The sequence below is a fragment of the Nitrosopumilaceae archaeon AB1(1) genome, from assembly GCA_033471095.1.
Lineage (GTDB): Archaea > Thermoproteota > Nitrososphaeria > Nitrososphaerales > Nitrosopumilaceae > Nitrosoabyssus > Nitrosoabyssus spongiisocia.
The window spans coordinates 1,153,431-1,268,773 of the sequence record CP136752.1 but is presented as its reverse complement, the minus strand read 5'-3'; the positions used below and the strand labels follow the sequence as shown (position 1 = coordinate 1,268,773).

Annotated in this window: 99 protein-coding genes and 3 pseudogenes (2 of these 102 cut by a window edge); 51 read left to right on the top strand and 51 right to left on the bottom strand. The window is 35.1% G+C overall.

Annotated elements, in window-relative coordinates; translation table 11 throughout:
• Positions 1-97, bottom strand: partial view of a Fic family protein gene (locus tag R1F52_07230; protein WOV92885.1) — the 5' end (the start) only. It extends 305 nt beyond the left edge of the window; only the first 97 of its 402 coding nucleotides appear in the window; it begins with the start codon at positions 95-97; its stop codon lies beyond the left edge, outside the window.
• A 51-nt stretch (positions 98-148) separates the two neighbouring features.
• The gene (locus R1F52_07225; GenBank protein WOV92884.1) at positions 149-460 is read right to left on the bottom strand and encodes a hypothetical protein; all 312 of its coding nucleotides are present in this window, start codon (positions 458-460) and stop codon (positions 149-151) included.
• Here R1F52_07225 and R1F52_07220 point away from each other — a divergent pair.
• From R1F52_07220 to R1F52_07210, 3 genes are read left to right on the top strand one after another with little or no spacing between them, the layout of a single operon-like run.
• On the top strand, positions 426-1,583 hold the full coding sequence (locus tag R1F52_07220; protein ID WOV92883.1) for a DUF2341 domain-containing protein: 1,158 nt from the start codon (positions 426-428) through the stop codon (positions 1,581-1,583). The two genes, R1F52_07225 and R1F52_07220, sit on opposite strands and share 35 nt — an antisense overlap.
• Positions 1,519-7,548 carry a DUF2341 domain-containing protein gene (locus R1F52_07215; protein WOV92882.1) on the top strand — a complete coding sequence of 2,010 codons (6,030 nt, stop codon included), beginning with the start codon at positions 1,519-1,521 and terminating at the stop codon, positions 7,546-7,548. Before R1F52_07220 ends, R1F52_07215 begins: the two co-directional genes overlap by 65 nt.
• Positions 7,548-11,219, top strand: coding sequence for a SwmB domain-containing protein (locus R1F52_07210; protein ID WOV92881.1), 3,672 nt, complete (start codon positions 7,548-7,550; stop codon positions 11,217-11,219). Before R1F52_07215 ends, R1F52_07210 begins: the two co-directional genes overlap by 1 nt.
• Before the next feature lie 196 nt (positions 11,220-11,415).
• Here the strand turns inward: R1F52_07210 and R1F52_07205 are convergent, their stop codons facing one another.
• The 3 genes from R1F52_07205 to R1F52_07195 are packed head-to-tail and all read right to left on the bottom strand — an operon-like array spanning position 11,416 to position 13,529.
• Positions 11,416-12,621: a glycosyltransferase gene (locus R1F52_07205; protein ID WOV92880.1), complete on the bottom strand. Its 1,206-nt coding sequence runs from the start codon at positions 12,619-12,621 to the stop codon at positions 11,416-11,418.
• Positions 12,622-12,623: 2 nt separating this feature from the next.
• Positions 12,624-13,040 (bottom strand): SRPBCC family protein, encoded by a 417-nt coding sequence (locus R1F52_07200; protein WOV92879.1) that lies wholly within the window; start codon positions 13,038-13,040, stop codon positions 12,624-12,626.
• Positions 13,041-13,529: a HEAT repeat domain-containing protein gene (locus tag R1F52_07195; GenBank protein WOV92878.1), complete on the bottom strand. Its 489-nt coding sequence runs from the start codon at positions 13,527-13,529 to the stop codon at positions 13,041-13,043. It abuts the gene before it with no gap.
• Positions 13,530-13,802: 273 nt separating this feature from the next.
• Here R1F52_07195 and R1F52_07190 point away from each other — a divergent pair, with 273 nt between their 5' ends.
• Positions 13,803-14,564 carry an enoyl-CoA hydratase-related protein gene (locus R1F52_07190; protein WOV92877.1) on the top strand — a complete coding sequence of 254 codons (762 nt, stop codon included), beginning with the start codon at positions 13,803-13,805 and terminating at the stop codon, positions 14,562-14,564.
• A 6-nt stretch (positions 14,565-14,570) separates the two neighbouring features.
• Positions 14,571-15,809 (top strand): adenosylhomocysteinase, encoded by a 1,239-nt coding sequence (locus R1F52_07185; protein ID WOV92876.1) that lies wholly within the window; start codon positions 14,571-14,573, stop codon positions 15,807-15,809.
• A 23-nt stretch (positions 15,810-15,832) separates the two neighbouring features.
• On the opposite strand, the gene R1F52_07180 is transcribed toward R1F52_07185, so the two are convergent.
• Positions 15,833-16,315 carry a hypothetical protein gene (locus tag R1F52_07180; protein ID WOV92875.1) on the bottom strand — a complete coding sequence of 161 codons (483 nt, stop codon included), beginning with the start codon at positions 16,313-16,315 and terminating at the stop codon, positions 15,833-15,835.
• On the opposite strand from R1F52_07180, the gene R1F52_07175 reads away from it, so the two are divergent.
• Positions 16,294-16,758: an iron dependent repressor, metal binding and dimerization domain protein gene (locus tag R1F52_07175; protein ID WOV93889.1), complete on the top strand. Its 465-nt coding sequence runs from the start codon at positions 16,294-16,296 to the stop codon at positions 16,756-16,758. The two genes, R1F52_07180 and R1F52_07175, sit on opposite strands and share 22 nt — an antisense overlap.
• On the opposite strand, the gene R1F52_07170 is transcribed toward R1F52_07175, so the two are convergent.
• Positions 16,745-18,526, bottom strand: a complete 1,782-nt coding sequence (locus R1F52_07170; GenBank protein WOV92874.1) for an ATPase, T2SS/T4P/T4SS family — start codon at positions 18,524-18,526, stop codon at positions 16,745-16,747. The genes R1F52_07175 and R1F52_07170 overlap by 14 nt on opposite strands.
• 81 nt (positions 18,527-18,607) lie before the next feature.
• Here R1F52_07170 and R1F52_07165 point away from each other — a divergent pair, with 81 nt between their 5' ends.
• Entirely contained in the window at positions 18,608-19,150 is a 543-nt protein-coding gene (locus R1F52_07165) for a uracil-DNA glycosylase (protein ID WOV92873.1), read from the top strand.
• Positions 19,147-19,692, top strand: a complete 546-nt coding sequence (locus tag R1F52_07160) for a DNA-3-methyladenine glycosylase (protein ID WOV92872.1) — start codon at positions 19,147-19,149, stop codon at positions 19,690-19,692. The genes R1F52_07165 and R1F52_07160 overlap by 4 nt, the downstream gene beginning before the upstream one ends.
• Here R1F52_07160 and R1F52_07155 read toward each other — a convergent pair.
• Positions 19,679-20,320 carry a VTT domain-containing protein gene (locus R1F52_07155; GenBank protein ID WOV92871.1) on the bottom strand — a complete coding sequence of 214 codons (642 nt, stop codon included), beginning with the start codon at positions 20,318-20,320 and terminating at the stop codon, positions 19,679-19,681. The genes R1F52_07160 and R1F52_07155 overlap by 14 nt on opposite strands.
• Positions 20,321-20,600: 280 nt before the next feature.
• Between R1F52_07155 and R1F52_07150 the strand changes: the two genes are divergently transcribed.
• From R1F52_07150 to R1F52_07105, 10 genes are all read left to right on the top strand, one after another.
• The gene (locus R1F52_07150; protein WOV92870.1) at positions 20,601-21,542 is read left to right on the top strand and encodes a D-2-hydroxyacid dehydrogenase; all 942 of its coding nucleotides are present in this window, start codon (positions 20,601-20,603) and stop codon (positions 21,540-21,542) included.
• Between the two features lie 92 nt (positions 21,543-21,634).
• Positions 21,635-22,453 carry a hypothetical protein gene (locus R1F52_07145; protein WOV92869.1) on the top strand — a complete coding sequence of 273 codons (819 nt, stop codon included), beginning with the start codon at positions 21,635-21,637 and terminating at the stop codon, positions 22,451-22,453.
• 134 nt (positions 22,454-22,587) lie between these two features.
• Complete coding sequence (locus tag R1F52_07140; GenBank protein ID WOV92868.1) at positions 22,588-24,780, top strand: elongation factor EF-2; 2,193 nt, start codon at positions 22,588-22,590, stop codon at positions 24,778-24,780.
• A 795-nt stretch (positions 24,781-25,575) separates the two neighbouring features.
• Positions 25,576-26,124: a CoA pyrophosphatase gene (locus R1F52_07135; protein ID WOV92867.1), complete on the top strand. Its 549-nt coding sequence runs from the start codon at positions 25,576-25,578 to the stop codon at positions 26,122-26,124.
• A 128-nt stretch (positions 26,125-26,252) separates the two neighbouring features.
• A complete protein-coding gene (locus R1F52_07130; GenBank protein ID WOV92866.1) occupies positions 26,253-26,411 on the top strand; it encodes a 50S ribosomal protein L39e in 159 nt (52 codons plus the stop codon).
• 3 nt (positions 26,412-26,414) lie between these two features.
• On the top strand, positions 26,415-27,008 hold the full coding sequence (locus R1F52_07125) for a 50S ribosomal protein L31e (GenBank protein WOV92865.1): 594 nt from the start codon (positions 26,415-26,417) through the stop codon (positions 27,006-27,008).
• Positions 27,009-27,227: 219 nt separating this feature from the next.
• Positions 27,228-28,589, top strand: coding sequence for an aspartate ammonia-lyase (locus R1F52_07120; protein WOV92864.1), 1,362 nt, complete (start codon positions 27,228-27,230; stop codon positions 28,587-28,589).
• Positions 28,590-28,591: 2 nt separating this feature from the next.
• The gene (locus tag R1F52_07115; GenBank protein WOV92863.1) at positions 28,592-29,860 is read left to right on the top strand and encodes a tRNA (N(6)-L-threonylcarbamoyladenosine(37)-C(2))-methylthiotransferase; all 1,269 of its coding nucleotides are present in this window, start codon (positions 28,592-28,594) and stop codon (positions 29,858-29,860) included.
• 69 nt (positions 29,861-29,929) lie between these two features.
• Entirely contained in the window at positions 29,930-30,856 is a 927-nt protein-coding gene (locus R1F52_07110; GenBank protein ID WOV92862.1) for a hypothetical protein, read from the top strand.
• Between the two features lie 21 nt (positions 30,857-30,877).
• Positions 30,878-32,224 (top strand): multicopper oxidase domain-containing protein, encoded by a 1,347-nt coding sequence (locus R1F52_07105; protein WOV92861.1) that lies wholly within the window; start codon positions 30,878-30,880, stop codon positions 32,222-32,224.
• Positions 32,225-32,280: 56 nt separating this feature from the next.
• Here the strand turns inward: R1F52_07105 and R1F52_07100 are convergent, their stop codons facing one another.
• Entirely contained in the window at positions 32,281-32,913 is a 633-nt protein-coding gene (locus R1F52_07100) for a pyridoxamine 5'-phosphate oxidase family protein (GenBank protein WOV92860.1), read from the bottom strand.
• 784 nt (positions 32,914-33,697) lie between these two features.
• On the opposite strand from R1F52_07100, the gene R1F52_07095 reads away from it, so the two are divergent.
• On the top strand, positions 33,698-33,826 hold the full coding sequence (locus R1F52_07095; GenBank protein WOV92859.1) for a hypothetical protein: 129 nt from the start codon (positions 33,698-33,700) through the stop codon (positions 33,824-33,826).
• A 305-nt stretch (positions 33,827-34,131) separates the two neighbouring features.
• Here R1F52_07095 and R1F52_07090 read toward each other — a convergent pair whose 3' ends face one another.
• The 3 genes from R1F52_07090 to R1F52_07080 form a co-directional block, all read right to left on the bottom strand.
• The gene (locus tag R1F52_07090) at positions 34,132-34,311 is read right to left on the bottom strand and encodes a hypothetical protein (GenBank protein WOV92858.1); all 180 of its coding nucleotides are present in this window, start codon (positions 34,309-34,311) and stop codon (positions 34,132-34,134) included.
• 6 nt (positions 34,312-34,317) lie between these two features.
• Positions 34,318-34,617 carry a hypothetical protein gene (locus R1F52_07085; protein ID WOV92857.1) on the bottom strand — a complete coding sequence of 100 codons (300 nt, stop codon included), beginning with the start codon at positions 34,615-34,617 and terminating at the stop codon, positions 34,318-34,320.
• Positions 34,618-34,733: 116 nt separating this feature from the next.
• Positions 34,734-34,955, bottom strand: coding sequence for a hypothetical protein (locus R1F52_07080; GenBank protein ID WOV92856.1), 222 nt, complete (start codon positions 34,953-34,955; stop codon positions 34,734-34,736).
• Positions 34,956-35,078: 123 nt separating this feature from the next.
• Here R1F52_07080 and R1F52_07075 point away from each other — a divergent pair, with 123 nt between their 5' ends.
• The 8 genes from R1F52_07075 to R1F52_07040 all read left to right on the top strand — a co-directional run bounded on the left by R1F52_07075 (position 35,079) and on the right by R1F52_07040 (position 44,363).
• A complete protein-coding gene (locus R1F52_07075) occupies positions 35,079-35,372 on the top strand; it encodes a hypothetical protein (GenBank protein ID WOV92855.1) in 294 nt (97 codons plus the stop codon).
• A 437-nt stretch (positions 35,373-35,809) separates the two neighbouring features.
• Positions 35,810-36,241, top strand: a complete 432-nt coding sequence (locus R1F52_07070) for a hypothetical protein (GenBank protein WOV92854.1) — start codon at positions 35,810-35,812, stop codon at positions 36,239-36,241.
• A complete protein-coding gene (locus R1F52_07065; GenBank protein WOV92853.1) occupies positions 36,219-36,983 on the top strand; it encodes a hypothetical protein in 765 nt (254 codons plus the stop codon). Before R1F52_07070 ends, R1F52_07065 begins: the two co-directional genes overlap by 23 nt.
• A complete protein-coding gene (locus R1F52_07060) occupies positions 36,964-37,218 on the top strand; it encodes a DUF2341 domain-containing protein (protein WOV93888.1) in 255 nt (84 codons plus the stop codon). The genes R1F52_07065 and R1F52_07060 overlap by 20 nt, the downstream gene beginning before the upstream one ends.
• Before the next feature lie 111 nt (positions 37,219-37,329).
• Positions 37,330-39,798 (top strand): DUF2341 domain-containing protein, encoded by a 2,469-nt coding sequence (locus R1F52_07055; protein ID WOV93887.1) that lies wholly within the window; start codon positions 37,330-37,332, stop codon positions 39,796-39,798.
• A 111-nt stretch (positions 39,799-39,909) separates the two neighbouring features.
• Complete coding sequence (locus tag R1F52_07050) at positions 39,910-43,218, top strand: DUF5011 domain-containing protein (GenBank protein ID WOV93886.1); 3,309 nt, start codon at positions 39,910-39,912, stop codon at positions 43,216-43,218.
• Entirely contained in the window at positions 43,175-44,095 is a 921-nt protein-coding gene (locus R1F52_07045; protein WOV92852.1) for a CFI-box-CTERM domain-containing protein, read from the top strand. The genes R1F52_07050 and R1F52_07045 overlap by 44 nt, the downstream gene beginning before the upstream one ends.
• 79 nt (positions 44,096-44,174) lie before the next feature.
• Positions 44,175-44,363, top strand: coding sequence for a hypothetical protein (locus tag R1F52_07040; GenBank protein WOV92851.1), 189 nt, complete (start codon positions 44,175-44,177; stop codon positions 44,361-44,363).
• A 14-nt stretch (positions 44,364-44,377) separates the two neighbouring features.
• On the opposite strand, the gene R1F52_07035 is transcribed toward R1F52_07040, so the two are convergent.
• The 3 genes from R1F52_07035 to R1F52_07025 form a co-directional block, all read right to left on the bottom strand.
• Positions 44,378-44,569, bottom strand: a complete 192-nt coding sequence (locus tag R1F52_07035; GenBank protein WOV92850.1) for a hypothetical protein — start codon at positions 44,567-44,569, stop codon at positions 44,378-44,380.
• Between the two features lie 343 nt (positions 44,570-44,912).
• The gene (locus tag R1F52_07030) at positions 44,913-45,116 is read right to left on the bottom strand and encodes a hypothetical protein (protein ID WOV92849.1); all 204 of its coding nucleotides are present in this window, start codon (positions 45,114-45,116) and stop codon (positions 44,913-44,915) included.
• 368 nt (positions 45,117-45,484) lie between these two features.
• On the bottom strand, positions 45,485-46,576 hold the full coding sequence (locus R1F52_07025) for an LLM class flavin-dependent oxidoreductase (protein WOV92848.1): 1,092 nt from the start codon (positions 46,574-46,576) through the stop codon (positions 45,485-45,487).
• A gap of 130 nt (positions 46,577-46,706) precedes the next feature.
• On the opposite strand from R1F52_07025, the gene R1F52_07020 reads away from it, so the two are divergent.
• Positions 46,707-47,246 carry a plastocyanin/azurin family copper-binding protein gene (locus R1F52_07020; GenBank protein ID WOV92847.1) on the top strand — a complete coding sequence of 180 codons (540 nt, stop codon included), beginning with the start codon at positions 46,707-46,709 and terminating at the stop codon, positions 47,244-47,246.
• On the opposite strand, the gene uvrC is transcribed toward R1F52_07020, so the two are convergent.
• The 7 genes from uvrC to R1F52_06985 all read right to left on the bottom strand — a co-directional run bounded on the left by uvrC (position 47,247) and on the right by R1F52_06985 (position 57,834).
• Positions 47,247-48,836, bottom strand: coding sequence for an excinuclease ABC subunit UvrC (gene uvrC, locus R1F52_07015; GenBank protein ID WOV92846.1), 1,590 nt, complete (start codon positions 48,834-48,836; stop codon positions 47,247-47,249).
• Positions 48,833-50,749 (bottom strand): excinuclease ABC subunit UvrA, encoded by a 1,917-nt coding sequence (uvrA, locus tag R1F52_07010; protein ID WOV93885.1) that lies wholly within the window; start codon positions 50,747-50,749, stop codon positions 48,833-48,835. The genes uvrC and uvrA overlap by 4 nt, the downstream gene beginning before the upstream one ends.
• Before the next feature lie 12 nt (positions 50,750-50,761).
• Positions 50,762-51,592 (bottom strand): hypothetical protein, encoded by an 831-nt coding sequence (locus R1F52_07005; GenBank protein ID WOV92845.1) that lies wholly within the window; start codon positions 51,590-51,592, stop codon positions 50,762-50,764.
• A 38-nt stretch (positions 51,593-51,630) separates the two neighbouring features.
• Positions 51,631-53,538, bottom strand: coding sequence for an excinuclease ABC subunit UvrB (gene uvrB, locus R1F52_07000; GenBank protein ID WOV92844.1), 1,908 nt, complete (start codon positions 53,536-53,538; stop codon positions 51,631-51,633).
• 1,944 nt (positions 53,539-55,482) lie between these two features.
• Positions 55,483-55,992 carry a GTP-dependent dephospho-CoA kinase family protein gene (locus R1F52_06995; GenBank protein WOV92843.1) on the bottom strand — a complete coding sequence of 170 codons (510 nt, stop codon included), beginning with the start codon at positions 55,990-55,992 and terminating at the stop codon, positions 55,483-55,485.
• A gap of 23 nt (positions 55,993-56,015) precedes the next feature.
• Positions 56,016-57,095, bottom strand: a complete 1,080-nt coding sequence (locus R1F52_06990; protein WOV92842.1) for an Mrp/NBP35 family ATP-binding protein — start codon at positions 57,093-57,095, stop codon at positions 56,016-56,018.
• Positions 57,096-57,306: 211 nt separating this feature from the next.
• A complete protein-coding gene (locus R1F52_06985; GenBank protein WOV92841.1) occupies positions 57,307-57,834 on the bottom strand; it encodes a serpin family protein in 528 nt (175 codons plus the stop codon).
• Between the two features lie 188 nt (positions 57,835-58,022).
• Here R1F52_06985 and R1F52_06980 point away from each other — a divergent pair, with 188 nt between their 5' ends.
• The 7 genes from R1F52_06980 to R1F52_06950 all read left to right on the top strand — a co-directional run bounded on the left by R1F52_06980 (position 58,023) and on the right by R1F52_06950 (position 64,947).
• Positions 58,023-58,412 carry a hypothetical protein gene (locus R1F52_06980; GenBank protein ID WOV92840.1) on the top strand — a complete coding sequence of 130 codons (390 nt, stop codon included), beginning with the start codon at positions 58,023-58,025 and terminating at the stop codon, positions 58,410-58,412.
• On the top strand, positions 58,381-59,112 hold the full coding sequence (locus tag R1F52_06975; protein ID WOV92839.1) for an HYR domain-containing protein: 732 nt from the start codon (positions 58,381-58,383) through the stop codon (positions 59,110-59,112). Before R1F52_06980 ends, R1F52_06975 begins: the two co-directional genes overlap by 32 nt.
• A complete protein-coding gene (locus R1F52_06970) occupies positions 59,109-60,881 on the top strand; it encodes a hypothetical protein (GenBank protein WOV92838.1) in 1,773 nt (590 codons plus the stop codon). Before R1F52_06975 ends, R1F52_06970 begins: the two co-directional genes overlap by 4 nt.
• Entirely contained in the window at positions 60,862-62,163 is a 1,302-nt protein-coding gene (locus R1F52_06965) for a serpin family protein (GenBank protein WOV92837.1), read from the top strand. The genes R1F52_06970 and R1F52_06965 overlap by 20 nt, the downstream gene beginning before the upstream one ends.
• A gap of 472 nt (positions 62,164-62,635) precedes the next feature.
• Entirely contained in the window at positions 62,636-63,115 is a 480-nt protein-coding gene (locus R1F52_06960; GenBank protein ID WOV92836.1) for a DUF4352 domain-containing protein, read from the top strand.
• Between the two features lie 382 nt (positions 63,116-63,497).
• The gene (locus tag R1F52_06955; protein ID WOV92835.1) at positions 63,498-64,394 is read left to right on the top strand and encodes a Fic family protein; all 897 of its coding nucleotides are present in this window, start codon (positions 63,498-63,500) and stop codon (positions 64,392-64,394) included.
• Positions 64,395-64,713: 319 nt separating this feature from the next.
• Positions 64,714-64,947 carry a hypothetical protein gene (locus R1F52_06950; GenBank protein ID WOV92834.1) on the top strand — a complete coding sequence of 78 codons (234 nt, stop codon included), beginning with the start codon at positions 64,714-64,716 and terminating at the stop codon, positions 64,945-64,947.
• Positions 64,948-64,966: 19 nt separating this feature from the next.
• Here R1F52_06950 and R1F52_06945 read toward each other — a convergent pair whose 3' ends face one another.
• Positions 64,967-66,721 (bottom strand): SDR family NAD(P)-dependent oxidoreductase, encoded by a 1,755-nt coding sequence (locus R1F52_06945; protein ID WOV92833.1) that lies wholly within the window; start codon positions 66,719-66,721, stop codon positions 64,967-64,969.
• An 81-nt stretch (positions 66,722-66,802) separates the two neighbouring features.
• On the opposite strand from R1F52_06945, the gene R1F52_06940 reads away from it, so the two are divergent.
• The gene (locus R1F52_06940) at positions 66,803-67,459 is read left to right on the top strand and encodes a TlpA family protein disulfide reductase (protein WOV92832.1); all 657 of its coding nucleotides are present in this window, start codon (positions 66,803-66,805) and stop codon (positions 67,457-67,459) included.
• Here R1F52_06940 and R1F52_06935 read toward each other — a convergent pair.
• Positions 67,414-67,875, bottom strand: coding sequence for a hypothetical protein (locus R1F52_06935; GenBank protein WOV92831.1), 462 nt, complete (start codon positions 67,873-67,875; stop codon positions 67,414-67,416). The two genes, R1F52_06940 and R1F52_06935, sit on opposite strands and share 46 nt — an antisense overlap.
• Positions 67,876-67,909: 34 nt before the next feature.
• Positions 67,910-68,368 (bottom strand): 50S ribosomal protein L15e, encoded by a 459-nt coding sequence (locus tag R1F52_06930; GenBank protein WOV92830.1) that lies wholly within the window; start codon positions 68,366-68,368, stop codon positions 67,910-67,912.
• A gap of 781 nt (positions 68,369-69,149) precedes the next feature.
• Between R1F52_06930 and R1F52_06925 the strand changes: the two genes are divergently transcribed.
• Positions 69,150-69,338, top strand: coding sequence for a hypothetical protein (locus R1F52_06925; protein ID WOV92829.1), 189 nt, complete (start codon positions 69,150-69,152; stop codon positions 69,336-69,338).
• Positions 69,339-69,552: 214 nt separating this feature from the next.
• On the opposite strand, the gene R1F52_06920 is transcribed toward R1F52_06925, so the two are convergent.
• The 3 genes from R1F52_06920 to R1F52_06910 all read right to left on the bottom strand — a co-directional run bounded on the left by R1F52_06920 (position 69,553) and on the right by R1F52_06910 (position 70,355).
• The gene (locus R1F52_06920; GenBank protein ID WOV92828.1) at positions 69,553-69,732 is read right to left on the bottom strand and encodes a hypothetical protein; all 180 of its coding nucleotides are present in this window, start codon (positions 69,730-69,732) and stop codon (positions 69,553-69,555) included.
• Positions 69,733-69,738: 6 nt separating this feature from the next.
• Positions 69,739-70,038, bottom strand: coding sequence for a hypothetical protein (locus R1F52_06915; protein WOV92827.1), 300 nt, complete (start codon positions 70,036-70,038; stop codon positions 69,739-69,741).
• Positions 70,039-70,154: 116 nt separating this feature from the next.
• Positions 70,155-70,355: a hypothetical protein gene (locus R1F52_06910; protein WOV92826.1), complete on the bottom strand. Its 201-nt coding sequence runs from the start codon at positions 70,353-70,355 to the stop codon at positions 70,155-70,157.
• An 89-nt stretch (positions 70,356-70,444) separates the two neighbouring features.
• On the opposite strand from R1F52_06910, the gene R1F52_06905 reads away from it, so the two are divergent.
• From R1F52_06905 to R1F52_06890, 4 genes are all read left to right on the top strand, one after another.
• Positions 70,445-70,696 carry a hypothetical protein gene (locus tag R1F52_06905; protein ID WOV92825.1) on the top strand — a complete coding sequence of 84 codons (252 nt, stop codon included), beginning with the start codon at positions 70,445-70,447 and terminating at the stop codon, positions 70,694-70,696.
• 86 nt (positions 70,697-70,782) lie between these two features.
• A complete protein-coding gene (locus R1F52_06900) occupies positions 70,783-71,007 on the top strand; it encodes a hypothetical protein (GenBank protein WOV92824.1) in 225 nt (74 codons plus the stop codon).
• 73 nt (positions 71,008-71,080) lie between these two features.
• Positions 71,081-71,290 carry a hypothetical protein gene (locus tag R1F52_06895; protein ID WOV92823.1) on the top strand — a complete coding sequence of 70 codons (210 nt, stop codon included), beginning with the start codon at positions 71,081-71,083 and terminating at the stop codon, positions 71,288-71,290.
• 60 nt (positions 71,291-71,350) lie between these two features.
• Positions 71,351-71,542, top strand: coding sequence for a hypothetical protein (locus tag R1F52_06890; protein WOV92822.1), 192 nt, complete (start codon positions 71,351-71,353; stop codon positions 71,540-71,542).
• Between the two features lie 14 nt (positions 71,543-71,556).
• On the opposite strand, the gene R1F52_06885 is transcribed toward R1F52_06890, so the two are convergent.
• The 9 genes from R1F52_06885 to R1F52_06845 form a co-directional block, all read right to left on the bottom strand.
• On the bottom strand, positions 71,557-71,745 hold the full coding sequence (locus R1F52_06885; GenBank protein ID WOV92821.1) for a hypothetical protein: 189 nt from the start codon (positions 71,743-71,745) through the stop codon (positions 71,557-71,559).
• Positions 71,746-71,824: 79 nt separating this feature from the next.
• On the bottom strand, positions 71,825-78,061 hold the full coding sequence (locus R1F52_06880; GenBank protein ID WOV92820.1) for a DUF5011 domain-containing protein: 6,237 nt from the start codon (positions 78,059-78,061) through the stop codon (positions 71,825-71,827).
• Positions 78,042-78,521 carry a DUF5011 domain-containing protein gene (locus tag R1F52_06875; protein ID WOV92819.1) on the bottom strand — a complete coding sequence of 160 codons (480 nt, stop codon included), beginning with the start codon at positions 78,519-78,521 and terminating at the stop codon, positions 78,042-78,044. The genes R1F52_06880 and R1F52_06875 overlap by 20 nt, the downstream gene beginning before the upstream one ends.
• Complete coding sequence (locus tag R1F52_06870; protein ID WOV92818.1) at positions 78,502-79,605, bottom strand: LamG-like jellyroll fold domain-containing protein; 1,104 nt, start codon at positions 79,603-79,605, stop codon at positions 78,502-78,504. The genes R1F52_06875 and R1F52_06870 overlap by 20 nt, the downstream gene beginning before the upstream one ends.
• 177 nt (positions 79,606-79,782) lie before the next feature.
• Complete coding sequence (locus tag R1F52_06865) at positions 79,783-82,737, bottom strand: DUF2341 domain-containing protein (protein ID WOV92817.1); 2,955 nt, start codon at positions 82,735-82,737, stop codon at positions 79,783-79,785.
• A gap of 8 nt (positions 82,738-82,745) precedes the next feature.
• Positions 82,746-83,348 carry a hypothetical protein gene (locus R1F52_06860; protein WOV93884.1) on the bottom strand — a complete coding sequence of 201 codons (603 nt, stop codon included), beginning with the start codon at positions 83,346-83,348 and terminating at the stop codon, positions 82,746-82,748.
• A 10-nt stretch (positions 83,349-83,358) separates the two neighbouring features.
• The gene (locus R1F52_06855) at positions 83,359-85,359 is read right to left on the bottom strand and encodes a DUF2341 domain-containing protein (GenBank protein ID WOV93883.1); all 2,001 of its coding nucleotides are present in this window, start codon (positions 85,357-85,359) and stop codon (positions 83,359-83,361) included.
• 186 nt (positions 85,360-85,545) lie between these two features.
• Positions 85,546-89,754: a DUF2341 domain-containing protein gene (locus R1F52_06850; protein WOV92816.1), complete on the bottom strand. Its 4,209-nt coding sequence runs from the start codon at positions 89,752-89,754 to the stop codon at positions 85,546-85,548.
• Positions 89,755-90,203: 449 nt separating this feature from the next.
• A complete protein-coding gene (locus tag R1F52_06845; protein WOV92815.1) occupies positions 90,204-90,497 on the bottom strand; it encodes a hypothetical protein in 294 nt (97 codons plus the stop codon).
• Positions 90,498-90,620: 123 nt separating this feature from the next.
• Here R1F52_06845 and R1F52_06840 point away from each other — a divergent pair, with 123 nt between their 5' ends.
• The 3 genes from R1F52_06840 to R1F52_06830 all read left to right on the top strand — a co-directional run bounded on the left by R1F52_06840 (position 90,621) and on the right by R1F52_06830 (position 91,444).
• Positions 90,621-90,842 (top strand): hypothetical protein, encoded by a 222-nt coding sequence (locus tag R1F52_06840; GenBank protein WOV92814.1) that lies wholly within the window; start codon positions 90,621-90,623, stop codon positions 90,840-90,842.
• Positions 90,843-91,099: 257 nt separating this feature from the next.
• Entirely contained in the window at positions 91,100-91,237 is a 138-nt protein-coding gene (locus R1F52_06835) for a hypothetical protein (protein ID WOV92813.1), read from the top strand.
• A 27-nt stretch (positions 91,238-91,264) separates the two neighbouring features.
• Positions 91,265-91,444 carry a hypothetical protein gene (locus tag R1F52_06830; protein WOV92812.1) on the top strand — a complete coding sequence of 60 codons (180 nt, stop codon included), beginning with the start codon at positions 91,265-91,267 and terminating at the stop codon, positions 91,442-91,444.
• Between the two features lie 275 nt (positions 91,445-91,719).
• Here R1F52_06830 and R1F52_06825 read toward each other — a convergent pair whose 3' ends face one another.
• The 3 genes from R1F52_06825 to R1F52_06815 form a co-directional block, all read right to left on the bottom strand.
• Positions 91,720-91,848 (bottom strand): hypothetical protein, encoded by a 129-nt coding sequence (locus R1F52_06825; protein WOV92811.1) that lies wholly within the window; start codon positions 91,846-91,848, stop codon positions 91,720-91,722.
• Positions 91,849-92,513: 665 nt separating this feature from the next.
• On the bottom strand, positions 92,514-92,729 hold the full coding sequence (locus R1F52_06820; GenBank protein ID WOV92810.1) for a hypothetical protein: 216 nt from the start codon (positions 92,727-92,729) through the stop codon (positions 92,514-92,516).
• A 79-nt stretch (positions 92,730-92,808) separates the two neighbouring features.
• Complete coding sequence (locus R1F52_06815; GenBank protein WOV92809.1) at positions 92,809-96,048, bottom strand: LamG-like jellyroll fold domain-containing protein; 3,240 nt, start codon at positions 96,046-96,048, stop codon at positions 92,809-92,811.
• On the opposite strand from R1F52_06815, the gene R1F52_06810 reads away from it, so the two are divergent.
• Positions 96,041-96,175 (top strand): hypothetical protein, encoded by a 135-nt coding sequence (locus R1F52_06810; protein ID WOV92808.1) that lies wholly within the window; start codon positions 96,041-96,043, stop codon positions 96,173-96,175. The two genes, R1F52_06815 and R1F52_06810, sit on opposite strands and share 8 nt — an antisense overlap.
• A gap of 302 nt (positions 96,176-96,477) precedes the next feature.
• Here R1F52_06810 and R1F52_06805 read toward each other — a convergent pair.
• From R1F52_06805 to R1F52_06790, 4 genes and pseudogenes are all read right to left on the bottom strand, one after another.
• A pseudogene (locus R1F52_06805) lies at positions 96,478-96,651 on the bottom strand (DUF5011 domain-containing protein).
• A 39-nt stretch (positions 96,652-96,690) separates the two neighbouring features.
• Positions 96,691-96,876, bottom strand: a pseudogene (locus R1F52_06800) (DUF5011 domain-containing protein).
• 39 nt (positions 96,877-96,915) lie between these two features.
• Positions 96,916-98,550 carry a DUF5011 domain-containing protein gene (locus R1F52_06795; protein WOV93882.1) on the bottom strand — a complete coding sequence of 545 codons (1,635 nt, stop codon included), beginning with the start codon at positions 98,548-98,550 and terminating at the stop codon, positions 96,916-96,918.
• A 330-nt stretch (positions 98,551-98,880) separates the two neighbouring features.
• Positions 98,881-104,703 (bottom strand): DUF2341 domain-containing protein, encoded by a 5,823-nt coding sequence (locus tag R1F52_06790; GenBank protein ID WOV92807.1) that lies wholly within the window; start codon positions 104,701-104,703, stop codon positions 98,881-98,883.
• A gap of 585 nt (positions 104,704-105,288) precedes the next feature.
• On the opposite strand from R1F52_06790, the gene R1F52_06785 reads away from it, so the two are divergent.
• Both R1F52_06785 and R1F52_06780 read left to right on the top strand, forming a co-directional pair.
• Positions 105,289-106,014 carry an archaeal proteasome endopeptidase complex subunit alpha gene (locus R1F52_06785; GenBank protein ID WOV92806.1) on the top strand — a complete coding sequence of 242 codons (726 nt, stop codon included), beginning with the start codon at positions 105,289-105,291 and terminating at the stop codon, positions 106,012-106,014.
• Positions 106,015-106,040: 26 nt separating this feature from the next.
• On the top strand, positions 106,041-106,493 hold the full coding sequence (locus R1F52_06780; protein WOV92805.1) for a RidA family protein: 453 nt from the start codon (positions 106,041-106,043) through the stop codon (positions 106,491-106,493).
• On the opposite strand, the gene R1F52_06775 is transcribed toward R1F52_06780, so the two are convergent.
• Together R1F52_06775 and R1F52_06770 are read right to left on the bottom strand one after the other, a co-directional pair.
• Positions 106,488-107,534 (bottom strand): DHH family phosphoesterase, encoded by a 1,047-nt coding sequence (locus tag R1F52_06775; protein ID WOV92804.1) that lies wholly within the window; start codon positions 107,532-107,534, stop codon positions 106,488-106,490. The two genes, R1F52_06780 and R1F52_06775, sit on opposite strands and share 6 nt — an antisense overlap.
• 5 nt (positions 107,535-107,539) lie before the next feature.
• On the bottom strand, positions 107,540-108,703 hold the full coding sequence (locus tag R1F52_06770; GenBank protein ID WOV92803.1) for a citrate/2-methylcitrate synthase: 1,164 nt from the start codon (positions 108,701-108,703) through the stop codon (positions 107,540-107,542).
• 211 nt (positions 108,704-108,914) lie between these two features.
• Here R1F52_06770 and R1F52_06765 point away from each other — a divergent pair, with 211 nt between their 5' ends.
• The 3 genes from R1F52_06765 (at position 108,915) to R1F52_06755 (ending at position 109,680) form a co-directional block, all read left to right on the top strand.
• Positions 108,915-109,037 carry a hypothetical protein gene (locus R1F52_06765; protein WOV92802.1) on the top strand — a complete coding sequence of 41 codons (123 nt, stop codon included), beginning with the start codon at positions 108,915-108,917 and terminating at the stop codon, positions 109,035-109,037.
• Between the two features lie 92 nt (positions 109,038-109,129).
• The gene (locus R1F52_06760; GenBank protein ID WOV92801.1) at positions 109,130-109,489 is read left to right on the top strand and encodes a hypothetical protein; all 360 of its coding nucleotides are present in this window, start codon (positions 109,130-109,132) and stop codon (positions 109,487-109,489) included.
• Between the two features lie 2 nt (positions 109,490-109,491).
• Positions 109,492-109,680, top strand: coding sequence for a C2H2-type zinc finger protein (locus R1F52_06755; GenBank protein ID WOV92800.1), 189 nt, complete (start codon positions 109,492-109,494; stop codon positions 109,678-109,680).
• Here the strand turns inward: R1F52_06755 and R1F52_06750 are convergent.
• The 3 genes from R1F52_06750 to tuf all read right to left on the bottom strand — a co-directional run bounded on the left by R1F52_06750 (position 109,677) and on the right by tuf (position 111,592).
• Entirely contained in the window at positions 109,677-109,883 is a 207-nt protein-coding gene (locus R1F52_06750) for an RNA polymerase Rbp10 (protein WOV92799.1), read from the bottom strand. The two genes, R1F52_06755 and R1F52_06750, sit on opposite strands and share 4 nt — an antisense overlap.
• Before the next feature lie 89 nt (positions 109,884-109,972).
• Positions 109,973-110,275, bottom strand: a complete 303-nt coding sequence (rpsJ, locus tag R1F52_06745) for a 30S ribosomal protein S10 (GenBank protein WOV92798.1) — start codon at positions 110,273-110,275, stop codon at positions 109,973-109,975.
• An 18-nt stretch (positions 110,276-110,293) separates the two neighbouring features.
• A complete protein-coding gene (tuf, locus tag R1F52_06740; GenBank protein ID WOV92797.1) occupies positions 110,294-111,592 on the bottom strand; it encodes a translation elongation factor EF-1 subunit alpha in 1,299 nt (432 codons plus the stop codon).
• 140 nt (positions 111,593-111,732) lie between these two features.
• On the opposite strand from tuf, the gene R1F52_06735 reads away from it, so the two are divergent.
• Positions 111,733-112,485 (top strand): metallophosphoesterase, encoded by a 753-nt coding sequence (locus tag R1F52_06735; GenBank protein WOV92796.1) that lies wholly within the window; start codon positions 111,733-111,735, stop codon positions 112,483-112,485.
• Here R1F52_06735 and R1F52_06730 read toward each other — a convergent pair.
• Together R1F52_06730 and carB are read right to left on the bottom strand one after the other, a co-directional pair.
• On the bottom strand, positions 112,482-113,873 hold the full coding sequence (locus R1F52_06730) for an ATP-grasp domain-containing protein (protein WOV92795.1): 1,392 nt from the start codon (positions 113,871-113,873) through the stop codon (positions 112,482-112,484). The genes R1F52_06735 and R1F52_06730 overlap by 4 nt on opposite strands.
• Positions 113,874-113,888: 15 nt before the next feature.
• Positions 113,889-115,343 (bottom strand): annotated as a pseudogene (gene carB, locus R1F52_06725) (carbamoyl-phosphate synthase large subunit); it runs 288 nt beyond the window's last position.

The following is a 115,343-nucleotide window of genomic DNA, read 5'->3' as shown; positions in this document are numbered from 1 at the left end:
AACTCTTCATTGCCTTTTCTATCTTTTTGTAATGTAATGGTTTTTGCTTACTTCCTATAGTTTTAAGCATATAATCACGTAAAACGCCACTATTCATTTTGTGTTTTTTTATACATTTTTTTATGCCACATTTTTAAAAGAGAAAACGTTAATTTTTTTTTCCGTTTAAAAATAGTGTTGGATAGTTGAAAACAACTTTGTGTTTCAAACATCTCAAATTGTGATTTTCGTGTAGGGGTGATTTTATCACAACAAGCTCAACAGTTTCAATAAATGTCAAGCTTGAACCAATCATTCTTTGTGAATACATTTTTATTTTTACATTATATGGAAAGTTTTTTATAAGTTCAATATCAATTTTTAATTGTGTTAGTATGTATGCCAGTAAATACTTAAATATCTCAATTATTCCTGTTCTGCTTTTATTGATACTTTCACTTGCTTCTCTTTTACCAGTCAATGCATCTGCTCAAATTTCTGAGATAACAAACGCATCCACTAATTTAGATGGTAGTGTAGTTACTCTGACATTTAATGCAAGTATTATTTTTAACAGTCTTACTCCTGTCTCCTCCTTTACATTATTCAGTACTGGTGCTAATATAACGAATATAAATAATCCATCATCTACACAACTAGAATTAATTCTTGATCCTCCAATATTGGAATTTGATAATATGATAACTCTCTCTTACACAAGTGGTGTAAATCAAATTACAGATTTAAATAATATTTCTATTGCATCATTTACTAATCAAAATGTGATAAATAATATACCACCATCTGCACTTGGTACTGACTGGTCTAGCAGACAAAGAATTACTATTGATTCTAATCAAGTAACTGGAAATCATACAAATTTCACAGTTTTGATAAATATACAAAATGATCCCAATCTCAACTCTACAAACGTTCAGTCTGCTGGACAAGATATTCGATTTACTACTAATGATGGATTTGTCCTCCTAGAGCATGAGATTGAATATTTCTCAAACAATGCTACTTTTGGTACTATTGTAGCATGGGTTAAACTACCGACTCTGACTGATGATTCTGATACTATACTCTACATGTATTATAATAATTCAAATGCGACTCTTGGACTGACCCTTGACGCGTGGGATTCAGACTATGAAATAATTTATCACATGAATCAATCCACTTTTACTGCAAACTCTACCCTAGACTCATCAGGGAATGATTGTCACGCAACACCACTATTTGCAGGCTCTACTGCCTTTAATTCTAATGATTTAGTATCTGCACAAATTGGTAATGGACTAAACTTTGATGGAGTAGCCAACAACAACGGAGATTACCTTGATCTTCCAGACTTGGCAAGTAGTCTATTCTACAATACAGACTTTACCATCTCGGCATGGACAAATATTGATGCCCTTAAAAGTTGGGCTAGAATCGTTGATTTTGGCAATGGTCCGGCAGATAACAATATTCTATTTGCCATCATTCCATCTAGCCAAGATTTGAGATATGATGTGCGACAGGGTTCCAGCTTTGATGGTATCACAGCTAGTAATGTTTTGCAGACAAGTCAATGGGCATACTTTACAGCTGGTACATGAATCATCAGGTATAGCAACTATCTACAAAAATGGCGCCTCAATTACTAGTAATACCGTACATACATCTCTTGATGTGAATAGAGCATCAAACTATATCGGAAGGTCCAATTGGGAAAGTGATCAATACTTTGATGGTAAATTCGATGAATTCCGACTATCATCTACTGCTCGCTCTGCAGACTGGATTGCAACAGAGTATGCAAATCAAAACTCTCCTTCTACTTTCTTTAATGTATCTGGAGTACAGGATATATCTGGAGCTACTGTTGTACCTAAAACCACTCCAATCATCATACTGAATGGTAATGCCACTGTTTACGTAGAGCAAGGCACATCCTACTCTGAACAAAACGCCACTACTGATGATGGCTCTCCTATAGTCATTGGTGGTGACACTGTAAATCCTGATACCTTGGGTAACTATACCATCACTTACGACTCTACAAATTCGGCAGGAAATGCTACCCAAGTGAGTAGAACTGTAATCGTTCGTGACACTACTCCCCCAACAATCGTTGGTACACCGATTTATAATACTATAACGCATACTCTAACCATTACATTTAGTGAAAATGTAACTATATCTAATTCAGAAGCATTTACGATATCTGGATCCGCTCCCTTAAATGGTACTACTACTTTTAATTATACAAACAATCCTACTGTGGTTGTAACTTATCAATCAACGTTCTCTGACGGTTTAATTTTAATTCAACCAACTGTTAGCATTAACAATAATTTATCTGTTTCGGAATTTTCGGAACCTTACATCACAGATGATTCAAATAATTATATAGCTGCTGTGACACTAAATTATACCATCATATATGTACCAATTATTAGACTGAATGGTAATGCTACTGTTTACGTAGAGCAAGGCACATCCTACTCTGAACAAAACGCCACTACTCATGATGGCTCTGCTATAGTCATTGGTGGTGACACTGTAAATCCTGATACCTTGGGTAACTATACCATCACTTACGACTCTACAAATTCGGCAGGAAATGCTACCCAAGTGAGTAGAACTGTAATCGTTCGTGACACTACTCCCCCAACAATCGTTGGTACACCGATTTATAATACTATAACGCATACTCTAACCATTACATTTAGTGAAAATGTAACTATATCTAATTCAGAAGCATTTACGATATCTGGATCCGCTCCCTTAAATGGTACTACTACTTTTAATTATACAAACAATCCTACTGTGGTTGTAACTTATCAATCAACGTTCTCTGACGGTTTAATTTTAATTCAACCAACTGTTAGCATTAACAATAATTTATCTGTTTCGGAATTTTCGGAACCTTACATCACAGATGATTCAAATAATTATATAGTTGCTGTGACACTAAATTATACCATCATATATGTACCAATTATTAGACTGAATGGTAATGCTACTGTTTACGTAGAGCAAGGCACATCCTACTCTGAACAAAACGCCACTGCTCATGATGGCTCTCCTATAGTCATTGGTGGTGACACTGTAAATCCTGATACCTTGGGTAACTATACCATCACTTACGACTCTACAAATTCGGCAGGAAATGCTACCCAAGTGAGTAGAACTGTAATTGTTTTTGAAATTACTCGCCCAGTAATCACACTGAATGGTAATGATATCGTTTATGTAGAAATTTACTCATCCTACTCTGAACAAGGCGCCACCACTAATGACAACTCTACAATAGTCATTGGCGGTGACACTGTAGATACAAATACTGCGGGCACCTATACCATCACCTACGACTCTACTAATTCAGTAGGAATTGATGCCATTCAAGTGAATAGAGTTGTAATCGTTCAAGAATCACTAGGTGCCTCTTGGAATACAAGACTACAAATCACCATAAATTCATCTCAAGTAATTGGAAATCATGAAAATTTCACAGTTTTAATATCAATAAATGATATAAATCTCAATTCTACAACTGTTCAATCTGCTGGACAAGATATAAGATTCACTACTACTGATGGCAATACCCTCTTAGAGCATGAAATTGAATCATTTACTAATGATGCTACTACCGGTACACTAGTAGCTTGGGTTCGTCTACCTACTTTGAGCAGTACCAGTGATACCATACTCTACATGTATTATAATGTCTCAACAGCGTCATCTATTGCATATCCTAATGTTTGGGATTCAGACTATGAAATAATTTATCACATGAATCAATCCACTTTTAGTGCAAACACTACTCTAGACTCATCAGGGAATGATTGTCACGCAACACCACTATCTGCAGGCTCTGCTAACTTTAATTCTAATGATTTAGTATCTGCACAAATTGGTAATGGACTAAACTTTGATGGAGTAGACAACAACAGCGGAGATTATCTTGATCTTCCAGACTTGGCAGGTAGTCTATTCAACAATACAGACTTTACCATCTCGGCATGGGCAAATATTGATGCCATTAAAAGTTGGGCTAGAATCGTTGATTTTGGCAATGGTCCGGGACAAGACAATATTCTATTTGCTATCTATCCATTTAGCACGAATTTGATATATGATGTGCGACAGGGTTCCATCTCTGATGGTATCCCAGTTAATAATGTTTTGCAGATAAGTCAATGGGCATACTTTACAGTTGTACATGAATCATCAGGTATAGCAACTATCTACAAAAATGCTATCTCAATTAATAGTAGTTTTGTGCATACATCTGATGATGTGATTAGAGCATCAAACTATATCGGAAGATCCAATTGGATACGTGATCAATACTTTGATGGTAGATTCGATGAATTCCGACTATCATCTACTGCTCGCTCTGCAGACTGGATTGCAACAGAGTATGCAAATCAAAACTCTCCTTCTACTTTCTTTACTATATCTGCACCTGAAGATAGAAGTGTGGTGATAACTTCTGCTATTACCAATACACAAGGTGATAACATTATAATTACTTTTAATGAAAACATTACCTATTCGGTTATTCCTACTACTGACTTTACTCTTACTGGTACATCTGCTACAATAGATAGCATAACATCAAACTCCTCTTCAATTACTCTGAATTTAAGCGGGAATCTCTTGGCAAATGAAACCATCACTCTCTCATATAATAAAACTAGTGGTGGAATAAACTCTACTCAAAGTACAGACATAACACTAGAAAACTTTGTGAATCAACCTGTGAATAACAACATTCCACAAACACCACCTCTTATTACTAGTGCAACTACCAATGGTGCAGGAAATACAATTACTCTAACATTTAATGAAAATATAGTCATCGCCGGCACTGTTCCTAATTCCGACTTTACATTTACCAACACTAACGCCAATGTGTCCTCCACTAGTAGAACATCACCTACTCAAATTCAACTACTCTTAGATACTACAGTATTGGCAAATGAGACTGGAGTTACTCTATCTTATACCAATTCTTCCAACTTTATTACTGACCTGAATGGTACAGCACTTGGTAATGTGATTAATCAGAATGTCAATAACATGGTACCTAAAACACCACCAACTATTACTGACATCGTCACAAATCAGGCAGGCAATACCATTACTCTTACTCTTGACGAATCTGTCATACTGATAAACTCTACATCTTCTGATTTTACTATAAATATTTCTGGCGTTACAGTAAATGACACATCTATTCTATCTGACGATTCCATGATTCTATTGACCCTTGATGGATTCATCTTGATTGGACAAAATGCAAATCTGTCTTACACTCCAACCACAACTACAATCACAGATGGTAATGGAACTGCACTTGAATCATTCAACAATTACATACGTAATGAGGCAAGAAATGCATCTATGTTTGTAAGTGCTACTACAACTTTGGATGGAGGTAGTATAACCATACTATTCTCTGAGAACATCACTCTTGACTCTAATGTTGTAGGCTCTCAATTTACATTCCGAGGAACTACTACAACCTCTACATCACAGATATCATCTACTAACGATACTATTACACTTGTTTTGGGAACTAGAATTTTAGCAAATGAGACAGTTACCATATCTTATAGTGGAACACCAGGTACGATTAATAATTCCGTTGGTGTATTATTGGCAGACTTTGAGAACAATTCTGTAATTAACAACGTAACTAAAACACCACCAACTATTACTGATATCGTCACAAATCAGGCAGGCAATACCATTACTCTAACATTTAATGAAAATATAGTCATCGCCGGCACTGTTCCTAATTCCGACTTTACATTTACCAACACTAACGCCAATGTGTCCTCCACTAGTAGAACATCACCTACTCAAATTCAACTACTCTTAGATACTACAGTATTGGCAAATGAGACTGGAGTTACTCTATCTTATACCAATTCTTCCAACTTTATTACTGACCTGAATGGTACAGCACTTGCCAATGTGATTAATCAGAATGTCAATAACATGGTACCTAAAACACCACCAACTATTACTGACATCGTCACAAATCAGGCAGGCAATACCCTTACTCTTACTCTTGACGAATCTGTCATACTGATAAACTCTACATCTTCTGATTTTACTATAAATATTTCTGGCGTTACAGTAAATGACACATCTATTCTATCTGACGATTCCATGATTCTATTGACCCTTGATGGATTCATCTTGATTGGACAAAACGCAAATCTGTCTTACACTCCAACCACAACTACAATCACAGATGGTAATGGAACTGCACTTGAATCATTCAACAATTACATACGTAATGAGGCAAGAAATGCATCTATGTTTGTAAGTGCTACTACAACTTTGGATGGAGGTAGTATAACCATACTATTCTCTGAGAACATCACTCTTGACTCTAATGTTGTAGGCTCTCAATTTACATTCCGAGGAACTACTACAACCTCTACATCACAGATATCATCTACTAACGATACTATTACACTTGTTTTGGGAACTAGAATTTTAGCAAATGAGACAGTTACCATATCTTATAGTGGAACACCAGGTACGATTAATAATTCCGTTGGTGTATTATTGGCAGACTTTGAGAACAATTCTGTAATTAACAACGTAACTAAAACACCACCTCTTATTACTAGTGCAACTACCAATGGTGCAGGAAATACAATTACTCTAACATTTAATGAAAATATAGTCATCGCCGGCACTGTTCCTAATTCTGACTTTACATTTACCAACACTAACGCCAATGTGTCCTCCACTAGTAGAACATCACCTACTCAAATTCAACTACTCTTAGATACTCCAGTATTGGCAAATGAGACTGGAGTTACTCTATCTTATACCAATTCTTCCAACTTTATTACTGACCTGAATGGTACAGCACTTGCCAATGTGATTAATCAGAATGTCAATAACATGGTACCTAAAACACCACCAACTATTACTGACATCGTCACAAATCAGGCAGGCAATACCCTTACTCTTACTCTTGACGAATCTGTCATACTGATAAACTCTACATCTTCTGATTTTACTATAAATATTTCTGGCGTTACAGTAAATGACACATCTGTTCTATCTGACGATTCCATGATTCTATTGACCCTTGATGGATTCATCTTGATTGGACAAAACGCAAATCTGTCTTACACTCCAACCACAACTACAATCACAGATGGTAATGGAACTGCACTTGAATCATTCAACAATTACATACGTAATGAGGCAAGAAATGCATCTATGTTTGTAAGTGCTACTACAACTTTGGATGGAGGTAGTATAACCATACTATTCTCTGAGAACATCACTCTTGACTCTAATGTTGTAGGCTCTCAATTTACATTCCGAGGAACTACTACAACCTCTACATCACAGATATCATCTACTAACGATACTATTACACTTGTTTTGGGAACTAGAATTTTAGCAAATGAGACAGTTACCATATCTTATAGTGGAACACCAGGTACGATTAATAATTCCGTTGGTGTATTATTGGCAGACTTTGAGAACAATTCTGTAATTAACAACGTAACTAAAACACCACCTACTTATTACTAGTGTCAACTACCAATAATGCAGGAAATACAATTACTCTAACATTTAATGAAAATATAGTCATCGCCGGCACTGTTCCTAATTCCGACTTTACATTTACCAACACTAACGCCAATGTGTCCTCCACTAGTAGAACATCACCTACTCAAATTCAACTACTCTTAGATACTACAGTATTGGCAAATGAGACTGGAGTTACTCTATCTTATACCAATTCTTCCAACTTTATTACTGACCTGAATGGTACAGCACTTGCCAATGTGATTAATCAGAATGTCAATAACATGGTACCTAAAACATCACCAACTATTACTGACATCGTCACAAATCAGGCAGGCAATACCCTTACTCTTACTCTTGACGAATCTGTCATACTGATAAACTCTACATCTTCTGATTTTACTATAAATATTTCTGGCGTTACAGTAAATGACACATCTGTTCTATCTGACGATTCCATGATTCTATTGACCCTTGATGGATTCATCTTGATTGGACAAAACGCAAATCTGTCTTACACTCCAACCACAACTACAATCACAGATGGTAATGGAACTGCACTTGAATCATTCAACAATTACATACGTAATGAGGCAAGAAATGCATCTATGTTTGTAAGTGCTACTACAACTTTGGATGGAGGTAGTATAACCATACTATTCTCTGAGAACATCACTCTTGACTCTAATGTTGTAGGCTCTCAATTTACATTCCGAGGAACTACTACAACCTCTACATCACAGATATCATCTACTAACGATACTATTACACTTGTTTTGGGAACTAGAATTTTAGCAAATGAGACAGTTACCATATCTTATAGTGGAACACCAGGTACGATTAATAATTCCGTTGGTGTATTATTGGCAGACTTTGAGAACAATTCTGTAATTAACAACGTAACTAAAACACCACCTCTTATTACTAGTGCAACTACCAATGGTGCAGGAAATACAATTACTCTAACATTTAATGAAAATATAGTCATCGCCGGCACTGTTCCTAATTCCGACTTTACATTTACCAACACTAACGCCAATGTGTCCTCCACTAGTAGAACATCACCTACTCAAATTCAACTACTCTTAGATACTCCAGTATTGGCAAATGAGACTGGAGTTACTCTATCTTATACCAATTCTTCCAACTTTATTACTGACCTGAATGGTACAGCACTTGGTAATGTTGCAGGTCAAAGCATATCTAATATCATTCCCAAAACACCACCTCTTATTACTAGTGCAACTACCAATAATGCAGGAAATACAATTACTCTAACATTTAATGAAAATATAGTCATCGCCGGCACAGTTCCTAATTCCGACTTTACATTTACCAACACTAACGCCAATGTGTCCTCCACTAGTAGAACATCACCTACTCAAATTCAGCTAGTCTTAGATACTCCAGTATTGACAAATGAGATTGGAATAACCCTCACTTTCACAAATTCATCCAACAATATTACTGATCTAAATGGCACAGCACTTGGCAATGCTTCATTTCCACTTTCAACTGATAATATTGTTATAATAAATGTGACAATATCTACAACAATATCGACTCCAACAAATTCTGATTCTATACCTGTAACTATTACTTTCAGTGAAGATGTAACTGGATTTGTATCCTCTGACATTACTATCTTTAATGCAAACGTAACCAACTTTACAGGCTCTGGAGCAATCTACACAGCTGATCTTATACCTCCTACTTCTTTTGATGGTAACATTACTGTATCTGTACCTGCAAATGTTGCAAATAATGCCTCTTCAATACCAAACATTGCATCAAATGTTTTGTCAGTAATTTATGATTCTGTCGCACCTACCATTACTATATCTAATACTACCATACACACTTACAGAGCAGTGGATAATGATGATTCTCTATCTGTAATGCAATATGGATTGGGAGTTCAATGTAGTGATTCAACACTTTTCAGTTATACTGAGAATATCTCTATTGCAATTACCGGATTTACAGAATTGTGTTTCTCAACTACAGATTCATTAAACAACACTAATTTCCTATCTATGTTCGTCAATATACCAACTATTCAGTCTGATTCAATATTGGTACACGAGGATGATACAATAGTTGGCTTTGATATCGACACTACTGCTTTTATTCAAATTCAGCCAAATATACAAAATATCAAAGCACACTTTATCAACGCTACAGATAATATCACATTAAACTCAAATCTTACAGTATTACGCATTGGAGTAGACAATACAGCAGTTCCAACAAATATTACTCTTTTAATGTACAACACTACTACTCTACAATATACTACTTCTTTCATATTGCTAGACTTTGCCTCTCTTGTTATTCCACCTACTCCTACTCTACAATATACTACTATCTCATCTACCCTGATAGGTTTGGCAGATGACTCTATTAATTTCACATCTCCAATACGAATTACTTTTACTGATCAGGCCGGTAAATCTTTCTTACCTTATTATCAAGAGACACCAAATCATGCTCCTGTTTTAATATCTACAATCTGTGCTAGCGCTAATGACATACAACAAATTGAATCTCAACTGAATGGTTCTGGTGAATGTACAATAGATCATGAATCTGATGTTATAATTTGGACTTATCATGCTACTGTCTATGGTCTAGTTTCTGCTAGAGATATATCCTCTACAACTACTTCTATACCTTTCCTTTCTGTTGGCAGCGATAATAGTATCCGTTCTAGTGGCGGTGGTAGCGTTGGTGGAAGTAATGGCGGAGGTAGTCTGATTGATAGTGTGTCCATCGGTGATTCTACTTCCGTGTCATCTCCTGAATTTACGCTTTATGAAATATCTTGGAGTACTATAAACTCTGAAAAAATAGTAGAAGTTGTTATCGGTCCACCATCTGATAATATTTTTGCCACAATTAATGGTAAACTAACAGATATAACTTCTATACCCTCTCCTATACAACCATATCTAAATAGAGTGGTTTATGTTGGATCAATTGATTTATCTGAAACTGTCATATCTGTAAGAGTTGGCACTGATACGGACAATTCGTTCTCAACTGTACATAAACTCATAGATGTATCACAATCTGAAGGCTCTATTACATATGATTCTTCTACTACAATTCCGAACCCTATTATTCCATTTGTCCCTCCTGTTGAACCTGTAATTGATGTAGATGTAGTAGATGAAATGCCCAAAATAGAGGAAGAGTTGGAAGAAATCAAACCGGTAGTAGAACCAATAGTAGAACCAATAACAGAACCTATTTCACTCGATGATATACCTGATACTGATGATCCTATGACAACCGGCGGGTGTCTTGTAGCTACAGCAGCATATGGAACTGAACTTTCACAACAAGTTCAATTACTAAGAGAGATACGAGATGTAACCTTGATGAACACAGTTCCAGGTTCCACATTTATGACATCTTTCAACCAAATCTATTATACATTTTCACCAATAGTTGCAGATGCTGAACGTGAAAACCCCCTATTACGTAATATTGTTCAATCTTTCCTATATCCTGTGCTCTCAAGTTTATCTATATTGACCACATCTGACGGTTCAGATGATAATATATTGTATCTGGGATTGATTGTAATTTTTATTAATTTGCTAGTATACATTTGTATACCAATCTGTGGTGTACTTGGCATACGACGTATATTACATTACAAACGCTAATAATCACATAATGAGAACAATTCGAATCTTTTATAAATTAAATAGTATGATGATTTATTCATATTATTAACTAGTCTATGAATTGCCAAGTAGTAAATAGTAGAATTTCATGTATAGTTGTAAATATTTACAACTAAGATACATTATTTTTAGACACTAAAATATTCCATAATTGGAATAGTACTCTAGAAAATACCTAAATACTGATTCCTTGTTGCTCATATTTTCTCATATCATATGTTCTTCCACGCCATGAAACCGATGATTTTTTTTTTGCCTTTAGTATTCCTGCAATCAATCCGCCAACTACAATCAAACTACCAAGAGGCTCAAAGATTACATACTTTATGTGAATATTCATTCCCTTTGTTGTCTCTAATGCTACGCCAATATATGCACAAATCAAAGCAAATGCTGAGGATAAGAGCATAATGAATTTTACTGGCTCTGGCTGAAATGATACAATTCCATAAATGAATAATGGAAATGGTAAGAATAGTAAAAATACTAGACCTACTGCAAGTCCTATTGCTAATTTTGGTGTTTGTAGGTACATTGGAATCATTATTCTTTTCAACGCGTTCCAAAGTGTAGGTGGATCTCTGGCCCATAACGCATCAATTAGATGCTCTCCTTTTACCATTAGTAATTTATACCCTGCATCCTTTACTTTTCTGCCTAATGCTCCATCTTCTACAATTTCACTGCGTACTCCCTCATGCATACCAACTGCCTCATATACATGACGTCGAATTATAAAAAAACCACCTACAAAATATGCCATCTTTTTTTTCGGATTATTCACCTGTAATGCAGAGAATCGTGTATGCAGAAATACAGAAATTATTGGCATTGTAATTTTTGTAAGAAAATCCCTAGTTCTCATTCTTGGCAACGCTGTGAGAGCATCGAGCCCTTTGGACTCGAGATGATTTACTGTGAGTGTAATTACATTACGTGCGTGTCTAGTATCGGCATCAGTAAATAATAATAAATCTGATTTTGCTATTCGAACCCCTTCCATACATGCCCAATTTTTACCAACCCAACCATCAGGTTTAGCATCTGCATCTATGTGTATGATTTTTTTGCTTCTCTTAGAGTACTCTTTTATGATATCACCTGTATCATCCTCTGATGAGTCATTGATTACTAAAACCTCATAATTTGGATAATCTTGCTCCAACATAGAGTCTAGACAGCGTGCAATATTTTCAGTCTCATTTCTAGCAGGAATTATTACCGACACAAGTGGTGTACCTTTGAAATTATTTTCAAATTTATCCAAACTTGGAGCTTTGGAGATGTATTGTAATATTCCATAAATTAGTGAGATCCATGCTATTCCGACTAGTATCATAATACTTGAAATCAAATACCCTAATACGATATTTGCATCCAAATCTATTCCTCTGCTTTTATCTTTATGCCATCCAGAGCATGTGTTGTGCCTTTTTTAATATGATTTTTTACCATTCCTGTAAACATCTTGAGAATGCCTGTCATGTTAATATCCCAAACAACTTTTAAAGTTGTAACTGAATTTTTCTCCTCAAGATACATTATCTTAGTGCCCTTTACCACACCGGTTGTAAATGTAACATCAATCTGATTCATAGGTTGTAAACGTATCTCTTGCATACATTCAGCATCCCTAAATGCTAATACTACTTTTCTAATAATTTTATTACCATCTTGTGATAACGTTTGTACCTTTTTGGTCCCTTTCCAATATTGTGGTTCTGCATCAAGATTAGATATTATACTCCATACTTTCTGTTTTGTTGCGTTTATCTGTATAGACGCATTAATGATGGACATTTATCCACCCGTCAACTTTGCAAATTTATCGTTCTTGCTCAATTTGTTCATAAATTCTAGGTTGGATAATGCCACAATAGCAGATTCACGTACTGGTTTATCAGGATCATTCAATGCTTTTTCTAATGTCTGTTTTGCATTTTGTGAACCAATTACTCCAAGTGCAATTGCAGCTTCATGACGTACAAACATACTAGAATCTTCTAGTGTGGCATCTTTGAGATGAATAATGCCACTGTGGTAACACATTTGACCAAGTGAGAACGCCGCCTCATGACGTACAAGTTCATTCGGATCATTTTTTAAAACATTTGCAATATGCTCTACTTTATCCTCGCCACCAAAGTCTACAAGAATACATGTCGCTCTTGTTCGAATTACATAATCATCATGTTTGAGTAGGTTTATGAAAAACACAGTATCTTTTTGCTCATATTTGCTTTCCATCTGTGCCAGTAAATCTAACCTTTGTTGTGAGATTTGTGTCATGTGAATAATGTGTAAATACTGCCTTATAACCCTAATTTAACATCTCTTCAGATCTGTATGTATCGTTTCTAAATAGAATAATTATTTAAAATATTAAATCAGTATATTCGATACTTTGGATAGGTGTATTTGCTATTTTTTTACCTCTATATTACACAGCAATGATTATAGATGTATATGCCAAAATTCTTCCTTATATGGAATATTTTTTCTCTAATTTAATCTGTCTGACCATCAAAACCTTTAATTCGTGTGGTTTTTGTTAATGAAATATTGTCATTATTGAATGTAAGTAAATCCGATGGAATCTGTACAGTAACATTGAACAGAGTTGAAAAATTAAATGCTATGAATATGGATCTTGCCAAAGAAATTATCTCTACATTTGAATCTGTTACTCATGATGATTCTATAAAGGTGATTATCCTTACTGGCGAAGGCAAAAAAGCATTTTCTGCCGGAGCTGATATTGAATACATGTCTAAGATTAGTCCAGATGAATCTGTCGAATATGCCAAACTCGGTCAACGATTAACTAATACTGTAGAGCAAGTCAAACAACCAACTATAGCTGCAATAAACGGTTTTGCTCTTGGAGGTGGATGTGAATTAGCACTTGCATGTGATATTCGTATTGCAGCTGATACTGCAAGACTGGCTCAACCCGAAGTTACAATTGGAATACCACCTGGTTGGGGAGGTACACAAAGATTATTACGTATTGTAGGTATTGGCAAAGCTAAAGAAATGATATATACTGGCAGTATGATATCTGCCGATGTTGCCATGCGAATTGGTCTTGTAAATTCCGTAGTTCCACTAGATTCTCTTTTAGATGAGGCAAATAAAATGGCACAGACAATTGCAAAAAACTCTGTAATGGGAATACAAATGTCAAAGATTGCCATCAATAAGGGTAGAAATGCAGATTTGGATACTGGGTTAAACATAGAACTATTAGCATGGCGGAATTGTTTTACGCATGAAGATCGTGAAAATATGATGAAGGCGTTTTTGTCTAAAAATAAAAAGTGATGAATAATGTCCAAAGTAAAAAATCTTAAACTGGCCAGTAAAGGTAAGATATCTCATCAATGGGCCAAAGATCATATGAAAATACTAAACAATACCTTGTCACGTTTAAAACATTCTAAACCACTTGCCGGAGTTACTGTGGGATTTTGTCTACACATTACAAAGGAGACTTCTGTCTTGCTTGTTGGTGCCAAAGAGCTTGGTGCAAATGTAGTGGCGTGTGGTGGAAACCCTCTGACCACTCAAGATGATATTGCAGCATTTCTTGCATCAAAAGGAGTACATGTGTATGCGTGGTCTGATGAGACTGCCAGAGAGTATGATTGGTGTATAGATAAAGTATTGGGACATAATCCGTCCATACTAGTTGACGATGGGGGTGACTTGAATATTAGAGCTCATTTTGGACCAAGATCAAAATCTCTGAAAATACTAGGGGCTACAGAAGAGACGACTGCAGGTGTGAATAGAATACGTGCAGTTCAAAAAAGTGGGAAACTGAAATACCCATTAATTCTAGTGAATAACGCGTATACAAAGTATCTATTTGATAATCGTTATGGTACTGGTCAGAGTACTGTAGATGGATGTCTTCGAGCAATGAATCTCTTGTTTGCATCAAAACGTGTTGTTATTTCAGGATATGGTTGGGTAGGCAAAGGTGTAGCATCTAGATGTGCCGGTATGGGCTCAAAAGTATATGTAACAGAGGTGAACCCACTAGCAGCACTTGAAGCACACATGGACGGTTATGAAGTACTTAAAATGTCCAAAGCTGCAAAAATAGGATATTTCTTTATCACATGTACTGGAATGAAAGATGTAATTCGTAAAGAACATATCAAGACAATGAAAGATGGTGCGATTCTTGCAAATGTTGGACATTTTGATGTAGAAATTGACTCTGAGTTTTTACTGAAAAAATCAAAATCAGTAAAAGAGATTCGTCCCAATCTAGATGAGTGTCTTTTGTCCAATAAAAAGCGCGTATATTTGATTGGTAAGGGTCGTATTGCAAATTTAGTAGCTGCAGAGGGACACCCTCCGGAAGTAATGGCTCAATCTTTCTCAAATCAACTTTTATCAATATTACATATTTTGAAAAATCATGATTCAATGACCAGTGACGTACATGCTGTTCCATCAAACATTGATAACCAGATTGCAAAAGATGCACTTGACGCAATGGATGTAAAAATCGATACGTTAAGTAAAGATCAAATAAAGTATGGTTCTAGCTGGTAACATCTTTGTAATAAATGATAATTTTAAAATAAATCAATTCCATTATTTTTCAACTCACCGAAAGCATTTGTGGTCTCCACTCCGATATCTGAAATAGTACTACTGTTGAATTTCTTTTCTAAAAATTTACCTGCTAGAATTAATGGTGCGCCAACAGCACATGTGGCACCTGTTGGCTCTGGGATGAACAACATGATGAATCCTAATTTTTGTAATTTTTTACCAGGGGCTGACACCTTTTGCAGTGCACCTAGTGCTTGATTGGTGTCTTTATCTACTATTTTTGCCAGATTTGAGCAAACCATTGCACGTCTCTTGACTGACTCGGTATTTCTCTTGATCATGTTTAAATTTCTAGTTATATTGTCCATTGAATAATTTTGTATCATATCAATAATATGTGCAAGCTCAAATTTTTCTACGTTTGAATCAAGAAAAATAACTTGAATATTTGCACAACAATAAAGTATGGATGAATAATATACTGTATATGAAAAAAAACCCACGACTTGAATCTATAAAAGAGGCACATCATACACAACGAAAAGGATTCAGTACTAGAGTGGAAGATTATTTGGAGGTAATCTCAGAACTAGTAGAAATGAAAGGGTATGCTACAACACTAGATATATCTAGATACATGAGTGTCAGACCCCCTAGTGTCACAAATATGTTGAAAAAATTAGATAATTTAGATTATCTTGAATATGAAAAATACCACGGTATACACTTGACAAAAAAAGGCATTCAATTAGCAGAAGCAATAAGACTCAAGCATAGTATATTATTAGAATTCTTTGAGATACTCGGTGTTAATCATAAAACTGCCAATAACAATGCTGAGGGAATAGAGCATCACTTGGACGAACAAACAATACGACGATTACGAAAATTTCTTACATTTTTAAAATCTAAACATGGATTAATACAGGATTTCAAAAATCTCTAATAGATACGCTAATTTCATCTTTTGATACTCTGGATATTTCTTTTCCTGCACGTGAATGACTTGGAATATTCACTACACCATGTCTATCGATTTTAAATTCTTTTATCACATCTCCATTTATTGAGATTTCAGCAAAACTACCCTCAAACTCTAGATCAAAACTTAACATTATGTGACTCTTAGACTCTGTCATATCAAACTGTATGCTGTGACTCCCTTGTTTATTGGAGCGATTCTTTTCCCGTACATTTATGTGCATTCCGAGTTTATCTTGTAATTCATTGATATTTGAGCCTCCTCTGCCTATCAAAGCTGGGATGTATCTTTTCTCTATCATTACATCCACGGCACCAGAGCTAACATTCACTATTGCTTGTGGATCATATCTTTTGAATATCTTGATTAATTGCTCTTCGGCAAGTTTCTCAACACCGCTTTTTTTAACATTTTCCTCAACTGGCATTATTACATTCTCCTCTCCAAATGTGTAAATTTCATACTCTACAGTCTGTGTCTCAAAATCTCGTATTTCAATCACAGGTCTTGCTAAATCTTGCTCCATCATTCCAGACGGTACCTTTACTTTGTGTTCCAACTCATACACCTTGTCTATTTTACCATCTTTGACAAAGATTACGGTGTCAACTACACTTGGAATTATACCCAATTCTATTTTACCAATGAATCTTTGAACTGCATCTACAGGCGAACTTGCATGTATCACACCAATCATCCCAACACCTGAAAGACGAATATCTGTAAATATTGTAAAATCTTCACGTCGTCTTATCTCATCGAATATTGTATAGTCTGGTCTTACAAGTAAAAGAACGTCTGCTGAATTCTCAAAACTACCATCAAGTTTGGTGTATTGTGTTATGCCAAAATTCACCTGTAAATCTCTGGGAGATTCGAATGTCTTGATTATTTTTTTTTGTAAATGATAAAAATTGGCAAGACCCGATGCTAATGTACTCTTTCCAGAACCTGGAGATCCGGATATTAGAATTCCATCTGCACCTTTTTTTAATCTAGCCATCAACTTCTCTGAAATGTCGTAATCTTCAAGAGATAAATTTACTATAGGATGTACTATGGTGATTTCATATTTTTCCGAAAAAGGAGGGTGTGTGATTACAATCCTATAGTGTCCAAGTTGTACTACCTCTGCACCTGGTTTTGATATCTCCATACTTCCACTTTGAGCAGTGAATGATAGAATTTCAGATGCGATTTTTTCAATATACTCTAATGTGATCACATCCTCACCTACTTTTTCCAAAGTAAATTCTCCAGGTTTACCACGTTTGGCCAACGGTTGCATGCCTTCTTTAAGATGAACGCTCATGGTATGTGGATCAAAGAACTTCAAAAATTCTAGTTTATCTTGTCGTAATTCTGAGATATAATGTGTTGTGATTTGTGCACTACATGCAGTATGAATTTGGGGTTCTGCTGTATATAACACTGCATCGTTATCCTTTGCGATATCCGTCAAATTAGAAATGTATGTTTTCTCTGAATCTTTATCCTCTTCACCAATATTTTGTATGCTAATTTGTGTTTTATCGAATAAACTGCCAAGCCTTGTCACCTCTTTAAGACCTACAACCCCATCACTATTCCCTTTAGATTCTAATATGCGTAGTCGTTGTAAAACAAAATTTGGTATAATTATTACACATTGTGTAATATTTTGATTCAATAATGTTTGATGTAAATCTGCCTTTACAAGTACGCTATCATCAATTAGTATCTTTTGTGTCATGATGTATTTTGCCAGAATCTTGCTTATGAATCTAGAGTATGTGAATAATCTTTACATAGACTAGATGACATAAAATAACCATTGGACATTCCTCTAAAAGTAATTCATGACAATGTCAATACCTGTACAAAATGCCCATTATGTGAAACACGCATACATGCAGTACCTGGCAGAGGTAATGTTTATGCTAAAATAATGATAGTCGGGGAAGCCCCTGGGAAGACTGAAGATAAGATTGGAAAACCATTTGTNAGGCAGAGTGGGAAAATTTTAGATGATGTGATAAATAATTCTGGATTAACTGAACTAGTATATATTACAAATATTGTAAAGTGTAGACCCCCAAAAAATAGGGTGCCTCTGGCAGAAGAACAAACTGCATGTAACACACATCTTGACGCAGAGATGAAATTAATCAACCCACAAATTATATGCCTTTTAGGTAATACTGCATATAATTCACTTTTGGGAGGTACAGATATTACAAAAAATAGAGGTAAAGTACAGATATTTAACAATCAAAAATACTTTCCAACATTTCATCCAGCTGCAGTTATTTATAATCAAAAATTACGCCCATTACTTCAAAAAGATTTTGAAACAATTGCAGGTCTTATAGTTTGATTCTAGGACGCAAGTTTTATTCTAGATCTACGCATATTGTTGCAAAAGAATTATTGGGTAAAATTCTAGTTCATAAATGTGGTAAAAAAATTTTATCTGGTAGAATAATAGAGACTGAGGCGTATGGGTATAGGGATGATTCGGCAAGTCATGCCCATAATGGTAAAACAGATAGAAATTATGCCATGTTTGGCACTGTGGGGGTTGCATATGTCTACTTTACCTATGGAATGCATTATTGTGTAAATGCAGTTGCATATGCGAAGAAAAACTCAGCTGGAGCAGTGTTGATTCGCTCCATTTTGCCCATGGATGGTGTCACACAAATGATTAAAAATCGATCTAGGTGTAAAAATATCGCAGATGGACCTGGTAAACTGACACAAGCTATGAGTATCAGTCTGGATCAATATGATCAGGATTTGACAAAATCTGGTGGATTATACGTTCTGAACTCTGATTATTCAAAGAGAATCATTAAAAGACAGAGAATTGGTATACGCAACGCTCAAGACAAGTTGTGGAATTTTACTTTTCATTAGAATCAAGAGATTCGTCTAATGTCCAAGGGGCGATTTTGCCAAGTATTCGAGCCCAATCAAGACGCAGCATTAAATATACAATCAAAAGTAGCGATGCTACAAATATTATAAATCCAACATAAAGTGGTGTTAGATCTGTTAATTCCTGAATGTAAGGCTCTATTAATGATCTTCCAAAATAGTGCGATGATAGCACCAAGATGTAACTTAGCACAACTTTACCAACAAATGTCGCAATAAAAAATTTCCAAGGATTATACTTTGCTAAACCAAGTGGTATGTATATGATATCATCTGGTATTGGAGTTGCAGCAGCTCCGAATGCTGCAGCTGCCCCATATCTTTTTACTAATCTTTGAAATGGAAGCATTCGTTGTTTTGTACTTTCCTTTATTATTCTTCGACCACTATAACTTAACATGAAAATTATCTGTTTTGCCCCAGCTGATGTTATAGCTGATATTAATACAAGTAAGTGTAGATTGAACTGATCTCCTACGGACATAGTAACTAGGAATATGAAAAAGGGTAAAGGAATAAAAGGTACTAGTGAACCGAAAAAACTCACCAATGCCAAAGTAGTATATCCCAACTCTGAGGATATTGGAATTAAATCAATGATGTCCACACATGACTCATAATTTATTATATATTTATTTTATATCCATGAATGCGTTATTTTCGTCTTTTTCATCTGTGACATACATGTGTCTAGACAAGTCATATGGGTTGAATATCATACCTTGTGTAGACTTGAAAATGTGCCAAAAATTGACTCGATCGATTCGGCATTGAATTACACATTCAAGTATATATAGACAGATCTATACATGTATTCACGTAAATGGATATTTGGGATTTGCTATTTTTGTGATGATTAAGTAAATTCATATATTTTATTTTTTTCCATGAATACTATGGGACTAGAAGGCTCTGTTTTGATCTGTGATGAGGTAGCACCGCTATTAAACAAAGTGCTACAAGAGAATGGGCTTGATGTAACATATAGGCCCACAATAACTGCCGAAGAGATCAAAGGTATCATATCTGAATTTAATATTATAATTGTACGTAGTAGAACAACAATAACCGCAGAAATGATTCAAAATGCTACAAAGTGTAAAATCATAGCAAGGGTAGGGGTTGGTCTAGACAATATTGATCTTGATTCTGCAAAAAAGAGCGATATTCGTGTAATTAATGCAGTTGAAGGTGCCACTACTGCTGTTGCAGAGTTGGTATTAGGATTTATGTTTTCACTAGCAAGACAAATTCCAAAAATGGATAGAGGAATACGAAATGATATGTGGCTCAAAAAAGAATCACTAGGTAGTGAACTTAAGGGCAAGTATTTGGGAATAGTTGGAATGGGCAATATAGGAAAACGTCTTGCGCGACTTGCAAAGGGACTGAATATGAATATCATAGGATTCGATGTGCAAGAGATTGATCCTGAATTTATCAAAGAGGTCGGTATGATGAAAGCAGATTTAAACACATTGTTACAGAGCTCAGATTATATCACACTACACGTACCATTGTTAAAATCTACAAAACATTTGATAAATAAGACCAGTATTGATTTGATGAAAAATACTGCGTGTGTGATAAATACATCCCGGGGAGGAGTGGTTGACGAGAACGCCCTATATGATGCAATAAAATCTAAAAATTTAGGTGGGGCAGCTCTGGACGTCTTTGAGACAGAACCGGCTCTAGGCAATAAATTGTCTACACTCGATAATGTAATTCTCACACCACATATGGGAGCTCAGACTAGGGAAGCACAGAGTCTTGCAGCTAATGTCATAGCAGAGAAGATAGTACAGATACTTCGTGGCGTGATTTAGATAGTAAATCTTGACCTAAAAGTGACTCAAGTTTGTCTAGTCTTTTTTTTAGCATAAGAATTCATGTATTTCATATATTGATGTATAAAATATTGAGCACATATGCATTACTTGGCATAGTCTTATTCTCATACGCATATGCTGAAACACTAACGTTGGGTCTAGGGGAATATGATGTAGATATTAATTATTCATCTATTGGAGTTGATATTGATAAATCTACCAGTGATGGAAGTGAGACTATAATTTTAGATGTTAGCGTTTATGGAGATGAGTCTACCATTACAATAGAATTACCACGTAATTTCATAGATGCCAAAAATGGAAATGATGATGTAAATTATTTTATAATATTTGATGGATTTTCGCTGGGAGACTATAGTGAAGAATCTAATGATGAATTTAGAACTTTGACATTTAATGTTCCACGTGGAGTTGATATGATTGAAATTGTTGGAACCACTATCAGTACAAGTGTGAATCAATGTGATGTTGGTATGACACTAGTTGATAATATGTGCCAACTCGATACTGTATGTGAACAGGGAACTGTCTTAGTTGATGGTTTGTGCCAACTCGATACTGTGTGTGAACAGGGAACTGTCTTAGTTGATGGTTTGTGCCAACTCGATACTGTGTGTGGACAGGGAACTGTTTTAGTTGATGGTTTGTGCCAACTCGATACTATGTGTGGACAGGGAACTGTTTTAGTTGATGGTTTGTGCCAACTCGATACTGTGTGTGGACAGGGAACTGTTTTAGTTGATGGTTTGTGTGAGTTGAATGCACGTACATCAAATCAGAAATCCTTAGGATTTGAATTAATTTATGGAACCGTATTTGCGTTTATTGTGGCCTTTGTACTCTTGATAATAATGTGGAGTATAAAACACGCCCATAAAACATCATAAATAATTTTATCATAATATGTGAAATATTTTCTCAGGTAGGGAATATTTTTGGTCAAGTGCCAAATTATATCAATTTTAGATACTGTGATGTACCTACAAAGGTTTAATACCACATATTCATGATTTCTCAATAATTGGTCAAATACAAATCAACTGAACAAGTAATGAAAATTATAAAAATCAAAAATCAAATTCGTAATTTTGGAATTATCGCACATGTGGATCATGGTAAAACCACACTAAGCGATAGTCTCTTGGCGCATTCAGGAGTTATTGCCCCATCGGCTGCAGGAAAGGCTTTGGCACTAGACTCTATGAAAGCAGAACAAGAACGTGGCATCACTATTGTTCAGGCAAATATAACATTACACTATGTCAAAGATGAAACAGAATATGTGATTAACATGATAGATACTCCGGGTCATGTAGATTTTTCAGGTAGAGTTATTCGTAGTCTACGTGCAATAGATGGAACTGTAGTAGTATGTGATGCAGTGGAAGGTATCATGACACAAACTGAAACTGTTACGAGAATGGCACTTGAGGAGAGAGTGAAACCAGTGCTTTTCATCAACAAAATTGATCGTCTTATTAAAGAATTACGTCTTACTCCGGAAAAGATGCAAGAAACTTTGGCAAATGTTGTTGCAAATTTTAATGGATTAATTGATACGTATGGTGAGGAAGGCTACATAGATGAATGGAAAGTAGCAATACAAAATGGTAGTGTAACATTTGGATTTGCCAAAGATAGGTGGGCAATTAATGTAGATATGATGAAAGAGAAGGGAATAACTTTTGCAGATGTTATTAACGCATACAAGGATGAAAAAGTAGACGAGTTGGCAGAAAAGGCACCACTTGCCGAAGCGGTTTTAGGAATGGTTGTAAAACATCATCCTCCTCCACACGTGGCACAGAAATATCGAGTTCCTAAAATCTGGAAAGGAGATTTAGAATCAGATATTGGTAAAGCAATCATGAATTGTGATGATACAGGACCCGCTGTTATGATGATTGTAAATATAGCCATTGATCCTGCTGCAGGACCCGTCGCTATTGGAAGATTATTCTCTGGAACGCTAAAAGATGGTCAGGCAATTAATATTATTGATTCAAAACGTGAGGGGAGGATTCAATCTGTAAACTTTTTCATGGGCAATCAACGTGAACAGGTGGGAGAACTAGGAGCAGGGAATATTCCTGCCCTCTTGGGATTAACTGAAGCACGTGCCGGAAACACATTATCTACAGTAAAGGGGATACAGATGTTTGAGGGCGTAAAATATGTCTCAGAGCCTGTTGTACAAATTGCAATCGAGCCTAAACACCCCAAAAATCTACCACATTTAGTGGAAGTTCTAAAAAAACTTACCATAGAAGATCCTAATCTTGTTGTAAAAATTGATCAAGAGAGTGGAGAGACTATAGTTGCAGGAATGGGGGTATTACATCTAGACATAGCAGTTAACCTGATTAAAGATAACAAGATTGATATCATAACATCTCCACCTTTGATCAATTATAGAGAGACAATAAGAGGATCATGTGAGCCAATAATGTCTAAATCTCCAAACAGGCACAACAAGTTATTCTTCAAGGTAGAACCACTAGAGCCGGAGATTGCAAATATGATTCGTACCGGTGAGATTAGTGACATGAAAGATAAAAAACTCATGGTGCAGGTATTACGTGATAATGGGTGGGATCCTGATATTGCAAAAAAAGTAATGCGTTTTGACTCTAGAGGTAATGTAATAATAAACGCAACCAAAGGCGTACAATTTATTCAAGAATCTACAGATTCAATTTTGTCTGGTTTTGATGATGTGATGAAAGAAGGACCGTTAGTCAAAGAGCAGGTGCGCGATTGTAAATTTTTCTTTACTCACTTTGTACCTCATGAAGATCCTGCTCACAGAGGTTTGTCACAGTTAGGTCCTGCATCTAGACGTGGTTGTATGGGAGCAGTGTTGATGGCCGAGCCCATAATGCTTGAGCCAATATTGGGAATTGAGGTACGTGTCCCACAGGATTTGGTGGGAAATGTGGCACAGGTATTGTCTAGTAAACGTGGCAAGGTATTAGATATGGTACAAAAGGGCGCAGTAAATATTGTCACAGGCGAAGTACCTGCAGCTGAAACATTTACCTTATCTGAGGAGATGAGAGGTCAGACAGCAGGTAAAGCTATGTGGAACACTCATTTTAAAATGTGGTCTGAGGTACCAAAGTCTATTCAAGAACAAGTAATATCAAATCTACGAAAACGTAAAGGATTGGCAACTGACATTCCAAAGGCTTCAGAGTTTATAGACAGAGAATAATCATTCAGTAATATTTGGTAATATTTCTTTAAACGCTGTAAAATCATTAGGTGATGTGATTAATACATCACTAGTTAATTTATGAACCTCTTGCACAAATTCTGGAAATCTGTTTTTGTATATGTCCATGTTTATGTTTAAAAATTCAGCAGCTCTACGATTCTTCTCAGAGGGAAATAGTATGATCGGGGAGGTGTGGAATCCAAGAGGTTTTAAATAATTTACTAGTCTCTTGACATAGTCAAGATTATCAACAAGTTGGGTCATAAATCCAAATGGCTTGGAATCAATTTTTTTCTGAATTTTGGAAAAATCAGGATTTGTATTTACTGTTAAAAATAATTTTGGATGATCATCTATTTGATTTATGTGATGAATGATTTGACTCGGTGTTATTATACTGCCGATATCATTAATCATCTTGTCCCCNCGGATTACAAGAATGCCATCAACTCTATTTTTTATAGACTCTTTTACAAATTTATCTATGCTAAGTTTGGTATAATCTCTGGCACGCAGACTAAGGGTAAATATTAAACGTGAATGTTTTTTTTGCAAGTATGTGACCATAGTCATCGGACTAATCCTTCTAGTTCCCATTACCGAATCTGTAATGTGTATGTGAGGGATATAATCTACAAGAAAATCTATTTTTTTGTTAATATTTTGACATAAAGACTCAATTTGTGTAGAATTATAGGTGTCATTAATTCTAGGAGGATTCAACTCATATCTTATTGTCATAATGCATTATAGAAACATCATGCCTAAATAGTTATTATTATATTCATATCCATGGATATGTCTTACCTCAAGACTAGATTATCTAATGACACGTCTTCTAGTATGGAACATTTTACAAATTATAAACACGCCGCTGTACTTGTCTTGATTTTTGGTACATCTCCGAATGTTTTGATGATAAAGAAATCAAAAAATCTCAATATTCATGCCGGTGAGATTGCATTTCCTGGTGGCAAGTTTAATGCAGATGTGGATTTATTAGATACAGCTCTGCGTGAGACTAGAGAAGAGGTAGGTCTAAACATAACTAGAGAGCAAGTAATAGGTCAATTGGATTCAGTTATTACCCTAAATTCAGGTTATATGATTAAACCATTTATTGCCATATCCTCAAACATACACAATCCTGTAAAGGATTCAGAAGTAGAATCCATCTTTAATATCCCACTAGAGCCACTACTAAATACACTAGAGGAAGATGTAGAAACACAGTCTCATCACTATGATAAATCATTCAAGTTGAAATATCAAAATTTAGTGATTTGGGGGGCAACTGCAAGAATACTATACCAAATTGCTAAACGATTAGATATGATTTAGTCTAATTTATTCATAAAGTTTCTCAAATATATTAAAAATGATTTATTTTAGAACGAATTCATTAATTTACCGATTAACACGAATCGACGAGTCATTAACTTTAAAAGTAGTTATTTTGTAATGCCAATATGCCAGCACATAAAACATCTGCACGAAAGATACGACTTTTGAAGAAGATAAGGCAAACATCACCTGTGCCTACATGGGTAATATTGCGTACTAAACGTCGTGTACGAACCAATCCTAAACGCAGAGCGTGGAGATCAACGGATGTGGAGGTTGGATAAATAATGTCTGAAAATATTGAACGAATTTACACAATTAATCTAGGCAAAGTATTACTGTCACCAAATAACCGTCGAGCTAAAAGAGCAATAAATATGATAAGAGAATTTGCCGTACGTCATATGAAAACAGAACAAATTCGTATAGACCAAGATCTATCTCATAAAATATGGGAAAGAGGAATTCGACATCCACCACGAAAAATTAGAGTAAAGATGAATAAATTAGAAGATGATTATATTCTAATATCACAATATGATGAAAACATAGATGATAGTGTACCTGTAAAACAAGTGTCTAAAGACTCCAAGCCAAAAGACATGCCATCAGTGTCTAGTGTAAAAGATACATCTGTAATCAAAACAGAACCAGATGCAGATTCTACCACATCTAAATCAAATATTGAAACTAAAGACGTTAAAGCGCCAAAATCTAAACAAGAGACAAAAGAAAAACAAGACATGCCATCTGAATCTAAAGAGACATCAAAACCTACAGATAAAACTGAATCCAAACCAAACACAAAAACTGATAATACTAAACAAACACAAAGTACAAAATCCACAGATAAAAAACAAGAATCAACAAAATCAGACTAGTGTATGATGTTTAGGTGTGTATTATTCATTACACCTTTGAGAATATCCATTCAATTCAGCATTTGATGTATATACTATTCAAACATCATGTTATAATTCAAGTAGAATATACTTGAAAATTCAAAAAAATATTTTAAACCTCTTTTATACTAATAAATTTAAAACACAATAGATAATTTTCAAAAGTATTATATCATATATGATAAAATGAACAAGTATATGAAATACAGAACAGATACTGATTCACTAGGCAAGGTAAAAATTCCAAGCGACGCATATTTTGGACCATTCACAGGCAGGGCCATAAAACAATATTTTGTGACAGGTACTAGACCACATTTAGACCTAATTCGGGCATTTGTCATGATAAAACAGTCTGCAGCAAAGGCCAATCTGAAATCAAAAACACTAGACAAGAGGCGCGCCGATGCTATAGTTCTTGCATGTAAAAAAATTCTTGATGGACAATATATAGAACAGTTTGTAGTTGATGCGATAAATTCAGGAGCAGGAACTGCACTAAACATGAATACAAACGAAGTTGTAGCAAATGTCGCTTTGAGAATACTTGGAAAAAAGAAAGGGGATTACAAATACTTGCACCCAAATGATCATGTGAATATGTCGCAGTCTAGTAACGATACGTTTCCAACAGCAATGCACATTTCTACATTATTAGTTTTAAATAAAACCACTAAATCTATAAATCTCTTAATAAATTCACTACTTGGAAAATCTAAAGAATTTTCATCATTTAAAAAAATCGGTCGAACCCATTTGATGGATCCGCTGCCTGTAACACTAGGTAGCGAATTTAGAGCATACGCAACTGCAATTACTAAAGCAAATAATGTATTGGAGCAATCCAAACAACAACTAAACCTAGTTGCACTAGGCGGAACTGCAGTTGGAAATGGGGCAAATACACCCAAAGGATATAGGAAAATAGCAATAACAGAACTTGCCAGAGCATCAAAACTATCATTAAAGCCAGAAAAAGATATGCAGTTTGCATTACAAAGTAGGTTTGCAATATCCAACGCATCATCTGCCTTGAGAAATTTGGCAATTGAATTGTCTAAAATATCAAATGATATTCGTCTTATGGCATCTGGACCAATCGCAGGATTAGCAGAGATTGAAATTCCCACAGTTCATGCAGGCTCTTCTATAATGCCAGGTAAAGTAAATCCATCACTTGCCGAATGTATGAATATGATCTGCTCTAGTGTAATTGGGAATGATGTCATAGTTGCCAATGCCGCTCAAGGAGGACAGTTTGAATTGAATGTGATGTTGCCAGGAATGATACGTGCAATGTTGGACTCGGCAGATATGCTGAGTAACTTTGTTCCAATATTTTCTACAAACCTCATTGATGGTTTGAGTGCAAACAAAAATAAATTGAGAGAAGAAATTGAGAAAAGTCCTGTAATTGTAACACTGCTAGCACCACAAATAGGGTACAACGCAGCATCAGATTTATTCAAATTATCACTGAAAACTGGTAAAACAATACGACAGTTGGTGTTGGAGAAAAAAATAATGAATAAGAAAGACGTGGATAAAATATTCAGATAGATATGGCAAATATTCGGATTGAGGCATATGGGTGTTCGGCAAGTTTTGCAGATTCAGAGATTATATCTGGATTAATTACTAATGGAGGTCATACAATAACACAAAATCCAAAAGACGCAGATTTGAATTTGATAGTTACGTGCTCTGTAAAAGATGCAACTGCAAGTAAAATGATACATCGTATGAAAACACTATCGAGCAGACCACTAGTTGTAGCTGGATGCTTATCGAAGGCAGAGCCGAACACCGTACAAAAGTTGGTTCCAAAAGCAAGCCTTTTGGGCCCAAATTCTTTAGGAAGTACATTAGATGTTGTAAATTCTGCGCTACAAGGTAGGAAAAAAATATCCCTCAATCATGATCATTTCAGTAAGGTCGGTATTCCGAAGATACGTCTGAACCCAATAGTTGGAATAGTGGAAATTGCAAGTGGATGTATGAGTGAATGTACATTTTGTCAAACCAAATTAGCCAAAGAAGAACTGCAAAGTTATCGAATGGGGGATATCGTACGACAAATCAAACAAGATATCACAGATGGATGCAAAGAGATTTGGCTTACATCAACAGATAATGGGTGTTATGGTTTGGATATCAATACCACATTGCCAGAATTAATTCAAAATATTACAGAGATTCCAGGAGATTATAAAATACGTGTTGGCATGATGAATCCTATGTATATGGCAAAGATAAGTGACGAGTTGTTAAAAGCATATGATGACTCACACATATACAAATTCTTACACATACCAGTACAAAGCGGTAGTGATAAAGTATTGCATGGCATGAAAAGAGGTCATACAAGAAACACATTTGAAAATATTGTAAAAAAATTCCGCTCAAAATTTACAGACATGACAATTTCAACAGATATTATAGTTGGTTTTCCAACAGAGGGTAGAGAATATTTACAAGATACCATCACTTTGTTAAAGAATACAAAACCAGAAATAGTAAATCTATCAAAGTTTAGCAATAGACCGGGGACTTTTGCCAATGATTTAACCCAATTGGATTCTCAAGAGATAAAAAGACGCAGTAAACAAATTACAGAAATCATCAACAAGATATCTGAGGATTGTAATCGTAAGTGGTTGAACAGAGTTGAAGATGTACAATTTGTAGAGGAGTCCACAGAGGGGGTTCGTGGAAGGAATTTTGCATACAAGTCAATCTATGTAAAAAAAGGTGCCAAATTGGGAAAACAGCACAGAGTAAAAATTACCAAATGTACCAGACACGCATTATACGGAAATATTGTTTGTTAATAGTTTTAGATCATATCATTATTTTATTCAACACTACATCATTATACATAAAAAATACACTATTACACATTGAGTGGCATAGATTCTACCATAATTGTGGGTATAGGCAACGTAGGTTGTAAATTAGCACTAGTTGCAAATGACACACTGGATGCAGATTGTCTTCTGTTAAGTGATACTGTTACAAATATTCATCCTGACCACTCTAGTATAATTATTCCAATCGACACGTCAAGCAAAACTGTCTTGGCAAAAAGAGGTAATTGTATGAGGCCAGATATAATAGAATCTATCCAGAATCAACTATCACATTATTCTCGAATCATATTGATTGGAAATTTGGCCAGCACATTCGGAGCTGCATCTACCCCAACAGTATCATGGATAGCAAATAAACTAGGAAAATCACTAATAACATTCGGAATCATGCCATTTAAATTTGAAAATACCAAGATTTTTGATGCAGGTGTTGCGTTTAAACGAATACGACAAGATTCCACATGTACCGTTCTACTAGATAATAACTCAATTAAAACTTGTAACCCTCTATTAGACATACCACAATGTTACAAATTAGGTAATGATATAATTCTACATGTAATAAAATCTCTACAAAATATTGATACAGGCATAGCTGTAAAAGAAGAACAATTTACAGAAGACGTTCTTCAAAAATCTTTAGATGAATTGTACGGGTCTGAAAAAAATAATAAACCTCCAATTTTGCACCTTTATGACACACCCAAAGCTCCACGCTGCATATACGAGTCGGTAAATTACATTACAAGTATGGCAAATCAAAGTAATTTAGAGACTCATAATACTACAGAAATTGAACAGTACGGTACTGTAATGTTAACTCAAATAAATGAAAACAAGTCATTTCAAGAATATGACCCTCTAGGAATGATACCCATGGATAAAACATTAGATTGGGACGAACCAGACTACACCTTGTCCGAAAAATTAGATCTTTCTGTAAGAACAATTATATAGATAATTTCTCAAAAACTGATAATGATAAAACGATACAGTATAATTTTTTCAGCTATTGCAGTAACAATAATTGGTGCAACTCTGCTAGGTGGAACATTCACACAGGCACAAATGTTTGGTCAGTCTTTCACTATAGACACAACAGCTATAGGTTCGGCCGTACATGAGATGAACGGATTAAGACTGGTATTACCAGAAGCATTTGGCGCAACAGATTGTGCAGATATTGAGGATGGACGTAATGTTGTAGAATTTAATCTAGTCGGTACAAGTGTAGAACTACCAATAATGGGTGGTGGCACATATAACGCCATGACATTTAATGGTCAAGTTCCAGGTCCAACTCTACGTGTTACACAAGGTGATGTTATAATGATGACTTTGACAGTACCATCTGGCGAACCTACTCCACACGGAAATGATATGCACACGTCTCAAATGTCTGCTAGTAACTTCGGTTCAGTCTCACCAGGAGAATCCAGAACTTACTGTTACATCGCAGAGGTTTCAGGGGCATTCAAATATCACTGTTCAGGTGTTGATGTAGCAGCAATGGATCAACATGTCTTATCTGGCATGTATGGTGTTGTCATTGTAGACCCATTGAACGGTTACAAAAAACTAGCAGTTGCTAAAACCGCAATTAGTGATGGAGAAGTTATAATTAAACGTACTATATACACTCCAGATGCACTTGAATTTGTACTCCAATATAATCAACTATACATAACTGAAGACGGATACTATGACATGGCATCTATGATGAAACATCAACAAACACAAACTGTTGTTAATGGTATGGCACTAGGCTATGTACCAAATGAAGGACACAATGAATTAATCAAAGGTGATCCAAATGACAACATCTTTGTTTTGCAACCATGGAACTCTGCAGACTTGGCACAGTATCAATCACAATTACTATTTGTTGAAACTGGCCAACACGTAAGATTCTTCATAGAGAACCAAGGTAATGAGCCAGTATTTTGGCACGTTGTAGGTGAAATCATCGATAGAGTTGTACAAGGCAATCGAGTTCAAGCACAAGGCACTGAAACATGGCTACTAGGAGGATCACAAAACATGATCGCCGACATAGTATTTGATGAACCAGGTGTTTATGCAGCTGTCAATCACGATTATGCCGCAATCTTTTCAGGAGCTGCAACAATTATTGTTGCCGGTGATCCATTTGGATTAAATGAGCAACTAGGAACCAACGCTGCATCTTATGCAGAGTTGTTGGGTAATCCTAGTGATTCTATCCCCCCAATGGGCAAAAACAGTATAGAGCATCCAATGCAAAATTTGCATGGTCTATACACTGATGANGAGAGTGCAGAAATTCAGTCAGAACTAGGTATTTAGAATTTTTAAATTTATTTTTTTATTTTAATAAATCCCCATATTCATAAATAATATTTTTACCATTCAGAGATATTATTCATCTTCAATGTATCGGCAACTACATCAAATCCCATTATTTGCAATGTGTTTTTTGCAGTAGTAGAGTTACGCTCAAGTATATTCTCTGCAAGAATTAATCTATCTTTTTGTGATAAATTTTGTCCAATATTATATTTCCCAGTAATTATATCAGGAATAATCTTTATCACTGCTACAGCATCAACTACTTTATCATCACTATTCACCAAATCATACCTGCCTTCTGGTTGATATTTTGCCATCAATCCGTTTAACGCAACTGTCTTTTCTTTCATATCCGCTACCAATTCTCCATTACCTTTAATCACCACACTAATGTATAGAGTATCAGCAAGAGACGCGTCGTGTGGATTTTTAAAGTATGATGGAAGAAACTCTAATTCTCTATCTACCTCAAAACCCACCTTTGAGCATTGTAATATGTTCTCTAATTTCTCACCTCTATGATATGAATGCATATAGATACAATCATGCAGATAAACAAAATTCATAGGTATTATCTGTGGATATCCTTTATCATCAATACTTGCAATTCTACCGACGTGTTCCTCATTTAGAAACTCTCTAATTTTATCCATAGATTTAATTTTTAATTTTCCAACATGTTGCATAAATTATCATTATAAATACACATTAAAAAATATTCTACTTTAGGGTTCTATTGCAAATTCGGGTGTTATTAATGGTTCTAATAATTTAATACTAAAAACATCATTACCGATCTAAATATATGAATTATTTAAAAATAATCGTGTCCGATGATTCTAAAATCCATATTTCTCATAAAAATATATGGAATAGTGTTAGATATAGTGCAAAATATGCAAAATCTTTAATGAATCATAGTGACATACTATGTGATAAATTTGAATATCAGTCAGCAATTTCATTAACATGTTTATCCCATGAATAATCATCTAATGTGCACATTATGTAATTTCCATTTTGAGAAAAAAGATATTACAAAAGATTACTGGATGAAACATTTTCTTAATCATCACAAGAAAGCAGGATACTTTACCAATCTATTATTATAAAATAGTAAACTTTATCTCGTGATAAATATGAGCAGGCAACTGAGGGATTGAAAGATACTGATATAACCTACAATGAACAGGTGTCATCACAGTATGAGGATATATTCAAGCAATTAAATGTCTATACTGACAATTTTAACAAATTGAAATTATTATGTTTTTATCCTAATTGGGATAAGACCAATGAGCGATGAATTAATTTTAGGACATATCTGATAAAGTGCACCTTGCTGATCTTATTATAAATCACAGTACAATGTTTCATTATTTGAGTATGTTTAATGTTGAATGACTCGTTAGATTAGATCCAACGTTAGAATCAAATGGAAAATTATGTGGCAAACATGACAAAATCCATATGAATGCTGATAAATGTAGTGAATGCAATATTGAGCAATTAGAGTCTGACTCTATTAACAAGGATATGAAGAAATGTCATAATGCAATGAAAGGTTTAATTGAAAATTTTGCCCCAAAAATTAGATAGTATCATAATCATGCAAACTTGCACTCTGTATCAAAGTATTCCACTTGTTACGACCCTTGACAGTTATCTTTGCTCTCTTAGATGGTCTCTTATTGTCAATACCACTATACTTTTTGGCACAATTGTAATACACTGTCACACCATTAATAATCAGACTATCTTCTCTTCAATCCTCTAAACACTTTCCTACAATCACGAATCTCACCATTTAGACGTTCCATCATATTGTTATTCATCTCACCTTTCAAGTGTATATTTTTATCATATTGTGTTTCTCTGCCAAATACTCTTCTTGACGATTTACCCTATGATGGTAATCCATCTGTGATAAAATGCTTGGGTGTTTTATTCCCAGTAGTCAATTTAGTCAGTTTCAACAAATAATCTGCATTGTGCTGAAATTTAGTATCGGCCATGTCTTTAACTAAACCAAAACGAGTGTCATTATTCATAGGTGCAAATAGATATTTTGGTTTACCTGACATCTTTATTCATACTTTATCAGCACGAATCCAATTGCCAACACGTGGTATGATTTCATCTAGGTATCTAGTTAACATTACAGGGTATTTGGCAATCCAGCGATTCATAGTAGAACGATTCACATCAGTATCAAACTCATAATGTGTTGAAATATCTCCAACTGACATACCTGAATAATACATTTGTAATGCACCTGTAATTATTTTTGAATCAGATTGTTTACCCTCAAATTCAAAATTTGATGTAAAGCGTTTATTATAATCTAAACATTTGAATCGTTGTATTTTTCCTTGTTTGCTGTTCCTCATACCATCCTTTTTGATATTACCTGAATTACAGTATTTACACAGATTCAGTCTAGTCTATTCCATTATTCTAAAATTATTATTCGTATATCCTCTATTTGTAATCACTATACATTTGACTAATTGTATATGCTTGCAATCTGCTCTTCGAATTGTGTGATTTTTACACACACATACACAAGTCCTTTACCTGTATAAGATTCAAAAACTTGCAAATGGTTAATCACAGTAGCACTTACAATATCAGTATGATTAATTATTACACATCTTCCATCATTATTCATATTTGAAATATATCCTCCCTGGAATAATTTAATATTTACACTTTCGATTATTTGCATAATGCTTAGGTGAATTACTAGATATAATCAAAAACGCTTTCATCATAAATCAAAACAGACTTTGAGGGTAAATCGAATGGAACATAATGGAATAGAGAGGAGATGGAATTGGTCCACTTACATATGAAAATTACAGTGAAACTAGATCTAATACAAAAAGTAAACAGGAAAATGATGATTCATGAATTCTATTCTTTGATGTATAGGGCTGTGAATTCTAACTTGGAGGCAGTATTGAAATTCAGATACAAAGGAGTAGTAGTGTATGCAGAACGACTATTTTTTTCTACAAAAAAGGGTGTGATATATTCAAGAGATTATTTTTCAACTACTACAAACAATTTAATATATATTCGAATAATTTCATCAAGGAAAATAATGTCGCCTCTTTTGTGTATGGTGGTACAAAAATCATAGGTGATAATTTCAAGAATGGTTATACCGCTTTGGTTAGAATTAGATATCCTGAATCGACAGTGTATAGTTTTTTAATTAAAATTCTGAATGAGAATAATTTTGGATGTTTACCTAGTCAGAGTATATAATGTCAAATGGAGGCTGAATTTCCTACTAAAGCCAAAGTAGAAAAAATTTTAAAAAACTGATAAATAGTCTATATGTGGATGATTCTAAACAAGGAGAAATAAAACGAATACGTAAATCTGAGAAAATAGAAAAGATGCGTAAACGAGATGAACTGCGTAAACCAGCACTTGGTAAAAGTGCAGTTAATTTTTAGAAATTATAAATTTTTTATTAAAGTTCAAAAAAGAAGTTATGTGTATAACACCCAAAGCTGCAACAGAACCCATCAAACAAACAATTATAAATCATTTTATTATTTTTGATAAATATTGCATAATGTCTATCATTCATATGTGATGACTCTCTCTTTAACTGCTATTATCGTTCTCTCTGCCACTTTGCTCTTTCCACTAGATTCTGCTTTTGGACAATATGCACCTATAAATGCATCTACTAATACTGATGGTGATACGATAACTATATCTGTGCCGATTCGTTCCAATATCACATACACGGATTTAGCTACTCGGACTAATTTAAATTCATCTTTTGTGTTTAATCCTGCCAACTATAACATAACTGATTTTTATAATGTTGACGCTAATACTATCGCCATAGTTGTATCTCCGCCCATAACTCCTACTACTAGTCTTAGTCTATCTTATACATCTATTCAGACTCTGATAAGAATTGATGGTCACCCTTCTGGTTCCATTAATATTTCTAGTGTAACAAATAATGTCAGCTCTGAATCCTCCTAGTAGAGTGTATACTGATACAACTGGTAGCAATATTATTGTTGTATTTTCTAAAAATATTACAGTAGGTAGTACTACATTCCTTAGCGACTTTGCTATAATTAATTCATCCACTTCTGTGAATAGTATAACTAGTAATAATGCAACTTCTATAATTCTTTCACTAAACTCTACCCTATCTTTTGACGACTCTCCACTTTTATCATACAACGATACAGGCACAAATATCACTGATAGTGTAGATCCTACTTTATCACTTGCAAACTTTACAAATCAACCAATCACTAATAATGTTCCATCATATCCAATCTTTGTTAACGCCTATACAAACCAGCGAGGTGACAGCATAATTGTCAACTTTGATAGAGAAATCACTCTTACCAATACCACTTCTCCAACTGACTTTGCAGTAAATATTTTAGGTATTGCCACAACTAGTATTACTAGACATAATGACACTGCAATCAATCTAACACTAGACTCTAACATTCTACCTGCATTACCATTAACACTATCATATAATCAAACAACTAGTAATATTACAAACGTGAATGATTTATCACTTGCAAACTTTACAAATCAACCAATCACTAATAATGTTCAATTTTTTGATTTACCTTCCTTGTGGGATACTAGACAGAAAATTACTATTAACAGTAACCAAATAACTACAACTCTTCAAAACTTTACCCTTCTAGTAAGTATCTCTGATTCTGCTTTGAACAATTCAGTCTGTTCTGCCTAACGGAGATGATATTATTTTCACTAGCAGTGATGGATTTACTATATTACAGCATGAAATTGAGTCATTTACTAATAATGCTACTACCGGTACTCTAGTAGCTTGGGTTCGTCTACCTACTTTGAGCAATACCAGTGATACCATACTCTACATGTATTATAATGTCTCATTAGCGGCAACTATTATACATGATAATGTTTGGGATTCAGACTATGAAATAATTTATCACATGGATTAATCCACTTTTACTGCAAACTCTACCCTAGACTCATCAGGGAATGATTGTCATGCAACACCACTATCTACAGGCTCTACTCCCTTTGAATCTAATGATTTAGTATCTGCACAAATTGGTAATGGACTAAACTTTGATGGAGTAGACAACAACAACGGAGATTATCTTGATCTTCCAGACTTGGAAGGTAGTCTATTCCACAATACAGACTTTACCATCTCGGCATGGGCAAATATTGATGCCATTAAAAGTCAGGCTAGAATCGTTGATTTTGGCAATGGTGAGAGACAAGACAATATTCTATTTGCTTACTATGAACTTATCCATGGTTTAAGATATAATATGCTACAGGGTGCCTACTCTCTGGGTATCGCAGTTAGAGGCGTTTTGCAGACAGGTCAATGGGCACACTTTACAGTTGTACATGAATCATCAGGTACAGCAACTATCTACAAAAATGGCGCCTCAATTACTAGTGATACCGTACATACATCTCTTGATGTGAATAGAGCATCAAACTATATCGGAAGATCCAATTGGGGAACTGATTCCTACTTTGATGGCAAATTCGATGAATTCCGACTATCATCTACTGCTCGCTCTGCAGACTGGATTGCAACAGAGTATGCAAATCAAAACTCTCCTTCTACTTTCTTTACTATATCTGCACCTGAAGATAGAAGTGTAGCGATAACTTTTGCTATTACCAACACACAAGGTGATAACATTATAATTACTTTTAGTGAAAACATTATCTATTCGGTTATTCCTACTACTGACTTTACTCTTACTGGTACATCTGCTACAATAGATAGTATAACATCAAACTCCTCTTCAATTACTCTGAATTTAAGAGGAAATCTCTTGGCAAATGAAATCATCACTATCTCATATACTAAAACTAGTGGTGGAATAAACTCTACTCAAAATACAGACATAACACTAGAAAACTTTGTGAATCAACCAATCACTAATAATGTTCTACCACCTCCAATTTTTGTTAGTGCTTATACAAACCAGCAAGGTGACAATATTACTGTCAACTTTGATAAAGTAGTCACTCTTACCAATACCGCTTCTCCAACTGACTTTGCAGTAAATATTTTAGGTATTGCTACAACTAGTATAACTAGACATAATGACACTGCCATCAATCTAACACTAGACTCTAACATTCCACCTGTATTACCATTAACAGTATCATATAATCAAACAACTAGTAGTATTACAAACGTAAATAATTTATCACTTGCAAACTTTACAAATCAACCAATCACTAATAATGTTCTACCACCTCCAATCTTTGTTAACGCTTACACAAACCAGCGAGGTGACAACATAACTGTCAACTTTGATAAAGTAGTCACTCTTACCAATACCACTTCTCTAACTGACTTTGCAGTAAATATTTCAGGTATTGCTACAACTAGTATAACTAGACATAATGACACTGCCATCAATCTAACACTAGACTCTAACATTCCACCTGTATTACCATTAACAGTATCATATAATCAAACAACTAGTAGTATTACAAACGTAAATAATTTATCACTTGCAAACTTTACAAATCAACCAATCACTAATAATGTTCTACCACCCCCAATCTTTGTTAACGCTTACACAAACCAGCGAGGTGACAACATAACTGTCAACTTTGATAAAGTAGTCACTCTTACCAATACCACTTCTCCAACTGACTTTGCAGTAAGTATTTCAGGTATTGCTACAACTAGTATAACTAGACATAATGACACTGCCATCAATCTAACACTAGACTCTAACATTCCACCTGTATTACCATTAACAGTATCATATAATCAAACAACTAGTAGTATTACAAACGTAAATAATTTATCACTTGCAAACTTTACAAATCAACCAATCACTAATAATGTTCTACCACCTCCAATCTTTGTTAACGCTTACACAAACCAGCGAGGTGACAACATAACTGTCAACTTTGATAAAGTAGTCACTCTTACCAATACCACTTCTCCAACTGACTTTGCAGTAAGTATTTCAGGTATTGCTACAACTAGTATAACTAGACATAATGACACTGCCATCAATCTAACACTAGACTCTAACATTCCACCTGTATTGCCATTAACAGTATCATATAATCAAACAACTAGTAATATTACAAACGTGAATGATTTATCACTTGCAAACTTTACAAATCAACCAATCACTAATAATGTTCAATTTTTTGATTTACCTTCCTTGTGGGATACTAGACAGAAAATTACTATTAACAGTAACCAAATAACTACAACTCTTCAAAACTTTACCCTTCTAGTAAGTATCTCTGATTCTGCTTTGAACAATTCAGCTGTTCTGCCTAACGGAGCCGATATTATTTTCACTAGCAGTGATGGATTTACTATATTACAGCATGAAATTGAGTCATTTACTAATAATGCTACTACCGGTACTCTAGTAGCTTGGGTTCGTCTACCTACTTTGAGCAATACCAGTGATACCATACTCTACATGTATTATAATGTCTCATTAGCGGCAACTATTATACATGATAATGTTTGGGATTCAGACTATGAAATAATTTATCACATGGATTAATCCACTTTTACTGCAAACTCTACCCTAGACTCATCAGGGAATGATTGTCATGCAACACCACAGACTCCAAACCGTTTTGCCTTTAGCCCTAATAATTCAGTATCTGCACAAATTGGTAATGGATTAAACTTTTATGGATTATACCCAGACTACGTAAATTATCTTGATCTTCCAGACTTGGCAGGTAGTCTATTCTACAATACAGACTTTACCATCTCGGTATGGGCAAATATTGGTGGCAATAGAGGTTTTGCTAGATTCGTTGATTTTGGCAATGGTCTGGCACAAGACAATATTGTATTTCAAAGCCCTATATTGGATTATTCCCCTTATGCTAACACGGATTTGACATATGATATGCTAAGAGGTAACGTATCTCAGAATGTCACAATTAGTGGTGTTTTGCAGAAAGGTCAATGGGCATACTTTACAGTTGTACATGAATCATCAGGTACAGCAACTATTTATCACAATGGTACCTCAATTACTAGTGGTGCTGTGCATACATCTAATGATGTGAATAGAACAACAAACTATATTGGAAAAATCAATTGGGTATTTAATCAATTCTTTAATGGCAAATTAGATGAATTCCGACTATCATCTACTGCTCGCTCTGCAGACTGGATTGCAACAGAGTATGCAAATCAAAACTCTCCTTCTACTTTCTTTACTATATCTACACCTGAAGATAGAAGTGTAGTGATAACTTCTGCTATTACCAATACACAAGGTGATAACATTATAATTACTTTTAATGAAAACATTACTTACTCGGCCACTATAACCGACTTTGCTCTTAATGGAACATCTGCTACAATAGATAGTATAACATCAAACTCCTCTTCAATTACTCTGAATTTAAGCAGAAATCTCTTGGCAAATGAAACCATAATTATCTCATATACTAAAACTAGTGGTGGAATAAACTCTACTCAAAATACTGACATAACACTAGAAAACTTTGTGAATCAACCTGTAATTAACAACATTTCAGATACTACTCCCCCAGTAATCACACTGAATGGTAATAATGTCGTTTATGTAGAACTTGGCTCATCCTACTCTGAGCAAAACGCCACTACTGATGATGGCTCTCCAGTAACAATTGGTGGTGACACTGTAAATTCATCTCTCGTGGGAAATTATACCGTCACCTATGACTCTGTTGATTCAGCAGGAAATAATGCCACCCAAGTGAATAGGCTTGTAATTGTTAGTGACACTATTCCCCCAGTAATCACACTGAATGGCAATAGTACCATAACACTATTTGTTGGCTCTACATATAATGAGCAAAACGCCACTACTGATGATAACTCTCCAGTAACAATTGGTGGTGACACTGTAAATTCATCTCTCAAGGGAAATTATACCGTCACATACAACTCTGTTGATTCAGCAGGAAATAATGCCACCCAAGTTGATAGAACTGTAATAATTTCTGATGCACCAGATGATACTCCCCCAGTAATCACACTAATTGGTAATGCTACTGTTTATGTAGAACTTGGCTCATCCTACTCTGAGCAAAACGCCACTACTGATGATGGCTCTCCAGTAACAATTGGTGGTGACACTGTAAATTCATCTCTCGTGGGAAATTATACCGTCACCTATGACTCTGTTGATTCAGCAGGAAATAATGCCACCCAAGTGAATAGGCTTGTAATTGTTAGTGACACTATTCCCCCAGTAATCACACTGAATGGCAATAGTACCATAACACTATTTGTTGGCGCTACATATAATGAGCAAAACGCCACTACTGATGATAACTCTCCAGTAACAATTAGTGGTGACACTGTAAATTCATCTCTCGTGGGAAATTATACCGTCACCTATGACTCTGTTGATTCAGCAGGAAATAATGCCACCCAAGTGAATAGGCTTGTAATTGTTAGTGACACTATTCCCCCAGTAATCACACTGAATGGTAATAGTACCATAACACTAAACATAAACTCTACATATAATGAGCAAAACGCCACTACTGATGATGACTCTCCTATCGTCATTGGTGGTGACACTGTAAATTCATCTCTCGTGGGAAATTATACCGTCACCTATGACTCTGTTGATTCAGCAGGAAATAATGCCACCCAAGTGAATAGAACTATAGTTGTTAGTGACACTATTCCCCCAGTAATCACACTGAATGGCAGTAGTACCATAACACTAAACATAAACTCCACATATAATGAGCAAAACGCCACTACTGATGATGACTCTCCTATCGTCATTGGTGGTGACACTGTAGATACAGATACTGTAGGCAATTACACCATCACATACAACTCTGTTGATTCGGCAGGAAATAATGCCGTTCAAGTAAATAGAATTATAGTTGTTCGTGACACTATACGACCAACAGTCGTTAATACTCCAATATATGACACTTTAGCACATACTCTAACTGTTACATTTAGTGAAAATGTAATCATACCTAATTCATCACGATTGGGTATAACTTCAGGAGCATTCACTACTACTAATGTTGATTCTACAAACAATCCTACTTTGGTTTTTACTTTTAGTAACAATATATCTGAACATGTGGTTAACACAAATCTACAACATAGTTCTGGAGCTAATGTACATTTTCCTACAGATTCTGTTTTAGACGCTGTAAATAATGGTATATTTAATACAGAAAATAGCTTAAACGTCCAAAGTAACGTTACATCAAGCGATCAGATGGTGTCTCCTACACTTCTTCATATAGACGTACCATTAATTGTTACACCTGAACATCAAAATGTTACTATCAATTATATCGCTACTACTTTAAACACTACTAATATCACTGCAGGATTAACTGCCAAACTTGTATCTACTAATGACATTACAGTCATGATACCTACTAGTACTATTATTACTCATGATGGTACTTGGGATTCGCAATTCCTTGCACCACGTACTGCTACTATTACTGTACCATCTACAACTGCAGGTCAGACTACTACTAGTCATGTAACGATTACAGCTATAACTTTGGGAGATGTAACAATTGATCTCAACCTAGGTGATACAGTTGTATCTATTGTATTTGAAAATCAAGGTGGAAATAATTATAATGCATATTATGTAAATACTATTGGCTCTACACCAACCCAGATGTCATCCTGTGGTACTAGTAATATCGCAGAAATTAATACTCTTTTAACCACTACTTCCACAAACGAATGTTTTGTAGATGACAACACTCATGTAACAATTTACACCACTCACCTATCCACCTATGCTCTAACATCTTCCACCGGTGCCACTAGTACTCAAGTACCTGCACCTATTCCATTTACTAGTAGTGGTGATGGCAGTAGCTCAGGAGGCGGCGGCGCAGGTCGTATATTCACTGGTGGTCAAGCCCCAATAATTGCAGAGGCTATTATTCACAAAGTATCTTGGGAAGTCAGCTGATGATAAAAAACTAGTTGAAATTATTGCTAGCCCATCATCTGATGATGCTTTTGTTACTATTAGTAGTTCCAAACTAGGAGTAATTAAAACTCAACTCTCCCTAACACAGCCCTACTCTGATAGAGTCGTCTATTTGGGTCTAGTGTCTTCTGATGAACGCTTTGTATTTGTAAAGGCTAGCGTATACTCTAATACTTTCTTTACAAGTGAACAAAAATTAGTAGATATTTCTCAACCCACCGGTTCCATCACTTTTGATTCTACATTACCTGTTACATCTACCGGTACCATAATGGACGATAATACCATAAAGGATGATAAAACCATAAAGGATGATGATATTATGATGGACGATAAAACCATAAAGGATGATGATATTATGATGGACGATAAAACCATAAAGGATGATAAAACCATAAAGGATGATAAAACCATAAAGGATGATAAAACCATAAAGGATGATAACTCTACTACCACTTCTCCTGGTAAAGGTGGTTGTCTAATCGCAACAGCAGTATATGGAACTGAGCTTTCACAACAAGTACAAATGCTCAGAGAGATACGTGATACAACTTTAATGACTAGTCTACCTGGAATATCCTTCATAACATCATTCAACCAAATCTATTACACCTTTTCACCTGTAATTGCAGATGCTGAGCGTGAAAACCCTCTACTGCGTGAAATAATTCAGACTATTCTATATCCTCTACTCTCTAGTGTATCTATAATGACGATGGTAGATGACTCGGAGAATAGTGTGTTGGCTTTGGGATTACTTGTAATTGCTATCAACTTGCTAATTTATGTTGGTCTACCAACATTGGCATTTGTTTATCTACATAAAAAAATTAAATCTGTCAAACTCGTATCTTAAATTCTTTACATAAAATCATTTCACTCAAATCTAATTTTGACCACAATGATGTGATGGAAAAAAATTAAATATTTGATATATGCAATATGACGAATCTGATACTATTAATTTAAAAACTCAATCTGAGATATTTGCCGACTATTTATGTGACATATCTGTAAAATCCACACCAAATAAACTTGGTACTAGTGGCAATGAGTTAATTGTTAATAATCATAGTAAAGGCTCTATTGCAAATTCGGGTGCTATTCATGGAGCGATACTATAATCTCTATTTTAATTTTATTTCTTTTGATTCTTCTTGGATTTATCACTATTTCTTGTAATCAACATATATGAACCATAAATTAATAATCCTGCTAGAAGAATATAAAATCCATATCTGCCAAGATAATGTGTAAAAGATAGATCTGCTTGATTGATATACGCAATCAAAATATTAATCGTGAGATATACAATCAATAAAACATCCATGTTATTTTGTCTCCGTTTTTATCCAGTGTATAAAAAAGAATCTCAAATACATTTTATTCACTACTTGTCAATAATATCAGATATCTTATTTGCCAAATCACCGTATTTGTTATTATATGTTGAACGTTATGTTAAAAGATCATCAAAATAATTACTCAAATGAGCATTATGAGCATTGGTATCTTTTAAATAATTATTTTCTAATACGGTCATATACTGTAAAATTTCATCATAACGATCCCATTGATCATTTGTAGAGTATCTTGTCAAAAGAGTGTTTAATAGACTATATACTCTTCATTATACTCTGTGGTGATTTCAGCATATATCTTATTGAACTGTCTCAAAGTTTATCACGTTCTAAGGTTGCAGCATTTGCGTAAGATTCTAACTGTATCAATTCATTGTTTAGTTTCTGTACTTCTTTCATCTTGTTTAATAATTCGACACTTTTGTCATAAAGACCAACATATTCATTAATACTGGGAATATTTGAAATAGATAGTGTGGTCAAAGCCACAAATCCCAAACTTATGATGATGGCCATAATTGATATACCAATAATTTTAAAGTTTGACAATTTATCGAATATTATGAACGAATGACGCTAGGCAGAACGGAGTGTCACAAATAGAAATACACGCAAGAGATTTGTATAAAATCGTAAATGGGCATCTGAGCGAGTCCCCTAGTGTGCCTAACTGTTGCAGTGTTATGAAAAGCAAAAAATATAATTCTAAGATTGTATCAGGACTGCCATTAACAAGGAAATACATTATTGATTCGTTACAATTTGTGAACACATTTGTGGTATAATTTACTGTTTTTATAATAACAATTATAATTCATTGATTTATGAGTAACACCCAAAGTTGCAACAGAACCTAACTTTAGTATTATTAAAATAATTAAAAATTAGACAAGTTCTTTTAAACGTGGCATTACGCTACTGGCAAATTTATCAATACTGCCAAAATAATTCTTGCCCCAAAATCTAATAACAAAGTGATTTACGCCTTTGTTCATGAATTTCTCAAATACGGGTATTATATCGTCAACCGTACCGACTCCGATAGATGAACGTGCTATATTATCTGGAATTGTGGTGGCAGCCTCTCGCATCTTTACAATCCACTCTTGATTTGACATAGAGTATTCTGTAAAGTATTTTTTGAAATCAAAACCTTGAATTTCTTTAAGATTATGTACACGTAATACTTCGGGTTTGAAAAGGCTTACTTTTATTGCCTCTTTCATCTTTGCCCAAGACTCTTCGGCATCTTCGGAAAAATAAACATCAATGTCAAGAGCATATTGGAAATTATCCTTTTCCTCCTGAGATCGATTGTTTGAATCCATTGACTCTTTAATCTTATTTGCGTGATCTTCAAACAACTCTGGGGTATATCCAATTGGAAGCCAACCATTACCATATTTACCAGTTAATCTCAATGTTCGCGAACCTCCAGCTGCCATGTATATTGGTGGATATGGTTTACGAATAGGGGCAGCTTGCAGACAAGCTCCTTTTAGTTGATAATATTTTCCATCAAAATCTACCACATTATCTGGGTTTGATGTGTATAATTTTTTAATAACTTGAATTTGCTCTTCCCATTTACTTACAGGTGTTTCAAAAGGTATGCAAAATTCTTTTAGGTTTTGTGCTTCTCCTGCACCTATACCAAGTATAGCTCGTCCCTTGGAGACACGATCAAGGGTAATTGCTGCAAGAGATATGTTTGATGGGTGACGACGAATGGCATCTGTCACACATGTTCCAAGTTCAACATTTTGTGTAACTGCGGCAATTGCAGATAACATAACCCAGGGATCAAGTACAGTTGCGTTTTTCCATTGTGGTACGTTTGTATGATCCATGTAAAAAATAGAATCATAACCAGTTTTGTCTGCCAACATACACGCAGTAAGTATTTGATCAATAGAATATCCAGCTCTGGCTACATTTAACCCATTTTGGATTCCAAATTTTAATTTATTCAACATTAATTTTTCAATTGTTTATTTAATAAATTTAGTCATCTAATCTACACAGTATTTTATTCATTAATTAGAATAATCATTCATCAGAGATATCAAATATATTTATAAGTAAGTGGATTTTGTTTGAATTATAATGACTTCAGTAGATAAAGCTGCCATGTTGTGGACAATCGCTATTGTATTTGTCGGTGTAGGTGTAGCAGTTGTATGGTCTGGCTTGGCAGATGACAGTTCAGCAGATTATAATAAAAACACGGATAGAATGATGATGGAAGAGGAGAAAATGATGGAAGAGGAGAAAATGATGGAGAAAATGATGATGGAAGAAAAGATAAAAAAAGATACTGCTCCAAAAAGAGTTCTTATTTCAATACCTAATGGAGCTGGATCACCGGATTGTGTACAAAACGATATATGTTACTCACCATCTAACGCAAAAATCAATGTGGGAGATACTGTAACTTGGACTAACGATGATATCGCAGTACACACAGTAACTACAGGTAATCTTCAAGAAAATCCAAATCTAGTAGGTGAGGCATATCCAAATGGTTGGGATAGTTCAATCTTTGCTAGCGGTACTACATTTTCACAATTATTTACAAACACTGGAACTTTTGACTATTATTGCCAAGTCCATCCATGGATGGTTGGAAGTATCACTGTAAGTTAATTAGATTATATTCATTTTTTGCACATGTCGATTATAAGATACACCAAATCTATGAGATTCATCTCTTGCAAATTGTAAAATTTGAAGAGATTTTTTATCCCTAGATATTATTAATGGCTCAGATTTGCCAACCGTGTAAATCTCCTCATTCTCCTTTGCAATCGATATGCAAGGAATAGATAGATTCAGTTTTTTCAATTCAGCATAGGCTGCGTTTAATTGGCCTTTGCCACCATCAACAAGTATAAGATCAGGTAAAGGCAAAGACTGGTTTTTTAGTCTAGTATATCGTCGTTTTACAATCTCTCCAATCATTGCAAAATCATCTCTGCCGCGTATGGTTTTTATCTTAAACTTTCTATATCCTGATTTATCAGGAATACCCTGGGAGAATCTAGACATAGAACCGACAGCAAAATCAGAGCCATGATTTGATATATCAAAGCACTCTATTATCTTAGGAATTTTAGTGATATGTAATAGTTGTTTTAGCTCTACAAGACCCGGTTCTGTACCTGCAGTTTGAAAAACTTGAATATTTTTCAAAAGTAAACTCATTAATTTTTTCTGTTTACCACTAGGAAGATTGATTTTAACAGCACGATCAGATTTACTAGACAACAACACCTCTAAAAGTTTTTTATTAATTATTGGAACATTGATAATTATCGTATTTGGAATTTTACGAGTGGTATAATATTGATAAAGAAAATTCGAAAACATATTATCACCGAGTATTTCAAATGAAAATCTATCACTGTCTTGTATTACACCTCTAATTTGACGAAAAGTCATAATGGTGGCAATATCATCAACAATGTCAATCCCAAAATACTCTTCATCAGAACCAGATATTGTCTCCATTTTTTGCTCTGCTGTCAAGTTATCTAATCGATATATTGTATCACGAATATTTTTTGCATACTCGTATTGTTGATGTTTGGAGGCAACCTCCATTTTAGAGCGCAGCACACTTTTGAATGTGACTAGATGTTGTGGATTTGTGAGAACTCTGCTCAGACCATCTATGTGGTGAGAATAGTTTTTTTGTGCATTTTTAAATTCACAGGGGGCTTCACAATTTCCCAAATGATACTCTAAACATGCTTTTTTTGGCAATGTTTTACAAATTCGAATTTGAAATGATTTTCGTAGTGTACCGATGGATAATAGTTTAGAGCTGCCATGGGTAAATGGACCGAATACCTTCCCATTACCTAGAAATTTCCCATCCCTAGTACGTCGAGTAACCAATAGACGAGGGTATTTTTCACTAGTTAATCTCAAGTATGTATATCGTTGCTGATCTTTNAGATTTATGTTGTATTTTGGTCGATACCGTTTTATCATATTTGATTCTAGTAAAAATGCCTCACTCTCAGTGTCTGTCAACACGTATTCAATATCTGCAATATTTTCCAACAGCTTTTCAGTCTTGTAATTTTGATTTTTTGTAAAATATGAACAAACACGTTTTTTTAAATTTTTAGCCTTACCGATATATATGATTTTCTTGGCAGTGTTTTTCATCAAATAAATACCAGGTTGAGTTGGTATTGTTTTTTTTAATATGTCAAATTTATACTTCATAAGTATTCTTTTAAATATGCTGCAGTATAACTTGATTTACTTTTTATGATATCCGAGGGTGGACCTTGAGTGACTATATGGCCTCCTTTATCACCACCTTCAGGACCCAAATCAATTATCCAATCCGAGTTTCTAATCACATCCATATTGTGTTCAATGACAATTATCGTATTGCCAAGATTACACAGTCTATTCAACACGTTTAGTAATAATTGTACATCAGAGAAATGCAAGCCTGTCGTAGGCTCATCGAGGATGTATAGTGTCTTTCCAGTATGAGTTTTGGATAATTCAGTTGCCAGTTTTACGCGTTGTGCCTCACCACCAGATAGAGTGATAGAGGACTGTCCAAGTTTGATGTATCCAAGACCAACATCATAAATTGTTTGTAATTTATTTTTAATTGAAGGTATATTTTCAAAAAACTTCAATGCCTCCTCTACTGACATGTCTAAAATGTCTGAGATGTCTTTACTTTTATATTTGACAGATAGTGTTTCAGAGTCGAATCGTTTTCCATTACATACACTGCATTTTACAAAGACATCAGAGAGAAATTGCATCTCTATCTTTTTAACGCCATCGCCCTCACATGCGCTACAACGGCCATCAGGGACATTAAATGAGAATCTACCTGGTTTATAGCCACGTTTTTTTGAAGATTCAGTTTCAGAGAAGAGAGTGCGAATTGGAGTAAACACACCCACATATGTGGCAGGATTTGATCTAGGGGTTCTACCTATGGGAGATTGATTAATGGATATTACTTTGTCTATATTTCCTGTACCGATTATTCGAGTGTGAAGACCAATTCGTTTCTTCACAGAGTAAAATTTACTCTCCAGGGAATTTAACAATATATCATTAACAAGTGTGGATTTACCAGAGCCAGACACCCCTGTCACTGAAATGAATAAGCCTAGTGGGAATTTGACATCTATACATTTCAGGTTGTTTTGACGAGCATTTTTAACCTCTAAAAATCCATTTTGTGTACGTTTCTTACTCTTTAAAGTAATGGATAATTTTTTATTCAAATATTTGCCGGTGATAGAATTTGATTTTGATATATCTTTGACTTTACCTTGAAAAACAATCTTACCACCATGAATTCCAGCACCAGGTCCAATATCTACAATCCAGTCTGAGTTTTTAATCACTACCTCATCGTGCTCTACAATAATTATGGTATTATCGAGATCACGTAATTTTATCAATGTACTGATTAATCGTGCATTATCTCTTTGATGCAATCCAATCGTAGGTTCATCTAGCACGTATAGCACACCTGTAAGATTCGAGCCAATCTGTGTTGCAAGACGTATCCTTTGAGCCTCACCTCCAGACAGAGTTGAGCTAAGTCTATTCAAAGACAAATATCCCAATCCAACATTTTTTAAAAATCCTAATCTTGAGGTTATCTCTTTGAGGACATCTTTTGCAATGAATTTTTCAACATCATTTAAAACTATATTATCAAAAAACTGTACACAGTCATCTATCTGTAAATCACATACATCTATAATTCCCTTTTTATTAATTTGTACAGCTAGTGATTCGGGACGTAATTTTTTCCCCTTACATTTTCTGCAGGGGGTAAAAGACATGAATTGACTATACCATTCTTTCATATTTGTGGACGCTCTTTGATATGATAAATTTAAGAGTTGAAGAATTCCAGTATCATATCCTTGTACGTCGGATTTACCATACAACAATAGTGAGTATTGTCGTTCAGTTAGATTTTCTATAGGAACGTTTGATTTAATTTTATAAGATCTCATTATCCTTTTAAGAACTTCACGATTCTCCCATCCATACGCTCGATATATTGGAGCAATCGCACCATCAAGAATAGATTTTGTAGGATTTGGAATGATTAGATCATCTTCAAACTCAAATTTTGCCCCTATACCATTACATTGTTAACACATTCCAAATGGAGAGTTGAAAGAAAATGCACGTGGTTCCATCTCACCGATTGTTATTCCACAGTGAGGACAGGCATTATTTTTTGAGTAAATATTGGTATGTTTCTCTGAATGAATGATTACATCCCCATTGGAGGCATTTACACCTGTCTCAATTGCCTCAAAGAGTCTTGAGCGCTCTGACTTTTGAATGGTGATTCTATCAACTATAATTTCTATATCATGCCATAGTTGTTTATCTAATTTTGGCATATCCGCATCCAAAAGATGTATTGAACCGTCTACACGTACACGAGAATAACCATCATTTTTAATTTTTTCAAAAATCTTTTCATGTGTGCCTTTTTTTCTACGTACAAGTGGGGATAGAATCAACACTTGTTGAGAGGTGAATTCTTTCAATACAGAATTACATATGGTATCTATTGATTGACTCGATATCTTTCTACTACATTTAGGGCAAAACGGGATACCTACTCTGGAGAATAATAGTCGCAGATAATCATAGATTTCAGTGGTTGTACCAACTGTCGATCGTGGGTTTTTACTAGTTGTTTTTTGTTGTATGGCAATGGCAGGTGATAGTCCCTCAATAACGTCCACGTCCGGTTTATCCATAATCTCAAGAAATTGTCGTGCATATGCAGATAACGATTCTACGTATCTGCGTTGTCCCTCAGCATATATGGTATCAAAAGCAAGTGTAGATTTACCAGAACCAGATACTCCACTTATTACCACTAGCTTGTGTTTTGGTATGTTTAGATCAATGTTTTTAAGATTATGATGTCTTGCCCCTCGTATCTTTAAATTTTCTATAGTCAATTTTCATATACAGCTCTTTTTTCAATTTTGTTAATACTTCACGATATTTTATAGCTGAACTCAAAGTCCAATTCTTCAGCAGCGTTATTCATCTTCTTCTCCATTACAATAATATCTTTTTCCAATTGATGATTAGTTTTACTTTTGATATCATAAGCGATTTTATCTGGTTGTTCAGGAATTGGTTTTATTATACTAGTGGGAGTGATCCCATGTTTTTTGTTATAATCTATCTGTTTTTTACGCCTAGCATCTGTAGTGGCAATTGCGATATTCATAGATTTAGTTTTAGTGTCTGCATACATTATGACCCTACCATGTTTGTTCCTAGCTGCCCTACCAAAGGTCTGAATTAGACTAGTAGAGTTGCGTAAAAATCCTTCTTTATCGGCATCTAAAATTGCCACAAGTGCCACCTCTGGCATATCTAGACCCTCTCGAAGTAGATTGATTCCAACCAAAACGTCAAATTCCCCCAAACGTAATTGTCTGATTATTTCAGTCCTCTCTAATCCGTCAATTTCTGAATGCATGTAACGGACTGCAATATTTTTTTTCGATAAATATTCTGCCAAATCTTCAGCCATTCTTTTAGTCAAAGTAGTGATTAAAACACGTTGATCACACTTTACAGATTTTTTGATTTCTAATAACAAATCATCCATTTGATTCTCTCGTGATCTAATCTGAATTGGGGGGTCTAACAGACCAGTAGGACGTAATACTTGATGTACAATTTTTGTAGAATTTTTTTGCTCATACTCAGATGGTGTGGCAGATACAAAGATAGTATTTGATTTTATATATTTTTCAAATTCTTCAAATTTTAATGGACGGTTATCATACACGCTGGGAAGTCGAAATCCATGATTTATCAATTCTTTTTTTCTAGAATGATCACCCTTGTACATGGCATGAAGTTGTGGTAAAGTCACATGCGATTCATCGATAATGATTATGTAATCTTGACCAAAAAAGTCCAATAAACAAAATGCGGGTTCCCCCAAGTCCCTACCATCAAAATGTCTCGAATAATTCTCAATACCGGAGCAATAACCCATCTCCTCTATCATCTCTAAATCATATTTTGTTCTACTCTCTAGTCTTTCACGTTTTAAATCACTTAGTACTTTTAATCTATCTTGAAGCTCTTTTTTTATTGAAATAATAGCATTTTCTTGTACATCTTTATCGATGAGATAGTGTTTAGCAGGATATAATTTTATCTCATTTATTCTATTCTTCTCCTTGTTTGTGATAGGATGTAGTATTGATAATCGTTCAATCTCATCACCAAACATAGACACACGTACAATATCTTGAGAGTATGCAGGTATGATGTCTATAGTATCGCCTCTTACTCTAAAGTTTCCAGGTACTAGATTAGTATCATTTCTCTGATATCGAGCTGTGATTAATTGTATCAAAAGTTCATTTCGTTTTATGACATCTCCTTGTTTTAATTTTATAGACATTTGTTCCCAATCTACAGGATTTCCAAGTGAGTAGATGCAGGATACAGTAGAAATAATGATTGTAGGTTCACCAGAAAGTAGCATCGCAGTTGATTCTAATCTCATTTTTTCAATCTTTTCATTAATTTGAGTATCTTTTTCTATATACGTATCAGTTTGAGGAATATAACCTTCGGGTTGATAATAATCATAATAACTAACAAAATATCCTACATTATTGTTGGGGAAAAAATTCTTCAGTTCCGTGTATAGCTCAGCTGCAAGTGTTTTATTATGTGAGATGATGAGTGTGTTTTTCCCAACATTAGATATAGTGTTTGCCACAGTAAAGGTTTTACCACTACCAGTTACACCCAGTAGAGTCTGAACCATTTGTTTCCCAAGTCCTTTTGTTAAATCATTAATGGCTCGAGTTTGTTCAGGAATTGGTTTAAAATCAGATATCAGGTCGAATTTTTTTATTGCATGCATAAAAAAACTGACTCCATATTACTAAGAGAAAGTAAAACTAAATGTTAATCTATTCATCAAAATATATATTTTTAACAAATATTTCGTTGAAATTTGTCATATTAGAAATCATAATTCTTGTATAAATCTCATAAACTCTAAAATTTAACAATAAAATTACAAAAAGTATATATGTGAAAATTGATTGTTAAGTTTATGAATAAATTAGCATTAATACCACTTTTCACACTATTATTTGTCATATCTACGGTTTCAGTAAGCGCAACGCCAGATGACGACTCTATGATGCACAATAAAATGATGGAAGATCATTCTGCAAATATCCCAATTTACATACCACTAACAATGGGTTATGTTGATGGTAATGAAGTATTTTACATTTCAACTGAGGCATCTATAGAAAAAATAGCAAATGATCTCTACAATTTTACTGGATTTCCTGTAACATATACACCTGAACTTGCACGTGTACCAGAATCTGCACTAGCAGAAATTTATGTATTTTCAAATGGAATCAAAGGAATCGGAGCACTTGGTTTTCAACCAAATGTTGCAGATTCAGAACCAGGAGATGAAGGGTATAGTCCATTATGGAATGTCAATGTTGTCACTTGGACAGAAGATGCAAGTGTAGAGGAGTTAAAATCAGAAGAAGCGATTCTAGATGCAGTTAACAACGGCAAATTATCAATTGAAGCTCCAGGACTTGTTGTAAATTGTCCATTTATAAAATGGAGTGATGGTCAAATGCAGATCAGAGAAAACATGACGCTAACTGATGATACATCATATGGTGGCGGACAAATTTTAGAGATAAATACTGAAGAAGGATATGTTGTATTTGTAGGTCACAAGGGTTATTTTGATAACAAAGTAATATTCTATATTGCTACTGACGCATCTGCAGAAGGTCCAGTGGANGATTTAGGCATACCTCTTGTACCAAAACTTTCAGAAACATTATTCCTAGGCTCTTCAGATCTAGTTGTATTCACAAATGGAATTGAAGGTGTGGGTCCTGCAGGTTTTCAACCTAGCATAGGTTCGACGAATATAGGTGATGAATTTTACAGTCCATTGTGGAGAATTTTGAAAGCAACATGGGCCAATGATACAACTCCTATCGAAATAATGTCATTTGAAGATGTAAGTGCCAAAGGAGCACAAGGTGATGTAACAATTAGTACACCTGAATTTGTTGTAAACTGTCCATTTATTGATGTAAAAGCACTACATCATGATGACGATTATATGAAAATGTTTGGTGAAATGATGATGATGGAAGATAATATGATGATGGGTGATGAGATGATGATGGAAGATAATATGATGATGGGTGATGAGATGATGATGGAAGATAATATGATGATGGGTGATGAGATGATGATGGAAGATAATATGATGATGGGTGATGAGATGATGATGGAAGATAATATGATGATGGGTGATGAGATGATGATGGAAGATAATATGATGATGGGTGATGAGATGATGATGGAAGATAATATGATGATGGGTGATGAGATGATGATGGAAGATAATATGATGATGGGTGATGAGATGATGATGGAAGACAATATGATGATGGAAGTTAAATCACCAAAAAAACAAATGGAGAAATATAACGTTAAACCAATGGATGTAGTTTGTGGTAGTGATAAAGAATTAGCATTCAAAGTATCTGATAATTCAGCAGTATGTCTGACACCTACAACCACAGAGATTTTAATGAAACGTGGTATAGTAACACAATAATTTTTTATCACTCAAACTTTCAAAACCATATTTAGCACCAACATAATACCATAGTGTGTACAAATGAAATAAAACCCAAATAGTATAAGATAAAGAACATTAAATGGGTATGATGAAACGGTGGCTGTATGAACATATGATTAAGCTGCTAAATTTCTGACCCATTTAATTTATAGAAAAATAGAGTAATCATAGCATGGAGTCTAATACCAAATTTAGCAGATTTTTGGCCTTTACTTTAGAATTACCAACATTTACAATTACAAGACCCACATTAGGCTGACCGTACATAATTATTGAATTTGCAGGAAATTCACAACATACAGGAAGTACAAGTAGATCTTCTTCCCCATTTACAGTTATTCGTACAGGTTTTGGCAGGTGCAAGGATTGCGTAATTATACTCAAACTTGATTTGGTAATAGTTCCAGCAGGGTTGTCACATGTAAGATTAGTATTAACACAACGATCATCAATTGGGGGTCGATTTTTACGTTTTTCCATACCGTCTATTATTTGCACATCAGGTGAAAATCCAAAGTTGATCATTTTTTCAGTTGTAGAATCACCAACAGTTACAAGTAATGATTTGGCAGGTATGTATGATTTAATTATATCAACATCAGAGTCTTTGCCAGAAGATAACAACACACCCAACGGTTCAGATAATTCAGTTTTCAAAGATTCAGATAAACCCAACACAGATCAGTTTATCCCAAAATTTACTCTGCTTTTGCAGGAGGATTTTCTTGTAATTTAGCAGCCAAGATACTACATTGTGCTGCCACATTCATAGCCGCTGTTTTAAATGCTTGTGCACTAGGAGAATCAGAGGAAGTCACAGTGATAGGAGTACCAGAATCTGAACCTGTCATTATACCAGAAGTCAATGGAATGTCCCCAATGAATGGTATCTTGAATTTTTCGCTAATTTTTTTAGCACCGCCATCTCCAAATATGTGGTGTTTCTGTTCACAATTGTTACATGTAAAATAACTCATGTTTTCAACGACGCCCAATATTGGTACATTTAGTTTGCTAAACATTCCTAATGCCTTGACTGCAACATTGCTTGCAACATCTTGAGGAGTAGTAACAATCAGTATGCCAGTAATCGGTATAGTTTGTGCAAGCGTCAGAGGAATATCACCGGTACCAGGGGGTAAATCTACTATAAGATAATCAAGATTCTCCCAATTTGTATCTACAAGAAATTGTTTTAAAATACCTGAAATTATAGGACCACGGTAAATTGCTGCTTGATGATCTTGATCTGCAAAGAATCCAAAAGATACAACTTTGAGTCCATCAAAGTCAGCAGGTTGTAGTTTGTTGTCTTCAACTTCCATGTGTCCATCTTTCATTCCTAGCATTAATGGAATACTAGGACCATAGATATCTGCATCAAGTAATCCCACTTTGGCACCAGTTTGAGATAATGATAATGCAAGATTTAGTGAAACTGTGGATTTTCCAACACCGCCTTTTCCGCTTGCCACTCCGATGATATTCTTAACACTTGCCATGCTAGTATCGTCCTCTAAAGATTTACCCTCCATTACTTTGGCAGTTATTTTCATATCAAAAGTTTTAATCTCTTTCAATTCTGCTATTGCCTTTCTTACGTCTTCTTCAATCTCAGCATTAAATGGACATGCAGGGGTTGTAAGCTCTAGAGTAAATTTAAGATTATTAGAATTCAAATCTAGATTTTTGATCATTCCCATGGATACAATATCCTTTTTGAGATCAGGATCAATTACTGTGGCAAGTTTCTCTAAAACTTGATCAATTCCAACCAATATTGTTAAAAACTAGTCAGCAATATTTAAACGCATATTTTGATGGTTCTGTAACGTTATTGGGCGATTTACAGACTGACGTTATGTAAACGGATAACAAAATGCTTCTGTGAGAGCAAATGGGGGAATTTCGCTAAATCAGAAACAAGACAAATGTTAGAGATTGTCTGGTAGGTGTTAAATAATATGAAGGGATATAGAACCAATTAGATTATGTTGTAGGATCCACTATACGTCCCATGAACAGTATACTTTCTGTTTTATCACCCCATATTGCAAATAGAAAAGGATGATTCGCACGGGGCATAATGCCAGTAGCGCTACCCTCTAGTTTATATTTTGGTGGTCGCTTATCGCCCTTTTCATCGACAGTGATGAGTGCTTTGTGTACAATCTTATCAACGTATAGATTNTTATCAGACAGTTTATAAAAATTAGACACATTGGGGGCAAATACATTAGATGTTCCAAGTTTTACAAGTGATGATTTTAGAATATCATCATAGTTGCTATTTATTGTAAACATTGGTAATTGAATTTTTGCATATTGTATTAGTGTCATAGTATCTCTCCACTGTTTAAACGAGTCAGCAGTAAGAGAATATTCCACCTCTTTGAGACCACCTATTTTACGAGGAGATACTATTATCATCGAAAATCCATCTCCCTTGTATGATATTTCTACTACATGTATCTCACTAGTCAGCACATGTCTAAACTTGGGCTCAAAAGCATACATAGTATCAGCCGCTACAGAACCTTACGGATTGGCATTTAAGAAACGAAAGACCGGTAAGGAAGTTATGAAAAATTCAAAGTAGATGGAGGAAGACTCCTATGAAGAATATAGCATGAAACGATTTTCAGACACTGCAACAGAGCTCCTAATCCAACATACTTAAATATTACAGACACTATAATAGTGTCGTGTATGCACAATTTGTACTATTAATATTATTCTCAACTCTAACTCTCACAGTATCTGTATCATTTGCAACATCCGTTGATGATGCACATAGTATTGTAACAAATAAGATGTTGCAATCAGCACAAAATGCAGCTATGGGTGTTAGCAATGCACCACCAATAAACGGTACAACGATTCCGCCTTTGTATATACCGATCATATTTTCTGCTGTAGGTAATGATAGTTTGGTGGTAGGAATAGATATACAAGAGTTTGTATACGGCAACAACTATACTGAACAAGACGTACGTGATTATCTTGATGTTGATGTTCCACTTGAAATAATGTATATGGGTTTTGATCACATTTCTAATTCATATGACAATATCTCCTTTGAATCTTCTAGCTGATGAGTGTTATCCTGAGGTCGAAGAGGTATTTGCAGATCAATGTTCAAATCTATTCGCACAGTTATCTCAGGAAAGAAATAATAACACTGAAACTCTAAAGGTTTCCTCATCTTCAGCCCAAAACCCCTGTGATGTGTCATCTGGAAGTGTTATTTGTTATTATTATAATAGATTTATAGACAGATGTATTCCTACATATACTGCTTCTAGATGTCATACCTATGCTACAATTATAATCAACAATGGATATTCACTCCCTACCAGTACTACAACTACTGATACAACACCTCCTGTAATTACAGTTCCGTCTCCGATCACAGTACAAACACAAGACTCTACTGGTACTACTGTGAGATATACTGTTAGTGCAAGTGATCATAGAGATGGAGCAATAACACCATCATGTACACCTGCAAGCGATTCTCTATTTTCAATAGGTATTACTACAGTTACATGTACAGCACGTGATACTTCAGGCAACATTGCAAGTGAGCAGTTTATAGTTACAGTTACACACACAGCCAGTGGCTCTACACTCTTTTCAGACAACTTTGAGAATGGGCTAGAAAAATGGATAGAAAAAGGTGAACAAGACTGGAGATCTAGCACACTTGATCATAATGTGGTCATACCAGGACACTCATCATCGAACATTGTAGTCAGACTGACAACTGTGACAGTGATTGTATCTTGGAGATGAGAAATTCTATTGATTTATCTAGAACATCAAGTAGAACACTGGAATTTTACAGGTTTGTAGATTCAGCCTTGGATAGAGGCGAGTATCTTAAAGTAGAAGGATATGACGGCAGATCATGGAATCAACTGGCAATATATGGTGCTGATTCTAGCACTGATGATGGCTCATGGCACAGACACACACTAGAGATACCCTATACAAACTCTGATTTCAAGATTAGATTTATCGCTCATGCAAGCAAGAGTTCTGAAGAAGTAGCAGTAGACGGTGTCTTTATACGTGCAGTTGTCTCCAGTACAAACTCACTTGCATCTGGCATATTCTCAGACAACTTTGAGAGTGGACTAGACAAGTGGATAAAAAGAGGTGAACAAGACTGGAGGACAGGTACATCAGATGATGGAGTTGTTATCACAGGTCGTACTATATCAAACAATATAGCCGAAGCTGACAACTGTGATAGTGAATGTATTTTAGAGATGAGACATGGTGTAGATTTATCACATACTCCTCTAGCATCACTAGAGTTTTACAGATATGCAGATAGAGGTCTTGACTATGGTGAATATCTCAAAGTAGAAGTGTATGATGGAGAGTCGTGGATACCCCTTGAAACATACGGTCCTGAAGATGGAACAGATGACGGAGTATGGAACAAAGAATCCATATATTTATCTGGTTATAGTAATTCAGATTTCAAGATACGATTTATAGGTCATGCTAGCAAATCTTATGAAGATATAGTCGTAGATGAAGTTTTATTACGAGCCGTCACTAGTTCGCCTTTCTCTATCACTATATTAAATACTACAACTACTGCACATAATGAGTCTGGCGGATATTTAAATTATACTGTAAAGGTTTCTTCAACTGATGGTAACGTTACAGTCACATGTTCTCAAGAGTCTGGGAACTTTATCTGGGATTTTTTTATAACAATATATTGTTTCTTTACTGATTCGTCTGGGAATAAACAACACATAGGATTTGAGGCGACGGTAGAATCAGTAGAAAAAGTTTATGGAGGAAATAAATTACTATATGCGCCATCGAATGATGCTAGAGCTGATGATAATATACGAGTAGAACGATCAACAATTACAATCGGTGCCATTTCATCTGGTGTAAAAGGTATAGTTGTTTCAGGTCATGGTGTGAAGATTAGTACAAATAACTTTAACGAGAGATATTATAAACAGATAAGCGAGTCTGTACGTCCCTCTGATAATATATTATTATCTACCGATGAAGGACGTGGAATAGAATGTGGTAAATACGATGCTGCGTTTATACCTATAACTAATAATAAAGTAATAGCGCCCTTGAATCAAATACAAAAACAGAACGGTGATATATTCAATGTAACTCAAGGAAATTTGTCTGATGTGCCCTACGAATCAGACATATGGATGTATGGTAGATATACTGAAGGGATGGCTACACTATTGTACAAAAATGCTACGTTAAGAACCAATACGTTTTGTGTTAATACAAATTTGGGATTATTTAACCACACTGTTAGGCATGGCGATAGTGGTGGGCCAATAGTATATCATGATGGGGATAATTCTTTACTCATAGGATCTAATGTGGCTCGTGCTTGTGGTATTACATTACCACTAGAGAGCAGATATGGTATAGAACCAAATAGTTATACTAATATATGCTCAAATTCTGAATTTGTTCAAAGACATGGCGGTACAGGATTTGTTGTATTTAGTGCATGGGAAAATATAAAGGATGAAACTAATGGTCTTAACATCGACTAGACTATTAATTATATTAGTGCCGATTATAGTACTGGGTATTTTATTTACCCTACCTACACTAGCACAGATGTTTGATTCTGAATCAAATACAAGTGATACTATACTAGACTCTGTAAAAGATACATCCAATATAGAATCATACTCCTCAGATGTCAACATGATTAACAATTCATTCCCATGGGGAGCCAATAACGAGTTTGCTCTAAATATGTATGATATCATAAAGGATGAACCTGGTGAAAATATCTTTTTCTCTCCTATCAGCGTATTCATTGCCATGGCCATGTCCTACGAGGGTACAGATGGTCAAACTGCCTCAGAAATAAAAGATGTGTTTGGTCTACTGCCTGATGATGAATCTCGAAGAAATGCAATAAAATCCGCCATTCAAACTTTGGGAGCAAACAACACAGAATATACACTAAATGTTGCAAATGCGTTATGGATAAAGGATACATTCAACCCATATCAGAGATATGTAGATGTTTTATCTACATATTATGATAGTTCTGTAGGTAAAATTAACACTAGTCAATCAAGTTATGATATGATTAATAATTGGGCAAGTGATGCAACTAATGAAAAGATTACCAATATCATAGAACCTCCCATAATTAATGGGGATACTGCAATTATTCTTACCAATGCTGTATATTTTAATGGAACGTGGGTATCAGAGTTTAAGCCAACAGCCACACAAAATAGAGATTTTTGGGTAGATTCTGAAAATAGCATTAAGACTGAGATGATGAAACAATCTAAATCATTCAACTATACCAAAATAGACGGAATTAAAATGATTCAGATGCCATACAAGGGTGACAGAATTTCAATGCTTGCAATTATACCTGATGATTCTGCAAGTATGGAGTCATTAGAGAAGAAACTCTCTATGACAAGTCTCTCCAGATGGATTGACAATATGACACCCACGGCTGTAGGGGTGCTATTTCCAAAGTTTAAAATTAATGTAGATTATGATTTAATACCCATTTTAAAGGATGCAGGAATAAAAGATGCATTTGGAGAGAGAGCAAATTTCTTCAAACTATCTGATATGCCTACATACATATCTAATGCACTACATTTTGCATTTGTAGATGTAAATGAGAAAGGTACAGAAGCGGCAGCTGTGACTGTAATTGTGAATGATAAAATCAGTGATGATGGTATTCTAAATGCAGAAACATTCCATGCTGATCAACCCTTTATATTTATGATATGGGATTCTGAAACTAATTCAATTCTATTTATCGGTAAAATAATAAACCCAACTATTTAGCATCAACGTACACTAAACTAATGTGATTTAGATAATCTTGCTGGATAAAAATATTTTGGATATTACTGATATAAAAAAACTAAATTTATAATAATGTATATGAACAAGTTCCATTAACTTGACAGACGTTATATCAACTCTCATACATCGTTACCACTATTATTTTCTTTTTGATCCTCTCTCACAGAGGTCTAATGACTATTTATGATAACAATTATTCATTTATTTATAATGCCAAATATCAGATGAAACAAGGGGTTGAGTATTTACTCATGATTCAACTTACCCACACATCTTAAATTTAACTAGGGGGCTGATTCTACATTTGAATATCATATTTACGAACAAGTGTTAAACCCCCCTTGAAAATGATGATATGGAGGAAAATGAATTTGTTCGTAAACAAAACTACATCAACAGGGGGTTGAGCTTTTGTGCGTAAATTGATATAGACGGTAAATAATTATAAAATATGAGAATAGGGATCATAATATTTTCAGTAGTAGTTGTTTTATCAATTGGTGTGGCTATGTACATGTATACACAGTATAGTCCAAAAATAATTACTGTTAATGAGGGTGAAGCGGTAATCGTGGGACCTATAAAATACACAGTATTTTATGAGGGTATTTTTGATAAAACTGGTACTCAAATTGAGAATACTTTGATGAGAATATCAATAACGGTTGAAAATGTAGGAGAAATACCAACAAAAATAAATGGTGGTCAATTTTATATTTTGGATAAAAATGATACAAAATATCAAGCAGTGTTTGTAAATTTTGAGGATTCAAATCTACTAAACGTCAATGTTAAACCTGGACAAACTATACAAAAAACCACTCAATTTGATGTACCATTTGTCAATGATGCAACATACAGAGTGGGGATATTACCTACAAAGACACAGGCATCTACAGATATTGGAATGGTGTGCATAGTAAATTGTTGAGCAGCTGTATTCATATTTTATGTTTCTAAATTCGAGTTTAGCAACATATTAGATTTCTGTTGTAGCATTAGGCATGTTTATCATAATTTAACCAATAATATTTCTAAATTCGAATTTAGAAATATTAAAAATCAACACCTGAAACTAATTGAATGAATCGACAATATGTTTAAAAAAAAGTTTAAAATCAACTTGGATGAAAATGTACACAATCAAAATTAGTTCAAGTGGGTATTATTACACATTTTATAATAAATGTCTGTAAACGTGTTTACATTGAAGTTTTTATGGATCAATCAACGTAATGTATAATAATCAAAATATGCCGTGTTTTTAATATTACCCACAATATTTTTTATTAAATCATAATATTTATATTATAATGTGGGTAAGAAAAAGTATGGTGAGTGTCATACAGCGCACAAAGGGCAATAGTCAGTTCTACTACCTAAAACACGCAACATCTACACGTCAAAAAGAGAAATACCTAGGAAAAATTATTCCAAAGGACATAGAATCATTAAAACAAGTATTTTTACTTGAATTTTATTCTGAGGAATGGCTACCAAAATTAATAATTATCAAGAAATCACATATCAAAGAATATCGACGAATGAATAAAAATGTGAAAGAAAATAATCTACAGGCATTTTTAATGGAGTTTGTATATAATTCACAAAGAATGATTGATTCAAGCTTGACATTTATTGAAACTGTTGAGCTTGTTCGTGATAAAATCACCCCTACACGAAAATCACAGTTTGAGATGTTTGAAACACAAAATTGTTTTCAACTATCCAACACTATTTTTAAACGGAAAAAAAAATTAACGTTTCCTCTTTTAAAAATGTGGCATAAAAAAATGTATAAAAAAACACAAAATGAGTATAGTGGTGTTTTACGTGATTATATGCTTAAAACTATAGGAAGTAAACAAAAACCATTACATTACAAAAAGATAGAAAAGGCAATGAATGATTATTTTGATTGGTATTCACAAAAAAAAGATTTACATCCAGTATTATTTGCTGGACTTGCATATCAAAAATTTACCACAATATCTCCCTTTGGATATGGGAATGAGGTAATAGCAAGATTGGTTATGAATGTAATATTGAATAATAATAATTATCCTATGTTAGATATTGATATCAGAGATAAATCAGTGTGTCTTAAAGCCAATGAAAAGGCACAAATGACAAAAAATGAGGTATATTTTCTTCAATGGTTTGTAAAATATTATATTAAAAAAATATCAAAGGATTATGATATAGAATAATGTGTAGCAAAATAGTTGGTGTTTTAAAATTACAAGTTGGTAATCACATTCATAATTTTTTCGAATCTAAATGTGATGAAAATACACTGTTCCAAACTCGGCGCTTTCCAATCTACTGTTCAAATCGGCTCTTTATGTCTAACAATTCAGTCTCAGAATACCCTCTAACAAGTTTCCCAATTGAACAGAGTTCCACAAGGCGCTGAGTTTGGAAGTGTAAGATAGGATATCAAAAGTATACAAAAAATATTTAAAATTACCATTAAGTGTAAATTTGTTGATATTTTTTTAAATATAGTATTAATTGTAAATTGCATCATTGGTTAGAACAAAGCGTGTAAATAGATATTGTATAGATTGTGGAGCAAGACTCATTTACTATCCAAGACTATCTAATTCAAAAGCGCCGAATGAGCACAGAGTTTTGGTATACGCATGCTCCGACTGTACAAAAGACTTTGAGAAACCAAAAATGCTGTCAGTTAAAAGAAGTAGTGTTAAAGATCCACTTGAAACTATCGAAGTGAGTATAATCCAAGTAAAAAAAACATAACATCACATATGTAGAGTCTCTAACTTCTAGATTCATCTATTGTAAAGATAACCTCAGAAATTTTAGTGGAATTCTCAGATAAAAGATAATCAATGGTATGAGTCAAGTTGTCAATACTAGGTTCACCCCCAGTAACACTTCCAGGCAAAATTAAGAATGAGCGAATATTAGATTTTAGAACATCAGTGAATTCCTGATTAATTGTGGTTGTAAATGGTCGTTGTGCACCTCTAAAAACTTCAATCTGTGCACGTCTAGAACCCGATATTTTTTTGCCAACTGGCAAATCTGGACCAATAACAATCATACGGCCAAAACTTTTTTTGTATAGCCTAGGATCAGCAAATCCACCTGGAACAAATATGTCTAGGGCAGATTGAACAGTCATAGCAGGTCTGATTATAAACCTCTCCACTAATTCATCCCATTGTTGTCTGGACAGAGTCATCAAAGGGACATCAGGGACATTTCCCGTTAAATGTACAACCCCTGCAACATTACCCATACTTTTAGCAGTATTGAGGTATCTTAAAATCTGCTCAGCAGACATGTCACATTCATGCATATGAAAATCATCTTTGATCGCATTTTTTACAGAGTCTGGACTAGAATTTGAAATTAGACATACTGTTTTCCCTCCTATATCTTCAATATGTTTGGCCAAGATCTTTACCCTCTCAATATCATCTATATCAGAATAGTCAACTATTAGAACTATTATCTTTGAATTTAATTGTAAATTGGTAAATTCCGGTAAAGTGGCAATATGTGGTTTTACCGGATAAAATACACGATCACCTGGTATCACTTTGCCATTTAAAACAGTTGCCATATTATCTTGTGATAAAGAGAGTATAGTTTGAGATACTTGTTGTTGAGATAAAAACTGTCCATCCACAATCATGTTTGATGTATTTTTTTGAATTTTTTCAGCAATATATTGAACTTTGTCTAACAATCTATTCAACAAGTATATCATATCCGAATCCTCTGAAGAGATTTTTTCTGACAAATCAGATATCCCATTTTTGATTACAGATTCATCCTCACCCAATAATTGTACTAATCCCTTACACGCTTGTTCAGTTTGCAAAGGATTCAGAGTCTCAAATCCTCCAACACGCATGAATTCGGCAGCTGCCTTTGGGTATACTGTTTTATAGATACGATCAGAGTGTACAGGACCGGATTTGTCAGCTAGAGACATTATTTTACAATCAACCAATTCCCACGACATGGCCTCAGAGAGTCTATTCTTTGCACCCTGAGATGCAGTGTAGGGCGCTCGAAATCTATATGGACGTTGCTCGAGGGGTCGCTCTTCTGTAAAGAATGTAGATATCGTAATAATTTTAGCGCCCTCTGAAAGTACACGGAGTGCTTGAACAGATACCCAAAAGGTTCCAGTCAAGTGAATATGTACAGTACTTTTAAAATCTTCAATGCTCATATTTGAAAAACATGTAACAGGTCCGGATACACCTGCATTATTAATTACCACGTCTATCTTTATTCCTTCAGATACCAAAGTATCAAACATACTTGTAACACTAGACTCATCACTCACATCAACGCCTGAAAATATACGTACTATACCACCACAGCCTACACTAGACATAACTTTGGATATCTCCTCAGATGCCTCATCGAGTGTGGATTTTCGTCTGCCTAAAATTATAACACTAGAGCCATTTCTTGCAAATTCTAGAGCAATCGCTTTACCAATGCCCGTACCACCACCAGTAACAAGAATGGTTTTATCTTTAAAATTCAATAAATAAAATAATATCAATCTCTATTTAATTGCTCATACTAGAAATTCATCATGATCCTTTTAATATAAGAATTAGATAGCATGTACGTGTCTGCTACAATAGGACAAAAATCTCCAGATATTGAAGTATCTGAATGGATACAAGGAGAACCCATGCATGTGGATGAGAATAGTACCGTAAAGGTAATAGAAGTATTCCAGGTAAACTGCCCCGGATGTTTCATGTACGGACTGCCTGAGGCAATACGATTATACGAGAAACACAGAGACGATGTAGATGTTGTAGGTGTGGCCACAGCATTTGAAGATTTTGATAAAAACACACTTGATAATTTAAAGATGCTCTTATCTACTGGTAAAGTGATTGGCGATACCTTGGAGACGCTATCTCAAAACAAGTATTTAACAAATGATACACTGCCATATAAAATCCCATTTGCAATAGGAATGGATAGATTGAATAGTGCAAAGTCTGCAGATAAACAGACAGCGCGACAATTAATACTTCGACAGATACCAGAGTTTGATGAGAAACCACAAGAGTATAAAGATGAGATTATGCAACGTGCAATTACATATCTTGAGGCAAAAAAATACACACCAGTCACATTTGAGAGGTTCTCATTGAATGGTACACCATCATATATTATTGTGGACAAATCCGGTATACTACGACATGTTGAATTTGGCAATCATGGTGCACTAGAGTCCATAGTAGAATCCATCTTAAAGGAATGATTACGCAGTACGTAAAAGGAGCATGTCAAGGCGGCCACAAAAAGTATCAACATATGTCCAAATTCAGGAAGATATGTAGTTCCCATTATTGTTATGGTATGTTTACCAATTTGAGAAAATTCCAATACAATAAAGGAGAATCGATCATTTTGTCGAACAAGTGGGAAGATCTCTTTATCATCTAATAGGATGGTAAAGTTGCCAGAGATAAGATTAGCAGGAATAGAAATTTCAGCCAAATTTTCATCAATACTACTTTGAATATCCAACGTTAGAGATTTTGAATCTGCATCAAATTGGATATCTTTTATGTCTAGATTAGATGTAATGGTAACCTCAAAAGTACGGCCATCAGTATTGATCTCATAATTTTGTAATAACCCAGTCTTGTCAGATAACTGTGCATATATAGGCATAGGTAAAAATAACAAAAATAACAAACACAGTATACTAAGATGCATGTGCCAATACTTGTTTACGTAATTCTGCATCATGCAGTATACTAGGATGACTAGGATCTGCCAATATCACTTCAAACCAATAATACATACCATCTTTGTACAGAAAATAAGATCCAAGTAGTGATAAATTTGGATATCGTTCTAAAACACGTCTTTGTGCAACTTGTTTCATACTAACATGTGCTTTAATTCGCGTAACACCAAGATGTTTTGGACGTCTGCCCCCTCTAGGACGTTGACGTCTCATACCACCTGTTCCTACTCTCATTCGAACTACAACAATTCCTTGCTTTGCCTTGTAACCTAATCTATGCGCTTTTTGAACTCTACTAGGTCGCTCAATTCTAGTGATGGCATTTTCTTTACGCCATTGTATAATTCTATCACGATATGCGTTAGAATTGGACTTCCATAATGCTAACCACATTTGATCCTGTCTACTTGGCATATATCAAATTCAGTTTTGCCCTTAATATCTGTAATAATTCAAGGCTCTATTGCAAATTCGGGTGTTATTAATGGTTCTAATAATTTAATACTAAAAACATCATTACCGATCTAAATATATGAATTATTTAAAAATAATCATGCCCGATGATTCTAAAATCCATATTTCTCATAAAAATATATGGAATGGTGTTAGATATAGTGCAAAATATGCAAAATCTTTAACGAATCATAGCGACATACTATGTGATAAATTTGAATATCAGTCAGCAATTTCATTAGCATGTTTATCCAATGAATAATCATCTAATGTGCACATTTATGTAATTTCCATTTTGAGAAAAAAGATATTACAAAAGATTACTGGATGAAACATTTTCTTAATCATCACAAGAAAACAGGATACTTTACCAATCTATTATTATAAAATAGCAAACTTTATCTCGTGATAAATATGAGCAGGCAACTGAGGGAGTGAAAGATACTGCTATAACCTACAATGAACAGGTGTCATCACAATATGAGGATATATTCAAGCAATTAGATGTCTATACTGACAATTTTAACAAATTGAAATTATTATGTTTTTATCCTAATTGGGATAAGACCAATGAGCGATGAATTAATTTTAGGATATATCTGATAAATAGCACCTTGCTGATCTTATTATAAATCACAGTAAAATGTTTCATTATTTGAGTATGTTTAATGTTGAACGACTTAGATTAAATCCAACGTTAGAATTAAATAGAAAATTATGTGGCAAACATGACAAAATCTATATGAATGATGATAAATGTAGTGAGTACAATATTGAGCAATTAGAGTCTGATTCTATTAACAAGGATATGAAGAAATGTCATAATGCAATGAAAGGTTTAATTGAAAATTTTGCCCCAAAAATTAGATGGTATCATAATCATGCAAACTTGCACTCTGTATCAAAGTATTCCACTTGTTATGACCCTTGACAATTATCTTTGCTCTCTTAGATGGTCTCTTATTGTCAATACCACTATACTTTTTGGCATAATTGTAATACACTGTCACACCATTAATAATCAGACTATCTTCTCTTCAATCCTCTAAACACTTTCTTACAATCACAAATCTCACCATTTAGACGCTCCATCATATTTTATCATATTGTGTTTCTCTGCCAAATACTCTTCTTGACGATTTACCCTATGATGGTAATCCATCTGTGATAAAATACTTGGGTGTTTTATTCCCAGTAATCAATTTAGTCAGTTTCAACAAATAATCTGCATTGTGCTGAAATTTAGTATCGGCCATGTCTTTAGCTAACTCAAAACGAGTGTCATTATTCATAGATGCAAATAGATATTTTGGCTTACCTGACACCTTTATTCATACTTTATCAACACGAACCCAATTGCCAACACGTGGTATGATTTCATCTGGGTATCTAGTTAACATTACAGGGTATTTGGCAATCCATCGATTCATAGTAGAATGATTCACATCAGTATCAAACTCATAATGTGTTGAAATATCTCCAACTGACATACCTGAATAGTACATTTGTAATGCACCTGTAATTATTTTTGAATCAGATTGTTTACCCTCAAATTCAAAATTTGATGTAAAGCGTTTATTACAATATAAACATTTGAATCGTTGTATTTTTCCTTGTTTGTTGTTCCTCATACCATCTTTTTTGATATTACCTGAATTACAGTATTTACACAGATTCAGTCTAGTCTATTCCATTATTCTAAAATTATTATTTGTATATCCTCTATTTGTAATCATTATACATTTGACTAATTGTATATGTTTGCAATCTGCTCTTCGAATTGTGTGATTTTTACACACACACACACAAGTCCTTGACCTGTTCTGCTTACATTGTATAGTTTGTTTGGATTTGTTTGAGATTTTATTTCAAATTTGTTGGTGTCCACTTGTGCAAAGTTGCCTACTGTTTGCATCATTACTTTTGCTTTTTGTTTACGTTGATTCATACTATGGATTAATAGTATATTATTATATGAATCTATGGTATTAACTAATTGTATAATAGACTTATAATATGAATCGTATTAGAGCCAGTATGCAAATATTGGAAAAGATACAGAATAAGAAAAAATACATCTATCTTTCTCATTATGATAAAGATACTCAAAGGGTAAAGAATGATTATTGTGGTCCTGCTAATGACACTACAATGATTAAGGCGTATAGCATGCAACTGAAGATACTCGTTGGTCAGAAAAAAGATGCTGAGAGACAAAAAGTAGAGATCAATGAGGAGATCAAACAGATACAAAAAAGGATTGCCAGATTGAAGAGTAGGAATTCTTAGTGAAAGATAGGAATAAGATAAAAACAAAATTAACATAATATGGCAAATGAATTGATTATGATAGGGTTTGGCAATTCATATTCGGTTTGATTGTATCAGGCATTGGCATCTTCAAAGGGAATAAAAATATAATTGCTCTAGGAGGTACACTATCTATTTCAAATATTCCCAGTATTAATGAATATGTTGGTCTTTATGACAAAAGTGTCGAATTATTAAACAAGATGAAAGAAGTACAGAAACTAAACAATGAATTGATACAGTTAGAATCTTACGCAAATGTCGCAACCTTAGAACGTGATAAACTTTGAGACAGTTCAATAAGATATATGCTGAAATCACCACAGAGTATAATGAAGAGTATATAGTCTATTAAACACTCTTTTGACAAGATACTCTACAAATAATCAATGGGATCGTTATGATGAAATTTTACAGTATATGACCGTATTAGAAAATAATTATTTAAAAGATACCAATGCTCATAATGCTCATTTGAGTAATTATTTTGATGATCTTTTAACACAACGTTCAACATATAATAACAAATACGGTGATTTGGCAAATAAGATATCTGATATTATTGACAAGTAGTGAATAAAATGTATTTGAGATTCTTTTTTATACACTGGATAAAAACGGAGACAAAATAACATGGATGTTTTATTGATTGTATATCTCACGATTAATATTTTGATTGCGTATATCAATCAAACAGATCTATCTTTTACACATTATCTTGGCAGATATGGATTTTATATTCTTCTAGCAGGATTATTAATTTATGGTTCATATATGTTGATTACAAGAAATAGTGATAAATCCAAGAAGAATCAAAAGAAATAAAATTAAAATAGAGATTATAGTATCGCTCCATGAATAACATCCGAATTTGCAATAGAGCCTTTACTATGATTATTAACAATTAACTCATTGCCACTAGTACCAAGTTTATTTGGTGTGGATTTTACAGATATGTCACATAAATAGTCGGCAAATATCTCAGATTGAGTTTTTAAATTAATAGTATCAGATTCGTCATATTGCATATATCAAATATTTAATTTTTTTCCATCACATCATTGTGGTCAAAATTAGGTTTGAGTGAAATGATTTTATGTAAGGAATTTAAGATACGAGTTTGACAGATTTAATTTTTTTATGTAGATAAACAAATGCCAATGTTGGTAGACCAACATAAATTAGCAAGTTGATAGCAATTACAAGTAATCCCAAAGCCAACACACTATTCTCCGAGTCATCTGCCATCGTCATTATAGAGACACTAGAGAGTAGAGGATATAGAATAGTCTGAATTATTTCACGCAGTAGAGGGTTTTCACGCTCAGCATCTGCAATTACAGGTGAAAAGGTGTAATAGATTTGGTTGAATGATGTTATAAATGATATTCCAGGTAGACTAGTCATTAAAGTTGTATCACGTATCTCTCTGAGCATTTGTACTTGTTGTGAAAGCTCAGTTCCATATACTGCTGTTGCGATTAGACAACCACCTTCAGTAGTGGTAGTAGTAGAGTCATCATCCTTCATGGTTTTATCATCCTTTATGGTTTTATTGTCCATTATGGTTTTATTGTCCATTATGGTTTTATTGTCCATTATGGTTTTATTGTCCATCATAGTATCATCATCCATCATGGTATCATTATCCACTATGGTTTTATCGTCCATTATGGTTTTATCATCCTTCATGGTACCGGTAGATGCAACAGGTAATGTAGAATCAAAAGTGATGGACCCTGTGGGTTGAGAAACATCTACTAATTTTTGTTCACTTGTAAAGAAAGTATCAGAGTATACACTAGCCTTTACAGATACAAAGCGTTCATCAGAAGACACTAGACCCAAATAGACGACTCTATCAGAGTAGGGCTGTGTTAGGGAGAGTTGAGTTGCAATTACCCCTAGTTTGGAACTACTAATAGTAACAAAAGCATCATCAGATGATGGGCTAGCAATAATTTCAACTAGTTTTTTATCATCAGCTACTTCCCAAGATATTTTGTGAATAATAGCCTCTGCAATTATTGGAGCTTGACCACCAGTGAATATACGACCTGCGCCGCCGCCTCCTCCTGAGCTACTGCCACCACCACTACTAGTAAATGGAATAGATGCAGGTACTTGAATACTAGTGGCACCGGTGGAAGATGTTAGAGCAAAGGTGGATAGGTGTGTGGTGTAAATTGCTACATGAGTGTTGTCATCTACAAAACATTCGTTTGTGGAAGTAGTGGTTAAAAGAGTATTAATTTCTGTGATATTACTAGTACCACAGGATAATATCTGGGTTGGTGTAGAGCCAATAGTATTTACATAATATATATTATGATTATTTCCACCTTGATTTTCAAATACAATAGACGCAACTGTATCACCTAGGTTGAGATCAATTGTTACATCTCCCAAAGTTATAGCTGTAATCGTTACATGACTAGTAGTAGTCTGACCTACAGTTGTAGAGGGTATAGTAATAGTAGCAGTACGTGGTGCAAGGAATTGCGAATCCCAAGTACCATCATGAGTAATAATAGTACTAGTAGGTATCATGACTGTAATGACATTAGTAGATACAAGTTTGGCACTTAATCCTGCAGTGATATTAGTAGTATTTAAAGTAGTAGCGGTATAATTGATAATAACATTTTGATGTTCAGGTGTGAGAATTAATGGTGCGTCCACATGAATAGTGGCAGGAGATAATACCTGATCGCCTGATGGAATGTTATTTTGGACGCTGAATGATGGGTTATTAGTAAGTATGCCATTATTTGCGGTATCTACAATTGAATTTGCGTTAATAGTCACCCGAGTACCACCAGCCGACCCGATAAAAACGTTAAATATAGATTCGGTGACTGTGCTGTTAAAAGTTAGAACCAGAGTAGGATTGTTTGTATAATTAATATTAGAAGGGAAAACGAATCCTATAAGCAATTGTGATGGATTAGTTATACTTACATTTTCACTAAATGTAATGGATAGAGTGTGTGTTTGAGCATCATATACTGGAGTACCAACGACTGTTGGGGCAATAGTGTCACGAACAATTACAAGCCTATTCACTTGGGTGGCATTATTTCCTGCTGAATCAGTAGAGTCATAGGTGACGGTATAATTTCCCACGAGAGATGAATTTACAGTGTCACCACCAATTGTTACTGGAGAGCCATCATCAGTAGTGGCGTTTTGCTCAGAGTAGGATGAGTCAAGTTCTACATAAACAGTAGCATTACCAATTAGTGTGATTACTGGGGAAGTATCATCTGGTGCATCAGAAATTATTACAGTTCTAACAACTTGGGTGGCATTATTTCCTGCTGAATCAGTAGAGTGGTATGTGATGGTGTAATTGCCTTCAGTATTTGCATCTACAGTGTCACCACGAATAACGATAGGAGAGCCATCATCAGTAGTGGCGTTTTGCTCATTATATGTAGCGCCAACAAATAGTGTTATGGTACTATTGCCATTCAGTGTGATTACTGGGGGAGTAGTGTCACTAACAATTACAAGCCTATTCACTTGGGTGGCATTATTTCCTGCTGAATCAGTAGAGTCATAGGTGACGGTATAATTTCCCACGAGAGATGAATTTACAGTGTCACCACCAATTGTTACTAGAGAACCATCATCAGTAGTGGCGTTTTGCTCAGAGTAGGATGAGTCAAGTTCTACATAAACAGTAGCATTACCAATTAGTGTGATTACTGGGGGAGTATTATCTGGTGCATCAGAAATTATCACAGTTCTAACAACTTGGGTGGCATTATTTCCTGATGAATCAGTAGAGTGGTATGTGATGGTGTAATTGCCTTCAGTATCTGTATCTACAGTGTCACCACGAATAACGATAGGAGAGCCATCATCAGTAGTGGCGTTTTGCTCATTATATGTAGCGCCAACAAATAGTGTTATGGTACTATTGCCATTCAGTGTGATTACTGGGGGAATAGTGTCACTAACAATTACAAGCCTATTCACTTGGGTGGCATTATTTCCTGCTGAATCAACAGAGTCATAGGTGACGGTATAATTTCCCACGAGAGATGAATTTACAGTGTCACCACCAATTGTTACTAGAGAACCATCATCAGTAGTGGCGTTTTGCTCAGAGTAGGATGAGTCAAGTTCTACATAAACAGTAGCATTACCAATTAGTGTGATTACTGGGGGAGTATTATCTGGTGTATCAGAAATTATCACAGTTCTAACAACTTGGGTGGCATTATTTCCTGCTGAATCAACAGAGTCATAGGTGACGGTATAATTTCCCATGAGAGATGAATTTACAGTGTCACCACCAATTGTTACTGGAGAGTCATCATCAGTAGTGGCGTTTTGCTCATTATATGTAGAGTTTGTGTTTAGTGTTATTATACTAGCACCATTCAGTGTGATTACTGGGGGAATAGTGTCACTAACAATTACAAGCCTATTCACTTGGGTGGCATTATTTCCTGCTGAATCAACAGAGTCATAGGTGACGGTATAATTTCCCACGAGAGATGAATTTACAGTGTCACCACCAATTGTTACTGGAGAGTTATCATCAGTAGTGGCGTTTTGCTCAGAGTAGGATGAGTCAAGTTCTACATAAACAGTAGCATTACCAATTAGTGTGATTACTGGGGGAGTATCATCTGGTGCATCAGAAATTATTACAGTTCTAACAACTTGGGTGGCATTATTTCCTGCTGAATCAGTAGAGTGATATGTGATGGTGTAAGTGCCTTCAGTATCTGTATCTACAGTGTCACCACGAATAACTATAGGAGAGCCATCATCAGTAGTGGCGTTTTGCTCAATATATGTAGAGTTTGTGTTTAGTGTTATTATACTAGCACCATTCAGTGTGATTACTGGGGGAGTAGTGTCACTAACAATTACAAGCCTATTCACTTGGGTGGCATTATTTCCTGCTGAATCAACAGAGTCATAGGTGACGGTATAATTTCCCACGAGAGATGAATTTACAGTGTCACCACCAATTGTTACTGGAGAGTTATCATCAGTAGTGGCGTTTTGCTCAGAGTAGGATGAGTCAAGTTCTACATAAACAGTAGCATTACCAATTAGTGTGATTACTGGTGGAGTATCATCTAGTGCATCAGAAATTATTACAGTTCTAACAACTTGGGTGGCATTATTTCCTGCTGAATCAACAGAGTTGTATGTGACTGTATAATTTCCCTTGAGAGATGAATTTACAGTGTCACCACCAATTGTTACTGGAGAGTTATCATCAGTAGTGGCGTTTTGCTCATTATATGTAGCGCCAACAAATAGTGTTATGGTACTATTGCCATTCAGTGTGATTACTGGGGGAATAGTGTCACTAACAATTACAAGCCTATTCACTTGGGTGGCATTATTTCCTGCTGAATCAACAGAGTCATAGGTGACGGTATAATTTCCCACGAGAGATGAATTTACAGTGTCACCACCAATTGTTACTAGAGAACCATCATCAGTAGTGGCGTTTTGCTCAGAGTAGGATGAGTCAAGTTCTACATAAACAGTAGCATTACCAATTAGTGTGATTACGGGGGGAGTATCATCTGGTGCATCAGAAATTATTACAGTTCTAACAACTTGGGTGGCATTATTTCCTGCTGAATCAGTAGAGTGGTATGTGATGGTGTAAGTGTCTTCAGTATCTGTATCTACAGTGTCACCACGAATAACTATAGGAGAGCCATCATCAGTAGTGGCGTTTTGCTCAATATATGTAGAGTTTGTGTTTAGTGTTATTATACTAGCACCATTCAGTGTGATTACTGGTGGAGTAGTGTCACTAACAATTACAAGCCTATTCACTTGGGTGGCACTATTTCCTGCTGAATCAACAGAGTCATAGGTGACGGTATAATTTCCCACGAGAGATGAATTTACAGTGTCACCACCAATTGTTACTGGAGAGTTATCATCAGTAGTGGCGTTTTGCTCAGAGTAGGATGAGTCAAGTTCTACATAAACAGTAGCATTACCAATTAGTGTGATTACTGGTGGAGTATCATCTAGTGCATCAGAAATTATTACAGTTCTAACAACTTGGGTGGCATTATTTCCTGCTGAATCAACAGAGTTGTATGTGACTGTATAATTTCCCTTGAGAGATGAATTTACAGTGTCACCACCAATTGTTACTGGAGAGTTATCATCAGTAGTGGCGTTTTGCTCATTATATGTAGCGCCAACAAATAGTGTTATGGTACTATTGCCATTCAGTGTGATTACTGGGGGAATAGTGTCACTAACAATTACAAGCCTATTCACTTGGGTGGCATTATTTCCTGCTGAATCAACAGAGTCATAGGTGACGGTATAATTTCCCACGAGAGATGAATTTACAGTGTCACCACCAATTGTTACTAGAGAACCATCATCAGTAGTGGCGTTTTGCTCAGAGTAGGATGAGTCAAGTTCTACATAAACAGTAGCATTACCAATTAGTGTGATTACGGGGGGAGTATCATCTGGTGCATCAGAAATTATTACAGTTCTAACAACTTGGGTGGCATTATTTCCTGCTGAATCAGTAGAGTGGTATGTGATGGTGTAAGTGTCTTCAGTATCTGTATCTACAGTGTCACCACGAATAACTATAGGAGAGCCATCATCAGTAGTGGCGTTTTGCTCAATATATGTAGAGTTTGTGTTTAGTGTTATTATACTAGCACCATTCAGTGTGATTACTGGTGGAGTAGTGTCACTAACAATTACAAGCCTATTCACTTGGGTGGCATTATTTCCTGCTGAATCAACAGAGTCATAGGTGACGGTATAATTTCCCACGAGAGATGAATTTACAGTGTCACCACCAATTGTTACTGGAGAGTCATCATCAGTAGTGGCGTTTTGCTCAGAGTAGGATGAGTCAAGTTCTACATAAACAGTAGCATTACCAATTAGTGTGATTACTGGTGGAGTATCATCTAGTGCATCAGAAATTATTACAGTTCTAACAACTTGGGTGGCATTATTTCCTGCTGAATCAACAGAGTTGTATGTGACTGTATAATTTCCCTTGAGAGATGAATTTACAGTGTCACCACCAATTGTTACTGGAGAGTTATCATCAGTAGTGGCGTTTTGCTCATTATATGTAGCGCCAACAAATAGTGTTATGGTACTATTGCCATTCAGTGTGATTACTGGGGGAATAGTGTCACTAACAATTACAAGCCTATTCACTTGGGTGGCATTATTTCCTGCTGAATCAACAGAGTCATAGGTGACGGTATAATTTCCCACGAGAGATGAATTTACAGTGTCACCACCAATTGTTACTGGAGAGTTATCATCAGTAGTGGCGTTTTGCTCAGAGTAGGAATGAGTCAAGTTCTACATAAACAGTAGCATTACCAATTAGTGTGATTACTGGGGGAGTATCATCTGGTGCATCAGAAATTATTACAGTTCTAACAACTTGGGTGGCATTATTTCCTGCTGAATCAGTAGAGTGATATGTGATGGTGTAAGTGCCTTCAGTATCTGTATCTACAGTGTCACCACGAATAACTATAGGAGAGCCATCATCAGTAGTGGCGTTTTGCTCAATATATGTAGAGTTTGTGTTTAGTGTTATTATACTAGCACCATTCAGTGTGATTACTGGGGGAGTAGTGTCACTAACAATTACAAGCCTATTCACTTGGGTGGCATTATTTCCTGCTGAATCAACAGAGTCATAGGTGACGGTATAATTTCCCACGAGAGATGAATTTACAGTGTCACCACCAATTGTTACTAGAGAACCATCATCAGTAGTGGCGTTTTGCTCAGAGTAGGAATGAGTCAAGTTCTACATAAACAGTAGCATTACCATTCAGTGTGATTACTGGGGCAGTAGTGTCACGAACAATTACAGTTCTATTAACTTGGGTGGCATTATTGCCTGATGAATCAGTAGAGTTGTATGTGATGGTGTAATTGCCTACAGTATTTGTATCTACAGTGTCACCACCAATTGTTACTGGAGAGTTGTCATCAGTGGTAGCGTTTTGCTCAGAGTAGGATGAGCCAAGTTCTACATAAACGACATTATTACCATTCAGTGTGATTACTGGGGGAATAGTATCTAAAATGTTGTTAATTACAGGTTGATTCACAAAGTTTTCTAGTGTTATGTCAGTATTTTGAGTAGAGTTTATTCCACCACTAGTTTTAGTATATGAAATAGTTATGGTTACATTTGCCAAGAGATTTCCGCTTAAATTCAGAGTAATTGAAGAGGAGTTTGATGTTATGCTATCTATTGTAGCAGATGTACCAGTAAGAGTAAAGTCAGTAGTAGGAATGACCGAATAGGTAATGTTTTTATTAAAAGTAATTATAATGTTATCACCTTGTGTGTTGGTAATAGCAGAAGTTATCACCACACGTCTATCTTCAGGTGCAGATATAGTAAAGAAAGTAGAGGGAGAGTTTTGATTTGCATACTCTGTTGCAATCCAGTCTGCAGAGCGAGCAGTAGAGGATAGTCGGAATTCATCTAATTTGCCATCAAAGTAGGAATGAGCTGGATTATCGGTTCTTCCAATATAGTTTGATGTTCTATTCACATCATCAGATGTAGGCAGAGAACGACTAGTACGTGAGGCGCCATTGTTATAGATAGTTGCTGTACCTGATGATTCATGTACAACTGTAAAGTATACCCATTGAGATAAACTCAAAACACCGCGATCTGATAAACTCTGGGAGTTACCAGCATTGTATATTTCATATATCATAATACTGAAAACGCTAGAGATACCAAATTTAATATTGGCCTGTTCATGACCATTGCCAAAATCAACGATTCTAGAAAAATAATTAAGGGCATCATCATTTGCCCAGACCGAGATGGTAAAGTCTGTATTGTTGAATAGACTACCTTCCAAGTCTGGAAGATCAAGATAATCTCCGTTGGAGTCGTCTACTCCATCAAAGTTTAGTCCATTACCAATTTGTGCAGATACTAAATCATTAGAATTAAAGTCAGTAGAGCCTTTAGATAGTGGTGTTGCGTGACAATCATTCCCTGATGAGTCTAGTGTAGAGTTTGCAGTAAAAGTGGATTAATCCATGTGATAAATTATTTCATAGTCTGAATCCCAAACATTATCATGTATAATAGTTGCCGCTGATGAGACATTATAATACATGTAGAGTATGGTATCATTGGTATTGCTCAAAGTAGGTAGACGAACCCAAGCTACTAGAGTACCGGTAGTAGCATTATTAGTAAATGACTCAATTTCATGCTGTAATATAGTAAATCCATCACTGCTAGTGAAAATAATATCAGCACCGTTAGGTAGAACAGATGAATTGCTCAAAGCAGAATCAGAGATACTTACTAGAAGGGTAAAGTTTTGAAGAGTTGTAACTATTTGGTTACTGTTAATAGTAATTTTCTGTCTAGTATTCCACAAGGAAGGTAAATCAAAAAATGGAACATTAATAGTGATTGGTTGATTTGTAAAGTTTGCAAGTGATAATTTATTTACGTTTGTGATATTACTAGTTGTTTGATTATATGATAATGTTAATGATGATGTGAGTGATGTGAATGAAATGCTAGAGTCTAGTGTTAGATTGATTGCAGTGTCATTATGTCTAGTTATACTAGTTGTAGCAATACCTAAAATATTTACTGCAAAGTCAGTTGGAGAAGTGGTATTGGTAAGAGTGACTACTTTATCAAAGTTGACAGTAATGATGTCACCTTGCTGGTTTGTATAAGCACTAACAAAAATTGGAGGTGGTAGAACATTATTAGTGATTGGTTGATTCACAAAGTTTTCTAGTGTTATGTCTGTACTTTGAGTAGAGTTTATTCCACCACTAGTTTTAGTATATGAGATAGTGATGATTTCATTTGACAAGAGATTTCCGCTTAAATTCAGAGTAATTGAAGAGGAGTTTGATGTTATACTATCTATTGTAGCAGATGTACCAGTAAGAGTAAAGTCAGTGGTAGGAATAACCGAATAGATAATGTTTTCATTAAAAGTAATTATAATGTTATCACCTTGTGTGTTGGTAATAGCAGAAGTTATCACCACACGTCTATCTTCAGGTGCAGATATAGTAAAGAAAGTAGAAGGTGAGTTTTGATTTGCATACTCTGTTGCAATCCAGTCTGCAGAGCGAGCAGTAGATGATAGTCGGAATTCATCGAATTTGCCATCAAAGTAGTGATGAGCTGAATTATTGGCTCTTCCGATATAGTTTGATGTTCTATTCACATCATTAAGTGTAAGCAGAGCACTAACAACTGAGGTGCCATTGTGATAAATAGTTGCTGTACCTGATGATTCATGTACAACTGTAAGGTATGCCCATTGACCTAGACTCAAAATACGTGGAGTTGTTAAACTCTGGACGTTATCAGCATTGTGTATTTGATATGTCAAACGCTCGATTTGCCTAATGTTAGTAAATATAATATTGTCTTGTTCATGACCATTGCCAAAATCAACGAATCTAGAATTACTATTAAGGGCATCAATATTTACCCATACCGAGAGGGTAAAGTCTGTATTGTGAAATAGACTACCTTCCAAGTCTGGAAGATCAAGATAATCTCCGTTGGAGTTGTCTACTCCATCAAAGTTTAGTCCATTACCAATTTGTGCAGATACTAAATCATTAGAATTAAAGGCAGTAGAACCTGCAGATAGTGGTGTTGCATGACAATCATTCCCTGATGAGTCTAGTGTAGAGTTTGCAGTAAAAGTGGATTGATCCATGTGATAAATTATTTCATAGTCTGAATCCCAAACATCAGGATATGCAATAGATGACGCTGATGAGACATTATAATACATGTAGAGTATGGTATCACTGGTACTGCTCAAAGTAGGTAGACGAACCCAAGCTACTAGAGTACCGGTAGTATCATCATTAGTAAATGATTCAATTTCATGCTCTAATATAGTAAATCCATCACTGCTAGTGAAAATAATATCGACTCCGTCATATAGAACAGCTGAATTGTTCAAAGCAGAATCAGAGATACTTACTAGAAGGGTAAAGTTTTGAAGAGTTGTAGTTATTTGGTTACTGTTAATAGTAATTTTCTGTCTAGTATTCCACAAGGAAGGTAAATCAAAAAATGGAACATTAATAGTGATTGGTTGATTTGTAAAGTTTGCAAGTGATAAATTATTTGCATCTGTAATATTACTAGTTGTTTGATTATATGATAGTGTTAATGATGATGTGAGTGATGTGAATGAAATGCTAGAGTCTAGTGTTAGATTGATTGCAGTGTCATTATGTCTAGTTATACTAGTTGTAGCAATACCTAAAATATTTACTGCAAAGTCAGTTGGAGAAGTGGTATTGGTAAGAGTGACTACTTTATCAAAGTTAACAGTAATGATGTCACCTTGCTGGTTTGTATAGGCGTTAACAAAGATTGGAGGTAATGGAACATTATTAGTGATTGGTTGATTCACAAAGTTTTCTAGTGTTATGTCTGTACTTTGAGTAGAGTTTATTCCACCACTAGTTTTAGTATATGAGATAGTGATGATTTCATTTGCCAAGAGATTTCCTCTCATATTCAGAGTAATTGAAGAGGAGTTTGATGTTATACTATCTATTGTAGCAGATGTACCAGTAAGAGTAAAGTCAGTAGTAGGAATAACCGAATAGATAATGTTTTCATTAAAAGTAATTATAATGTTATCACCTTGTATGTTGGTAATAGCAGAAGTTATCGCTACACTTCTATCTTCAGGTGCAGATATAGTAAAGAAAGTAGAAGGTGAGTTTTGATTTGCATACTCTGTTGCAATCCAGTCTGCAGAGCGAGCAGTAGATGATAGTCGGAATTCATCGAATTTGCCATCAAAGTAATAATCATTTGCCCAATTGGATCTTCCGATATAGTTTGATGCTCTACTCTCATTAAGAGATGTATGTACAGCACCACTAGTAATTGAGGCGCCATTGTTGTAGATAGTTGCTGTACCTGATGATTCATGTACAACTGTAAAGTATGCCCATTGGCCTGTCTGCAAAACATTACTCAGCTGTGATACCCAGCAGAGCTGTCATTCTGTCGCATATCATATCTCAAATGCGGGTTAGTGACATGGGCAGCAATTAGAATATTGTTATCTGCCTGACCCTTGCCAAAATCAACGATTCTAGCCCAACTTTTAAAGACATCAATATTTGCCCATATCGAGATGGTAAAGTCTGTATTGAAAAATAGACTACCTGCCAAGTCTGGAAGATCAAGATAATCTCCGTCGGAGTTGTTTACTCCATCAAAGTTTAGTCCATTACCAATTTGTGCAGATACTAAATCATTAGATTCAAAGGCAATAGAGCCTGCAGATAGTGGTGTTGCATGACAATCATTCCCTGATGAGTCTAGAGTAGAGTTTGCACCAAAAGTGGATTGATCCATGTGATAAATTATTTCATAGTCTGAATCCCAAACATTATCATGTATAATAGTTGCCGCTATTGAGACATTATAATACATATAGAGTATGGTATCACTGGTACTGCTCAAAGTAGGGAGACGAACCCAAGCTACTAGGGTACCGGTAGTAGCATTATTAGTGAATGACTCAATTTCATGCTGTAATATAGTAAATCCATCACTGCTAGTGAAAATAATATCAGCTCCGTTAGATAGAACAGACTGAATTGTTCAAAGTAGAATCAGAGATACTTACTAGAAGGGTAAAGTTTTGAAGAGTTGTAACTATTTGGTTACTGTTAATAGTAATTTTCTGTCTAGTATCCCACAAGGAATGTAAATCAATAATTTGAGCATTATTAGTGATTGGTTGATTTGTAAAGTTTGCAAGTGATAAATCATTTACGTTTGTAATACTACTAGTTGTTTGATTATATGATAGTGTTAATGGTAATGCAGGTAGAATGTTAGAGTCTAATGTTAGATTGATGGCAGTGTCATTATGTCTAGTTATACTAGTTGTAGTAATACCTGAAATATTTACTGCAAAGTCAGTTGGAGAAGTGGTATTGGTAAGAGTGACTACTTTATCAAAGTTGACAGTAATGATGTCACCTTGCTGGTTTGTATAGGCGTTAACAAAGATTGGAGGTGGTAGAATATTATTAGTGATTGGTTGATTCACAAAGTTTTCTAGTGTTATGTCTGTACTTTGAGTAGAGTTTATTCCACCACTAGTTTTAGTATATGAGATAGTGATGATTTCATTTGACAAGAGATTTCCGCTTAAATTCAGAGTAATTGAAGAGGAGTTTGATGTTATGCTATCTATTGTAGCAGATGTACCAGTAAGAGTAAAGTCAGTGGTAGGAATAACCGAATAGATAATGTTTTTATTAAAAGTAATTATAATGTTATCACCTTGTGTGTTGGTAATAGCAAAAGATATCGCTACACTTCTATCTTCAGGTGCAGATATAGTAAAGAAAGTAGAAGGTGAGTTTTGATTTGCATACTCTGTTGCAATCCAGTCTGCAGAGCGAGCAGTAGATGATAGTCGGAATTCATCGAATTTGCCATCAAAGTAATAATCATTTGCCCAATTGGATCTTCCGATATAGTTTGATGCTCTACTCTCATTAAGAGATGTATGCACAGAACCACTAGTAATTGAGGTGCCATTTTTGTAGATAGTTGCTGTACCTGATGATTCATGTACAACTGTAAAGTATGCCCATTGACCTGTCTGCAAAATATCACTAGCTGTGACACCATCAGAGCTGGTACCCTGTCGCATATCATATCTCAAATGCGGGTTAGTGCGATGGGCAGCAATTAGAATATTGTTATCATCCTGACCATTGCCAAAATCAACGATTCTAGCCCAATTTTTAAGGACATCAATATTTGCCCATGCCGAGATGGTAAAGTCTGTATTGTTGAATAGACTACCTTCCAAGTCTGGAAGATCAAGATAATCTCCGGTGTTGTTGTCTACTCCATCAAAGTTTAGTCCATTACCAATTTGTGCAGATACTAAATCATTAGAATTAAAGTCAGTAGAGCCTGTAGATAGTGGTGTTGCATGACAATCATTCCCTGATGAGTCTAGGGTAGAGTTTGCAGTAAAAGTGGATTGATCCATGTGATAAATTATCTCATAGTCTGAATCCCAAACATTAGGATATGGAATAGATGACGCTGTTGAGACATTATAATACATGTAGAGTATGGTATCACTGGTATTGCTCAAAGTAGGTAGACGAACCCAAGCTACTAGAGTACCGGTAGTAGCATCATTAGTAAATGATTCAATTTCATGCTCTAAGAGGGTATTGCCATCAGTAGTAGTGAATCTTATATCTTGTCCAGCAGATTGAACAGTTGTAGAATTGAGATTTATATCATTTATTGATATTAAAACTGTGAAATTTTCATGATTTCCAATTACTTGAGATGAATTTATAGTGATCTGTAGTCTTGTGTCCCAAGAGGCACCTAGTATTTGTTGAACAACTACAGTTCTATTCACTTGGATGGCATCATTACCTGATGAATCAGCAGAGTTGTATGTGATGGTGTAATTGGCCGCAGTATTTGTATCTACAGTGTCACCACCAATGACGATAGGAGAGTCATCATCAGTAGTGGCGTTTTGCTCAGAGTAGGATGAGCCAAGTTTTACATAAACGACATTATTACCATTCAGTGTGATTACTGGGGGAGTAGTATCACGAACAATTACAGTTCTATTAACTTGGGTGGCATTATTACCTGATGAATCAGTAGAGTGGTATGTGATGGTGTAATTGCCTAAAGTATTTGTATCTACAGTGTCACCACGAATAACGATAGGAGAGTCATCATCAGTAGTGGCGTTTTGCTCAGAGTAGGATTAGCCAAGTTCTACATAAACGATATTATTACCATTCAGTGTGATTACTGGGGGAGTAGTATCACGAACAATTACAGTTCTATTAACTTGGGTGGCATCATTACCTGATGAATCAGTAGAGTGGTATGTGATGGTGTAATTGCCTAAAGTATTTGTATCTACAGTGTCACCACGAATAACGATAGGAGAGCTATCATCAGTAATGGCGTTTTGCTCAGAGTAGGATGAGCCAAGTTCTACATAAACGACATCATTACCATTCAGTGTGATTACTGGGGGAGTAGTATCCGGAATGTTGTTAATTACAGGTTGATTCACAAAGTTTTCTAGTGTTGTTTTGATATTTTGAATAGAGTTTATTCCACCACTAGTTTTAGTATATGAAATAGTAATGGTTTCATTTGCCAAGAGATTTCTGCTTAAATTCAGAGTAATTGAAGAGGAATCAGATATAATTCCAGATATTGTAGCAGATGTACCAGTAAGAGTAAAGTCTGTAGTAGGAATAACCGAATAGATAATGTTTTCATTAAAAGTAATTATAATGTTATCACCTTGTGTGTTGGTAATAGCAGAAGTTATCACCACACGTCTATCTTCAGGTGCAGATATAGTAAAGAAAGTAGAAGGTGAGTTTTGATTTGCATACTCTGTTGCAATCCAGTCTGCAGAGCGAGCAGTAGATGATAGTCGGAATTCATCGAATTTGCCATCAAAGTAGGAATCATTTGCCCAATTGGATCTTCCGATATAGTTTGATGTTCTATTCTCATCATTAGATGTATGCACAGAACCACTAGTAATTGAGGTGCCATTTTTGTAGATAGTTGCTGTACCTGATGATTCATGTACAACTGTAAAGTATGCCCATTGACCTGTCTGCAAAATATCACTAGCTGTGACACCATCAGAGCTGGTACCCTGTCGCATATCATATCTCAAATGCGGGTTAGTGCCAGGGGCAACAATTAGAATATTGTTATCATCCTGACCATTGCCAAAATCAACGATTCTAGCCCAATTTTTAAGGACATCAATATTTGCCCATGCCGAGATGGTAAAGTCTGTATTGTTGAATAGACTACCTTCCAAGTCTGGAAGATCAAGATAATCTCCGGTGTTGTTGTCTACTCCATCAAAGTTTAGTCCATTACCAATTTGTGCAGATACTAAATCATTAGATTCAAAGGCAGCAGAGCCTGTATATAGTGGTGTTGCATGACAATCATTCCCTGATGAGTCTAGTGTAGATTGTGCACCAAAAGTGGATTGATCCATGTGATAAATTATTTCATAGTCTGAATCCCAAACATCAGGATATGGAATAGGTGACGCTGTTGAGACATTATAATACATGTAGAGTATGGTATCACTGGTACTGCTCAAAGTAGGTAGACGAACCCAAGCTACTAGAGTACCGATAGTAGCATTATTAGTAAATGACTCAATTTCATGCGGTAATATAGTAAATCCATCACTGCTAGTGAAAATAATATCAGCTCCGTTAGGTAGAACAGATGAATTGCTCAAAGCAGAATCAGAGATACTTACTAGAAGGGTAAAGTTTTGAAGAATTGTAGTTATTTGGTTACTGTTAATAGTAATTTTCTGTCTAGTATCCCACAAGGAAGGTAAATCAAAAAATGGAACATTATTAGTGATTGGTTGATTTATAAAGTTTGCAAGTGATAAATTATTTACGTTTGTAATATTACTAGTTGTTTGACTATATGATAGTGTTAATGATAATGCAGGTGGAATGTTAGAGTCTAGTGTTAGATTGATGGCAGTGTCATTATGTCTAGTTATACTAGTTGTGGCAATACCTGAAATACTCACTGCAAAGTCAGTTGGAGAAGTGGTATTGGTAAGAGTGATTTCTCTATCAAAGTTGACAGTAATGTTGTCACCTCGCTGGTTTGTATAGGCGTTAACAAAGATTGGGGGTGGCAGAACATTATTAGTGATTGGTTGATTTATAAAGTTTGCAAGTGATAAATCATTTACGTTTGTAATATCACTAGTTGTTTGATTATATGATAGTGTTAATGATGATGTGGATGAAATACTAGAGTCTAGTGTTAGATTGATGGCAGTGTCATTATGTCTAGTTATACTAGTTGTAGTAATACCTGAAATATTTACTGCAAAGTCAGTTGGAGAAGTGGTATTGGTAAGAGTGATTTCTCTATCAAAGTTGACAGTAATGTTGTCACCTCGCTGGTTTGTATAGGCGTTAACAAAGATTGGGGGTGGCAGAACATTATTAGTGATTGGTTGATTTATAAAGTTTGCAAGTGATAAATCATTTACGTTTGTAATATCACTAGTTGTTTGATTATATGATAGTGTTAATGATGATGTGGATGAAATACTAGAGTCTAGTGTTAGATTGATGGCAGTGTCATTATGTTTAGTTATACTAGTTGTAGTAATACCTGAAATATTTACTGCAAAGTCAGTTGGAGAAGTGGTATTGGTAAGAGTGATTTCTCTATCAAAGTTGACAGTAATGTTGTCACCTCGCTGGTTTGTATAGGCGTTAACAAAGATTGGGGGTGGCAGAACATTATTAGTGATTGGTTGATTTATAAAGTTTGCAAGTGATAAATTATTTACGTTTGTAATATTACTAGTTGTTTGACTATATGATAGTGTTAATGATAATGCAGGTGGAATGTTAGAGTCTAGTGTTAGATTGATGGCAGTGTCATTATGTTTAGTTATACTAGTTGTGGCAATACCTGAAATACTCACTGCAAAGTCAGTTGGAGAAGTGGTATTGGTAAGAGTGATTTCTCTATCAAAGTTGACAGTAATGTTGTCACCTCGCTGGTTTGTATAGGCGTTAACAAAGATTGGGGGTGGCAGAACATTATTAGTGATTGGTTGATTTATAAAGTTTGCAAGTGATAAATCATTTACGTTTGTAATATCACTAGTTGTTTGATTATATGATAGTGTTAATGATGATGTGGATGAAATACTAGAGTCTAGTGTTAGATTGATGGCAGTGTCATTATGTCTAGTTATACTAGTTGTAGTAATACCTGAAATACTCACTGCAAAGTCAGTTGGAGAAGTGGTATTGGTAAGAGTGATTTCTCTATCAAAGTTGACAGTAATGTTGTCACCTCGCTGGTTTGTATAGGCGTTAACAAAGATTGGGGGTGGCAGAACATTATTAGTGATTGGTTGATTTATAAAGTTTGCAAGTGATAAATCATTTACGTTTGTAATATTACTGGTTGTTTGATTATATGATAGTGTTAATGATGATGTGGATGAAATACTAGAGTCTAGTGTTAGATTGATTGCAGTGTCATTATGTTTAGTTATACTAGTTGTAGTAATACCTGAAATATTTACTGCAAAGTCAGTTGGAGAAGCGGTACTGATAAGAGTGACTACTTTATCAAAGTTGACAATTATGCTGTCACCTCGCTGGTTTGTATAGGCGTTAACAAAGATTGGAGGCGGTAGAACATTATTAGTGATTGGTTGATTTGTAAAGTTTGCAAGTGATAAAGTAGGGTGTAGACTAGTAGTGATATTTGTGCCTGTATCGTTGTATGATAAAAGTGGAGAGTCGTCAAGGGATAGGGTAGAGTTTAGTGAAAGAATTATAGAAGTTGCATTATTACTAGTTATACTAACTATAGAAGTGGATGAATTAATTATAGCAAAGTCGCTAAGGAATGTAGTACTACCTACTGCAATATTTTCAGAAAATACAACAGTGATATTGCTACCAGTTGTATCAGTATATGCGCTACTAAAACTAGGTGGACCTATGACATTGTTTTGTACAGGAGTAGGACCACTACGTTGAAAATTAACACTACCAAATTCAAATATACTTAGACTGCCAGGACGATTATAAGTTACTGAAAAATTAGCGGTGCTGTAAGATATGGGCGGAGATACATCTAGGTATGCAGTGGTGGATCCATCATTACCGAAAGCAGTTATGTTTAGAGAAATATTAGTAAAACTAAAAGATGACATCACATTAGACAAAGTAGCTGAAGAGGTAAATTGAGGATCAAGACCAATACTACCTGAAGTATAAATTAACCTAGTACCATCATTGTTAGTAGATATCGCTTGTCCAAAAGCAGAATCTAGTGGAAAGAGCAAAGTGGCAGAGAGAACCATAATAGCAGTTAAAGAGAGAATCATCACAGATGAATGATAGGAATTATGCAATATTTATTAAAAAATAAATAATAACTTATAATTGTTTGTCTAGTGGTCAACAGACAGGGCTCTGTTGCAACTTTGGGTGTTATACACATAACTTCTTTTTTGAACTTTAATAAAATATTTATAATTTTTAAAAATTAACTGCACTTTTACCAAGTGCTGGTTTACGCAATTCATCTCGTTTACGCATCTTCTCTATTTTCTCAGATTTACGTATTCGTTTTATTTCTCCTTGTTTAGAATCATCCACATATAGACTATTCATCAGTTTTTTAAAATTTTTTCTACTTTGGCTTTAGTAGGAAATTCAGCCTCCATTTGACATTATATACTCTGACTAGGCAAACATCCAAAATTATTCTCATTCAGAATTTTAATTAAAAAACTATTCACTGTCGATTCAGGATATCTAATTCTAACCAAAGCGGTATAACCATTCTTGAAATTATCACCTATGATTTTTGTACCACCATACACAAAAGAGGCGACATTATTTTCCTTGATGAAATTATTCGAATATATACTAAATTGTTTGTAGTAGTTGAAAAATAATCTCTTGAATATATCACACCCTTTTTTGTAGAAAAAAATAGTCGTTCTGCATACACTACTACTCCTTTGTATCTGAATTTCAATACTGCCTCCAAGTTAGAATTCACAGCCCCATACATTAAAGAATAGAATTCATGAATCATCATTTTCCTGTTTACTTTTTGTATTAGGTCTAGTTTCACTGTAATTTTCATATGTAAGTGGACCAATTCCATCTCCTCTCTTCTCTATTATGTTCCATTCGATTTACCCTCAAAGCCTGTTTTGATTTATGATGAAAGCGTTTTTGATTATATCTAGTAATTCACCTAAACATTATGCAAATAATCAAAAGTGTAAATATTAAATTATTCCAGGGAGGATATATTTCAAATATGAATAATGATGGAAGATGTGTAATAGTTGATCATACTGATATTGTAAGCGCTACTCTGATTAATCATTTGCAAGTTTTTGAATCTTATACAGGTAAAGGACTTGTGTATGTGTGTGTAAAAATCACACAATTCGAAGAGCAGATTGCAAGTATATACAATTAGTCAAATGTATAATGATTACAAATAGAGGGTATGCGAATAATAATTTTAGAATAATGGGATAGACTAGACTGAATCTGCGTAAATACTGTAATTCAGGTAATATCAAAAAAGATGGTATGAGGAACAACAAACAAGGAAAAATACAATGATTCAAATGTTTAGATTGTAATAAACGCTTTACATCAAATTTTGAATTTGAGGGTAAACAATCTGATTCAAAAATAATTACAGGTGCATTACAAATGTACTATTCAGGTATGTCAGTTGGAGATATTTCAACACATTATGAGTTTGATACTGATGTGAATCATTCTACTATGAATCGATGGATTGCCAAATACTCTGTAATGTTAACTAGATATCTAGATGAAATCATACCACGTGTTGGCAATTGAGTTCGTGCTGATAAAGTATGAATAAAGGTGTCAGGTAAGCCAAAATATCTATTTGCATCTATGAATAATGACACTCGTTTTGAGTTAGCTAAAGACATGGCCGATACTAAATTTCAGCACAATGCAGATTATTTGTTGAAACTGACTAAATCGACTACTGGGAATAAAACACCCAAGCATTTTATCACAGATGGATTACCATCATAGGGTAAATCGTCAAGAAGAGTATTTGGCAGAGAAACACAATATGATAAAAATATGATGGAGCGTCTAAATGGTGAGATTCGTGATTGTAGGAAAGTGTTTAGAGGATTGAAGAGAAGATAGTCTGATTATTAATGGTGTGACAGTGTATTACAATTATGCCAAAAAGTATAGTGGTATTTACAATAAGAGACCATCTAAGAGAGCAAAGATAATTGTCAAGGGTCGTAACAAGTGGAATACTTTGATACAGAGTGCAAGTTTGCATGATTATGAAACTATGTAATTTTTGGAGCAAAATTTTCAATTAAACCTTTCATTGCATTATGACATTTCTTCATATCCTTGTTAATAGAGTTAGACTCTAATTGCTCAATATTGCACTCACTACATTTATCAGCATTCATATAGATTTTGTCATGTTTGCCACATAATTTTCCATTTAATTCTAACGTTGGATCTAATCTAAGTCGTTCAACATTAAACATACTCAAATAATGAAACATTTTACTGTGATTTATAATAAAATCGGCAAGGTGCACTTTATCAGATATGTCCTAAAATTAATCCATCGCTCATTGGTCTTATCCCAATTAGGATAAAAACATAATAATTTCAATTTGTTAAAATTGTCAGTATAGACATTTAATTGCTTGAATATATCCTCATATTGTGATGACACCTGTTCATTGTAGGTTATAGCAGTATCTTTCACTCCCTCAGTTGCCTGCTCATATTTATCACGAGATAAAGTTTACTGTTTTAATAAAAGATTGGTAAAGTATCCTGCTTTCTTGTGATGATTAAGAAAATGTTTCACCCAGTAATCTTTTGTAATATCTTTTTTCTCAAAATTGGAATTACACAAATGTGCACATTAGATGATTATTCATGGGATAAACATGCTAATGAAATTGCTGACTGATATTCAAATTTATCACATAGTATATCGCTATGATTCATTAAAGATTTTGCATATTTTGCACTATATCTAACACCATTCCATATATTTTTATGAGAAATATGGATTTTAGAATCATCGGGCACGATTATTTTTAAATAATTCATATATTTAGATCGGTAATGATGTTTTTAGTATTAAATTATTAGAACCATTAATAACACCCGAATTTGCAATAGAGCCTTTACTATGATTATTAACAATTAACTCATTGCCACTAGTACCAAGTTTATTTGGTGTGGATTTTACAGATATGTCACATAAATAGTCGGCAAATATCTCAGATTGAGTTTTTAAATTAATAGTATCAGATTCGTCATATTGCATATATCAAATATTTAATTTTTTTCCATCACATCATTGTGGTCAAAATTAGATTTGAGTGGAATGATTTTATGTAAGGAATTTAAGATACGAGTTTGACAGATTTAATTTTTTTATGTAGATAAACAAATGCCAATGTTGGTAGACCAACATAAATTAGCAAGTTGATAGCAATTACAAGTAATCCCAAAGCCAACACACTATTCTCCGAGTCATCTGCCATCGTCATTATAGAGACACTAGAGAGTAGAGGATACAGAATAGTATGAATTATTTCACGCAGTAGAGGGTTTTCACGCTCAGCATCTGCAATTACAGGTGAAAAGGTGTAATAGATTTGGTTGAATGATGTTATGAAGGATATTCCAGGTAGACTAGTCATTAAAGTTGTATCACGTATCTCTCTGAGCATTTGTACTTGTTGTGAAAGCTCAGTTCCATATACTGCTGTTGCGATTAGACAACCACCTTCACCAGTAGTGGTAGTAGAGTTATCATTATTCATGGTTTTATCATCCTTTATGGTTTTATTGTCCATTATGGTTTTATCATCCATTATGGTTTTATCATCCATTATGGTTTTATCATCCATTATGGTTTTATTGTCCATTATAGTATCATCATCCATCATGGTATCATCATCCATCATGGTATCATTATCCATCATGGTATCATTATCCACTATGGTTTTATCATCCTTTATGGTACCGGTAGATGTAACAGGTAATGTAGAATCAAAAGTGATGGACCCTGTGGGTTGAGAAACATCTACTAATTTTTGTTCACTTGTAAAGAAAGTATTAGAGTATACACTAGCCTTTACAGATACAAAGCGTTCATCAGAAGACACTAGACCCAAATAGACGACTCTATCAGAGTAGGGCTGTGTTAGGGAGAGTTGAGTTGCAATTACCCCTAGTTTGGAACTACTAATAGTAACAAAAGCACCATCAGATGATGGGCTAGCAATAATTTCAACTAGTTTTTTATCATCAGCTACTTCCCAAGATACTTTGTGAATAATAGCCTCTGCAATTATTGGAGCTTGACCACCAGTGAATATACGACCTGCGCCGCCTCCTGAGCTACTGCCACCACCACCACTAGTAAATGGAATAGGTGCAGGTGCTTGAGTACTAGTGGCACTGGTGGAAGATATTAGAGCATAGGTGGATAGGTGAGTGGTGTAAATTGTTACATGAGTGTTGTCATCTACAAAACATTCGTTTGTGGTAGTAGTGGTTAAAAGAGTATTAATTTCTGCGATATTACTAGTACCACAGGATGATATCTGGGTTGGTGTAGAGCCAATAGTATTTACATAATATACATTATAATTATTTTCACCTTGATTTTCAAATACAATAGACGCAACTGTATCACCTAGGTTGAGATCAATTGTTACATCTCCCAAAGTTATAGCTGTAATCGTTACATGACTAGTAGTAGTCTGACCTACAGTTGTAGAGGGTACAGTAATAGTAGCAGTACGTGGTGCAAGGAATTGCGAATCCCAAGTACCATCATGAGTAATAATAGTACTAGTAGGTATCATGACTGTAATGACATTAGTAGATACAAGTTTGGCACTTAATCCTGCAGTGATAGTAATAGTATTGCCAAAAGAAGCAGCGGTATAATTGATAGTAACATTTTGATGTTCAGGTGTGAGAATTAATGGTGCGTCCACATGAATAGTGGTAGGAGATAATACCTGATCGTCTGATGAAATGATGTTTTGGACGTTAAATGATGGGTTATTAGTAAGTATACTATTATTTGCAACATCTACAATAGAATTTGCGTTAATAGCCACTTGAGGACCATCAACTGACCCGATAAAAACGTTAAATATAGATTCGGTGGCTGTGCTGTTAAAAGTTAGAACCAAAGTAGGATTGTTTGTATAATTAATAGCAGTAGAAGGTGAGAATCCACCAGATAAAACAAGTTGTGATGAATCTGTTACAGTTACATTTTCACTAAATGTAATGGACAGGGTATGTGTCAGAGCATTATATGTTGGAGTACCAACAACTGTGGGTCGTATAGTATCACGAACAACTATGGTTCGATTCACTTGGATAGCATCTCCTGCCGAATTCGTAGAGTCGTAAGTGATGGTATAGTTGCCCAAGGTATCAGGATTTACAGTGTCACCACCAATGACTATTGTAGAGCCATCATCAGTATTGGCTCCCAGTTCAGAGTAGGATGAGCCAAGTTCTACATAAACAGTAGTATTACCAATTAGTGTGATTACTGGGGGAGTAGTATCTGGTGCAGAAATTATTACAGTTCTATTAACTTGGGTGGCATTATTGCCTGATGAATCAGCAGAGTTGTATGTGATGGTGTAATTGCCTTCAGTATTTGTATCTACAGTGTCACCACCAATGACGATAGGAGAGCCATCATCAGTAGTGGCGTTTTGCTCATTATATGTAGAGCCAATGCTTAGTGTTATTATACTAGCACCATTCAGTGTGATGATTGGTGGAGTGGTGTCAAGTGCACTAGAGCCAAATCTATTCTGTACTCCAGATATAGTAAAGAAAGTAGAAGGAGAGTTTTGATTTGCATACTCTGTTGCAATCCAGTCTGCAGAGCGAGCAGTAGAGGATAGTCGGAATTCATCGAATTTGCCATCAAAGTAGGAATCAGTTCCCCAATTGGATCTTCCGATATAGTTTGATGCTCTATTCTCATCAAGAGATGTATGCACAGCACCACTAGTAATTGAGGCGCCATTTTTGTAGATAGTTGCTGTACCTGATGATTCATGTACAACTGTAAAGTATGCCCATTGACCTGTCTGCAAAATATCACTAGCTGTGACACCATCAGAGCTGGTACCCTGTCGCATATCATATCTCAAATGCGGGTTAGTGCGATGGGCAGCAATTAGAATATTGTTATCATCCTGACCCTTGCCAAAATCAACGATTCTAGCCCAATTTTTAAGGACATCAATATTTGCCCATACCGAGATGGTAAAGTTTGTATTGTAGAATAGACTAGCTGTCAAGTCTGGAAGTTCAAGATAAACACCGTTGGCGTGGTCTACTCCATCAAAGTTTATTCCATTACCAATTTGTGCAGATACTAAATCATTAGAGTCAAAGGAAGTAGGGCCTTCAAATAGTGGTGTTGCATGACGATTATTCCCTGATGAGTCTAGTGTAGATTGTGCACCAAAAGTGGATTGATCCATGTGATAAATTATTTCATAGTCTGAGTCCCAAACATTAGGATATGGAATAGATGACGCTGTTGAGACATTATAATACATGTAGAGTATGGTATCACTGGTATTGCTCAAAGTAGGTAAACGAACCCAAGCTACTAGTGTACCGGTAGTAGCATCATTAGTAAATGATTCAATTTCATACTCTAAGAGGGTAGTGCCATCAGTAGTAGTGAATCTTATATCTTGTCCAGCAGATTGAACAGTTGTAGAATTGAGATTTGTATCATTTATTGATATTAAAACTGTGAAATTTTCATGATTTCCAATTACTTGAGATGAATCTATAGTGATCTGTAGTCTTGTGTCCCAAGAGTCACCTAGTATTTGTTGAACAACTACAGTTCTATTAACTTGGGTGGCATTATTGCCTGATGAATCAGCAGAGTTGTATGTGATGATGTAATTGCCTACAGTATTTGTATCTACAGTGTCACCACCAATTATTACTAGAGAATCATCATCAGTAGTGGCGTTTTGCTCAGAGTAGGAATGAGTAAAGTTCTACATAAACAGTAGCATTACAATTAGTGTGATTACTGGGGGAGTAGTGTCACGAACAATTACAAGCCTATTCACTTGGGTAGCATTATTTCCTGCTGAATCAGTAGAGTCATAGGTGACGGTATAATTTCCCACTAGAGATGAATTTACAGTGTCACCACCAATTGTTACTAGAGAGCCATCATCAGTAGTGGCGTTTTGCTCAGAGTAGGATTAGCCAAGTTCTACATAAACAGTAGCATTACCAATTAGTGCGATTACTGGGGGAGTAGTGTCACGAACAATTACAAGCCTATTCACTTGGGTGGCATTATTTCCTGCTGAATCAGTAGAGTCATAGGTGACGGTATAATTTCCCACTAGAGATGAATTTACAGTGTCACCACCAATTGTTACTAGAGAACCATCATCAGTAGTGGCGTTTTGCTCAGAGTAGGATTAGCCAAGTTCTACATAAACAGTAGCATTACCAATTAGTGCGATTACTGGGGGAGTAGTATCTGGTACAAAAATTATTACAGTTCTATTCACTTGGGTGGCATTATTTCTTGCTGAATCAGCAGAGTTGTATGTGATGATGTAATTGCCTACAGTATCTGTATTTACAGTGTCACCACCAATTGTTACTGGAGAGCCATCATCAGTAGTGGCGTTTTGCTCAGAGTAGGATGAGCCAAGTTCTACATAAACAGTAGCATTACCAATTAGTGCGATTACTGGGGGAGTAGTGTCACGAACAATTACAAGCCTATTCACTTGGGTGGCATTATTTCCTGCTGAATCAATAGAGTCATAGGTGACGGTATAATTTCCCACTAGAGATGAATTTACAGTGTCACCACCAATTGTTACTGGAGAGCCATCATCAGTAGTGGCGTTTTGCTCAGAGTAGGATGAGTCAAGTTCTACATAAACAGTAGCATTACCAATTAGTGTGATTACTGGGGGAGTAGTATCTGGTTCATCAGAAATTATTACAATTCTATTAACTTGGATGGCATTATTGCCTGATGAATCAGCAGAGTCATAGGTGACGGTATAATTTCCCGCTAGAGATGAATTTACAGTGTCACCACCAATTGTTACTGGAGAGCCATCATCAGTAGTGGCGTTTTGCTCATTATATGTAGAGTTTGTGCTTAGTGTTATTATACTAGCACCATTCAGTGTGATTACTGGGGGAGTAGTGTCACGAACAGTTACAAGCCTATTCACTTGGGTGGCATTATTTCCTGCTGAATCAACAGAGTCATAGGTGACGGTATAATTTCCCACGAGAGATGAATTTACAGTGTCACCACCAATTGTTACTAGAGAACCATCATCAGTAGTGGCGTTTTGCTCAGAGTAGGATGAGTCAAGTTCTACATAAACAGTAGCATTACCAATTAGTGTGATTACTGGGGGAGTATTATCTGGTGCATCAGAAATTATCACAGTTCTAACAACTTGGGTGGCATTATTTCCTGCTGAATCAACAGAGTCATAGGTGACGGTATAATTTCCCATGAGAGATGAATTTACAGTGTCACCACCAATTGTTACTGGAGAGTCATCATCAGTAGTGGCGTTTTGCTCATTATATGTAGCGCCAACAAATAGTGTTATGGTACTATTGCCATTCAGTGTGATTACTGGGGGAATAGTGTCACTAACAATTACAAGCCTATTCACTTGGGTGGCATTATTTCCTGCTGAATCAACAGAGTCATAGGTGACGGTATAATTTCCCACGAGAGATGAATTTACAGTGTCACCACCAATTGTTACTGTAGAGTTATCATCAGTAGTGGCGTTTTGCTCAGAGTAGGATGAGTCAAGTTCTACATAAACAGTAGCATTACCAATTAGTGTGATTACTGGGGGAATAGTGTCACTAACAATTACAAGCCTATTCACTTGGGTGGCATTATTTCCTGCTGAATCAACAGAGTCATAGGTGACGGTATAATTTCCCATGAGAGATGAATTTACAGTGTCACCACCAATTGTTACTGGAGAGTTATCATCAGTAGTGGCGTTTTGCTCAGAGTAGGATGAGTCAAGTTCTACATAAACAGTAGCATTACCAATTAGTGTGATTACTGGGGGAGTATCATCTGGTGCATCAGAAATTATTACAGTTCTAACAACTTGGGTGGCATTATTTCCTGCTGAATCAACAGAGTTGTATGTGATGGTGTAATTTCCCTTGAGAGATGAATTTACAGTGTCACCACCAATAACGATAGGAGAGCCATCATCAGTAGTAGCGTTTTGCTCAGAGTAGGATGAGCCAAGTTCTACATAAACAGTAGCATCACCATTTAGTGTAATGATTGGNCGGAGTGATATCTGGAACGCTATTAATTACAGGTTGATTCACAAAGTTTTCTAGTGTTATGTCTGTATTTTGAGTAGAGTTTATTCCACCACTAGTTTTAGTATATGAGATAGTGATGGTTTCAGATCCAAGAGACTCCTATTTATAGTCAGAGTAATTGAAGAGGAGTTTGATGTTATACTATCTATTGTAGCAGATGTACCAGTAAGAGTAAAGTCTGTAGTAGGAATAACCGAATAGATAATGTTTTCATTAAAAGTAATTATAATGTTATCACCTTGTGTGTTGGTAATAGCAGAAGTTATCACTACACTTCTATCTTCAGGTGCAGATATAGTAAAGAAAGTAGAAGGAGAGTTTTGATTTGCATACTCTGTTGCAATCCAGTCTGCAGAGCGAGCAGTAGATGATAGTCGGAATTCATCGAATTTGCCATCAAAGTAGGAATCAGTTCCCCAATTGGATCTTCCGATATAGTTTGATGCTCTACTCTCATTAAGAGATGTATGCACAGCATCACTAGTAATTGAGGTGCCATTTTTGTAGATAGTTGCTGTACCTGATGATTCATGTACAACTGTAAAGTATGCCCATTGACCTGTCTGCAAAATATCACTAGCTGTGACACCATCAGAGCTGGTACCCTGTCGCATATCATATCTCAAATGCGGGTTAGTGCGATGGGCAGCAATTAGAATATTGTTATCATCCTGACCCTTGCCAAAATCAACGATTCTAGCCCAATTTTTAAGGACATCAATATTTGCCCATGCCGAGATGGTAAAGTCTGTATTGTAGAATAGACTACTTGCCAAGTCTGGAAGATCAAGATAATCTCCGTGGGAGTCGTCTACTCCATCAAAGTTTAGTCCATTACCAATTTGTGCAGATACTAAATCATTAGAGTCAAAGGAAGTAGAGCCTGTAGATAGTGGTGTTGCATGACGATTATTCCCTGATGAGTCTAGTGTAGATTGTGCACCAAAAGTGGATTGATCCATGTGATAAATTATTTCATAGTCTGAATCCCAAACATCAGGATACGGAATAGGTGACGCTGTTGAGACATTATAATACATGTAGAGTATGGTATCACCGGTACTGCTCAAAGTAGGTAGACGAACCCAAGCTACTAGGGTACCGGTAGTGATATTATTAGTAAATGATTCAATTTCATGCCGTAATATAGTAAATCCATCACTGCTTGTGAAAATAATATCAGCACCGTTAGGTAGAACAGATGAATTGCTCAAAGCAGAATCAGAGATGCTTACTAGAAGGGTAAAGTTTTGAAGAGTTGTAGTTATTTGGTTACTATTAATAGTAATTTTCTGTCTAGTATTCCAATCAGATTGCAGGAGATCAGAAAAGACATCATTAATCACAGATACATCTTGGAAACTAGATAGAGCGGTGTTTTGGTAATTGAGTGTGGTTGATGACGCTGCACTAAAACTCAAGCTGACGCTTTGACCAAGGTCTATTGTAGAGTTTAGTGTTAAAGTAATGACATCATCAGATGCGGTTGCCGAAACTATACCAATACTAGTTTCATTAAGAGTAAAGTCTGTAGTGATGAAATTAAATGAGACTAGATTGTGAGAGAGAAAAAGAAGAATAGAGTCACCAAATTTGTTTGTGTATATAGAGTCAACAGAAAAGACATCAGCTAGAACATTATTGTTTACAGGTAGTAATGAGAAGGAACCTACCACCAATGGTACAGTATCATTTATCACACCTGATCCCTGTACATATGATAGAAGAGTGGTTTGATTAAACAGGATATTATTATTTAGGTTAAGAACTAGAGTGTTAGCAATTACAGTAATGCTTGAAGGAATAGTGGTAGTACCATTGGTAGTTATCGTAAAGTTTGATTCAGATACACCAGTCAGAGTAATATTATTATCAAAGGTAAGAATTATCGAGTCACCAGAGGTACTAGTATTGACTGATGTAAACTCCAAATATGGAAGTATAAGATTATGAACAAGTGAGCCATTAACAAATGCTAGGGCAGTACCGTTTTGATCATTAATGGTAGTACTGGTACCACCAGTATTGTTGTAAGATAGTGTAAAGTTTTGTCCACTAGGTATTATACCGTTAATACTTAAATCAATTACATTACTACTAGTAGAATTAAAACCGGAAACAGTAAAACCAGTTTTGTTGAAAGTAAAGTCAGAAGGCGATGGATTATTCAGTGTGACAGATTCATTAAATGTCAGAGTGATAACACTTCCAAGTAGATTAGTGGAAGCACTAGTAATAACAGGTGGTGTTTGGATAATATTATTTGCTACAACTAAATCGACAAAGTCTGCAAGAAAAGTGCCGTTTGTATCTGTGATTCCATTTGATGTCACAGATCTAGAGTAATTCATTCCAATGGTTTCATTTGTTAAAATACTGGTTGTTGTCATATCAACCATATTATTACTAGTCTTGGTAAATCCAGTTATATTTATAGAATATGTAGTGTTGAAGGCAAAGTCTGATTGTACTGGGTTTGATAGTATTATAGTCTCATCAAATGTTAGAGTAATTAGATTACCCAAGTTGTTGGTAACTGCACTAGTAATAACAGGTGGTGTTTTTGGAATGTTGTTATTCACAGGTTGATTCACAAAGCTTTCTAGTGTTGTGTTGGTATTTTGAGTAGAGTTTATTCCACCACTGGTTTTAGTATATGAGATAGTGATGGTTTCATTTGCCAAGAGATTTCTGCTTAAATTCAGAGTAATTGAAGAGGAATCAGATATAATTCCAGATATTGTAGCAGATGTGCCAGTAAGAGTAAAGTCAGTAGTAGGAATAACCGAATAGATAATGTTTTCATTAAAAGTAACTATAATGTTATCACCTTGTGTATTGGTAATAGCAGAAGATATTACTACACGTCTATCTTCAGGTGCAGAGAAAGTTAAGAAAGTAGAAGGAGAGTTTTGATTTGCATACTCTGTTGCAATCCAGTCTGCAGAGCGAGCAGTAGATGATAGTCGGAATTCATCGAATTTGCCATCAAAGTAGGAATCACCTGTCCGATGGGATTTTCCGATATAGTTTGATGCTCTATCCACATCAAGAGATACTTGTTGGATATTACTATTAATTAAGATACCATTTTTGTAGATAGTTAATTCACCTGATGGTGTTTTATGTACAACTGTAAAGTATGCCCATTGACCTGTCTGTAGAACATTACTAGTTGTGAGAGTCTCAACGGTTGTAAACACAAGTATTTCATATATCAAATCCGTGGTATTTTCACGGATAGCAATTTGAATATTGTGTCTCTGAGCATTGCCAAAATCAACGATTCTAGCCCAATTTTTAAGGACATCAATATTTGCCCATACCGAGATGGTAAAGTTTGTATTGTGAAATAGACTACCTTCCAAGTCTGGAAGATCAAGATAATCTCCGTCCGTGTTGTTTACTCCATCAAAGTTTAGCCCATTACCAATTTGTGCAGATATTAAATCATTAGATTCAAAGGCAGTAGAGCCTGTAGATAGTGGTGTTGCATGACGATTATTCCCTGATGAGTCTAGTGTAGATTGTGCACCAAAAGTGGATTGATCCATGTGATAAATTATTTCATAGTCTGAGTCCCAAACATCAGGATATGGAATATGTGACTCTGTTGAGACATTATAATACATGTAGAGTATGGTATCACTGGTACTGCTCAAAGTAGGTAGACGAACCCAAGCTACTAGAGTACCGGTAGTGATATTATTAGTAAATGATTCAATTTCATGCTGTAATATAGTAAATCCATCACTGCTAGTGAAAATAATATCAGCACCGTTAGGTAGAACAGATGAATTGCTCAAAGCAGAATCAGAGATACTTACTAGAAGGGTAAAGTTTTGAAGAGTTGCAGTTATTTGGTTACTGTTAATAGTAATTTTCTGTCTAGTATTCCACAAGGAAGGTAGATTAATAATTTGAGCATTATTAGTGATTGGTTGATTTGTAAAGTTTGCAAGTGATAAATTATTTACGTTTGTAATACTACTAGTTGTTTGACTATATGATAGTGTTAATGGTAATGCAGGTAGAATGTTAGAGTCTAGTGTTAGATTGATGGCAGTGTCATTATGTTTAGTTATACTAGTTGTGGCAATACCTGAAATATTTACTGCAAAGTCAGTTGGAGAAGTGGTACTGGTAAGATTGATTCCTCTATCAAAGTTGACAATTATGTTGTTACCTTGCTGGTTTGTATAGGCGTTAACAAAGATTGGGGGTGGTAGAACATTATTAGTGATTGGTTGATTTGTAAAGTTTGCAAGTGATAAATCATTTACGTTTGTAATACTACTAGTTGTTTGATTATATGATAGTGTTAATGGTAATGCAGGTGGAATGTTAGAGTCTAGTGCTAGATTGATGGCAGTGTCATTATATCTAGTTATACTAGTTGTGGCAATACCTGAAATATTTACTGCAAAGTCAGTTGGAGGAGTGGTACTGGTAAGATTGATTCCTCTATCAAAGTTGACAATTATGTTGTCACCTCGCTGGTTTGTATAGGCGTTAACAAAGATTGGGGGTGGTAGAACATTATTAGTGATTGGTTGATTTGTAAAGTTTGCAAGTGATAAATCATTTACGTTTGTAATATCACTAGTTGTTTGACTATATGATAGTGTTAATGGTAATGCAGGTAGAATGTTAGAGTCTAGTGTTAGATTGATGGCAGTGTCATTATGTCTAGTTATACTAGTTGTGGCAATACCTGAAATACTTACTGCAAAGTCAGTTGGAGGAGTGATACTGGTAAGATTGACTACTTTATCAAAGTTGACAATTATGTTGTCACCTCGCTGGTTTGTGTAAGCACTAACAAAAATTGGGTATGATGGAACATTATTAGTGATTGGTTGATTTGTAAAGTTTGCAAGTGATAAATCATTTGTATCTGTAATATTACTAGTTGTTCGATTATATGATAGTGTTAATGGCAATACAGGTGGAATGTTAGAGTCTAGTGCTAGATTGATGGCAGTGTCATTATGTTTAGTTATACTAGTTGTGGCAATACCTGAAATACTTACTGCAAAGTCAGTTGGAGAAGTGGTACTGGTAAGATTGATTCCTCTATCAAAGTTGACAATTATGTTGTCACCTCGCTGGTTTGTATAGGCGTTAACAAAGATTGGAAATAATTGAACATTATTAGTGATTGGTTGATTTGTAAAGTTTGCAAGTGATAAAGTAGGGTGTAGACTATTAGTGATATTTGTGCCTGTATCGTTGTATGATAAAAGTGGAGAGTCGTCAAGAGATAGGGTAGAGTTTAGTGAAAGAATTATAGAAGTTGCATTATTACTAGTTATACTATTCACAGAAGCAGATGAATTAATTATAGCAAAGTCGCTAAGGAATGTAGTATTACCTACTGCAATATTTTCAGAAAATACAACAGTAATATAGCTACCAGATGTATCAGTATATGCGCTACTAAAACTAGGAGGATACAGAACTACATTATTTGTTACATTAACAATATTAGTGAGGGAAGTATTGAAACCTGAACTTTTTATCAGAATTACATTAGGTGTACTAAATCTACTATCAAAATTTAGACTAAGACTAGTAGTAGGAAGTATGGGCGGAGATACATCAATGGTGATAGTATTAGAGGTAGCATTAGAAAAGGCAGTTATGTTATAGTTTGGAGGATTAAACATAAAAGATGAATTTAGATTATTTATATTAACTGAATCTGTGTATGTGATAGTGAAAGCTGAATGCACATGTAAAATTATCGTATCACCATCAATATTAGTATATGCACCTGCTAGTACTTGTCCAAAAGCAGAACCTAGTGGAAAGAGCAAAGTGGCAGAGAGAACAACAATAGCAGTTAAAGATAGAATCATCATAGGCGAATGACAGTAATTATGCAATATTTAATAAAAATAAAAAAATGATTTATAACTGTTTGTCTAGTGGTCAATAGTCAGAAATGTGTATATAGTACATTATATAAGATATATAGCAGTATCAATGATTCTTTGAAAATGTAAATGAATAGATCAAAATATATACCAAAATTCGCTGTGGAGACAAAAAACCAAAGTAATATACCATACCTGTAGGGAGTCCTCTATTTAGTATCAATTATCCACTAGAAAATATCAAGTGTACAAGGTTCTCATAGAGATATAATTACGAGTATTCTGTCAGATAGTATCACATCTAGACTCATCAGAATAGTTACGTTTGGCAGATTATGGAATTTCATCTGTTCAGAAATATACGTAGAGGATAACCACCAGATATTATTAATGATATATTTCTGACTAAAATTATACCATAAAACTTGATACATTTGTATTATTCTAAGAATAAAAATCATTCCTGATTTCTGTCAAGTATGAGAAAAGATGTTTAAATTATTCAGTAATTATAAATCTAATGGCAACACATACTTACCCTTAAATTGAATCAATACACCAATTTTTACAATGATGACATCACGTGGGTATGATATGACCCCAACAATGTATTCGCCAGACGGTAGAATATACCAAGTAGAGTATGCATTAGAGACAGTAAAACGAGGAACATTAGCTTTGGGTATTAAGAGTAACGAGGGTGTAATAATGGCAGTAGAGGAGAAATCAAGAACTCTGCAATCTGCAGGCATTACACAAAAGATATTCAACATAGATGATCACATTGGTGCTGCTGCGGCAGGATATATTCCAGATGCACGAGTACAAATTGATAATGCTAGAAATTTTTCACAGGGAAACGAAATATCATATGATGAACAAGTAGACGTAGAGGTCATCACTAAACACTTGGCAGATCAGTGTCATCAATTTACTCAATACGCCGGTGTCAGACCATACGGTGTTGCATTAATAATAGCAGGGATTGATCAAAATGGCAAATCAATTTACCTCATTGATCCAAGTGGAACATATGTACAGTATTCAGCAATATCAATTGGTGCAGGCTCAGACAATGTGAATGATTTCTTGGAGAAAAAATTTACTTCAAAACTCTCTCAAGAAGACGCAACGATTTTGGCAATTGCAGCAATAAATGCAAAAAGTGACGATATGTTAGATCACACACATGTAAAAATATCGGAGATAAGAGACAAAGGAGTCATAAATAATTTATCAGTAGATAAGATTGAAAAATATTTAAAGATGGCAGTAGAAAAATACCCAAAAACATAAAATATCAGACAATGTTACAATTTTAATTGATTAAAGAGCGACTAGAAAAATTAAATATCATACTTCCCCCAACACCCAAACCAGCTGGAATGTATACTCCTGTATCGTGCACGAATAATTTGACATATGTGTCTGGACAAATACCAATAAAATCAGGTAATGTCATATATACAGGAAAAGTATCTGATGAAAATATAGAGGAGGCAAAAGAATCAGTGAAACTGTGCATAATTAATTGTCTAGCTCAACTCGAATCTAGCGTAAAGTTAGAGAGTATTAAGAGAATAATACGAATCTCAGGATATGTAAATTCAACACCACAATTCACTATGCAGCACAAAGTAATGGATGCCGCATCCAAACTATTAAATGAGATTTTTATTGAAATGGAGGGACATTCAAGAATCGCAATAGGGGTGCCCTCATTACCGCTAGATGCAATGACAGAGATTGATATGATTGTAGAGATTAAATCATGATAGACTTTTATTAAATTCCATAATAAATTTTTTTATTTTTGAGTGTGGTATTATAGCGCCGCATGCTTTGTCATGACCACCACCTGAACCACCAAGAGATGTAGCAAGTTTATTTGTAAGCCGTCCTAGATGAGTTTTGCAATTTTTGGATCCACGAATGGATACAGAATAGATGTTGTGATCAACTCTGTTCTTGTACGCAATTCCTACATCACGACCAGAAAAACCCAAGACAAAGTTTACAGCCCCACTAACTCCAGAATCCTTTACCTCAACGTATCCAAGATTCTTCAACACCTTCATCGAACGTGTTACTTTGTTCATAACATCAGCAAGTGTACTTGCTTGAGATTGTGCAAAATCAAAAAAGCCATCAATATCATGAGGGTACTTTGATTTTGATAGGTCGTTAACCAAGTCTAGTAGAAATTCTTCTTTTTTCTGGTGTCCCACAATATTAAAGGTAAGAGAGGTGGCATTGATTAATACAAATTGCCTGTCATACATGGCTAAGAGTTTTGAGCCTAGTGGTCTGTCATCCATATAATCAGTAATTGCAGCACATGCAGCTACAAATGAGGCGTGTTTATCAAGTTTTTTTCTAAATGTATCATAGACTAGTACTGTTGCACATTCATTTATGTTGTGAACAAGTTGCACTCCGATTTTTTTAATTTTTTTAGCAATCTTCGGATCAATATCATGATGATCAATATAAGCAATCTTTACTAGACGCTTTCTTAAAGCAGTGAGGATTTCTACAAATTTATCTTGATTTGTTTTGCTAAGACCAAAATCACAGATGAATAACATTTTTAATTTTTTATCAGATGCAATCTCCTCTAGTGCTGCTATCTGTCCTGGATAATCTACCAAAGTGATATCAGCGTTGAATGATTGTTTAATTAGAGATGCAGAACTAATACCATCAGCATCTTCTTTATGTGAGAGGCACGCAATGCGTGTTTTTACAAGTTTAGCCTTTGAGGATTTCTTTGCAACCAATATTGAAGAATCTGAAAATCCCTCATTTAAATCCAAAATCTCTATACACGAAGTTCTAACGGAGTATATTTACAACCGTCAGGATCACAATACTTTCCAACATAGTTTGCCTTTGGTCTGTAAAGTGCCGGTTTCGGAGCTGCCTCGGCAAATTTTTCCTCAATTATATGTGCGGTCCAGCCAGCAACACGGGACATTGCAAAGATAGGAGTATTCAGATCCATAGGAATGCCAAGCATGTAGTAAAGTGACGCACTGTATAGATCAACATTTGGGTATATAGAGATGTTTTTAGTATTTTTTATCTCTTGAATTGTCACCTGTTCAACTTTTTGAGTAATATCAAACCAAGGAAGTGATAATTTTTTAGCAAGAGATTTGGACAGATTTTTCAACAATACAGAGCGCGGATCAAATGTTTTATAGACCGCATGTCCCATGCCCATGATTCGCTCCCCTTTATTCATTCTAGCTTTAATCCAATCAGACACATTATCGACTGTCTGAATATCAAGTAACATTTTCATGACCTCATAATTTGCACCGCCATGTAGTTCCCCACTAAGAGAGCCAATCGCAGAGCTAATTGCAGAATACATATGTGCTCGTGTAGATGCAACCTGACGTGCAGTAAATGTAGATGCATTAAATGTATGATCAGCGTGTAGTATGAGAGCAACGTCAAACATCTTTTCAGTTTCTTGATCAGGAATTGTTCCATTCATCATGTAAAGAAAGTTTGCAGCATGACTAAGATCGTCACGAGGATGAACAACCTCTAGATTATTTCGTATTCTTTGCCAACTGGCAACTATTGTTGGAATTTTTGCAATAACATTTGTAGCACGTTGATAACTGGCAAATTTGTCTTTAAACTCTTCATCATAATATCCTGCTAGCGCAGCTACAAAGGCCTGCAGCATATCCATTGGATCTGCATCCGATCTCCAATTTGCCATGTTTTTTTGCATCTGTTTTGGAATTACACGGGCCTTTATCATTTCAGATTTAAAATTTAGTAATTGATCATTATTTGGCAGAGCATCATGTAGTAATAGGTATGCAGTTTCTTCAAAATTTGATTTTGATGCCAAATCACTAATATCAAAACCACGATAAATTAGTTTACCATTTACACCATCAATGTTAGAGACACGTGTATCGGCCACCTCTACATTTCTCAGACCAATATTTTTAGTATCCATGTGATAATTGGTTTTGGCTTGTTAATATAATATTCGTGTAATTATTTTAAATGATAAAATATGTATCAGAGGTAAAGGTTTGAGAATTACATAAAAAAAAAGACAGCAGAGTTTCAACATTTCAGAGAACAACCGCATTATCTCTAATCATATATAACTTAATAGACATCAAACTAGCAAAGTTTTTAAAATGATTAATGTTAATGATATCATGAGAAAATCCATCCCCGTATGCTTTACAAAACAACAATATGAAATGATACAAGAGTATGCTAAACAACACGGTTTGTTAAATGCATCTCAAGCTCTAGAGAAAATATTGAGAGAAGAATAAAGATACAGTAAAGATAAATTATTAGACACACTAAAATCATTATGAATCTATTTTCTAGAAAGCCGTTATTTTGTACTGTATGTAATGTACGTTTGACCCACAGACATAAACCTAAACGCGAATGGGGAATCGAGGGTCGTCTATGTGGAAAATGTCATCTAGATAAGACAAGGGAGCATCATGAGGCCAAGGCAATTCAAGAATGTATTGTTTGTAAAAAGAAGGATAAAATTATGAATTTATGGGAGCCACGATGGCAGTGGGACATGGAAGGGCTATTATGTAAAACTTGTTTTGATGAAAAGGAGCAAACTTTTAAGGTTGAGAAAAATTTCTGCAGTGTTTGTGGTGAAAAATTAGGATTTATTCGTTACAATCCAAAGAGTAAATGGAAAGTAACAGGACAGTTGTGTAGAAAATGTTGGGATGAGCAAAAAGCAGAGAATGAATAATTTTGAATATATTCAAGAGACACAAGTGTGATATGTGTAATGAAAAATTCAAACAAGAAGAAGATGTGATGCACCATAAATTAACTATTCATTATAAAAATAACAAGTATGATTGTAACGTTTGTGGTGTAGAGTTTTCAGGAATGGAGCAAATGCGTACACATATGCAAAAATTTCATACAAAAATCTAGATTGCTTTTATTCGCTTTATACCCTCTGAGCGAAGTTTGGTAAATATGCGAAAACCACAAATACATTTTATCTCAGGTAGACGCTCAAGTTCTACATTTGAGACATTTGTACCACAACGAAGACAAGAGTATTGAGCTTCATATCGTGGTGGTTCTTCTTTAACCTCTTCTACTTCTTGAACCTCAGATTCTTCAGATGACAATACAAGGATTTGAAAATACAGCAATTTAAAGGATACTTGTATGTGTAGGTCGTTATCTTGTCATAGGTGTTAAAAATTTAAAAATATAGTTATGTTAGTAACATCTCAATGTACACACCAGATGGTATGTTGAGACGCATTATTTGCTTGATCACTTTATGATCAATGTCGATTATTCTACGATGTGTTCTCATCTCCCATTTCTCATATGTCTCTGTACCGCTTCCACAAGGGGATTTTCTAGTTGCAATGTGTAGTTTTTTTACAGGTAGTGGTGTTGGGCCTTTAAATTTTACACCAGCCTTGATTCCCATGTCTATAATTTCATCACATACACCAACAAGTTTAGAAAGATGGATACTAGTAAGTTTGATACGGGCAGATTGTGTCAATGTTGGACACCATACTCCCTAGGGTTTGTGTTCTTCAGTAATTTCTTTAACAACACCGGCAGCAATAGTTGCACCCATATCACGAAGTGCAAATCTACCCATTTCAGGGAATTCCTGAAAAGTTTCAATTGGTGTTGGTCGAACAGGTCGAATTTTAACAATTGCAGAGTCTCCTACTTTGAGGAATTTTGGATTCTCTTCATCAGTAGCTCCAGTTGCAGGATTTATCTTTGCAAGAAATTCAGTTATAGTTGCTGCAACCTGTGCTGTGTGACAATGCATCACTGGTGTATAGCCAGGGGCCAGAGCAGTAGGATGGTGTATTATTATAATTTGTGCCTTAAATTCTTTAGCTACCTTTGGAGGATTGTCTGGAGTACCCAAGACATCACCACGTTTGATATCTTTCTTTTCAATTCCACGTAGGTTAAATCCGATATTGTCACCGGCTTGTGCAGATGGCATTTCAGCATGATGAGTCTCTATAGATTTAATCTCACCGATAGAACCAGAAGGCATAACAATAATTTTATCATTTGGTTTCATGGTTCCAGTCTCAACACGACCAACAGGTACAGTACCAACACCAGTAATTGTATATACATCTTGAATAGGAACACGCAGTGGTTTACCAATTGGTTTTTCAGGAAGTGTAAAGTCGTCAAAAGTCTCCAATAGTGTCTTACCTTTCCACCAAGACATACTGTCAGATTTTTTGACTAGATTATCGCCCTTCCAACCAGATACTGGCACAAATGGTACATTGTCAACTTTATATCCTACAGATTGAACAAGTTTTTTACCTTTTTCAACAGCGGCGTTGAAGGCATCTTCAGAATAGTTGCTAACATCCATTTTGTTAATTGCAACTATGAGTTGACCTACACCCAATGTCTTTAACAAGAAGGCATGTTCACGAGCTTGTCCACCAGGGGCAATCGCAGTATCAGTTTCACCCTCTTTTGCAGACAAGACTAGTACTGCAGCATCAGCTTCAGATGCACCGGTAATCATATTTTTAATAAAATCACGATGTCCAGGAGCATCAATTAATGTAAAAAAGAATTTGTTTGTCTCAAATTTTTGAAATGCCAAATCTATAGTTATACCACGTTCACGTTCATCTTTGATATTATCCATAACCCAAGCATACTTGAAAGTATCACCTTTTCCAGTCTCCTCAGATGCCTTTGCATGTGCATCGATTGTACGCTGATCCACTACACCCAAATCCATTAGGAAATGACCCATCGTAGTAGATTTACCATTATCAATGTGACCAGTCACAATAAGATTCAGGTGATCTTTGTTTGCCATAAATAATTTGCCCATTTTATACACATATTAATGTTATTTACAAATTATATCAGAAAATAATTTCTAAAATTAGAGTTCAGCATCAAGAATATCACACAATTGTAATAACAACTTTAACACACAAGATGCAGAAAAATAGTGTGAAAGATACACGTATTGTTCCACACAAGCCTGCCATGACGTTAAATTATGAAAATAAAAATTATTTAATCATCACAGATATTCATCTAGGATTCGAATCGATATTATTTGGAAAGGAGATTAATATTGGGAGCAACACGTATGGTGTTGAATCTATACAAAGTATTGAAGAGCTGATAAAGAGTACAAATTCAGACTCTGTCATTATACTGGGGGATATAAAATCTAGTATTAATAGAATTTCAGATCTCGAATGGAAAGAGATGTCAAAATTAATGAAAAAATTAAATGATATCACGCATTTGATAATAATACCTGGTAATCATGACTCGAACATACAGAAAATATCTACACAAAGTTCAGTTACAAGCAACATTGGAATAACGTTAGGAAACATACTATTAACACATGGACATATCTTACCAACAAGAAAAATGTCGTATGTGTCTAGAATTATTATGGGACATGTACATCCAATCTTCTTTTCCAATGATTCAATTTTAAATGGACAACGAGTGTGGGTAAATTTACAATGTGATAGAAGAATAATATTTCCATCAACAAGTGGCAAACTTGATGTTACAGTTGTACCATCATTTAATCAGTATATAGTACCAGTATACAGACATAGGAAGAAAAGTGCAATATCCCCCATCATCTCTAGAATATTAAAAAAAGAGTTTGTAGTGAAAATCATCACACTTGATGGCACCATAATTGGAAATGAAGATATTATACATAATGTCCTCTAGACATCTTTGTATGAATCTAGGGGTTTCAGAGTAGGTTTGTTTGAGCGTAACCATTCCAAAGTCTTTACAAAAGATTCTGCAAGCTCTACAGTGGTAAGAACAGGTATACCAAGTTCAAGGGCCTTACGACGTATCTGATACTCATCGTAAAGCATACCAACATATTTTTCAAGTGTGGACGTTGATGGGATGTTAATTATAAAATCAATCTTTCGTGTATACAGATAATCAGATATGTTTGGGGATTTGTCCGGCTCACTAATTTTATGGACTATGGTAATGTCATCTATCTTTTGTGATAAAAATTCTGCAGTATGCTCCGTTGCAAATATCTTAAAGCCCAACTTGTGCAGTAGAATAATTGTAGGATATAGTTTTTCTTTGTTATCCATGCCACCAATAGTGATTAGTGCAGAGCCAGATGAGGGTAATGTATTACCAACAGATGTCAAACTCTTTGAGAGAGCATCATAAAAGCTATCTCCAAAACATGCAGACTCTCCAGTAGATTGCATCTCTACTCCAAGTACAATATCAGCACCGTCTAGTTGCATAAAGGAGAACTGTGGGGTTTTGACACCATACTGTGTTATCTTTTGCCACGAATTATCATCTATTGCGGGAAGTTTATTTCCAAGAATAGCACGTGATGCAAGATCAATCAAATTTATGCCAACAAATTTAGATACAAATGGCATAGAGCGTGATGCTCGTATATTCAATTCAATCACATAGACGTGCCCATCATGAATTAGAAATTGTAGATTAAAGGGACCAATTATTTTAAACTCTAGTGCAATTTGTTTGGCATAGTCTGTTATCTTTTCAATAATATGAGTACTAAGACGACGTGGTGGAATACACATTATTGCATCACCAGAGTGAATACCTGCACTTTCAATGTGTTCAATTATTGCTCCAATTACAACATTACTACCATCACATACACCATCAACATCAGCTTCAAGAGAATTGAGCATAAACTTTGAGATAACCACAGGGTGATCAGATGATAAATTAGTTGCACCTCTAACAAAGGAGCGCATCTCTTCTTTTGACCATACCACCTTCATTGCCGCACCACTCAAAACATAGGATGGTCTTACAATCACAGGATAACCAACATTTTGTGCAAACTCTCTGGCATTCTCAAGGTTGGAAAACTTTTCCCAGATGGGCTGTTTTATGTGTAGTTTGTCTAAAACAGAACTAAATTTAGAACGATTCTCTGCCCTGTCAATATTTGCCGGCAATGTTCCAAGCACTGGAGAGTTTGGATTTGCATCAAGTCTTGGTATAAGATTATTTGCAGTCTGCCCACCCACACAAGTTATAATTCCTGACGGTCTTTCAAAGTCACAAATGTCTAAAATTCTCTCATACGTCAACTCTTCAAAGTATAATCAATCACATATATCATAATCAGTAGACACAGTCTCTGGATTACAATTAATAATAGAAATAGTATAATCGGAGTTTTTTTGTATTCCCCACACCATATTGACAGTACCCCAATCAAACTCTACACTACTTCCAATGCGATATGGACCGGCACCTAAAACAATAATACTTTTAGAGTCATCAACTTCAATGTCATTAGTAGTACCACCATATGTAAAATAGAGATAATTTGTCTTCACAGGCCATTCAGCAGCAAGTGTATCAATCTGTTTTACAACAGGAGTTATTCCTAGTTGTTTACGTTGTTTACGAATTTCACCTTCATCTGTTTTTACAATATTTGCCAGTTGTTTATCTGAGAATCCTAATTGTTTGGATTCACGTAATAATGAAGAGTAATTAGTAGTAGTATCGAGTTTTTTCATCATATTTACAATATTATTAATTTTATGAATAAACCAAGGATTTATCATTGTTAGTTGCCGAATCTTCTCTTTAGACATTCCAGTGTATAGTGCATGTGCTACATGATACAAGATGGAATCATCAGGTTGCAAGAGTTTGTTTTCTAGTTCCTCCTCAGTAAGTGATTTGTGGGATGGGTCGCCCACTAGACCATTATGATTATTATCCAACATTCTAATAGCTTTTTGCAAAGATTCTTCAAACGTTCTTCCGATACCCATGACTTCTCCGATGGATTTCATTGTAGGTCCCAGTGTTTTATTTGCTAATTCAAATTTCTCAAAATCCCAACGCGGATGTTTACACACTATATAATCCAAAGATGGTTCAAAACATGCTGTTGTTATCTTTGTAATACGATTTGTCAACTCTGATAAATCATAGCCTAGTCCAATTTTTGCAGACATGTAAGCAAGTGGATATCCTGTTGCCTTACTTGCAAGAGCAGATGAGCGTGATAATCTAGGATTAATTTCAATGGCCGCATACTCGGAAGATTCAGGGTTTAGCGCAAATTGAATATTACACTCCCCCACAATACCTACGTACTTTGTTGCGTGCAAAGATGCTGTTCTTAGCATGTGATATTCAGAATTATTCAAAGTTTGAGACGGAGCAACTACAATGTTATCACCGGTGTGAACACGCATGGATAAAACATTCTCCATGTTACACACAATTACTTGATTCTCAGAGTGATCACGTATCACTTCATATTCTATCTGTTTCCATCGACCAACATATTTTTCAACCAATACCTGACCTACCATACTAGCGTTCAATCCACGAGTCACAATCTCATATAGATCTAATTCGTTTTGTGCAACACCGCCACCCTTACCTCCCAGAGTATACGCCACGCGAATGATTACAGGATATCCAATATCTTGTGCGGCCTGTTTTGCCTCATCAAACGTTTGAATGGTTTTACCTAGCAGAGTTGATATACCACACTTTTGCATAGAATCTTTGAACAATTGTCTGTCTTCTGT

What these genes read in the sequence shown, in the direction of transcription:
- R1F52_07215 (WOV92882.1), top strand. Translation starts at nt 1,519, where the DNA reads ATGGTATCACAGCTAGTAATGTTTTGCAGACAAGTCAATGGGCATACT.
- R1F52_07200 (WOV92879.1), bottom strand. Translation starts at nt 13,040, where the DNA reads ATGTCCATCATTAATGCGTCTATACAGATAAACGCAACAAAACAGAAA.
- R1F52_07195 (WOV92878.1), bottom strand. Translation starts at nt 13,529, where the DNA reads ATGACACAAATCTCACAACAAAGGTTAGATTTACTGGCACAGATGGAA.
- R1F52_07185 (WOV92876.1), top strand. Translation starts at nt 14,571, where the DNA reads ATGTCCAAAGTAAAAAATCTTAAACTGGCCAGTAAAGGTAAGATATCT.
- R1F52_07170 (WOV92874.1), bottom strand. Translation starts at nt 18,526, where the DNA reads ATGACACAAAAGATACTAATTGATGATAGCGTACTTGTAAAGGCAGAT.
- R1F52_07150 (WOV92870.1), top strand. Translation starts at nt 20,601, where the DNA reads ATGAATACTATGGGACTAGAAGGCTCTGTTTTGATCTGTGATGAGGTA.
- R1F52_07135 (WOV92867.1), top strand. Translation starts at nt 25,576, where the DNA reads ATGGATATGTCTTACCTCAAGACTAGATTATCTAATGACACGTCTTCT.
- R1F52_07130 (WOV92866.1), top strand. Translation starts at nt 26,253, where the DNA reads ATGCCAGCACATAAAACATCTGCACGAAAGATACGACTTTTGAAGAAG.
- R1F52_07125 (WOV92865.1), top strand. Translation starts at nt 26,415, where the DNA reads ATGTCTGAAAATATTGAACGAATTTACACAATTAATCTAGGCAAAGTA.
- R1F52_07120 (WOV92864.1), top strand. Translation starts at nt 27,228, where the DNA reads ATGAAATACAGAACAGATACTGATTCACTAGGCAAGGTAAAAATTCCA.
- R1F52_07115 (WOV92863.1), top strand. Translation starts at nt 28,592, where the DNA reads ATGGCAAATATTCGGATTGAGGCATATGGGTGTTCGGCAAGTTTTGCA.
- R1F52_07100 (WOV92860.1), bottom strand. Translation starts at nt 32,913, where the DNA reads ATGCAACATGTTGGAAAATTAAAAATTAAATCTATGGATAAAATTAGA.
- R1F52_07095 (WOV92859.1), top strand. Translation starts at nt 33,698, where the DNA reads ATGAATGCTGATAAATGTAGTGAATGCAATATTGAGCAATTAGAGTCT.
- R1F52_07090 (WOV92858.1), bottom strand. Translation starts at nt 34,311, where the DNA reads ATGTCAGGTAAACCAAAATATCTATTTGCACCTATGAATAATGACACT.
- R1F52_07085 (WOV92857.1), bottom strand. Translation starts at nt 34,617, where the DNA reads ATGAGGAACAGCAAACAAGGAAAAATACAACGATTCAAATGTTTAGAT.
- R1F52_07080 (WOV92856.1), bottom strand. Translation starts at nt 34,955, where the DNA reads ATGCAAATAATCGAAAGTGTAAATATTAAATTATTCCAGGGAGGATAT.
- R1F52_07075 (WOV92855.1), top strand. Translation starts at nt 35,079, where the DNA reads ATGAAAATTACAGTGAAACTAGATCTAATACAAAAAGTAAACAGGAAA.
- R1F52_07065 (WOV92853.1), top strand. Translation starts at nt 36,219, where the DNA reads ATGTCAGCTCTGAATCCTCCTAGTAGAGTGTATACTGATACAACTGGT.
- R1F52_07040 (WOV92851.1), top strand. Translation starts at nt 44,175, where the DNA reads ATGCAATATGACGAATCTGATACTATTAATTTAAAAACTCAATCTGAG.
- R1F52_07035 (WOV92850.1), bottom strand. Translation starts at nt 44,569, where the DNA reads ATGGATGTTTTATTGATTGTATATCTCACGATTAATATTTTGATTGCG.
- R1F52_07030 (WOV92849.1), bottom strand. Translation starts at nt 45,116, where the DNA reads ATGGCCATCATCATAAGTTTGGGATTTGTGGCTTTGACCACACTATCT.
- R1F52_07025 (WOV92848.1), bottom strand. Translation starts at nt 46,576, where the DNA reads ATGTTGAATAAATTAAAATTTGGAATCCAAAATGGGTTAAATGTAGCC.
- R1F52_07020 (WOV92847.1), top strand. Translation starts at nt 46,707, where the DNA reads ATGACTTCAGTAGATAAAGCTGCCATGTTGTGGACAATCGCTATTGTA.
- uvrB (WOV92844.1), bottom strand. Translation starts at nt 53,538, where the DNA reads ATGCATGCAATAAAAAAATTCGACCTGATATCTGATTTTAAACCAATT.
- R1F52_06975 (WOV92839.1), top strand. Translation starts at nt 58,381, where the DNA reads ATGACAATATCTCCTTTGAATCTTCTAGCTGATGAGTGTTATCCTGAG.
- R1F52_06970 (WOV92838.1), top strand. Translation starts at nt 59,109, where the DNA reads ATGAGAAATTCTATTGATTTATCTAGAACATCAAGTAGAACACTGGAA.
- R1F52_06965 (WOV92837.1), top strand. Translation starts at nt 60,862, where the DNA reads ATGGTCTTAACATCGACTAGACTATTAATTATATTAGTGCCGATTATA.
- R1F52_06960 (WOV92836.1), top strand. Translation starts at nt 62,636, where the DNA reads ATGAGAATAGGGATCATAATATTTTCAGTAGTAGTTGTTTTATCAATT.
- R1F52_06955 (WOV92835.1), top strand. Translation starts at nt 63,498, where the DNA reads ATGTGGGTAAGAAAAAGTATGGTGAGTGTCATACAGCGCACAAAGGGC.
- R1F52_06940 (WOV92832.1), top strand. Translation starts at nt 66,803, where the DNA reads ATGTACGTGTCTGCTACAATAGGACAAAAATCTCCAGATATTGAAGTA.
- R1F52_06935 (WOV92831.1), bottom strand. Translation starts at nt 67,875, where the DNA reads ATGCCTATATATGCACAGTTATCTGACAAGACTGGGTTATTACAAAAT.
- R1F52_06930 (WOV92830.1), bottom strand. Translation starts at nt 68,368, where the DNA reads ATGCCAAGTAGACAGGATCAAATGTGGTTAGCATTATGGAAGTCCAAT.
- R1F52_06925 (WOV92829.1), top strand. Translation starts at nt 69,150, where the DNA reads ATGAATGATGATAAATGTAGTGAGTACAATATTGAGCAATTAGAGTCT.
- R1F52_06915 (WOV92827.1), bottom strand. Translation starts at nt 70,038, where the DNA reads ATGAGGAACAACAAACAAGGAAAAATACAACGATTCAAATGTTTATAT.
- R1F52_06910 (WOV92826.1), bottom strand. Translation starts at nt 70,355, where the DNA reads ATGAATCAACGTAAACAAAAAGCAAAAGTAATGATGCAAACAGTAGGC.
- R1F52_06905 (WOV92825.1), top strand. Translation starts at nt 70,445, where the DNA reads ATGCAAATATTGGAAAAGATACAGAATAAGAAAAAATACATCTATCTT.
- R1F52_06890 (WOV92822.1), top strand. Translation starts at nt 71,351, where the DNA reads ATGGATGTTTTATTGATTGTATATCTCACGATTAATATTTTGATTGCG.
- R1F52_06885 (WOV92821.1), bottom strand. Translation starts at nt 71,745, where the DNA reads ATGCAATATGACGAATCTGATACTATTAATTTAAAAACTCAATCTGAG.
- R1F52_06845 (WOV92815.1), bottom strand. Translation starts at nt 90,497, where the DNA reads ATGAAAATTACAGTGAAACTAGACCTAATACAAAAAGTAAACAGGAAA.
- R1F52_06840 (WOV92814.1), top strand. Translation starts at nt 90,621, where the DNA reads ATGCAAATAATCAAAAGTGTAAATATTAAATTATTCCAGGGAGGATAT.
- R1F52_06835 (WOV92813.1), top strand. Translation starts at nt 91,100, where the DNA reads ATGTCAGTTGGAGATATTTCAACACATTATGAGTTTGATACTGATGTG.
- R1F52_06825 (WOV92811.1), bottom strand. Translation starts at nt 91,848, where the DNA reads ATGAATGCTGATAAATGTAGTGAGTGCAATATTGAGCAATTAGAGTCT.
- R1F52_06820 (WOV92810.1), bottom strand. Translation starts at nt 92,729, where the DNA reads ATGCAATATGACGAATCTGATACTATTAATTTAAAAACTCAATCTGAG.
- R1F52_06790 (WOV92807.1), bottom strand. Translation starts at nt 104,703, where the DNA reads ATGATGATTCTATCTTTAACTGCTATTGTTGTTCTCTCTGCCACTTTG.
- R1F52_06785 (WOV92806.1), top strand. Translation starts at nt 105,289, where the DNA reads ATGATGACATCACGTGGGTATGATATGACCCCAACAATGTATTCGCCA.
- R1F52_06770 (WOV92803.1), bottom strand. Translation starts at nt 108,703, where the DNA reads ATGGATACTAAAAATATTGGTCTGAGAAATGTAGAGGTGGCCGATACA.
- R1F52_06765 (WOV92802.1), top strand. Translation starts at nt 108,915, where the DNA reads ATGAGAAAATCCATCCCCGTATGCTTTACAAAACAACAATATGAAATG.
- tuf (WOV92797.1), bottom strand. Translation starts at nt 111,592, where the DNA reads ATGGCAAACAAAGATCACCTGAATCTTATTGTGACTGGTCACATTGAT.